General features: G+C 72.1%; 75 protein-coding genes and 1 pseudogene (2 of these 76 cut by a window edge). 35 read left to right on the plus strand and 41 right to left on the minus strand.

Features of this window, described 5'->3' with window-relative positions; translation table 11 throughout:
* On the minus strand, nt 1-595 hold the 5' portion of the coding sequence (locus tag ACIQMJ_RS19160; protein WP_499762311.1) for a hemolysin family protein. The gene continues 452 nt to the left of window position 1, outside the view; only the first 595 of its 1047 coding nucleotides appear in the window; the start codon lies at nt 593-595; its stop codon lies off the left edge, out of view.
* Nucleotides 592-1887, minus strand: coding sequence for a hemolysin family protein (locus ACIQMJ_RS19165; protein WP_499762312.1), 1296 nt, complete (start codon nt 1885-1887; stop codon nt 592-594). The genes ACIQMJ_RS19160 and ACIQMJ_RS19165 overlap by 4 nt, the downstream gene beginning before the upstream one ends.
* A 164-nt stretch (nt 1888-2051) precedes the next feature.
* Between ACIQMJ_RS19165 and ACIQMJ_RS19170 the strand changes: the two genes are divergently transcribed.
* The gene (locus tag ACIQMJ_RS19170; protein WP_499762313.1) at nt 2052-2441 is read left to right on the plus strand and encodes a MerR family transcriptional regulator; all 390 of its coding nucleotides are present in this window, start codon (nt 2052-2054) and stop codon (nt 2439-2441) included.
* A 61-nt stretch (nt 2442-2502) separates the two neighbouring features.
* On the opposite strand, the gene ACIQMJ_RS19175 is transcribed toward ACIQMJ_RS19170, so the two are convergent.
* Nucleotides 2503-3207 carry a tRNA(His) guanylyltransferase Thg1 family protein gene (locus ACIQMJ_RS19175; protein ID WP_499762314.1) on the minus strand — a complete coding sequence of 235 codons (705 nt, stop codon included), beginning with the start codon at nt 3205-3207 and terminating at the stop codon, nt 2503-2505.
* A gap of 3 nt (nt 3208-3210) precedes the next feature.
* Nucleotides 3211-3669, minus strand: coding sequence for an AAA family ATPase (locus ACIQMJ_RS19180; RefSeq protein ID WP_499762315.1), 459 nt, complete (start codon nt 3667-3669; stop codon nt 3211-3213).
* A gap of 70 nt (nt 3670-3739) precedes the next feature.
* Between ACIQMJ_RS19180 and ACIQMJ_RS19185 the strand changes: the two genes are divergently transcribed.
* Entirely contained in the window at nt 3740-4369 is a 630-nt protein-coding gene (locus ACIQMJ_RS19185; protein WP_499762468.1) for a TetR/AcrR family transcriptional regulator, read from the plus strand.
* 95 nt (nt 4370-4464) lie between these two features.
* On the plus strand, nt 4465-5091 hold the full coding sequence (locus ACIQMJ_RS19190) for an FMN-dependent NADH-azoreductase (RefSeq protein ID WP_499762316.1): 627 nt from the start codon (nt 4465-4467) through the stop codon (nt 5089-5091).
* 47 nt (nt 5092-5138) lie between these two features.
* Here ACIQMJ_RS19190 and galK read toward each other — a convergent pair whose 3' ends face one another.
* The gene (gene galK, locus ACIQMJ_RS19195; protein WP_499762317.1) at nt 5139-6308 is read right to left on the minus strand and encodes a galactokinase; all 1170 of its coding nucleotides are present in this window, start codon (nt 6306-6308) and stop codon (nt 5139-5141) included.
* 136 nt (nt 6309-6444) lie between these two features.
* Complete coding sequence (locus ACIQMJ_RS19200) at nt 6445-6954, minus strand: hypothetical protein (RefSeq protein WP_499762318.1); 510 nt, start codon at nt 6952-6954, stop codon at nt 6445-6447.
* A gap of 63 nt (nt 6955-7017) precedes the next feature.
* Here ACIQMJ_RS19200 and ACIQMJ_RS19205 point away from each other — a divergent pair, with 63 nt between their 5' ends.
* Nucleotides 7018-10158 (plus strand): AfsR/SARP family transcriptional regulator, encoded by a 3141-nt coding sequence (locus ACIQMJ_RS19205; RefSeq protein WP_499762319.1) that lies wholly within the window; start codon nt 7018-7020, stop codon nt 10156-10158.
* Nucleotides 10159-10170: 12 nt separating this feature from the next.
* Here ACIQMJ_RS19205 and ACIQMJ_RS19210 read toward each other — a convergent pair whose 3' ends face one another.
* From ACIQMJ_RS19210 to ACIQMJ_RS19225, 4 genes are all read right to left on the minus strand, one after another.
* A complete protein-coding gene (locus ACIQMJ_RS19210; RefSeq protein ID WP_499762320.1) occupies nt 10171-10995 on the minus strand; it encodes a DUF4097 family beta strand repeat-containing protein in 825 nt (274 codons plus the stop codon).
* Nucleotides 10996-11059: 64 nt separating this feature from the next.
* The gene (locus tag ACIQMJ_RS19215) at nt 11060-12301 is read right to left on the minus strand and encodes a cytochrome P450 (RefSeq protein WP_499762321.1); all 1242 of its coding nucleotides are present in this window, start codon (nt 12299-12301) and stop codon (nt 11060-11062) included.
* A gap of 92 nt (nt 12302-12393) precedes the next feature.
* Complete coding sequence (locus ACIQMJ_RS19220) at nt 12394-13635, minus strand: MFS transporter (RefSeq protein ID WP_499762322.1); 1242 nt, start codon at nt 13633-13635, stop codon at nt 12394-12396.
* Nucleotides 13636-13730: 95 nt separating this feature from the next.
* Entirely contained in the window at nt 13731-14393 is a 663-nt protein-coding gene (locus ACIQMJ_RS19225; protein ID WP_499762323.1) for a lytic polysaccharide monooxygenase auxiliary activity family 9 protein, read from the minus strand.
* Nucleotides 14394-14609: 216 nt separating this feature from the next.
* Between ACIQMJ_RS19225 and ACIQMJ_RS19230 the strand changes: the two genes are divergently transcribed.
* Nucleotides 14610-15164 (plus strand): RNA polymerase sigma factor, encoded by a 555-nt coding sequence (locus ACIQMJ_RS19230; RefSeq protein ID WP_499762469.1) that lies wholly within the window; start codon nt 14610-14612, stop codon nt 15162-15164.
* Nucleotides 15165-15215: 51 nt separating this feature from the next.
* The gene (locus ACIQMJ_RS19235) at nt 15216-15683 is read left to right on the plus strand and encodes a peroxiredoxin family protein (protein ID WP_499762324.1); all 468 of its coding nucleotides are present in this window, start codon (nt 15216-15218) and stop codon (nt 15681-15683) included.
* Between the two features lie 55 nt (nt 15684-15738).
* On the opposite strand, the gene ACIQMJ_RS19240 is transcribed toward ACIQMJ_RS19235, so the two are convergent.
* The 4 genes from ACIQMJ_RS19240 to ACIQMJ_RS19255 form a co-directional block, all read right to left on the minus strand.
* Nucleotides 15739-17268: an MFS transporter gene (locus tag ACIQMJ_RS19240; protein WP_499762325.1), complete on the minus strand. Its 1530-nt coding sequence runs from the start codon at nt 17266-17268 to the stop codon at nt 15739-15741.
* Between the two features lie 93 nt (nt 17269-17361).
* Entirely contained in the window at nt 17362-19257 is a 1896-nt protein-coding gene (locus ACIQMJ_RS19245) for an eCIS core domain-containing protein (RefSeq protein ID WP_499762326.1), read from the minus strand.
* A 118-nt stretch (nt 19258-19375) separates the two neighbouring features.
* Nucleotides 19376-19987, minus strand: a complete 612-nt coding sequence (locus ACIQMJ_RS19250) for an NAD(P)H-binding protein (RefSeq protein ID WP_499762327.1) — start codon at nt 19985-19987, stop codon at nt 19376-19378.
* A 331-nt stretch (nt 19988-20318) separates the two neighbouring features.
* Nucleotides 20319-22478 (minus strand): hypothetical protein, encoded by a 2160-nt coding sequence (locus ACIQMJ_RS19255; RefSeq protein ID WP_499762328.1) that lies wholly within the window; start codon nt 22476-22478, stop codon nt 20319-20321.
* 500 nt (nt 22479-22978) lie between these two features.
* On the opposite strand from ACIQMJ_RS19255, the gene fusA reads away from it, so the two are divergent.
* On the plus strand, nt 22979-25006 hold the full coding sequence (gene fusA, locus ACIQMJ_RS19260) for an elongation factor G (protein ID WP_499762329.1): 2028 nt from the start codon (nt 22979-22981) through the stop codon (nt 25004-25006).
* Between the two features lie 54 nt (nt 25007-25060).
* Here fusA and ACIQMJ_RS19265 read toward each other — a convergent pair whose 3' ends face one another.
* Nucleotides 25061-25933: a helix-turn-helix transcriptional regulator gene (locus ACIQMJ_RS19265; RefSeq protein WP_499762330.1), complete on the minus strand. Its 873-nt coding sequence runs from the start codon at nt 25931-25933 to the stop codon at nt 25061-25063.
* A gap of 136 nt (nt 25934-26069) precedes the next feature.
* Between ACIQMJ_RS19265 and ACIQMJ_RS19270 the strand changes: the two genes are divergently transcribed.
* Entirely contained in the window at nt 26070-26975 is a 906-nt protein-coding gene (locus ACIQMJ_RS19270) for an oxidoreductase (protein ID WP_499762331.1), read from the plus strand.
* A gap of 250 nt (nt 26976-27225) precedes the next feature.
* Entirely contained in the window at nt 27226-28842 is a 1617-nt protein-coding gene (locus ACIQMJ_RS19275; protein WP_499762332.1) for a S8 family serine peptidase, read from the plus strand.
* Nucleotides 28843-28899: 57 nt separating this feature from the next.
* Here ACIQMJ_RS19275 and ACIQMJ_RS19280 read toward each other — a convergent pair whose 3' ends face one another.
* The gene (locus tag ACIQMJ_RS19280) at nt 28900-30177 is read right to left on the minus strand and encodes a PucR family transcriptional regulator (RefSeq protein WP_499762333.1); all 1278 of its coding nucleotides are present in this window, start codon (nt 30175-30177) and stop codon (nt 28900-28902) included.
* Nucleotides 30178-30228: 51 nt separating this feature from the next.
* Here ACIQMJ_RS19280 and ACIQMJ_RS19285 point away from each other — a divergent pair, with 51 nt between their 5' ends.
* Together ACIQMJ_RS19285 and ACIQMJ_RS19290 are read left to right on the plus strand one after the other, a co-directional pair.
* A complete protein-coding gene (locus ACIQMJ_RS19285; protein WP_499762334.1) occupies nt 30229-31752 on the plus strand; it encodes a flavin-containing monooxygenase in 1524 nt (507 codons plus the stop codon).
* Entirely contained in the window at nt 31749-32600 is an 852-nt protein-coding gene (locus ACIQMJ_RS19290) for an SDR family NAD(P)-dependent oxidoreductase (protein ID WP_499762335.1), read from the plus strand. The genes ACIQMJ_RS19285 and ACIQMJ_RS19290 overlap by 4 nt, the downstream gene beginning before the upstream one ends.
* Before the next feature lie 107 nt (nt 32601-32707).
* Here the strand turns inward: ACIQMJ_RS19290 and ACIQMJ_RS19295 are convergent, their stop codons facing one another.
* Complete coding sequence (locus tag ACIQMJ_RS19295) at nt 32708-33634, minus strand: quinone oxidoreductase family protein (protein ID WP_499762336.1); 927 nt, start codon at nt 33632-33634, stop codon at nt 32708-32710.
* Between the two features lie 82 nt (nt 33635-33716).
* Between ACIQMJ_RS19295 and ACIQMJ_RS19300 the strand changes: the two genes are divergently transcribed.
* The 3 genes from ACIQMJ_RS19300 (at nt 33717) to ACIQMJ_RS19310 (ending at nt 34991) form a co-directional block, all read left to right on the plus strand.
* A complete protein-coding gene (locus ACIQMJ_RS19300; protein WP_499762337.1) occupies nt 33717-34163 on the plus strand; it encodes a MarR family winged helix-turn-helix transcriptional regulator in 447 nt (148 codons plus the stop codon).
* 80 nt (nt 34164-34243) lie between these two features.
* On the plus strand, nt 34244-34450 hold the full coding sequence (locus tag ACIQMJ_RS19305) for a hypothetical protein (protein WP_499762338.1): 207 nt from the start codon (nt 34244-34246) through the stop codon (nt 34448-34450).
* 103 nt (nt 34451-34553) lie between these two features.
* On the plus strand, nt 34554-34991 hold the full coding sequence (locus ACIQMJ_RS19310; RefSeq protein ID WP_499762339.1) for a hypothetical protein: 438 nt from the start codon (nt 34554-34556) through the stop codon (nt 34989-34991).
* Nucleotides 34992-35051: 60 nt separating this feature from the next.
* Here the strand turns inward: ACIQMJ_RS19310 and ACIQMJ_RS19315 are convergent, their stop codons facing one another.
* Both ACIQMJ_RS19315 and ACIQMJ_RS19320 read right to left on the minus strand, forming a co-directional pair.
* The gene (locus tag ACIQMJ_RS19315) at nt 35052-37463 is read right to left on the minus strand and encodes an OmpL47-type beta-barrel domain-containing protein (RefSeq protein WP_499762340.1); all 2412 of its coding nucleotides are present in this window, start codon (nt 37461-37463) and stop codon (nt 35052-35054) included.
* Between the two features lie 5 nt (nt 37464-37468).
* Complete coding sequence (locus ACIQMJ_RS19320; RefSeq protein WP_499762341.1) at nt 37469-41809, minus strand: alpha-L-arabinofuranosidase family protein; 4341 nt, start codon at nt 41807-41809, stop codon at nt 37469-37471.
* A 252-nt stretch (nt 41810-42061) separates the two neighbouring features.
* Between ACIQMJ_RS19320 and ACIQMJ_RS19325 the strand changes: the two genes are divergently transcribed.
* Together ACIQMJ_RS19325 and ACIQMJ_RS19330 are read left to right on the plus strand one after the other, a co-directional pair.
* Nucleotides 42062-42781: a hypothetical protein gene (locus ACIQMJ_RS19325; RefSeq protein ID WP_499762342.1), complete on the plus strand. Its 720-nt coding sequence runs from the start codon at nt 42062-42064 to the stop codon at nt 42779-42781.
* 347 nt (nt 42782-43128) lie between these two features.
* A complete protein-coding gene (locus tag ACIQMJ_RS19330) occupies nt 43129-43980 on the plus strand; it encodes a trypsin-like serine protease (protein WP_499762343.1) in 852 nt (283 codons plus the stop codon).
* 90 nt (nt 43981-44070) lie between these two features.
* Here ACIQMJ_RS19330 and ACIQMJ_RS19335 read toward each other — a convergent pair whose 3' ends face one another.
* Complete coding sequence (locus ACIQMJ_RS19335) at nt 44071-44679, minus strand: GIY-YIG nuclease family protein (protein WP_499762344.1); 609 nt, start codon at nt 44677-44679, stop codon at nt 44071-44073.
* Between the two features lie 166 nt (nt 44680-44845).
* Here ACIQMJ_RS19335 and ACIQMJ_RS19340 point away from each other — a divergent pair, with 166 nt between their 5' ends.
* The gene (locus ACIQMJ_RS19340) at nt 44846-47590 is read left to right on the plus strand and encodes a PKD domain-containing protein (protein ID WP_499762345.1); all 2745 of its coding nucleotides are present in this window, start codon (nt 44846-44848) and stop codon (nt 47588-47590) included.
* A 122-nt stretch (nt 47591-47712) separates the two neighbouring features.
* On the opposite strand, the gene ACIQMJ_RS19345 is transcribed toward ACIQMJ_RS19340, so the two are convergent.
* The 5 genes from ACIQMJ_RS19345 to ACIQMJ_RS19365 form a co-directional block, all read right to left on the minus strand.
* The gene (locus ACIQMJ_RS19345; RefSeq protein ID WP_499762346.1) at nt 47713-47991 is read right to left on the minus strand and encodes a hypothetical protein; all 279 of its coding nucleotides are present in this window, start codon (nt 47989-47991) and stop codon (nt 47713-47715) included.
* A gap of 37 nt (nt 47992-48028) precedes the next feature.
* Nucleotides 48029-48214, minus strand: a complete 186-nt coding sequence (locus ACIQMJ_RS19350) for a hypothetical protein (RefSeq protein ID WP_499762347.1) — start codon at nt 48212-48214, stop codon at nt 48029-48031.
* A gap of 17 nt (nt 48215-48231) precedes the next feature.
* The gene (locus tag ACIQMJ_RS19355) at nt 48232-48432 is read right to left on the minus strand and encodes a hypothetical protein (RefSeq protein WP_499762348.1); all 201 of its coding nucleotides are present in this window, start codon (nt 48430-48432) and stop codon (nt 48232-48234) included.
* 67 nt (nt 48433-48499) lie between these two features.
* Entirely contained in the window at nt 48500-49291 is a 792-nt protein-coding gene (locus ACIQMJ_RS19360) for a DNRLRE domain-containing protein (RefSeq protein ID WP_499762349.1), read from the minus strand.
* A 29-nt stretch (nt 49292-49320) separates the two neighbouring features.
* Complete coding sequence (locus ACIQMJ_RS19365; RefSeq protein WP_499762350.1) at nt 49321-49743, minus strand: DNRLRE domain-containing protein; 423 nt, start codon at nt 49741-49743, stop codon at nt 49321-49323.
* A gap of 393 nt (nt 49744-50136) precedes the next feature.
* Between ACIQMJ_RS19365 and ACIQMJ_RS19370 the strand changes: the two genes are divergently transcribed.
* The 3 genes from ACIQMJ_RS19370 to ACIQMJ_RS19380 are packed head-to-tail and all read left to right on the plus strand — an operon-like array spanning nt 50137 to nt 54651.
* Nucleotides 50137-52740 (plus strand): CHAT domain-containing protein, encoded by a 2604-nt coding sequence (locus tag ACIQMJ_RS19370; protein ID WP_499762351.1) that lies wholly within the window; start codon nt 50137-50139, stop codon nt 52738-52740.
* Entirely contained in the window at nt 52737-53075 is a 339-nt protein-coding gene (locus tag ACIQMJ_RS19375) for a CATRA system-associated protein (protein WP_499762352.1), read from the plus strand. Before ACIQMJ_RS19370 ends, ACIQMJ_RS19375 begins: the two co-directional genes overlap by 4 nt.
* Nucleotides 53053-54651, plus strand: coding sequence for a CATRA conflict system CASPASE/TPR repeat-associated protein (locus ACIQMJ_RS19380; RefSeq protein WP_499762353.1), 1599 nt, complete (start codon nt 53053-53055; stop codon nt 54649-54651). The genes ACIQMJ_RS19375 and ACIQMJ_RS19380 overlap by 23 nt, the downstream gene beginning before the upstream one ends.
* 3 nt (nt 54652-54654) lie before the next feature.
* Here ACIQMJ_RS19380 and ACIQMJ_RS19385 read toward each other — a convergent pair whose 3' ends face one another.
* Nucleotides 54655-57855: a CHAT domain-containing protein gene (locus ACIQMJ_RS19385; RefSeq protein WP_499762354.1), complete on the minus strand. Its 3201-nt coding sequence runs from the start codon at nt 57853-57855 to the stop codon at nt 54655-54657.
* 54 nt (nt 57856-57909) lie between these two features.
* On the opposite strand from ACIQMJ_RS19385, the gene ACIQMJ_RS19390 reads away from it, so the two are divergent.
* Nucleotides 57910-58470, plus strand: coding sequence for a hypothetical protein (locus ACIQMJ_RS19390; RefSeq protein WP_499762355.1), 561 nt, complete (start codon nt 57910-57912; stop codon nt 58468-58470).
* Nucleotides 58471-59371: 901 nt separating this feature from the next.
* On the opposite strand, the gene ACIQMJ_RS19395 is transcribed toward ACIQMJ_RS19390, so the two are convergent.
* From ACIQMJ_RS19395 to ACIQMJ_RS19430, 8 genes are all read right to left on the minus strand, one after another.
* Nucleotides 59372-62461 carry an NACHT domain-containing protein gene (locus ACIQMJ_RS19395; protein WP_499762356.1) on the minus strand — a complete coding sequence of 1030 codons (3090 nt, stop codon included), beginning with the start codon at nt 62459-62461 and terminating at the stop codon, nt 59372-59374.
* A 378-nt stretch (nt 62462-62839) separates the two neighbouring features.
* Nucleotides 62840-64351: a PDDEXK-like endonuclease domain-containing protein gene (locus ACIQMJ_RS19400; RefSeq protein WP_499762357.1), complete on the minus strand. Its 1512-nt coding sequence runs from the start codon at nt 64349-64351 to the stop codon at nt 62840-62842.
* Between the two features lie 11 nt (nt 64352-64362).
* Nucleotides 64363-64632: a hypothetical protein gene (locus ACIQMJ_RS19405; RefSeq protein WP_499762358.1), complete on the minus strand. Its 270-nt coding sequence runs from the start codon at nt 64630-64632 to the stop codon at nt 64363-64365.
* Nucleotides 64614-68051: an AAA domain-containing protein gene (locus ACIQMJ_RS19410; RefSeq protein WP_499762359.1), complete on the minus strand. Its 3438-nt coding sequence runs from the start codon at nt 68049-68051 to the stop codon at nt 64614-64616. The genes ACIQMJ_RS19405 and ACIQMJ_RS19410 overlap by 19 nt, the downstream gene beginning before the upstream one ends.
* Nucleotides 68052-68292: 241 nt before the next feature.
* A complete protein-coding gene (locus ACIQMJ_RS19415; protein ID WP_499762360.1) occupies nt 68293-69822 on the minus strand; it encodes a hypothetical protein in 1530 nt (509 codons plus the stop codon).
* Nucleotides 69823-70301: 479 nt separating this feature from the next.
* Nucleotides 70302-70709, minus strand: a complete 408-nt coding sequence (locus ACIQMJ_RS19420) for a hypothetical protein (RefSeq protein WP_499762361.1) — start codon at nt 70707-70709, stop codon at nt 70302-70304.
* Nucleotides 70710-70731: 22 nt separating this feature from the next.
* Nucleotides 70732-76431 (minus strand): DUF6973 domain-containing protein, encoded by a 5700-nt coding sequence (locus ACIQMJ_RS19425; RefSeq protein ID WP_499762362.1) that lies wholly within the window; start codon nt 76429-76431, stop codon nt 70732-70734.
* 31 nt (nt 76432-76462) lie between these two features.
* Nucleotides 76463-83200, minus strand: coding sequence for a LamG domain-containing protein (locus tag ACIQMJ_RS19430; protein ID WP_499762363.1), 6738 nt, complete (start codon nt 83198-83200; stop codon nt 76463-76465).
* A 722-nt stretch (nt 83201-83922) separates the two neighbouring features.
* Between ACIQMJ_RS19430 and ACIQMJ_RS19435 the strand changes: the two genes are divergently transcribed.
* Entirely contained in the window at nt 83923-84897 is a 975-nt protein-coding gene (locus tag ACIQMJ_RS19435; RefSeq protein WP_499762364.1) for a serine hydrolase domain-containing protein, read from the plus strand.
* A gap of 56 nt (nt 84898-84953) precedes the next feature.
* Here ACIQMJ_RS19435 and ACIQMJ_RS19440 read toward each other — a convergent pair.
* A pseudogene (locus ACIQMJ_RS19440) lies at nt 84954-85535 on the minus strand (dihydrofolate reductase family protein).
* A gap of 67 nt (nt 85536-85602) precedes the next feature.
* A complete protein-coding gene (locus tag ACIQMJ_RS19445) occupies nt 85603-86424 on the minus strand; it encodes a helix-turn-helix domain-containing protein (RefSeq protein ID WP_499762470.1) in 822 nt (273 codons plus the stop codon).
* A gap of 466 nt (nt 86425-86890) precedes the next feature.
* Here ACIQMJ_RS19445 and ACIQMJ_RS19450 point away from each other — a divergent pair, with 466 nt between their 5' ends.
* The 8 genes from ACIQMJ_RS19450 (at nt 86891) to ACIQMJ_RS19485 (ending at nt 103276) form a co-directional block, all read left to right on the plus strand.
* The gene (locus ACIQMJ_RS19450) at nt 86891-90415 is read left to right on the plus strand and encodes an AfsR/SARP family transcriptional regulator (RefSeq protein ID WP_499762365.1); all 3525 of its coding nucleotides are present in this window, start codon (nt 86891-86893) and stop codon (nt 90413-90415) included.
* Between the two features lie 421 nt (nt 90416-90836).
* Entirely contained in the window at nt 90837-92471 is a 1635-nt protein-coding gene (locus ACIQMJ_RS19455) for a protein kinase domain-containing protein (protein WP_499762366.1), read from the plus strand.
* Nucleotides 92464-94281, plus strand: a complete 1818-nt coding sequence (locus tag ACIQMJ_RS19460; protein ID WP_499762367.1) for an SPFH domain-containing protein — start codon at nt 92464-92466, stop codon at nt 94279-94281. The genes ACIQMJ_RS19455 and ACIQMJ_RS19460 overlap by 8 nt, the downstream gene beginning before the upstream one ends.
* Nucleotides 94265-95791, plus strand: coding sequence for an Hsp70 family protein (locus tag ACIQMJ_RS19465; protein ID WP_499762368.1), 1527 nt, complete (start codon nt 94265-94267; stop codon nt 95789-95791). The genes ACIQMJ_RS19460 and ACIQMJ_RS19465 overlap by 17 nt, the downstream gene beginning before the upstream one ends.
* A gap of 1 nt (nt 95792) precedes the next feature.
* Nucleotides 95793-98342: a hypothetical protein gene (locus ACIQMJ_RS19470; protein WP_499762369.1), complete on the plus strand. Its 2550-nt coding sequence runs from the start codon at nt 95793-95795 to the stop codon at nt 98340-98342.
* Nucleotides 98343-98359: 17 nt separating this feature from the next.
* A complete protein-coding gene (locus ACIQMJ_RS19475; protein ID WP_499762370.1) occupies nt 98360-99370 on the plus strand; it encodes a hypothetical protein in 1011 nt (336 codons plus the stop codon).
* Nucleotides 99367-100857: a TRAFAC clade GTPase domain-containing protein gene (locus ACIQMJ_RS19480; protein ID WP_499762371.1), complete on the plus strand. Its 1491-nt coding sequence runs from the start codon at nt 99367-99369 to the stop codon at nt 100855-100857. Before ACIQMJ_RS19475 ends, ACIQMJ_RS19480 begins: the two co-directional genes overlap by 4 nt.
* Nucleotides 100858-101080: 223 nt before the next feature.
* Nucleotides 101081-103276 (plus strand): ATP-binding protein, encoded by a 2196-nt coding sequence (locus tag ACIQMJ_RS19485; protein ID WP_499762372.1) that lies wholly within the window; start codon nt 101081-101083, stop codon nt 103274-103276.
* On the opposite strand, the gene ACIQMJ_RS19490 is transcribed toward ACIQMJ_RS19485, so the two are convergent.
* Nucleotides 103219-104325, minus strand: a complete 1107-nt coding sequence (locus ACIQMJ_RS19490) for a HesA/MoeB/ThiF family protein (RefSeq protein WP_499762373.1) — start codon at nt 104323-104325, stop codon at nt 103219-103221. The genes ACIQMJ_RS19485 and ACIQMJ_RS19490 overlap by 58 nt on opposite strands.
* A gap of 443 nt (nt 104326-104768) precedes the next feature.
* Here ACIQMJ_RS19490 and ACIQMJ_RS19495 point away from each other — a divergent pair, with 443 nt between their 5' ends.
* A complete protein-coding gene (locus tag ACIQMJ_RS19495) occupies nt 104769-105605 on the plus strand; it encodes an alpha/beta fold hydrolase (protein WP_499762374.1) in 837 nt (278 codons plus the stop codon).
* Nucleotides 105598-106161 carry a TetR/AcrR family transcriptional regulator gene (locus tag ACIQMJ_RS19500; protein WP_499762375.1) on the plus strand — a complete coding sequence of 188 codons (564 nt, stop codon included), beginning with the start codon at nt 105598-105600 and terminating at the stop codon, nt 106159-106161. Before ACIQMJ_RS19495 ends, ACIQMJ_RS19500 begins: the two co-directional genes overlap by 8 nt.
* A 61-nt stretch (nt 106162-106222) precedes the next feature.
* Here the strand turns inward: ACIQMJ_RS19500 and ACIQMJ_RS19505 are convergent, their stop codons facing one another.
* Nucleotides 106223-106513 (minus strand): DUF4342 domain-containing protein, encoded by a 291-nt coding sequence (locus tag ACIQMJ_RS19505; protein ID WP_499762376.1) that lies wholly within the window; start codon nt 106511-106513, stop codon nt 106223-106225.
* Nucleotides 106514-106835: 322 nt separating this feature from the next.
* On the opposite strand from ACIQMJ_RS19505, the gene ACIQMJ_RS19510 reads away from it, so the two are divergent.
* A complete protein-coding gene (locus tag ACIQMJ_RS19510) occupies nt 106836-108074 on the plus strand; it encodes a glycosyltransferase (protein WP_499762377.1) in 1239 nt (412 codons plus the stop codon).
* Nucleotides 108075-108271: 197 nt separating this feature from the next.
* On the opposite strand, the gene ACIQMJ_RS19515 is transcribed toward ACIQMJ_RS19510, so the two are convergent.
* The 3 genes from ACIQMJ_RS19515 to ACIQMJ_RS19525 all read right to left on the minus strand — a co-directional run bounded on the left by ACIQMJ_RS19515 (nt 108272) and on the right by ACIQMJ_RS19525 (nt 112673).
* A complete protein-coding gene (locus ACIQMJ_RS19515; RefSeq protein WP_499762378.1) occupies nt 108272-109279 on the minus strand; it encodes a CU044_5270 family protein in 1008 nt (335 codons plus the stop codon).
* Nucleotides 109272-109793, minus strand: a complete 522-nt coding sequence (locus ACIQMJ_RS19520; protein WP_499762379.1) for an RNA polymerase sigma factor — start codon at nt 109791-109793, stop codon at nt 109272-109274. The genes ACIQMJ_RS19515 and ACIQMJ_RS19520 overlap by 8 nt, the downstream gene beginning before the upstream one ends.
* Before the next feature lie 96 nt (nt 109794-109889).
* On the minus strand, nt 109890-112673 hold the full coding sequence (locus tag ACIQMJ_RS19525; RefSeq protein WP_499762380.1) for an AfsR/SARP family transcriptional regulator: 2784 nt from the start codon (nt 112671-112673) through the stop codon (nt 109890-109892).
* A gap of 118 nt (nt 112674-112791) precedes the next feature.
* Between ACIQMJ_RS19525 and ACIQMJ_RS19530 the strand changes: the two genes are divergently transcribed.
* Both ACIQMJ_RS19530 and ACIQMJ_RS19535 read left to right on the plus strand, forming a co-directional pair.
* Complete coding sequence (locus tag ACIQMJ_RS19530; RefSeq protein ID WP_499762381.1) at nt 112792-113286, plus strand: DUF2690 domain-containing protein; 495 nt, start codon at nt 112792-112794, stop codon at nt 113284-113286.
* A gap of 174 nt (nt 113287-113460) precedes the next feature.
* On the plus strand, nt 113461-115343 hold the start of the coding sequence (locus tag ACIQMJ_RS19535) for a golvesin C-terminal-like domain-containing protein (RefSeq protein WP_499762382.1). The gene runs 2176 nt beyond the window's last position; the window shows 1883 of its 4059 coding nt (coding positions 1-1883); its start codon is at nt 113461-113463; its stop codon lies off the right edge, out of view.

The raw sequence follows: 115343 nt of genomic DNA on the forward strand, positions 1-115343 counted from the left end.
CGGGGATCAGGCCGTGCTCGCCGGACTGCCGGACCAGCATCCGCAGGTCGTCGGGCCGGTGCGCGTGCGCCAGCTCGTCCTGCGGCTCCACCTTCACCAGGCGCAGCAACGCGTTCGTCGTGCGGTTGAGTCCACTGAGGAGCCACCGGACCGAGTGCGCGAACGCGCGGAACGGCAGCGCGAGCAGCACCGCGGAGCGCTCGGGGTGCGAGATCGCCCACGACTTCGGCGCCATCTCGCCGACCACCATGTGCAGGAACACCACCAGCACCAGGCTGAGCGTGAACGCGATCGCCGAGGACACGCCGGGCGGCAGGCCGATCGCCGACAGCAGCGGGTCGAGCAGGTCGGCCACGGCCGGCTTGGCCAGCGCGCCCAACCCGAGCGTGCACAGCGTGATGCCGAGCTGCGCGCCGGCGAGCATCAGCGACAGCTCGCGCACACCGGCGACCGCCGCGCGGGCGGCCCGGCTGGTCCCGGCGTCCTGCTCCAGGCGGTGCCGCTTGGCGGCGATGAGCGCGAACTCGGCGGCCACGAAGAACGCGTTGGCCGCCAACAGCACCAGCGACACCAGCAACGACCAGGTGGTGGTCATCGGACACCCTCCCGATCGGTCCCGGCCGCGGCGAGCACGACGGACAGCGGGACGTTGCGCGCGACCGCGGTCACCCGCACCACCGCGCCGTCCACCTCGACCTCGTCGTCCACCCGGGCCGTGCGACCCAGCCGGCTCAGCACCAGGCCCGACACGGTGTCGTAGCTGTCGTGCTCGGGCAGCTCCACGCCGGTGGCGTCGGCGATCTCGTCCACCCGCATCCGGCCGGGCACCCGCCACACGCCCTCGCCCACCGGCTCGATCGCGGCCTCGTCCAGGTCGTCCTCGTCCCGGATCTCCCCGACCAGCTCCTCGGCGAGGTCCTCCAGCGAGACGACACCGGCGAACCCGCCGAACTCGTCCACGACGCACGCGAGCTGCCTGCGCTCGGCGCGCAGCCGTTCCAGCACCGCGGGCAGCGGCAGCGTGGTGGGCACGACCAGGGCGGGCGAGGCGACCTCGGCGATGGCCGTGCCCGCGCGCCGGTCGGGCGGCACGGTCAGCACCTCGGCCAACCCGACGACGCCGCGCAGGTCGTCGAGGTCGTCGCCGAAGACGGGGAAGCGCGAGTGGCCGGTGTCCAGCAGCTCGACCACGCGGGAGACGGGCTCGTCGGCGCGCACCGAGTGGACCACCACGCGCGGCGTCATGGCCTGCTCGGCGACCAGCTCGCGGAAGCCGAGGCCGCGGTCGAGCAACCGCGACAGCTCGGCGTCGAGGTGCCCCTCGCCCCGCGCGTCGGTGATGATCTGGCGCAGGTCCTCCGGCGTGGCGCCCTGGGGCAGCTCCTCCACCGGGTCGATGCCGACCGCGCGCAGCAGGCGGTTCGCCGCCGCGTCGAACAGCCGGATCAGCGGCCCGGCGACCTTGAGGTAGGCCAGGGTGGACGCGCTCAGCGCCTTGGCCAGCGGCTCGGGCCGCGCGATGGCGAGGTTCTTCGGCAGCAGCTCACCGAGCACCATCTGCACCACCGTGGCGAACACCAGCGCGAGCACCATCGACAGCGACACCGACACCGCGGGCGACAGGCCCGTCAGGCCGAGCAGGCCGGACAGCCCCGTGCCCAGCAGCGGTTCGGCGACGTACCCGGCGAGCAACGCGGTGACCGTGATGCCGAACTGGGCACCGGAGAGCATGAACGACAGCTTCCGCGTCACGCGGTAGGCCCGCTCGGCGGCCTTGTCGCCGTCCTCGGCCATCTGCCGCAACCGGCCCCGGTCCACCGCCATGTAGGCGAACTCCTGGGCCACGAAGTACCCGGTGGCCGCGGTGAGGGCCACGATCGCGAGCAAGCCGGTGAGGATCAACACGGCACACCCGCCGCAGGGGGTTCACTGATCAGCCGGGTCCCACCCGGCCCACTACTGCAGCCTTCTACGTCCGTCTCTTCGGGCATACTTCACAGTAGCACGTGGGACTGTATGGTTTACGGTGAGTACACGGAGGTGAGGCCGGAGTGACCGCGGTCCTGCTCAAGATCGGCGAACTCGCCGCCCGAGCCCAGGTCAGCCCCCGAACGGTGGACCACTACACCAGCCTGGGCCTGCTGACCCCGGCCAAGCGCACCGCGAGCAACTACCGCCTCTACGACCCCTCCGACGTCGAGCGCATCCACCTCGTACAACGGCTGGAGGTCCAGGGAGTTCCCCTGGAGGAGATCGCCGGCGCGATGCGGGACCGGCACGTCGACCTCGGCGCGATCCTGGAGCGCATCGACGAGGACCTGCGCACCCTCCAGACCGCGGCCGAGGCCGCGTCCCCTGAGGTGCACGGCCTGCTGGCCGCGGTCGCCAGCCGCGTCCACTCGTTGATCACCGCGGCGTTGCAGATCCCGCCGCTGCCCTGACCGGCCGCCCGCGTTCAGCCCACGCCGATGAGCCCGCGCACCAGGTCGCGGTAGGCGTCCTTCATCGGCAGCTCGCGCTCGACGTGGACGTGCCGCCGGGAGGTGGTGACGTCGACCCCGCGCACGGGGTCGTGGCCGGTCCGGCTGTGGTCGGCCCACCACAGGCCGATGCCGCGCCGCTGCCAGGCGGGCAGCTCGGCGAAGGTGATGCCGTGCTGGAACAGCAGCTCGTTCTTGTCCGCCGTACTGGTGCCCTCCAGCCGGCGGTGGCCTCCTGCCGGGACGCGCCCGCCTTGCGCAGCGTCCAGTAGCACCAGCCGTTGAGCGCGCAGCGGGTCGCGTCGGCCTGCCGCCACGAGACGTAGTCGATCACGTCAGCGGTGCCCGCGCCGAGCCAGATCCGGCTGTCGAAGTGCGCGGGCGTCCCCGCGGCGTGGGTGAACGCGGCCGAGGCGATGCCCGCCGAGATCGACACGACCTTCTCCACGCCGCGGCCGAACAGGTCGTGCCGCGGGTCGAGCACGACGGAGATCTCGTCGCTCTCGGTGTAGGCGTAGCGGGCGCCGAGCTCGGTCAGCAGCGCCTGCGCGGTCTCCACCATGAGCCGGGAGAACCCCGCGTCGAACGGCTTGTCGAAGCGCTCCTCGGTGAACCGCGTGAACGCGCGCCCGTCCACCCGCACGACCGTCCACAGGCCGACCGGCGCGGTCAGCCCGTGGAACCACTCCCGGGCCCGCTGCCCGGCCTCGAACTCGGCCCACCGCATCCGTCACTCCTCCAGGGGTCGCACGTCGAATCCGCCCCGGCCGTCGAACCGCACGGTGAACAACTCGTCGAAACCGTCGGCGGGCCGCGGGCGGCGCAGGCGCTTCACGGTGTCACGCAGACCCACGTCGGGCACCCGGGTTTTGCCGTCCCGGGCGGCGTTGCGCGCCATCGACCCGGCGAGGTCCGGCGGGAACCAGTACCCGACGACCCGCGCTCCGCGCTCCCGGCCGACCGCGATCAGCGGCGCCCACTCGGCGGCCGACGGGTTGGTGTTGTCCACCGCGACGTCGTGCTCGGCGTCGAGCGCTTCGCCGACCAGCCGCAGCTGCCGGGCCTGCCGGCGGCGCGCGTTGGGGAACGCGTCCTTGCTGACGTGCTCGTGGGTCCCGGCCAGCACGGTCCGGTAGAAGGTCGTCTTCCCCGACGCCTGGAGCCCGATGAGGATCGCGACCTCCGCCACCGCGTGATCGTATTCCGCGCCCGGCCGAGGCGGGACGGTGACCGGACTACAGTCCGCCTCCATGACCGACATGCCTCCGGACGACGCGCCCCAGGACGTGGAGCTCGCCCGACTGCGCGAGCCCGCGCCGAGGGAACGGGCGGACGCGGCGCGCAACCGGGCCAGGATCCTCGACGTCGCGGCGCGGCTGTTCGCCCGGCACGGCGTCGCCACGGTGTCGATGGACCAGATCGCCGGGGAGGCCGGGGTCGGCAAGGGCACGCTGTTCCGCCGGTTCGGCGACAAGGCCGGGCTGGCGTCGGCGCTGCTGAACGCCCGCGAGGAAGATCTCCAGGGCGCGATCCTCAGCGGACCGCCGCCGCTGGGTCCGGGCGCGCCGGCGGGTGAGCGGCTGGTCGCCTTCGTCACCGCCTACGCCCGGTTCGTGGAGGACAACCTCGACCTGGTCCGACTGTCCGAGACGGCGAGCCCCGGCGCGCGCTACCGGACCGGCGCGTACCGGTTCTGGCGGCTGCACGTGCGCATCCTGCTGGCCGAGGCACGCCCGGACCTGGACGCCGACTACCTCTCGCACGCGCTGCTGGCGCCGCTGGCCGCCGACCTGCGGCACGCGACCGGCGAGGCGTTCACGGCCGAGCGCGTCGCCGCCGCCGTCGCCGACCTGGCCCGGCTGGTGCTCACCGGCCGACCGGACGCGTGACGCGCGCCTCACCCGTCAAACGGACCGCAGTCCGCTACAGTGGCCATCAACCGGACCGCAGTCCGGTTCGCTGCGTCACGACGGAGGACTGGACCATGACGACCCTGCTGCACATCTCCGCGTCACCGAGGGGCGAGACCTCGGAGTCGCTGTCGCTCGCCCGCACGTTCCTCGACACCTACCGGGCCAGCCACCCCGAGCACCGGGTCGAGACGTTCGACCTGTGGGACGGCACGCTGCCGGAGTTCGGCCCCGACGCCGCGGCGGCCAAGATGGCGGTGCTGGCGGGCCGGGAGCTCACCGACGCGCAGGCACGAGCCTGGGACGCCGCCACCGGGACGTTCGACCGCTTCGCCGCTGCGGACGCGTACCTGTTCAGCGTGCCCATGTGGAACACGGGCGTGCCGTACGTCCTCAAGCAGCTCATGGACGTGGTGAGCCAGCCCGGCCTGGTGTTCTCCTTCGACCCCGAGCGCGGGTACACGGGCCTGCTCACCGGCCGGAAGGCCGCCGTCGTCTACACCAGCGCGGTGTACGGGGAGGGCCGCGGCCCGGAGTTCGGCGCGGACTTCCAGCGCCCGTTCTTCTCCGGCTGGCTGCGGTGGATCGGGATCACCGACCTCACCGAGGTCGAGTTCCGGCCCAACCTGGCCGCCGCGGACGTCGACGAGCGGCGCAGGCTCGCGCACGAGAGCGCGGCGAAGGCTGCGGAGAGCTTCTGACCACCCCGGTCGGCGGGCGTCGGCCACGAGGGCGTCGACGCCCGCCGTCACACGTCCTGGCCGGCGCCTGCGGAGGGCACCGCCGTGAACGTCCTGGGCGTGGCCCAACCCCGCCGGGCGAACGCCGCCACCACCGCCCGCACCACCCCGTCATGCCGGTCCACCGGCACCAACGCGATCGCCGACCCGCCGAACCCGCCACCCACCATCCGCGCACCCAACGCCCCCGCCGCCTTCGCCGCGTCCACCGCGACATCCAACTCCGGCGCGGAGACCCTGTAATCGTCGCGCAACGAGGCGTGCGAGGCGTCCAGCAACGGCCCCAACTCCGCCAACCGACCCGCCCGCAACAACCCCACCGCCGACAACACCCGCTCGTTCTCGGTCACCACATGCCGCACCAACGGCCGCAGCTCCTGCGGCACCCGCCCCAGAGCACCGTCCAACCCCGCCACGTCCACGTCCCGCAACGCCGCGACCCCCAGCAGCGACGCCGCCCGCTCACACCCCGCCCGCCGCGCACCATAACCACCGTCGGTGTGCGAATGACTCGCCCGCGTGTCGACCACCAACACTTCCAACCCGTGCGCCGCGGCGTCGAACGGCACCTGCTCCGCCTCGAACGACCGCACGTCCAAGAACAACACGTGCGCCTCGGTGCAGCACAACGACGCCGTCTGGTCCAACAACCCCGTCGGCGCACCCACGAACTCGTTCTCCGCCCGCTGCACCCACCGCGCCACCACCGGCAGATCATCCACCGGCCGCTTCGCCAACCCCAGCAGCGCCAACGCCACCGCACACTCCAACGCGTGCGACGACGACAAACCCGCCCCCGCCGGCACATCACCCGCGATCACCAGGTTCGCCCCACCGGACACACCCTGCTCGCGCAACACCCACGCCACACCCGACGGGTACGCCGCCCACCCGCCCACCACGCCGGGTGCCAGATCGGCGATGGCGATCAGGTCGGCGTGCTCCTCCGTGCCGTCGTCGTGCAGGGTCGCGACGTGCAGCATCCCGTCATCGCGCGGTGACGCGGCCACCGCGGTCCGGTACGGCAACGCGAACGGCAGCACGAAACCGTCGTTGTAATCCGTGTGCTCCCCGATCAGGTTCACCCGACCAGGCGCGGACCACACACCCTCCGGCGCCGCCCCGTGCACCCGGCTGAACGCCGCGGCCGCCCGCCGCGCCGGACTCGTTTCGACCACGGCCCACTCCCCACGTCTCGGTTCCCCAACATCCAACACCGACAGTGCTGGGATGTCGACTGTTGTTTGACTTACATCCAATAGACGGGCATTCACGTTGATTTTCGATCGACGACGTTGACCGGCGCGACGTGACTCAGTCCCACCACAGCACGACCGCCAAGCCCCGTTCCGCGGCCTGGACGTAGAAGTCGCGCAGCAGGGCGTGCTGCTCGGCCATGTGCCCGGCCAGGTCGCCGACCACCTCCGCCGCCATCGCGCCCCACTCGGCCTCGACCCGGTCCCGGCCCGACGGCACGGCCGCGCGGACCACCTCGGGCGGCACGGCCCGCAACGCCGCCGCCACCTCCCCGACCCGAGGCGGCTCCAACGCCGTCACCGGGTGGTCGAAGATCGTGTCCGGGTGGTCCCGGTAGGACGGGTTCACCTCGTCGTCGCCGTCGAGAGCGAGCCGCATCGTCGCCTGCGCCCCGACCCCGGCCCGCTCCCACGCCCGCTTCAGCAGCACCGGCCACCAGTCCAGGTCCAGGTGGTCCTCGCGCGGAGCCGCCCGGAAGGAGCACAGCTCGTCCAGCGCGTCCGCCGACCGGCGGCACTCGGTCAGCCGCGGTGCGGTGATGCGGACGAGCTGCTGGGTCACGGCCATGCGGCGCAGTATGGCAACGTCGGCGGGCCGGTGCCGCCGATCACCCGTGACACAATCGGCGACGTGCAGATCGGGATGCTGGGGCCGTTCGAGGTGCGCGCGGGGGACGGCGTCCTGGCCGACGTGCCCGGCGCGCGGTTGCGCGGGTTGGTGGCCGCGCTCGCGCTCGAACCGGGCCACGTGGTCCCGAAGGCGGCGCTGGTCGACTGGATCTGGGGCGAGCACCCGCCGGCCGACGCGGCGAACGCCTTGCAGCGCTTGGTGTCCCGGCTGCGCAAGGTGCTCCCGGAGGGGACGGTCGAGGGGCACCCGCACGGCTACCGGCTGGCGGTTGCACCCGACGCCGTCGACGCCGTGCGCTTCGAGCACCTCATCACCCAGGCCCGCAACGACGACGGCCCGCGGCGGGTGCGGCTGCTGCGCGACGCCCTGGCGCTGTGGCGCGGCGCGGCCATGCAGGACGTCGGCCTGTCCGACAGCGAGGCGTTCGACGCGGCGGTCACCCGGCTGGACGCCCTGCGCCTGACCGCCGCGGAGGACCGGTTCGACGCCGAAGTCGCGCTCGGGCACGGCGCGGACGTGATCCCGGAGCTGACCGACCTGGCCGCCGCGCACCCGACCCGGGAACGGCTGGTCGCCGCGCTGATGCGCGCCCTCGTCGCGGCCGGCCGCGACACCGAGGCGCTGGTCGTCTACGAGCGCACGCGGGAAGCCCTGGCCGACGCGCTGGGCGTGGACCCCTCGCCGGAACTGTCCACAGTGCACGTCGCGCTGCTGCGGGGCGAGCTGGGCCGGCGGGAGGAGAACCGCAGGACCAACCTGCGGGCCGAGCTGACCAGCTTCGTCGGCAAGGACGCCGATGTCGCCGCGGTCCGCGAGCTCGTCGCCGACCAGCGGCTCACCACCCTGATCGGGCCGGGCGGCTCGGGCAAGACCAGGCTGGCCGCGGAGACCGCGCGCACGCTGCTCGACGACCTGCCGGACGGCGCCTGGCTGGTGGAGCTGGCCGCCGTCGACGCCGACGGCGACGTGGCGCAGGCGGCGCTGACCGCGCTCGGGCTGCGGGACGCCCTGCTCGGCGACGCGCCGAACGCGGAGCCGACGGACCGGCTGGTCGCCGCGCTCCGCGAGCGCGAGGCGTTGCTGGTGCTGGACAACTGCGAGCACCTGATCGGGTCGGCGGCGGAGTTCGCGCACCGGCTGCTCGGCGAGTGCCGCAGGCTGCGGGTGCTGGCGACCAGCCGGGAGCCGCTGGGCATCACCGGTGAGGCGCTGTGGCTGGTGGAGCCGCTGGCGCTGCCGCCGGTGGACGCGACCGCCGACGAGATCGGGTCCGCGCCCGCGGTCCGGTTGCTGCGCGACCGCGCGAGCGCGGTGCGCAAGGACCTCGTGGTCGACGCGTCCGCGCTGGCCACGATGGTGCGCGTCTGCACGGCGCTGGACGGGATGCCGCTGGCGATCGAGCTGGCCGCGGCCCGGTTGCGCACCATGACCCTGGACCAGCTCGCCCACCGGCTCGACGACCGGTTCCGCCTGCTCACCGGCGGCAGCCGCACCGCGCTGCCGCGGCACCGGACGTTGCGCGCGATGGTCGACTGGAGCTGGGAGCTGCTCACCGACGAGGAACGGGTGGTGCTGCGCAGGCTCTCGGTGTTCTCGGGCGGCGCGAGCCTGGAGGCGGCCGAGCGGGTCTGCGCGGGCGACGCCGTCCACCCGGACGACGTGCTGGAGCTGCTCACCTCGCTGGTGGAGAAGTCGTTGCTGGTCGCCGTGGGCGACGGCACGCCGCGCTACCGGATGCTGGGCACGATCAAGGAGTACGCGGCGCAGCGCCTGGCGGAGGCCGGGGAGGCGGACCTGGCCCGCACCGCGCACCTCGCCCACTTCACCGAGCTCGCCGAGGCCGCCGAACCGAACCTGCGCCGCGCCGAGCAGCTCACGTGGCTCGCCGTGCTCCACGCCGAGAACGACAACATCGTCTCGGCGACGCGGGGCGCGATCGCGGCGGGCGACGGGCGGGGCGCGACGCGGCTCGCGGCGGCGGCCGGCTGGTTCTGGTGGCTCAGCGGGCACAAGTCCGAGGGCATGGAGCTGCTCACCGCCGCCGCCGGCACGCCGGGCGAGGCGCCCGACGAGGTGCGGGCCATGGTGTACGCGCTGATGTCGACGTTCGCCAGCTCCGGTCCGGCCGACGAGCACCAGGCGGCGGAGTGGATCCACAAGGCGTACGCCTTCAGCCGCGGCGGTCGGCCGAGCAACCCGCTGCTGGCGCTGGTCGTGCCGCTCGAACGCATGTTGCAGGACCCGGACGCGCTGTTGTCCGCGTGGGAGCCGTTGCTGGACCACGACGACCCCTGGGTGCGCGCGCTGGCCCGGTTGCAGCTCGGCAAGATGCGGATCGGGCTCGGTCACGGCGGGTCGGAGGCGGACGCGCACCTGGAGACCGCGCTGGCCGAGTTCCGGGCCATCGGTGAGCGCTGGGGCGTGTCGTTCGCCCTGTCCGAGCTGGCGGACCGGATCACCGTGCGCGGCGAGTTCGCCCGCGCGTGCGAGTGCTACGACCAGGCCATCGCGGTGGTCGAGGAGGTCGGCGCGACCGAGGACGTGATCCTGATGCGGGCGCGCCAGGCCCGGCTGCACTGGCTGCTCGGCGACAAGGACGCCGGCGCCGCCGCCCTGGCCGAGGCGGAACGGCTCGCGCGACGGGTGACCTGGCCGGCCGCGCTGGCCATGCTGGTGCTGGCGAAGGCGGAGCTCGCCCGGTGGAGCGGCGACGGCGAGGAGGCCCGCGCGCAGCTCGGCCTGGCGAAAGCGGTCCTGGGCGAGGAAGCGGACCGGCCGAACATCCGGGCGGTGGAGCACGACCTGCTCGGCTACCTCGCCGACGACCCCGACGAGTCCCGCGCGCACCGGGCCGCGGCCTGCGCCGCCGCCGCCGAGGTGGGGTACGCGCCGCTGATCGCCCAGGTGCTCGTCGGGGTGGCGGACCTGGCGCTGCGCCGGGACCGGCCCGAGCAGGCCGCCCGGTTGCTGGCGGCGAGCGCCGCCGTGCGCGGGTTGCCGGACCGCTCCTACCCCGACGTGGACCGGATCGAGGGGGCCGCGCGGTCCTGCCTCGGTGACGCCCGGTTCGCCGAGGTGACCGCGGAGGGCGCGCGGGTGGACTGGTCCGAGCTGGTCGGGGCGGTTCTCGGCGAGGCGTGACCACCGCCGTCCTCAGCCCGCCGCGCGGCGCACCACGATGTCGCCGTGCCGCGTGCGGGCGTGGACCCCGATCACGTCGGGCCCGTCGGGCGAGGTGGCGCGGTCGCGCACCGGGCCCCGCTCGCTGTCCAGGTCCAGCCGCGCCGCCGCACCCTCTCCGAGGCCGACCTCGATGGTGCCCGAGCGGTTCGCCGACTCCGCCCGACCGCGCGTCAGCCGGCCGATCCGGATCGCACCGTCGCCGGTCCTGGCCGTGACGCCGCCGTCGGCGCGGTCGACGTCGAACCCGCCGCTGCCGCTGGTGAGGTCGACCGCGGCGCGGGCGTGGCCGATCCAGGTCCGCCCGCCGGAGCCGGAGAGCCGGACCGCTCCCCCGACCTCGCCGATCCGCGCCACGACCACGCTGCCGTCGATGGTGACGGGCCCGGCGACGTGGCCGACCACGAGCTCCCCCGCCGCGATGGTCGCCCGCAGCGCCTCGACCCGCCCCAGCCGGACCCGGCTCGACGCCGTGTGCAGCTCGCAGTCGCCGAGCGAACCGTCCACCTCCACTCCCGCGTGCGCCAGGTAGGCGACCAGGGCGGACCCGGCGGGCAGGTCGATCGTGACGGCGATCGATCCGGTCTTCGCGCCGGAGGCGGTCGTCTTCACCGACAGCCGATCGCCGGTGAAGTCGACCCTGGTCCCCTCGGCGACCTTGACGTGCGCCTCGCTCGTCCGGTCGACGGGTTCGACCCGCACGACGGTGTCGGTCCGGTCGCTCGCGGTGACCCGCACCCCCGCCCCGGCGACGACGATGGTGGCGGTGATGGGTGTCGGGGTGGCGAAGACGGTCATGTCGGCTCCTTCCCGCCGGGATTCAGCCCGGCGGCGGGGTCGAGGCAGGTCGACGCCCGCCGTGCTACTCCGACGTGTCCGTCCAGGTGACGGGCAGCTCGTGGACGCCGTAGATGTTCATGTCGGTCCGGAGCCTGACCTGGTCGGCCGGGACGGCGAGTGCCAGCGTCGGGAAGCGCCGCAGCAGTCCACCGAACCCCGCGCGCATCTCGATGCGGGCCAGTTGCTGGCCGAGGCACTGGTGCACGCCGTGGCCGAACGCCAGGTGGCCGCGGGCCGCGCGGTGGACGTCGAGCGCGTCGGGGTCCTCGAAGCGCCGGGGGTCCCGGTTGGCCGCGAGCAGCGAGACCACGACGGTCGACCCGGCGCGGATCGTCTCGCCGCCCAGCTCGATGTCCTCCGTGGCGTAGCGGTAGAAGATGTCGGCGACGGACAGGTAGCGCATCAGCTCCTCGACGGCGCCGGGCAGCAGCTCCGGGTCGGCCCGCAGCGCGGCCGACTGCTCCGGGTGCTCCAGGAGGGCGAACGTGCCCAACGACAGCATGTTCGCGGTCGTCTCGTGGCCCGCCAGCAGCAGCAGGAAGGCGATGCCGGTCAGCTCCTCGACGGTGAGTTCGTCGTGCCGGGCCAGGTCGGACAGCAGGTCCTCGTCGGGTTCGGCGCGCTTGCGCGTGACCAGCCCGGCCAGGTACGACATCAGGCCGCCGAACGCGGCCATCTTCTCGTCCAGCGCCACGTCCTTCTCCATGAACTTCGCGGAGTCGGCCTGGAAGCCGTCCCGGTCCTCGTAGGGCACCCCGAGCAGCTCGCAGATCACCAGCGAGGGCACCGGCAGCGCGAACGCCTTGACCAGGTCGACCGGCGGGGTCAGCCGCGCCATCTCGTCCAACTGCCGTTCGACGAGGTCGGCGATGCGCGCTTCGAGCTGCTTCATCCGCTTGACCGTGAACGCGCCGGTGAGCATCCGCCGCAGCCGGGTGTGGTCGGGCGGGTCCATGCTGATGAACAGGCCCGGCACCTGCGGTGACGGCTCGGTGGCCACGGGCATGCCGGGCACCTCGTACGGCACGTGCAGGACGCCGAGGTCCTGGCGCGAGCTGAACCGGGTGTCGGCCATGAGCCGGCGCACCTCGTCGTAGCCCGTGACGAGCCATCCCTCGTGGCCGTCGGGGAAGACCAGCGGGCTGACCGGGCGCACCTCCCGCAACCGGGTGATCCGGCTCGGCGGGTCGAAGGGGCCCGCGTCGCGGTCCATCGGGAGCCCGTGCGGGACGGCGGTCGTGCCGCTCACGGCGTTGTCGCTCATGGTGTTCCTTCCGCGGTGGGTGTCCCGGTCACGATCGCCGACCGCCCGGACACGGTCCTGACACCGCCCTGACACGACCCTGACACGGCCCGCTACTCCACAGTGGACCCCTGCCGGCGGGCGGGTTCGAGCTCGGCGGGCAGGTGCCGCACCGAGCGCACGGCGAGCGCGAGCGGCACGCTCAGCACCGCGACCAGCGCTCCCACCAGGAGCACGGCGTCCGCACCGACGCGCTCGGCCGCGGGCCCGGCCAACGCCATGCCCACGGGCGCGGCGGCCAGGCCGACCACCGCGGACAGGCCCGTGGCGCGGGCGACGAGGTCGGCGGGCACGTGCACCTGCCGCGCGGTCTCCGTGAGCACCGCGTACACGGCGGCCTGCACCCCGGCGGGAACGGCCGCGGCGGCGAGCACGGGCACCGGCGCGCCGGCGGCGAGCAGGACCAGCAGCGGCGCCAGGGCGACGGGGATCACCACCGCGACCCGCAGCGGGCGTCGCGGCTTCCAGCGCAGGGCGATCGCACTGCCCAGCAACGCGCCGACGGCGTACCCGTTGCCGATGAACGCCCACGCCAGCGGGCCGCCCAGCCGCCGGTCGGCGATGATCGGGCCGAGGACCAGGAACGGCGAGATGCACGCGCCGTTGATCACGGCGATCTGGATCGCGGTGGCCGGCAACCACGGGCGGGAGCGGAAGTCGCGCCACCCGTGCCGCAGGGCGGCGAGCGGGCCCGATCGGCGTGGCACCGCCCGGTCCGGCACCCGCATCGCCACGAGCGCCGTGGCGCTGACCGCGAACGTCACCGCGTCCACGGCGAAGGACACGCCCGCGCCGATCGTGGCCACCAGTGCCGCCGACACCACCGGGGCGACCAGCGTCACGGCGTTCTGCGCGGCGTTCACCAGGGCGTTGGCCTGACCGCGTCGGGCGGGCACCACGTCGGCCACCAGGCCGGCCGCGGCGGGGGTGAAGAACGCGGTGGCCGTGCCCGCCACCGCCTGCAACGCCGCCAGGTGCCACAGCGCGGCGGTCCCGGTGAGCAGGAGGACGGCAGTCAGCCCTTGGGAGGCGCAGCGGACGAGGTCGGCCGCGAGCATCACGGCACGGCGTGGCAGCAGGTCGCCCACCACGCCACCGACGAGCGTGAACACGACCACCGGTAACCGGCCGGCCAGCAGCACCAGCCCCACGTCGGTCGGCGACGCGCCGAGGCGCAACGCCCCGAACAGCAGCGCGACGGCGATCATGCCGTCACCGAGGTGGGAGGACGTCCGGGCGAGGAAGTACCAGCGGAACGCGGGGTCGCGCAGCAGCGGTGGCAGCAGTCGGGTCACCGCGAGGACGGTGCCGGCCACCACCGACAGGAACGGCAACGGCCGGCCCGGCGTCGGTACCGCTGACGCCGGGCCGGCCGTTGCGTGCTCCGGTTCTAGCCGAAGTTCACGTCACTGCACCACATGTACGCCTGGTCGAGGTGGGAAGCCTGCCAGATCGTGAACACGATGTGGTGACCCCGGTACGCGCCGGAGGTCTGGACGTTGAACTGGATGTCCTTCGCCGGGGCGAACCGACCGGTCTGCGTGACCAGGTCGAGGTTGCCCCAGCCCAGCCGCTGGGTCTTCGGGTCGAACCCGTTCTTGCTGACGTAGACCTTGAAGAAGTCGGCACCGTGGCTGGCCTGGTCGTACAGGTGCATCGAGAAGCTGCTGCCGACGTTGGTCGTCCGCCACTGGCCCGGGTTGTTCAGGGCGTTGTTGCGCGCGAGGTTGTTGCTGCACAGCGTTCCGTCAGGGGTCGCGCCCTGGAAGTTGCCCCCCAGGCCGTCCCGCAGCGCGCTCATCCAGTTCCACATGGTGTCGGCGTTCGCCTGGAACGCCTGGTAGCACATGGGGTCCTGCGTCTGCATCGCCGGGTTCGTGTGCTGGCTGCCCCACGACTGCCAGCACTGGTAGGCGCGGGTGGCGGGACCGACGATCGTCCCGTGCGCCGAAGCCGTCGGCGCGGAGACGAGAGTGCACGCCACCAAGCCGATGACCAGCGCGATGATGCCCCGCCGTCTGGCGACGGACCCGGAAGTACCACGGACACGCATCGATGGGCCTCCATTCTCCGGATGGGTGTGAGCGGCGGTGATCGATATGGGAGCGCTCCCAGAACGAGTGTCAGCGTATACGTCACTGAGCGAAACTTCAACGAAACTTTGTGTAGCGGTTTCGTTGGCCCGAACCGGACAAAACGATCATCGGTGGGTCCGCGCTGACCTGCGCTTACCGACGAGGTGAATCCTTTCCCGGTGTCGAGGGCTCTTATGGGGGTGAACGTGGTTGATCGTGGTTGGGCGAGCGAGCGGCTCATCGAGGCCGCGCAGGGCGGCGACCCGGAATCCCTCGCCGCGGTGGTGCACGGCGCGCACCCGCACGTGCGGCGGTTCGCCGAGACCCTGTGCGCGTCGCCGCAGGACGCCGAGGACGCGGCGCAGGAGGCGTTGATCGTCCTGTACCGCAAGATCGGCTCCCTGCGCGCCACGGCGGCGCTCGCGTCGTGGATGTTCCGGATCGTCCGGCACGAGTGCCTGCGCCGGGCCCGGCGGACGCTCGACCGGCAGGAAGAAGCGGACGTCGTCGCGGCGGCGGCGTCGGCCGAAGACGAAGTGCTCCGGCGCTTGGAGGCCGATCGCGTCGCGGCGGCGATCCGGGCGCTGCCGGACGTGCAGCGCCGCGTGCTGGTCCTGCGGGACGTGCTCGGCCGGCCGGGGCGGGCGGTCGCCGAGTCGCTCGGGTTGAGCACCCCGGCGATGAAGTCCCACCTGCACCGGGCCAGGGCCGCGCTGCGCCTGAGCCTGCGCGGCACCGACAGCGCCTGACGCCACGTCACCCACCGATGCCTCGACACCCCGGCCGAAGGGAAACCCACCGTGCTCGAAATCGGCTCGCCCGCACCGCAACTGGTCCTGGAGGACACCGACGGGCAGACCGTCCGCCTGTCCGACTACGAAGGCAGGCACGCGGTGCTGCTCTTCTTCATGCGGTCGACGTCGTGCCCGATCTGCAACCGGCACGTCCGCGACCTCGTCCACCGCGGTGACGAGCCGGCCGCCGACGACGTCCGCGTGCTGATCGCGGTCCCCGAGGACCGGCCGGAGGCGGCCCGGTGGAAGGAGAGGCACCGCATCCCGTTCCCGGTCCTCACGGGCCGTCGCGAGAGCCCGCACGAGCTGGTCGGCCTGAGCCGGAAGGTGTTCGGCGCGATGCAGCAGTCCGGCACCGTCCTCGTCGACCGCGAAGGCGTCGTCCGTCACGCCCACGGCGCCACGCTGCCCACGAACAGCTACGACAAAGCCGGAATCGCCGCCGCCATCGCTTCGCTGCGCACCACGGCCTGACCGGCGGCGGGGTCGGCGGCGCAGGAGTACTGCCGCCGACCCGGCACCGGAACGATCAGCGTTGCGCGGGCACCGGGGCCTGCTCCTCGGCGGCCTCCGGGCGGGTCCGGCGCAGCGCGATCATGCCGACCACCGCGAACACCACCACGACCGAAGCCCCGACAACCGCCACCGCGTGCAGCCCGGACGCGAACGCGTCCCGCGCGGTGGCCAGCAGCTCCTCCGCCAGCGGGGCGGGCAGGGAACCCGCCGCTCGCACCGCGCCCGCCATGCTGTCCGAGGCCAGGGCCGCCGCGTCGGCGGGCACCTGCGCGGGCACGGCGACCGCGTCGCGGTACACGGCCGTGCCGACGCTGCCGAACACCGCGATGCCCATCGCGATGCCGAACTCACCGCTGGTCTCCGACATCGCCGACGCCGCCCCGGCCTTCCGCGGCGGCACCGAGCCGACCACCATCTCCGTGCACAGCACGCCCTGCGGCCCCATGCCGAAGCTCGCGATCGCCATGCCCGCCACCACGAACGCCACCCCGCCCGCGCCGCCGGCCAGCGTGAACAGCCCGATCCCGCCCGCCGCCACGAGCATCCCGAACCCGAGCACGAACTCCGGCCGGACCCGCCGCGCCAGCCGCGGTGCGATCAGCGAGCCGACGACCACCGCGCCGGCCTGCGGCACCAGCCACAGCCCCGCCTGCGCCGCCGACAGCCCGGCGACCAGCTGCAGGTACTGGCTGACCAGCAGGAAGACCCCGCCCATGGTGAGCGCGCCGACCAGCATGATTGTCACCGCCGCGCTGAACGCCCGCACCCGGAACAGCCGCAGGTCCAGCATCGGGTCGGCCAGGCCGCGCTGCCGCCGGGCGAACACCACGCCGACCGCCACGCCCGCGACCAGCACGACCGCGTTGAGGAGCGACACGCCGTCCTTGGCGGTCTCCTTGAGGGCGTAGACGACCGGCAGGATCGCGCCCAGCGACAGCGCCACGCTCGCCGGGTCGAGCCGCCCGGCGGCGCTGTCGCGGTACTCCGGCAGCAGCTTCGGCGCGGCGACCAGCAGCAGCACCATGACCGGCACGGCCATCAGGAACACCGAGCCCCACCGGAACCGCTCCAGCAGCAGGCCACCGACCACCGGCCCGATGACCATGCCACCCATGAAGCAGCTCATCCACACCGCGATCGCGGTGCCGCGCTGCCGCGGGTCCTGGAACATGTTGCTGATCAGCGCCAACGTGGACGGCATCAGCGTCGCGCCCGCGACCCCGAGCACGGCCCGCGCGCCGATCAGCATCTCCGGGCTGGTGGACAGCGCGGCCACGACCGACGCCGCGCCGAACGCCGCGCCGCCGATCACGAGCAGCTTCCGCCTGCCGATCCGATCACCCAGCGTGCCCATCGTGACCAGGAAGCCCGCGATCATGAAGCCGTAGATGTCGATGATCCACAGCAGCTGAGTGCTGCTCGGCCGCAGGTCCGCGGCAAGGTGCGGGACCGCCAGGTGCAGCACGCTCATGTCCAGCGACAACAGCAGCGTCGGCAGCGCCAGCACCGCCAACCCCAGCCACTCGCGTCGTCCTGCCCTCATCGTCGTCTCCCCGCGTCTCGATCGTCCCCTGTCACCCTCCAGTCGAACGGCGGGGGCCCGGATCGACAGCGGGGGCCGAGAAGATTTCCCCGATCACGTCTTCGGTCGCATCGCGAGCGGCTTGCCCTCCTGGTCGCTCTCGCTCTGGGTGAGGTCCTGGTCCTTCTGGTAGGCGTTCTCGGCCCAGTTCGCGAGGTTGGTCAGGTCCTGCTTGAGCTGGCCCCAGGTCTTGCGACGGCCACCGAGCCTGCGGATCTCCATCGGCACCATGTACGACCCCTGCTCCAGGTGAGGTTCGATCGTGCTCATGCCGCCGAACACCTCCTCCTGGGTCACGTCACCCTTCTCCAGCCCCGCCCCGGCACGCTTGAACGCGGAGTTGGCGTACTGCTCGAACGACACCTCCCGGGACTTGTCGTCGATCTGACGCGTGTCCTCCTGCGGGTTGTAGCCCTCACCCTGCTCACCCGAGAAGGACTGCAACTGCATGTCGTCGAACAGCTCGGCGAAGACGTTGCCCTCCTCGTTCACGTCGAACGTGTCGATGAAGTCCTGCACAAGTTCGGGCAGGCGGACCCGGACCGTGCCGAGGTCGGAGCGGGACAGGACGACCAGCGAGTTCTTGGGCTGGCCCGACCGGTAGTCGGTCATCCCGGCCAACTGGGTGTAGACCAGTTGGCTGTACCCGTCGAGTGCCGCTTCGTCCTGCTCCTTGTTCCCGCGCTTGCGCTTGCCCGCGCCGGCCCACTCCCGGAACTTCAGCACCGCGTTGCGGCCGAACTCCTTGGCCTGGAACAGGCGGAACCTCGCCTGCTTGACCTGGTCGCTCGGCTCCTGCTCCATGCCGCTGTTGTAGGGATCGCGCTCCCGGTCGTGGGGGTCCGCAGCGCGCAGGGCGTCGAAGAACACCGGCATGCCGGTGAGGGGGACGCCCACCGAGTAGTGGACGAAGAGGCCGCCGTCCTCATCCGCCTGCCTGGTGTCGGCGTAGTCGAGCTGGTTCGCGAGCTTGGCGGTCCGCCCCTTGTCGGTCAGCGTGAGGTTGAGGGTGCCGCCCCGGAGCGTGGACCGGGGGTTGGCCACCGCTTTGGCGTAGAACTGCTGCTGGACCGTCCGCATCTCGTCGGCGATGCGGTGCAGCCGTTCGGACCCCTTCTCGTGGTCCGCCCCCACCACCGACACCGCACCGGTGACGAACTCCATGTTCGAGTACTCGGTCGTGTCCCTGAGCGCGCGCTTGTCGGTGACGACCTCGAAGGCTTGCTCCTCTCCGCCTTCGACGAGGGGCATGGTGCTGCTGCCCAGCTCGGTGTCGCCCACGTCGAACATCTGCCCGTTGCCCTTGGTCACCGGCAGGTCGATCTCCGCCTCGAACCCCAGCTTGCGCTGCACCCGGCCCGGCTCGGCCGGGCCCGGCGACGCCTCGGAGTGGGCGGGCGCGGGCGCGTTGCCCGACATCACCCGCTTCGCGACCGCCTCGGCTTCCCGCTCGTGCCGGTCGCCGGGGTCGCTGACCTTCACGCCGCCGCCCGCGTCGGTGCCCGAGACGGGCCCGCGCCGCTGCTGGACGACGTGGAAAAGCTCGTGCACCAGGGTTTCCGGGTCCAGGCCGTCCGGCCCCGAGACGATGTGGTTGCCCGAGGTGTAGGCGTGGGCCCCCAGCTCGACGGCCGAGCGCTGGGCGGTGGTGTCGGTGTGCAGGCGCACGTCGGAGAAGTCCGCGCCCAGCTTGCCCTCCATGTCCTGGCGCACCGACCGGGACAGCGGCGCGCCGGACGTGCGCAGGACGTCGTGCACGGTCGAGCGCTGGGCCGTGATCACCCGGCTCGTCCCGGCGTTGCCGATCGAGCGCTGCAACGCCATGGCCCGCTGTGGCGTCACCGGGTGGTGCGGGCACCCGGCGTCGTGCTCGTGCTCGGTGGAGCGGGCCTGGGCGCGGCCGGGCGCCACGTCCCGCGCCCGGCCGTCGTCGCGGTCATGTGCGTGCACGAACCCTCCCGGTGTCGACCTGCGCCACCATGCTGAACCGGCGGTCGGCCGGGGAGCAGGGACGGGAGGGCGAGGTCGGGGCAAGGTCTTTGCCCGAGAGGGCACGTGGTCGTCCTGCCTAGCGGAACAGCCCGGCGTGGGCGGTGGCCCACTGCTCGAACGTGCGGGCCGGTCGGCCGGTGACCTGCTCCACGGTGGGGTGCACGGTCGTCTCGTCGATGGTGCGGTCGCGGTAGAAGCCGAAGAACGCCCGGACGTACTCGGCCGGCGTGGTGGCGCTCATCCGCTCCCTGGCCTCGTCGTCCCCCAACGCGTGGAAGCGCAGGTCACGGCCCAGCACCCGGCCCAGCACGCGCACCCGGTCCCCGGGCAGGAGCGCCTCGGGCCCGCTCAGCGAGTAGGCGCGGCCCTCGTGCCCCGGCTCCAGCAGCGCCGCGACGGCCACGGCCGCGATGTCGGCCGGGTCGACGGAGGCGATGGGCACGTCGCCGAACGCGTCGCTGACCACGTCGCCCGCGCGCAGCTGGGGCAGCCACCGCAGGGCGTTCGACGCGAACGCGGCCGGCCGCAGGAACGTCCAGTCCACACCGGACTCCCGGACCGCCGCCTCCGACCCGACCATGTAGGCCGACACGGCGTTGGCGGTGTCGCTGGCCACGGCGGCCTGGCTGGACACCAGCACCACCCGTTCCACCCCGGCGGCGGTGATCCGGCGGAGCAGGCCGGGCATGTCGCGGTAGCCGCGTCTCGGTCCGCAAGTTCCGCGGCCACGTGGCGGACCTGATGGCCCGGGCCGGCGCGAGCACCCGCTTCCAGGCGGCCCTGGCCGCCAAGCAGCGCGGCTGGCTCTAGCGCGTGGTCGCGGTCCGCTTGAGCAGGGTCGTGCCGCACTCGACGACGTGACGCTGTCCGCGGACCTCCCGGTCGATCGCGCTCCGGCGGCAGGGTGGCGCGCCCACCCGACCGCGGAAGCCGCGCCCACCGGCCGAAGCCGGACCCGAAACGGCGGATGCCGCACATGCGAGGTGCATGTGCGGCATCCGCGGCGTGGATCCGAGCGGCTAGGCGCGGTTCGGGCGGCTCAAGGGCTCCGCCTTCGGGACGGCCGTCGCACGGCTCCGGGTGGAGGTCGAGGCCGTCGCGGGCGAGTCCGACCGCGAGGCCGTCGGCGTCGCGTCGTAGAACATGCCCACCACGTCCACCAGGACGTTGCTCCAGCCGCTGTTGTTGTAGACGTGGAACCCGTACTCGGGCCCGAGCATGGTCTGCACCGCGTTGGGCACGATCGCCCCGGCTGCCGGGTTGAGGTTCGACGTCCCGGGCCGGTCGACCCAGTCGAAGCCCGCGGGCCACACGGTCAGGTACGTCGGCGCGGTCGGCTCGACGGCGGTGACGTTGGTGGCCAGCGCCCACACGTCGGGACCGGTGAGCGGCTCCGGCGCGTGGAGCGTCGCCGTGGTGGCCGGGCCGAGCGCGGACGGCCAGCCCTGGCCCGTGCGGGTGTCGGCGATCCGGCCGGGCGTGACCGGCTCGAAGCGCAGCCCGCCGTCCAGCGTGCTGTCGTCGTAGAACCCGACGATGTCCACGATCACGTGGGTGTCCTGGCTGGTGTAGACGCCGATGGACGGCGAGTTCGGCGACCCGGTGCACTCGTAGCACGGCCGGCTCGGCACCACCGCGAAGTTCGTCACCGTGCTGCCGTACCCGTAGTTCAACGTGGACGTGTTCGGCAGGCCGGGGCCGTAGCCGTTCCAGGCGGTGAGGAAGCCCGGTGCGGAGGTCTCGGTGGCGGTGATGTTCACCGCGAACGCGCGGATCTTCGGGTTGACCGCGTCGCCCCAGTTCGCCGTCACGTTGACGTAGTAGTCCGCAGGCAGCTTGCCGATGCCCCACTCACGGGTGTCGGCCAGGCGCACCGGGTTGGCCAGCGCCTGGTACTGCCCGCCCAGCGAGCCGGGGCAGCACTCGCGGCCCTTGGAGTAGTAGCCGTTGATGTCGGCGATGAGGTGCACGGGCGCACCGTGGTTGTAGAGGTTGACCGCACCGTCCGCGCCGACCTTCACCGTGACCGAGTTCGCGCCGGTCCACCCCGGCGTGTAGTTCAGCGAGGAGACCGTCGGTCGCGCCACGTCGGTGGGGTACAGCGAGACGTACCCCGTGCCGCCCGCGTCGGTGACGGTCACGTTCAGCACGACGGTCGACGCCGTGGACGGCACCCCGCCCTGCCCGGAGACCTGCAACCGGACGGTCTGGCCCGATCCGACGACCGCGGCCGGCGCGCCCTGCCCGGACCGGGTGTCCAGCACGCGGTAGGGCGTCACCGGGTAGTAGGTGCCCTGGTCGGTGCGGGCGTCGAAGCCGTCCAGCGACAGCAGGCGGCGGACGTTGCCGCCGACGGAGTTCTCCACCAGGGTCAGCATCGCCGACTGCGGGCCGATCGCGGTGGCCGTCGGGGTGATCGTCACCGCGCACCGCCGGCCGTAGGACAGCGTGGCGCCCGAGCAGGTGTTGCCGGTGATCCGGAACGCGGCGGGGTTGTCGCCGCCCAGCGTCGCCGCGCCGAAGGTGGTCGGCAGGGTGCCGTTCACCTCGACCGGCAGCTCGACCGGCGCGCCCTGCTGGTCCTTGGGCTGCTGCCCGAACTTCATCCGGAAGTCCCAGCTGTCGGTGGCCCGGTAGCCGAGGCCGGACCGGAACCGGATCTCACCCCGCGCGGTCTGCCGGTCACCGTCGCAGCGCATCGAGTAGTCGGCGGCGAACGCGGTGAAGCGGCCGGCGTCGTCGTAGGCGGCCTCGTGCACGTTCAGCGTGCCCGAGGTGGCCGCCGCGCCCTCGCAGCCCTGCCCGTCGCCACCGATGTTGAACGCCGTCAGGTCGTCCAGCGGGTAGAACGAGGTTTTGGTCTGGTAGGTGCGACCGGCCTCGAACCGCGTCCCCTTCGGCGGCGTCACGTCGAGGTTGTGCCAGTGGCCCTGGGTGGACCCCTGCATCGACAGCGCGTACCCGTTGGCGGTCTGCTGGAAGACGTTGACCGTGTTGCGCGAGCCCTCGTAGGAGAAGCCGCCGTCGATGTGGCCCCAGCCCTCGAAGTGGGCCGTGAAGGCGGTGTAGGGCGCGGCGGGTGGTTCGGCGGCCGCCGAGGCGGCGGGCGCACCGGCTATCAGCGCGGTCGCGACGAGAAGTGCGGCGGCGCAGGCTCTGGCGCCACGGGAAGTACGCACGTCAATCCCCCTGTCGAACTGTCAAGCAACGGCGACAGCAGGAAACCCCCCGGTGTCCTGCGCAGGATAGGGAACGGGGCCGGCGCGAAGCAACAACATCGGCGCACTGTGGTCGCGCTCTCCCCACCGCGTCCCGCAGTCGTGGACGACCTCGCCGCGCGCGTGCCGGTTCACGCGGTGGAAAACCGGTGGCCCGGGCAGCAGTCCGCACCTAGACTCCCGCTCGACTTCACGCGTCCATCGCCGGACGCGCCCGCGACGAGGGAGGCAGGCCGTGCGCTACCGCACCGCTGTCGTCGTCCCCTCCTCGCGTTACGAGGTGATCCTGGTGTCTCCGGGAGCCCGGTGCCGGCTGCGCGCCCGGCTCCGGACGTCCTGACGAACGCCTGACCCCACCGGCTCCCGTTGCGCCGCAACGGTGACGCCCCGGTGGTGTCGTCCCGGCGGTTCGCCCGCTATCGCGCGGACCTCTTCCGGACCACCCCGAAAGGCGCTGTGCCATGCGCACCGACCCCACCCGCACCGTCCCGCTGACCGGCGTCCGCAACCTGGGCATCCTGGCCCACGTCGACGCGGGCAAGACCACCCTCACCGAACGGATCCTGTACGCCACCGGCACGACCCACAAGCGCGGCGAGGTCCACGACGGCACCACCGTCACCGACTTCGACCCGCAGGAGCGCGACCGCGGCATCACGATCTTCGCCGCCGCCGTGAGCTGCACGTGGGACGGCCACCGGATCAACCTGATCGACACACCCGGCCACGTCGACTTCGCCGACGAGGTCGAGCGCTCGCTGCGGGTGCTCGACGGCGCGGTCGCGGTGTTCGACGGGGTCGCCGGGGTCGAGCCGCAGAGCGAGTCGGTCTGGCGGCAGGCCGACCGGCACGGCGTGCCGCGGATCGCGTTCGTCAACAAGATGGACCGGGCGGGCGCGGACCTCGACGCGGCCGTGGCGTCGATCCGCGACCGGCTGCACCCGGCGCCGCTGGTGGTCCAGCTCCCGATCGGCGCGGAGGACGCGTTCACCGGCGTGGTCGACCTGCTGCACCTGCGGGCGCTGGTGTGGACCGGCGACGACGTCGAGCACCGGCCGGTGCCGGAGGAGCTGCGGGACGAGGCGGACCGGCGGCGTCGACTGCTGGAGGAAGCGGTGGCCGAGCTGCACCCGGCCGCGCTGGAGGAGTTCGTCGCCGGGTCGACGGTCTCCGCCCGGACGTTGGCGGCGGCGTTGCGCGACCTCACCCGCACCGGTGACGGCGTGGTCGTCCTGTGCGGGTCGGCCTACCGCAACCGCGGTGTCGAGCCGCTGCTGGACGCGGTCGCCGCCTACCTGCCGTCACCGCTGGACATGCCGCCGGTGCGCGGCGTGGACGGCGACGAGCGCACCGCCGACCCGGCCGGTCCGTTCGCGGCGCTGGCGTTCAAGGTGAACTCGACGAGCACGGGCCGGTTGACGTACGTGCGCGTCTACTCGGGCACCATCCACAAAGGAGGGACAGTGCTGGACACCGGCACCGGGCGGGTCGAGCGGGTCGCCCGCATCCTGCGGGTGCAGGCCGACCGGCACGAGTCGGTGGACGTCGCCGCGGCCGGGGACATCGTCGCCGTGGTCGGGCTGAAGTCGGCCCGCGCCGGGACGACGCTGTGCGCGCCCACCGCTCCCCTGGTCCTCGAACCGCCGGTGGTGGCGACCCCGGTCGTCTCCGTCGCGGTCGAGCCGCGCACGGCCGCGCAGCACGAGCGGTTGGCGCAGGCGTTGGCACAACTGGTGGAGGAGGACCCGGCGCTGGTGGTCCGGACCGACCGCGAGACCGGTCAGACCGTCCTGTCCGGGATGGGCGAGCTGCACCTGGAGGTGGCGGTGGAGAAGGCGCGGCGCGACCACCGGCTCGACATCGCGGTCGGTCGGCCGAAGGTGGCCTACCGCGAGACGGTCGTCCGAGGTGTGTCCGGCTTCGCGTACCGGCACGTCAAGCAGGACGGGGGTGCGGGCCAGTTCGCCCACGTCGTCATCGACGTGCGGCCGTCGGACGGGGACGACTTCGAGTTCCGGTCCGCGGTGACCGGCGGTCGGGTGCCGGCGGAGTACGTGCGCGCGGTGGAAGCCGGGTGCCGGGACGCGCTGGCCGACGGCCCGCTGGGCGGCCATCCGGTGATGACGGGGGTGCGGGTGACGCTCACCGACGGCTCGACGCACGTCAAGGACTCGTCGGAGCCGGCGTTCCGCACCGCGGGCCGGTTCGCGCTCCGGGAGGCCCTCCGGGCGAGCACCATGGCGCTGCTGGAACCGGTCGCCGAGGTGACCGTCACCGTCCCGGAGCACGCCGTGGGCGGCGTGCTCGGCGACCTGTCGGCGCGGCGGGGCCGGATCCTCGGCTCCACCGCCCGCGCGGGCACGACGGTGGTCACCGCGAGCGTGCCGCTGGCCGAGCTGTTCGGCTACGCGACCCGGTTGCGCAGCCGGACGCAGGGCCGGGGCACGTTCACCTCCCGGCCCACCGGCTACGCGCCGGCTCCCGCGTAGCGACGACGACGGCCCGCCCACCCCGGGCGGGCCGTCCTCACTCCACTGTGGACGTCACCGGTGCCCGGACGCCGATCGGGTCGCGTGCAGCGACGCCAGCAGCCGCAACCGGTCCGCGTCGGCGCTGCCGGGCTCGGCGGTGAAGACCAGCACGACCGGACCGGGATCACCGGGCAGCGGGTACGTGTCCCAGTCCAGCACGACGTCACCCACCTCGGGCACCCGGAACGCCTTGGTGCCGCTGACCGACCGGCGCACGTCGTGCCGCGCCCACAGCCGCCGGAACTCGGCGCTGCGGATGCTCAGCTCGCCGACGACCGCGGTGGCGCGCGGGTGGGTCGGGTCGGCGGCGACGGCCGCCCGCATCATGCCGATGTAGTCCAGGGCCTGTCGCTCCCAGTCCGGGCAGCTCCGCCCTCCGGTCAGCGCGTCGTCGAACAGCAGCAGGAGCATGTTCAGCCGCTCGCGCGGGTGGTCGCCGGGCGCGCCGAGCAGCGCCTCCGCCATCGGGTTCCAGTCGAGCAGGTCGAGGTGCCTGCCGAGCACGACCGCCGGCGTGTCCATCACCCGCAGCAGCCGTCGCGTGCGGTCCGGGACGCGTTCCGCGGGGCGGTCCGGCCGGCCGGCCGCGGGTCGGCGGGCGGCGTGGGCCAGGGCGAACAGGTGCTGCCGCTCCGCGTCGTCGAGGCCGAGCGCGCCGGCCAGCGCGTCCAGGACGTCGTCGGACGGCCGCACCTCCCGGCCCTGCTCGATCCGCTGGTAGTAGTCGGTGCTCAACCCGGCCAGCAGCGCCAGCTCCTCGCGCCGCAACCCGGCCACCTTGCGCCGCCCGCCCGGCTCCAGGCCGACGTCGTGCGGCCGCAGCCGGCCGCGCCGGGCGCGCAGGAAATCACCGAGCTCACGAGCGTGCGGATGACGACTGCCCATGCCACGAGTGTGCCGTGCCGCGGGACGCCGAAGGTAGGCACGGCAGACCTGGGCAACCGAGTCCGACCGAACTCACCGCGATCGCTCCTAGCGTCGCCGGCACAACGCCTTCGACCACTCTCCAGGGAGCGACCACATGACCGGATGGACCGCCGACCGCATCCCCGACCAGCACGGCCGGGTCGCCGTCGTGACCGGCGCGAACTCGGGCCTCGGCCTGGTCACCGCCACCGAGCTCGCCCGCCGCGGCGCCCACGTCGTGCTCGCCGTGCGCGACACCGGAGCCGGGGAACGGGCCGCCCGGCAGATGGGCGGGGACGTCGAGGTGCGCGAGCTGGACCTGGCGTCCCTCGACTCGGTGCGCGCGTTCGCCGGGGAGCTGGCCGCGGACCACCCGGTGCTCGACCTGCTGGTCAACAACGCCGGCGTGGTCCTGCTCGGACCGCGCCGCACCTCCGCCGACGGCTTCGAGCTGCACCTGGCCACCAACGCGCTGGGCCACTTCGCCCTGACCGGCCTGCTGCTGGACAACCTCGCCGCCGCGCGCGAGGCCCGCGTGGTCAGCCTCAGCTCGATCACGCACAAGACCGCGCGCCTCGACTTCGACGACCTGATGTTCGAGCACGGCTACCGGGCCGCGGCGGCCTACGGCCGGTCGAAGCTCGCCACCACGGTCTTCGGCGTCGAGCTCGACCGCCGGCTGCGCGCCGCCGGGTCACCGGTCCTCAGCGTGCTGGCCCACCCCGGCCTCACCCGCACCAACCTCACGCCGCGGGCCTGGGAGCACCGCGGCCGGCCGGGGCGGGTGATCGCGCGGCTCGGCCTGGTGGCCACCCAGCCCGTGGAACGAGGCGCGCTGCCGCAGCTGCACGCCGCCACCGAGCCCGGTGTGCGGGGCGGGCGGTTCTTCGGGCCGTCCAGCCTCTGGGAAACCCGCGGTCGCGTCGCCGAGGCCCGGCTGAGCCGGGAGGCGACCGATCCCGTCGTCGGCGCGCGGTTCTGGGCGGCGGCCGGGGAACTGACCGGCGCGCGGTACCTCTGACGACCGCACCGCAACCCGATTTCCCTTGTGGCTCCACGACGTTGGGCTGAACGGCGTATTTGATCGCCGGCGCTGGACAACGACGCCGAAGTGCGCTGAAGTGGAAGTGCTGGGGGGCACCACTGGGGGTTTGTCCACGAAGGCTTCTCCGCGCATCGCCGATGCGCGGGGACTTTCGCGCGCGTCAGCGCGAATCCTCGACCGTTCCCCGAACCCTCGCCGCTTGTCGTGCTGACGAAGGGGTAACTCCGTGCGCAAGAAACCGTTGTCATTGCTGGCCGTCGCGCTCCTGGCGAGCGCGGGGGCCTCGGCCCTGTCCGCGCCCGCCGCCACCGCGACGGCCGAACCGGGCGCCGTCATCGAGGTGAAGCTGTCCGCCGGCGCCGGTGTCGCCGCGGTGCGGCACGCGTTGTCCGACCGCGAGATCGCGAAGATCACGCCGCTGTTCACGCGCCTGGACGAGAAGCTGAGCAGACTGCGGCCGATGGGCGCCCAGTCGTCGTCGCCGGGGCTGGACCGGTGGCACCGGGTCCAGCTCGCCGCGGGCGTCGACGCGAAGGCCGCGGCGCAGGAGCTGTCCGCGTTGCCCGGCGTGGAGATCGCCTTCCCGCAGGCGGACGCCGTCGACGCGGTCACGCCGGACTTCTCCGGCCAGCAGGGCTACTCGGACCCGGCGAGCAGCAGCGGCATCGACGCCGACTACGCGCGCACCGTCCCGGGCGGCAAGGGCGGCCACGTCAAGGTCGTCGACCTGGAGCGGAACTGGAACCCGCAGCACGAGGACCTGTCCAAGATGCGGCTGCCCGGCGCGCTCATCGCCAACGGCACGCCGAACTTCACGCCCACCAGCATCGACCACGGCACCGCCGTCACCGGCGTGGTCGGCGCGGACGACAACGGGTTCGGCGTGACCGGCCTGGTCCCCGAGGCGGGGCTGCACTACACCAACGTGGTCAACTACGAGGTGGGCTACGACCTGGCCAACTCGCTGCTGATCGCGGCGGCGGGCGTGAACGCCGGTGACGTGCTCATCATCGAGCAGCAGGTCTCCCAGTGCGCCAACTACGCGCCGATGGAGGTGTGGCCCGCGGTGTACGACGCGATCGTCACCGTGGTGCAGTCCGGGCGGCACGTCGTGGAGGCCGGCGGCAACGGCAACCAGAGCCTCGACGACCCGTGCTTCGGCTCCCGGTTCCCGGACGACAAGCCGGACTCCGGCGCGATCATCGTCGGCGCCGGCTCCGCGCCGGGCTGCACCGGCACGCCCCGCACCAAGCTGAGCTTCTCCAACTACGGCAGCCGGGTGGACGTGCAGGGCTGGGGCGAGTGCGTCACCACCACCGGCTACGGCGCGCTGTACGGGACGGGCGCGAACGACAAGTACACCGCCGGTTTCAACGGCACGTCGAGCGCGTCGCCGATCGTGGCGTCCGCGCTGGCGTCGCTGCTCAGCGTGGCCGAGGCGAACGGGCAGACGCTGACCCCCGCCCAGGCGCGCGAGATCCTGATCGCCACCGGCACCCCGCAGAGCGGCGCGCTGGAGATCGGCCCGCTGCCGAACCTGCGCACGGCCATCGACAACTACCTGGCCGGCGCGGAGTTCCCGGAGCGGGTCGCCAACCCGGGGCCGCGCACGGCGGTCCGCTGGCAGGCGACGAGCCTGGCGATCCAGGCGTGGGACGGCAACGCCGAGCCGCTGACGTACTCCGCCACCGGCCTGCCGCCGGGGCTGGGCATCGCGGCGGGCACCGGCGTCATCTCGGGCACGCCGACCACCGCGGGCACCTACACCGTCACGGTGTCCGCCAGCGACGGCGCGGGCTCGCCCAGCCAGGCCACGTTCACCTGGACGGTCGCCAACGCCTGACCGGACGCCGAGGCGGCCGGGCGCGGTGACCCCACCCGCACGGCCGCCTCGGCGCCGTCACACCGCGCCGCGCCAGCGCAGCACTTCGAGGGCGGCGGCGACCCCGACGACGTTCTCGGCCAGCGGCCGGGGCAGCAGCCGGTCGGCGCGGGCCAGGCGGCGCAGGACCGTGTTGCGGTGGGTGTAGAGCCGTTCGGCGGTCCTGGTGGTGCTGCACTGCTCGCGGACGTAGGTGGCCACCACCTCGCGCGTCTCGGCGTCGGCGTGCAGCAGGTCCCCCAGCGTGTCGGCGAGGAACTCGTCGGTCTGGGTCGGGTCGGCCGTGAGCAGGGCGACGAGCTGCACGTCCTCGTAGCGCGCCACCCGCTGCGGTGACGTCAGCCGGGTCAGCATGCGCTGGGTGACGGCCGCGTCGAGGTGGCTGCGGCGGAACCCGTCGACCTCCGCGCCCGGCCGGCCCACGGCGACCCGCACGTCCTCGTGCACGGCGAGCCGGCCGACGTCGGGTGTCGTGCCGACGGGCAGCCACAGCCACAGCGCCGCCGCGCTCGCCACGATCGTCAGGCGGTGCGTCGCGCCACTGGCCCGCACCAGGGCCTCGGCGGCTTCCTCCAGCCGGTCGAACGCCGACGTGGACGTGCTCCAGACGATGGCCGCGGTGTGCGGCCCGGACAGGCGGTAGCCGAGCTGGCCCTCGGCGCGGGCCCGGCTGATGGGCGCGCCCTCCAGCAGCAACGTGACCGCCGCCCGCCGCTCGGCGTGGCCGCCGCGGGTCAGGTCCTCCCGCTCGGCCGCCATCCGGTCGCTGACCGCGGCCACCGTGTCCTCGATGAACGTGGAGATCGACACCGACGAGACGTCGAGCAGCTCGCGCAGCTCCTGCGCGTCACCGGTCAGCTCGAAGCAGATCTCCATCCACCGCCGCCACGCCACGGCCTGCCCCCGGCGGTAGGCGTCCAGACCGCCCTGGTCGAGCCCTCGGCGCACGAGGTCGCGCGCGGCTTCGAGGACTTCCGCGCCCAGGTTCGCGGGCACCCGCTCCCCCGGCCGCTGCACGTTGGCCGCAGCCCAGTGCAGCAGGTTGGCCAGGTTCGCCTGCCGGGTGCCCACCGCGAGCACGGGGTCCTCGGCGACCGGCCGCATCCGCTCGGACCCCAGCGAGGCGTGGTGCAGCTCCTCGATCCACTCCGCGCGCGGGTTGAGCGCCACCTCCGCGCCGCGGCGCAGCAGCTCCCGCACGCGCGGCGACACCTCGGGCCAGTCGGACGTCATCGCAGCATTCTGCACCAGCACGTCCTCGAACAGGTGCAGCCCGCCCTTGCCGAGGACGGTCACGACCACGGATGGTGATGGGCAGCCGCACGCGAGTCAGGACGGAGTCGCACAGTGACCCCCACGCAGGCACCGGTCGAACACCTCGACGTGCTGATCGTCGGCGCCGGGATCTCCGGCATCGGCGCCGGGCGCTACCTCGCCACCGCGCTGCCCGCGAAGAGCTTCGCGATCCTGGAGGCCCGGGGCGCCTCGGGCGGCACCTGGGACCTGTTCCGCTACCCCGGCATCCGCTCGGACTCCGACCTGTCCACCTTCGGCTACGAGTTCAAGCCGTGGCGGGACCGCGAGTCGATCGCCGACGCACCGAAGATCCTGTCCTACCTCCGGGAGACGGCCACCGAGAACGGCCTGGACGAGCGGATCCGCTACCACCACAAGGTCCTGGCCGTGTCCTGGGCCGGCGAGGACGCCCGCTGGACCGTCGACGTCGAGCGCACCGACACCGGCGAACGCCTGCGGCTGACCGCCGGCTGGGTGTTCTGCGCCGGCGGCTACTACCGCTACGACGAGGGTTTCACGCCGGCGTTCGAGGGCCGTGACCGCTTCCGCGGCCGGGTCGTGCACCCGCAGCACTGGCCCGACGACCTCGACCTGACCGGGCAGCGCGTCGTCGTCGTGGGCAGCGGCGCCACCGCCGTGACGATCGTGCCCGCCATCGCCGGCACCGCGGCGCACGTGACGATGCTGCAACGCTCGCCCACCTACATCCTGCCGGTGCCGCGCGAGGACAAGGTGGCCGCCCTGCTGCGGAAGTGGTTCGGCGACGAGCGGGGGCACGCGCTCACCCGCCGCAAGAACATCGCGCAGCAACGCGCCGTCTACCGGTTCTGCCGGAAGCACCCGAGGGCCGCGCGCAAGGTGATCCGCTGGATCAACGCCAGGCAGCTGCCGGCGGGGTTCGACGTGGACAAGCACTTCACCCCGCCCTACGACCCGTGGGACCAGCGGCTGTGCGTCGTGCCCGACGGTGACCTGTTCCGCGCCCTCCGCGCGGGCACGGCGTCCGTCGTCACCGACCGGATCACGACGTTCGACGAGACCGGCATCCGGTTGGCGTCGGGCGAGCACCTGGCGGCCGACGTGGTGATCACCGCGACCGGGCTGACCGTGCAGGCGTTCGGCGGGGTGGCGATCACCGTCGACGGCGAGCCCGTGACGCTGTCGGACACCGTGGCCTACAAGGGGATGATGCTGTCCGGCGTGCCCAACCTGGCCTACTCGATCGGCTACACGACCTCGTCCTGGACGTTGAAGGTCGGACTGCTCTGCGAGCACTTCGTGCGGCTGCTGCGGCACATGGACGAGCGCGGCCTGGACACGGCCCGGCCGGTGGTCGCCGACCCGGGCATGCCGACGCGGCCGTTCCTCGACTTCGCCGCGGGCTACATCCGGCGCGCCGTCGCCCACCTGCCCCGGCAGGGCGACCGGATGCCGTGGCTGACCTCGATGGAGTACGCCGAGGACGTCAAGCTGCTCCGGGCCGACAGCGTGGTCGACCCGGAGCTCCACCTGACCTCGTCGCACGACCGCCTCGCGGCCACCGCGTCCGCGCGAACGACAGGAGACGACCGATGAGCAGCGTCCGGGGCAAGGTCGCCGTCGTCACGGGTGCGGGGTCCGGCATCGGCCGGGCGCTGGCGCTCGAACTGGCACGGCGCGGCGCGCGGCCGGCGCTGTCGGACGTCGACGACGCCGGCCTGGCCGAGACCGCCGAGCGGGTCGAGGCGCTCGGTGTCGCCGTGCACGCCGCGCACCTCGACGTCGGCGACCGCGCGGCCGTCGAGACCTACGCGGCCACCGTCGCCGAGCACTTCGGCGTGGTGCACCAGGTCTACAACAACGCGGGCATCGCCGGGGGCGGCCGCACCGCGCTGGAGTCGGACTGGGACGTGTACGACCGCGTCCTGCGGGTCAACCTCTTCGGCGTCATCCACGGCACGAAGGCGTTCCTGCCGCACCTGATCGCGTCCGGCGACGGGCACGTGGTCAACGTCTCCAGCCTCAACGGCTACTTCGCCCAACCCACGCTGACCGCGTACTGCGCGAGCAAGTTCGGCGTGCGCGGCTTCACCGAGGCGCTGCGCACCGAGATGCTGGCCGCCGGCCACCCGGTGCGGGTCACCGCCGTCCACCCCGGCGGCGTGCGGACCAACATCGCCCGCGCGACCGAGGCCGAGGCACGGGCGCAGGGCTTGGAGCTGACGCCGCAGCAGGAGGCCCGCGTCCGCGCCTACGACGCGAAGCTGTTGCGGATGCCCGCCGACCAGGCCGCGCGCATCGTCGTGAACGGCGTCGAGGCCGGGTCGCCGCGCGTCCGCGTGGGCACCGACGCGAAGCTGGCCGACGTGGTCGCCCGGCTGTTCCCGCGCCTGTACCCGAGGCTGAGCGTCGTGCTGGAACGGCGGCTCTTCGGCCGGGCCTGACCGTCGGGCCCGCTCCGGGTCGTCGGAGCGGTGGGCCAGGGCCGCGCCGAGCAGGTGCCCGCCCACGTGATCGCCCACCACTGACCCCGCCGGGGGTCGGCGGCGCGCTACGGGACGTAGACGATCCGGTCGTCCGCCTCCTCGCCCCAGGTCTCGGCGACGAGGGCCAGGGGCACGGGCCGCACCCGCACGTCGATCGCGCCGGTGTGCACGGCGACGGCGAGGTCCGGCAGCTCGGCGACGAAGTCCCGGCCCGGGACCGAACCGATGCCGCTGCCGTGCAGTTGCAGCCGGGACGCGCGCAGCAGCGCGGAGTCCAGCGGCAGCGTCCCGCCGGCGACGGAGCCGATCTGGACCCAGTCCAGCGGGGCGCCGCGGTCGCGGCGGGCGGTGACCATCGCGGCCATCGCCCGGGCCGCCGGCTCACCCCACACGTAGTCGAGCACGACGTCGACGTCGGCGGCCCGCTGCGCCTGGTCGAACGTCACCGCCTCGTCCGCGCCCAGGTCGGTCAGCGCGGCGAGCCGACCGGCGTCGCGTCCGGCGGCGATCACGCGCGACGCGCCGAACCGCTTGGCGATCTGCACCGCCATCCGCCCGGCGGCGCCGGTGGCCCCGAGCACGAGGACGCTCCGACCCGGCCGGAACCCGATGCGGCGGCGCAGGGCGACCCAGGACGACATCGCCGGGTTCATCGCCGCGGCGATGCGCACCGGGTCCACGTCGTCCGGCAGCACCACGCTGCGGCGGGGGTCGATCACCGTCCACTCGGCGAACGTGCCCAGGTCGCCGCCCTCCAGCACCGCGTAGCGGAGGGTGCCCTGCCGGTCGCGCACGACGCCGTCCACGCCGGGGACGAGCGGGAACGTGCCGGTGGCGCTGTAGTGCGCGCCGGTGGCCCGGGCCCGGACCAGGCGGTGCAGGCCGGCCGCGAGGACCTGCACGACCATCCCGTCCCGCTCCTCGGCGACGGGGGTGGGGTGCTCGCGGTACTGCGGCGGGGTGTCGTGACCGGTGACAACGGCGGCGTACACGGCGTCTCCTCGAGTTTGGTTTGTACTACCAACTACTTCCAGGATGGTTGGTAGTACAAACCATGTCAAGTACGATCACGGCATGACCGCCGACGACGCGCTCGAGGACGCCCTCGTCCGGACGTCCTTCCGGGTGATGGCCGTGCTCACCCGCATCGGCGCGGAGCACGACCTGTCCCTGACCCAGCTGCGGCTGCTCGGCCTGCTGCGCGACCGCCGGCCGCGGATGACCGACCTGGCGGCGTTCCTGGGCCTGGACAAGTCCACGCTGTCCGGCCTCGTCGAACGGGCCGAGCGCCGGGGGCTCGTGACGCGGGGCAAGTCACCGGAGGACCGCCGCGTGGTCGACGTGTCCATCACCCCGGCCGGCAGCGACCTGGCGGACCGGCTCCAGGAAGAGGTCCGCGCCGCCCTCACGCCGTTCACGGACCGGCTGCGCGTGGACGACCGCCGCACGCTCACGCACCTGCTCGACACCCTCTCCGGCTCGGCGTCGCGGACGTCCGCCCTGCCGGACGGCCCCGTCTAGCTACCGCGGAGACCTCCCGGCCTACACGTCCGCGAGCCCGGCGATGGTCCGGTCGAGGGCCGGCCACAACTCCGCGGGACGTGGTCGTGCCGCTCCTCGCGCACCGCGCCGTGCCGCGACAGGCCGTCGACGACCGGGGTGACCCGCGAAGGCGGGAGACCGCGGCCGACGCCCACGTCCACATCCTCGGCCACCCCGCCGTCGGCGAGGTCTTCGTCATCGCCGACGACCGACACCTCACCGCCCTGCACGGACTCGGCGGGAAGCCGCCGACCGGTGCCACCTGACCTGCGTGGGCGGTTCTGCGGTGAGGAGCTGATGAGCGACTTGTTAGCAGCCCCTGCGACGGTCGGAAGCGGGACGGGAGATCCCGTGGACGAGGGGAATCACATGATCAGCATTCGACGCGTGGTCGCGGCCGTCGCACTGGCGTTGACCTTGGGGGCGGTCGTCGGGGCGCCGGCGGCGTCCGCCCAGGCCGAGGCCGCGTGGGCCGACGACTTCTTCAGCGTGTGCGTGCCCGACACCGCCGGGTGTTACGGCTACACCTACGGCACGATCGTCTGGGGCAACCGGACCACGACCATCAGCGGCACGGTGGCCAACGAGTACACGTCCGGGTACGTGACGGCCTACTTCGAGGCGTACGCCGGCGCCACCAAGATCGACAGCACCACTCGCACGGTGTCCAGCGGCACGCGCGGGTACCAGTTCGGACTCGGCGACCCGGACCGGGTGGGCGGCTTCGACCGGACCAAGATCACGGTCTGCTGGCACGGCACCGACAGCAAGGTGTGCAGCGCCCCGCAGCACTTCTACCGGGACTGACCGCACGAACGGGAAGCGGTCGCCCCGGCACCGGGCCGGGACGACCGCTTCCGCGCGCGACTAGCGCTTGTTGACCTTCAGCGCGACCGTCGTGGACGACTGGACGTGGTTGGCGTCACCGTCGTAGACCACGGTCAGCTGCCACCGACCGGCGCCGAGCGCGGCGGTGTCGATGGCGACGGTGGCACGTCCGTTCACCAGGGTCGCGCGACCCACCTCCAGGTCACCGCCGGAGATGATCCGGACGGTGCCCGTCGGGGCGAACGGCCCACCCCTCACCTCGACCCGCGCGGCCACGTCCCCGCCCAGCCTGACCGCGTCCCGGCTGAGGGTGGCGCTGGTCGTGCTCGGGTCGAGGGTCGCGCGCGGCACGGAGATCGTGTTGACCTGCTCCACGAGACCCGCGCGGTCGACGGCCCGGTACCGCACCGTCGCGGCGACGTCGCCGAACGCCAGCGGGGACGTGTAGGTCGCCCACGCCGAATCACCCACCTGGTACTCGACCCGCGCGACACCGGACGTGTCGTCCGCGGCCGCGATGGTCACCGACCGGGCCGCGGTGCTCCACGAGGCCCGGCTGACCGGGGCCTGCGTGTCCACGTTGAACTCGCGGGTCACCGGGGCGGACACGTTCCCGGTCACGTCGGTCGCCCGCGCCTGCACGGTGTGCCGGCCGTCGGTCAGCGTCACCACGTCGGTGGTCCCCCACGCCCCGTCCACCGCGATCTCGGTGGACCGGACCCCGGTCTCGTCGGTGCCCACGGCCCGCACCTCGACCGGGGACGTGAACCAGTCGCCGTTCGGCGCCGCGGGCGTCGTGCTCAACGACACCGCCGGGTCCTGGCCGTCGGTCACGATCACGGTCAGGGTCGGCCGGACCACCTGGCCCACCAGCGTGCCCTCGACCTGGAACGAACCCCAGGTCCCGTACCGCTGCGGGTCCACGTCGGCCCAGTCGACCGCGGTCGCCCGGGTCGAGCCGTCCGCGTAGGTGACGTCCACGGTGGACGGCAGCACCGGGGCCACACCCGCGCGGGTGCGCACCGACACCGACGCCACCGACTTCGCCAGCAGGTTCGGCTGCATCGCCGCGCGCAGCGCGTCCAGCTCGGCCTGGCTGATCGGGATGACCGTGCCGTGCCGCGGGCTGCGCGGCAGCGCCGCGCCCGGGACCGACGTCCAGACACCGGAGGCGATGTCGTCGGTCCGGAACGCCAGGTACCCCTGGCCGCCGTGGTAGCTCGGCTGGTCGATCAGCATGTGCCAGCGCCCGGGCACCGCGTTGTCGCGGAACACCGTCGGACCCTCGCCGCCGGTGAACGTCCCGCCCCACGGGTTGGGCTGGCCGACGCCGATGCGCTCGCGCACCAGCGACCACGGCGAGGACGTCGTGGTCGGCAGCGCCCCGGTGACCGGGGCCATCAGGTCCGCCGACTTCTCCTGCCGGACCGTCATGGACGCCTCGTCCTTGATGAACCGGTAGAAGGTGTCACCGTCGCGCACCACGGTCGCGTCGATCATGCCGAGACCGGTGCCCCGCTTGACGTCCACCCACGGCTTCGCCTCGCTGAACGTGCGGAAGTCGCGCGTGGTCGCGTACATCATCCGGTTGTAGGAGGTCCGGAAGTCGCGGGAGGTGACGTCGGTCGTCGGGTACAGGTTCGACGCCCAGTAGACGACGTAGTTGCCCGACGCCTCGTCGTAGAACGCCTCGGGCGCCCAGGTGTTGCCCGCGAAGTCGGACGACACCTTGATCATCCGCTGCTCCGACCAGTGCACCAGGTCGGTGGACTCCCACACCATCAGGTGCTTGCTGCCGGACTCCTGCGCCTCGCTGAAGTTGTTGCCGCCGAAGATCTTCAGGTCGGTCGCCAGCAGGTAGAACTTGTCGCCCTCGTGCGACCGGATGAGGAACGGGTCGCGCAGGCCCTTCTCCCCCATGGTCGAGGTGAGCACGGGACGACCGTTGTTCAGCTCGTCCCAGGACAACGGGTCGTTGCCCTTCGACGCGGCGAAGTAGATCTTCTCGCCGTCGTCGGTGCTCTCCCCGACGAAGTACGGGAAGAAGTACGCCTCGTGGGCCGCCGGGGCGGGCATCGGGAGCACGGTGACCGGGATCGTGCGGGTCGCCGTGCCGCCGCCCAGCGTGGCGGTGACGGTCAGGTCCACCGTCACCGGTTCGCCGCCCCGCGCGGGCCGGGTGACCTCACCGGTGGCGGTCACCACGCCCTCGTCGCTCGACCGCCACGCCAGCGTCGCGCCGTTGGCCGCGGTCGCGGGAAGGGTCAGGTTGCCCCGCACCCCGCCCGCGTCGGTCAGGGTGACGGCGTCCACGGCCTCCTGCGCCGTCGACCCGGTGGCCACGACGCCCGACGGCTCGGCTGCCTGGGCGGGCAGGGCGGTGAGCCCGCCCGCCAGCAGCGCGGCGCCCAGCAGCGCGAGGGTGGGCCGTTTGCGCATTGCGATCTTCACTTTGATCACCCTCTCCTCGGCTTGGTGACCCGCACGACCACGCTGGTCTGTGAAGGGCTGTGCTTGCCGTCGCCGACGTAGCGCACCACCAGGGTGTGCTCGCCGACGCTCAAGCCGCTGGTGTCGAGGGACAGCCTGGCGGTCCCGCCGGTCAGCGTCGCCGACGCCAGCGGCCCGGACGACCCCAGCAGCCGGACCTCGCCGGTCGGCGTCGTGCCGCCGGACGTGCCGACCTGCACGGTCAGCGGGACGACGGTGCCCTGATCGACCTTCGGCTTCGACGGCGTCACCGTCGTCGTGGTCGACTTCAGCTGCGCCTGCTTCGCGGGCACCACGACCGTCCCGGGCTCCTCGGTGTTGCCCAGCCGGTCGACCGCGCGGAACCGCACGGCGGTCTCGGCGTCCCCGACCACGACCGGGGCCGTGTAGGGCTGCCAGTCGGCCGTGCCCACCTGCGTCTCGATCCGGTCGACGCCGACGCCGGAGTCCGCGGCGCGGACCGCGACGGTGCGCGCGGCGCCGTCCACGGTGGCGTTGGAGACCGGCGCGGCGCTGTCGATGCCGAACGTCACCGGCCGGACCGCGCCGACGTTGCCGGCCGCGTCCACGGCGCGGACCTCCACGGTGTGCTGACCGTCGCCGCCGACCCGGACCTCCGTGCCGGCCGCCCACGCGCCGCCGTCGACGCGGAACTCGACCCGGTCGAGCTCGCGGTCGTCGGTGGCCGTCGCCGACACGGTGACCGGGTCGCCGTACCAGCCGTTGACCGTCCTGCCCCGCACCGTCACGTCGTCGACCACCGGGGCGACGCCGTCCGCGGTGTGCAGCCGCAGGAACGTGATGGAGTGCGCCGGGAAGTCGTAGCCGAAGTCGTTCGACAGCCCGCCGATCCGCCGGGTCGTCGGCACCACGTTGGTCGGGTCGGCCTTGGTGTTGGTGTCACCGGGCGCGCCGGTCATCTGGGTGACCTCGCCGTCCGGCAGCACGCCCGCGTCCGCGACCGTGACCCGCGTGCGGACCGTCTCGGCCGAGGTGTTGACCACCTTGGCCACGATGTCACCGCTGGCCTCGTCCCGCGTGACGACCTGGAACAGCTTCTCGTCCGCGCCCGACTCGTAGGTCATCTGGAGCTCGCCGTTGAGGTACAGCGAGATGGTGTTGCCCGCGACGACCACCTTCACGCGGTAGGTCGCGCCGGTGTCCACGCTGTGGCCCTCGACGGACTTGACCTCGACCGCGCTGCCGCCGGAAGCCTTCTGGAGCACCGAGCGGGTGTTGTTCCAGCCGCCGAGGTTCCACCAGTAGAAGTCGTTGGTGGCCTTGGCGCCGAACCCGATCAGGAAGCCCTCGGCCCCGGACAGCTTCTTGGCGTCCAGTTCCAGCGTGTAGTTCGTCCAGCCCTTCGCGTACGCGTCGTCGATGATGCTGCGCGCGTCCGTGGTGGTCGCCGACGACTGCACGTACTGGCCGTTGGTGACGGCCCAGCTGCCCGCGGCCGGGTTCCACTGGTCACCGTTGGCGAAGTCGTCGGAGAACAGGGTCTCGCCGTTGGCATTGGACGTCACCCGCACGTTGTCGTAGGCGGCGGCGGTGTTCCAGGTGGACAGGAAGATGCCGCCGTTGACGACCGACTGGTTGACCGAGCCGGTGAAGGTGCTCGGCACGACCTCGTCGCCGACGTTGTCGCCGAACATCTTCTGCACCTCCCAGTTGGGGGTGTTCCAGGACTCGTCGTTGTCGAACCAGATGGCGTCCGGGTTCCACTGCACGTACGACTCGTTGGACAGCAGCGGCGCGTAGGAGGCCAGCCTGACCACGTCGGCGTTGCGCTGGAGGCCCGTCATGTACGACGCCTCGACCAGGGCGTTGTAGAACGTGTTGCCGCGCGAGGCGTACTCGCCCAGGAACACCTTCGGACCGTTGCGGTCGTAGGTGTCGTAGCGGTGGTTGTTCAGCAGGAACCAGTCGGGGTCGTTGTAGTAGTGCTCGTCGACCATGTCGACGTTCTGCCGGCGGTTGAAGTCCCACAGGGTGTCGAACCGCGCGCCCGCGTCGTCCGGGCCGGAGTTGGAGATGATGGTGATGTCCGGGTACCGCGCCTCGATGGCGTCCCGGAAGGCCGGGAAGTTCGCCTCGAAGGTCGTGGTGTTCTCCTCGTTGCCCAGGCCGATCATGTCCAGCCCGAACGGCTCCGGGTGGCCGAGCGCGGCCCGCTTCGCGCCCCACTCGGTGGTGACGTCACCGTTGGCGAACTCGATGAGGTCGAGCGTGTCGTCGACCCAGCGGGCGATCATCGCCGGGTCCTTCATCTCGGGGATGGTGCTGCCGCACCCGTTCGCGCCGACCGACACCACGGGCAGCGGCTCCGCGCCGAGGTCCTCGGCGAACTTGAAGTACTCGAGGTAGCCGATGCCGTAGGACTGGTTGTAGCCCCAGAAGTTCCAGTTGGTCGGCCGCTCCTCGACCGCGCCGATGGTCTCCTTCCACTGGTAGGTGCGGCGGCGGTCGGTGTAGCCGCTCTCCTCGTAGGTGCGGAACGTGCCGACGTTGGTGACGCAGCCGCCGGGGAAGCGCAGGAACTTCGGCTTCATCGCGGCGATCTTCTCGGCCAGGTCCTTGCGCAGCACGGACTTGCCGTTGACCGGGCCGACCCAGCGGTCCTGCGGCATGACCGAGATCATGTCGAGGCCGACGGTCGAGGCCGCGCCCGCCGTGACGACCAGGCGTGCGGCGTCGGACGTGCCGGTGGCGGTCAGCGTCACCGGGTACTGCTTCCAGGTGTCCGAGCCGTCCACGGCCACGGAGCCCTCGGCGTAGGTGACCGCGCCGTCCGCGCTGAGCAGGCGGACGGCCAGGTCCTGGGCGGTCGTCGTGCGCGCCCACACCGAGGCGTCGTACTTCGCGCCCGCCTTGACCGCGAAGCCGCGGTTGTAGCCGAGGTTGCGCAGGCCGTCGCCGGGACCGTCGGCGACCAGCCGGAAGTGGTTGCGGTTCAGCGCGTTGAGCCGGGTGTCGTCGTTGACGACCAGCGCTTGCGGGGCCGCGCCGCCGCCGTTGACGACCTCCCAGCCGGTCATGCCGGTGAAGCTCGCGTTGTCCGAGGAGTTGAACTCGAACGACCGGTTGCGGACCAGCTCGGCGTAGAGGCCGCCGTCGGCCGCGTAGTTGATGTCCTCGTAGAAGATGCCGAACATCGTGTCGCTGATCTGCGCGGCGGACGCGTCGCCGTCGATGGCCAGCTCCGCCTCGGACGTGCTGACCTGCGCCAGCTTGAAGCGGACGGCGGAGGCTTTGTCTCCGAACGCGAGCGGGTTGCCGCCGCCCGCGTAGCCGGTGCCGTCGGCGTCGCGCAGGAACAGCTCGCCGCCCGCGGCGTCGGTCAGCCGCACGGGCGTGGCCGCGCCGCCGGTCTGGCCGAGCGCGAGGCGGCCGTCGGTGACGACGACCGGGCGGTCGCCCTCGGCGGTGCGCAGGTGGACCGTGCCGTCGGCCTGGGCGGCCGCGGTGAACACCAGGGTGGACAGCGGCGGCTCGGGCGAGAGGGCCAGTCCGGCCGCCGTCTCGACCAGGTGGGAGCCCGCGGTGTCCTTCATCGAGAACGTGCCGCTCGGCTGGATGTCGCGGCCCGCGGCGGCGGTGACCCGGAAGTCGTCGAACGCGGCGTCGAGCGCCGTGCCGTCGAGCGCGCCGAGGGCGTAGACGCCGACCTGCGTCGTCCGGAACGCGACGGTGACGGACGAGGCGTCCACCCACGCGCCGGCGGCGTTCTTGTACCGGGTGGTGATGGTGTCGCCGACCCGCTGCAACTGCAACGTCTCGCCGGTCGAGCCGGGCCGGTCGACGAACCGCTCGGCGCGGAACACCGCGGCGGTCTCGACGTCGTTCTCGATCGCGATCCCGGACGGTGCCAGCGTGCCGACGTAGGTCAGGCCCGAGCGGACGTAGTTGTCCATGTCCTGCCAGGCGATCAGCCCGGCGCCCTGGTAGGTCTTCGCGACCGGGGCCCGCACGGTCACCTCTGCGGTGAAGTCGCCCGCCGGGACGTCCACCACGAACACGTTCCGCGCGGTGTTCACCGCCTGGTAGGTGTCACCGGTCTGGCCGGTGACCCGCAGTGCTCCGTCGCGGAGCGACCAGGCGCCCGGGTCCTCGTTGACGACCTCCCACTCCGGCCGGAGCGCCGTCGAGGCGAAGTCGTCCGTCCACGTCTCTCCTTCGACAGCCCCCGCGCTGGGGGCGGCCACCGCGGAGAGCGTGACCCCGAGGGTGACCGGCAGAGCCGCGGCCACCAGGGCGCTGATCCACCGTCGGCCGGGTCTGCCGCCCGACCGCTGCGCTGTCGTCATGAGGGGTGCTCCACTCTGAGTTCCACCGCCGTAGGAAAAGCCAGCGTTTACCAACCGGGAGTGTGAGCGTTAACATATGGCACCGTCAAGGGATGACGGCCAACGATCAACTTATGGCCAGGCTTGGGCGCTGCCGCTAGTGAGCGTTCACATATGGTCGCTCGCCGGCACCGGCGGACCTGGGTGCGCGGTGATCGCCGGTGGCTGCGTACAGTCCGTAGCCGGATTCCGGGGTGACCATGGGGGGTCGTCGTGCGCGGTGTGGTGGCGGTGGCGTGTGCCGTCGTGCTGGTGGCGGGGTGTTCAGCGCAGGCGGAGTCGCCTCCGGCGCCCACTGAGGACCGGTCGGCGACCGCGGCGGCGGCGGTGGAGAGGCTGGCGCTGCCGGAAACCGTGACGGCGGCGGCGGGGCTGACGCCGGTGGGCGCGCCCGAGCTCGGAGTGCAACCGCTGGTCTCGTGCCCGGACCCGGCGCTGGTGCCGGAACTGGCGACGGCGACACCGGCGACGGCGACACCGGCGACGGCGGGCCGGACCCAGCGCTGGCAGTGGACCGCCCCGGACGGCACCACAGCCGACTACTCCCTCTACAGCGCGGTCTACGACGGCATCACCGCCCGTGAGGCCGTCAAGCAGGCCCGCGCGATCACCAAGTGCTACCCGCACCAGCCGGACCCGACGTGGTTGAACCGCCAGCTCTACCAGGAGCAGTCCTTCCCCTCGACCAAACCCATGGTCGACGACCGCTTCGGCTTCTGCGTGCGGCGGGGCGCGATCGACTACACCGAGACGGTCGAAGAGCACCTGGCCCCCGACGCGAAGACCGTCTGGGACTGCGCCGCGTTCCTGGCCAAGGGCTCCAAGCTGCTGCGCCTGACCAGCGTCGAACACCACCGCCGCACCGACCCGCTCGACCAGCCGGGCGTGCGCACCCTGGGTCAGAGCCTGGTCGACCTGATCGTGGCCCCCTGACCTCACCGCCCGCCACGAACGCCTCCACCCGCACCACGCCGGCCGGTCGTGATCCGGTCCGGTGGGAGTTCCGGCAAGGCGGGCAGCTCGACCGTCGTCCCACGAGATGGCGCCGGCCGGGCTCCCGGTCCGGGGGAGCTCTCCGACGGGGAATCGTCGACCGGGTGGGGCACCGGCTCACCACCATCCGCCAGGCCATCCCGGACAGCACCTCGTCGTTCGACGCGAGGACGGTCCCAGCCGTCACGCCGCTTCCCTGGCATCTGTCAACCACCACCAGTCGGTGCCATCCGCGCGTCCGAAGGAGTTGAATCCCGGAACTACGCCGCTTGGAGCAAGGAGTGCACATGCGCACAGCAACCGTGGCCGCCGCAGTCGTCGCGCTGGCCGCCGTGACCGCTTCGCCCGCTTCCGCGATCAACACCTACAACGCCGTCCCCGCCCCGGAACGCACCGAGGTCGGCGCTCTCGTCGCGACCTGGGACAACGACGACAACCCCGCCACCCCCGACCGCGTCGACTGGGTGTGCAGCGGCACGATGGTCGACGCGGACACGTTCCTCACCGCGGCCCACTGCGTCGACGGGTGGCCGGCCAACGTCAGGTTCTACGTCTCCCTGCTCCAGGACGTGCAGTCCGCGCTCGACACCGCCACGGGCACCCCGGCGCAGAAGGCGGCGGCCGTCGGCGTCCAGGGCGTGGCCCACGCCGATCCGGCCTACCCGGGCAACTCGGCCGACGCGCACGACATCGCCGTCATCGAGCTGCCCGCCAAACAGGTGGCCTCCCGCTGGCGCTTCACCCCCGCCACCCTGCCGACCGCCGGCAAGCTCGACGCGTTGGGCCCGAAGGCGCTCGACGCCACCGAGTACACCGTCGTCGGCTACGGCACCGAGGAAGCCCAGAACGGCCCCGGCGGCCAGACCCACCCCGGCGGCGGCGTGCGGATGAAGGCCCCTCTGGGCTTCAACGCGCTCAACAACACCTGGCTGCGCCTGTCGATGATCGAGTCCCAGGGCAACGGCGGCGCGTGCTACGGCGACTCCGGCGGCCCCAACTTCGCCACCGTCGACGGCCGCCGCGTCCTCGTCGCCACCACCATCACCGGCGACGCCCCGTGCTACGCCACCAACGTCGTCTACCGCCTGGACACCCCCTCCGCCCGCACGTTCCTCTCCCCCTTCGTCGCCCTCCCGTAACCCGGACGACCACGCACAGCGCTGGTCCGCAGCCGACGACCAGCGCTGTGCGAGCGGCCACGACCCCGGAGCGCCGCGAACCGCAAGCGATCAAGACGTGACGGGAAGTGCGCGCGCCCGTCGCTTGTGCTCGTCACGCAGCGCACGCAACGACAGGTAGTACGGGCTGTGGGCGTTGTCGGCGATGTTCAGCGGCAGGACCTCGCGCTTGATCAGCTCGTGCTCCAGCTTCCACGGCTCGTCATCGAGGACGAACGCCACCCGGGCGTGAGCGCCCATCCACTCGCTGAGCGCGGCCTCGCCCGCCTTGGTGAACGTCAACCGCGTCCCGCTGCCCACCCGGCGCAGCTCGATGCCCAGCTGCTCCGCCAGGTGACACCCCAGCGTCAACCGCAGCGTGGAGCCGTAGGCGTTCCCGCCGAAGTGGTAGCCGACCCGCCGGCGGAGGTGCTGCCGGCTCGGCCGCGCGCCGTTGCCCGGAGGGGCCTTCGGCGCGATCCCCACGTACAACAGCGTCCCGAACTCGCCGACCCGGCACCCCGCGGTCGGCACCCCCGGCGGCACCTCGTCGAAGTACCACGCGTAGACACCCGGCCGGGCCGGCACCACCGAGCCCTTCGACATCGCCTCCCCGCGCGCGTACACCCGCTCCGGGCTCAGCAACCCCTTCGCCGCGTCCGCGTACACAGCGTCTTCCACCACGCTCCTCACCTGAAGCCCCGCACATCACAGACGCCCAACGATGTACCACAGCGGCACCGCGATCCGGAGCAAACCGGTCGGACGCGCGACGCACCTCGGTCATACTGGGCGCCGGTCTCGTGACGAACGTGCCGAGCCGCCGTGCGTTCCCGAGGAGACCCAAGTGCGCCTGCCGACCATCGCCGCAGCAGCGGCGTTCGCGGTTCTCGCCGGAGTGGTGTCGGCACCGGCGGCGCAAGCCGCGGCCACCACGCTGCACGTGCGCGACATCGCGGCCTGCTCCGACACCGGTGACGGCAGCGTGACGACGCCGTTCTGCACCGTGCAGGCAGCCGCCGACGTGGTCGAGCCGGGGCAGGTCGTCAACATCAACTCCACGCGCGACCAGACCGTGACCATCACCCGGTCCGGGACCGCCGAAGCTCCGATCGTGTTCGAGGGCGGACCCGTGCGGCGTCCGTCGGGCAGCACCTCGCCGACGATCACCGTGCGCGGCGCCCACGACGTGACGCTGCGGGGCATGACCGTCCAAGGCGCCACCGCCACCGACGCCGTCGTCATCGACGGGTCCAGCCGGGTCACCCTCGACCGCGGCACGATCCGCCCGGACGCGTCCCCCTACAGCAACGCGAACTCGGTGCGCGTCACCGGCGGGTCCACGGACATCACGGTCAGCCGCACGACGTTCGAAACGCGCGGCCGGGCCGTGTACGCCGACGGCGGGGCCCGCGTCACGGTCACCGGGAACACGATCACCTCGCTGGGCAACTTCGGCGTGATCGGCGAGAACGTCGACGCCTTCGCCGTCACCGGCAACACCTTCCGCGACTCGTGCCTCCGCGCGGTCGTGGTCACCGGCGGGACCACCGGCTCCTCGATCCAGAACAACGTCATCACCGAGATGCTGTCCTCCTCGGTCAGCAGCTACTGCCCCAAGGGACCGGTGCACGCGCTCGAGGTCGACAGCGCGGCAGCGCCCGGTACGACGCTCGACTACAACATCATCTACATGTACGGGAACCTGTACCGGTGGGCGGGGACGGCCTACCAGACCCCCGCCACCCTCCAGGCCGCCACCGGACAGGGCGCGCACGACCTGCAAACGGACCCGAACAAGGGCACGCCTGCCGTCGACTCCGGCAACGCCGACGCGCCGGGCGTGCTCGACCTGGCCGTCAACGGCCCCCGCGTGGACAACCCGCAGGTGCCCAACACGGGGGCGGGTGCGGTCGCCTACGTCGACCGCGGCGCGCGGGAGTTGCAGGACCAGCTCAACTCCGGGTCCATTCAGGTGTCCGCGTCGCAGGCGCCGGTCGGTGGTGCGGTCAGCGTCAGCAGCTCCCTCAGCTCCGTGTGGAAATCGCCCTTCACCTGCGCGATCGACTTCGGCGACGGCACGACCACCTCGGGGTCGTGCTCGGCGTCCCACGCCTACGCCACGACCGGCGACTACACCGTCAAGGTGACGGCGACCAGCGAGTCCCGGCTGACCAGCAGCACCTCGCAGCCGCTCAAGGTCGTGCCGGCCGGCGGGACGCTGCACCCCAGCCTGACCGTGAACAACCACGGTGGCATGACGGTGACGTTCGAGACCGACTCCGGCGGCAGCCCGTGGAACATCGCCCGCAGCACCTTCGACTTCGGTGACGGCGAGACCGGGACCGTGACCGGCGGGGCGGGCTACCACCACTACAAGCGGCCCGGCACGTACCAGGTCCGGGCCACCGTCACCGACGCGGGCGGCAGCACCGCGACCGCCGTAACGAGCTACACCACGCTCAGCTCCGGCTACGTCACGCACGGGCCGACCCGCTTCCTGGACACCAGGGCGGGCATCGGCGCGCCCGGTCAGAAGGTCGCGCCGTACAGCACCGTGCGGCTCTCGATCGGCGGTCGCCACGGGGTGCCGGTCGACGTGGCGGCGGTGGCCATGAACCTCACCGTCACCAACGCGGAGGCCGACGGGTACCTCACCGCCCACCCCACCGGGCAGGCCAAGCCCAACGCGTCCGTGGTGGACTTCCGCGCCGGCGGGACCGTGCCCGGGTTGACGACCGTCGCGGTCGGCGGCGGCCACGTCGACCTCTACAACGGCAGTCCGGGCACCGTCGACCTGATCGCCGACGTCACCGGCTACTTCGCCCGGGTCACGACGGCTGAGGGCTTCACCGCCATCGACCCGAGCCGGCTGCTCGACACGCGCAACGGTCAGGGGATGGTGTCGCCCGCACCGGTCGTCGCCGGCCAGGTGTTCAGCCAGCGGGTCGGCGGCCACTACACCGGCGGCGTGCCCAGCCACGCGACCGCGGCACTGCTCACGGTGACGGTGGTCGACCCCCGCGCACCGGGTCACCTGACGCTCTACCCCTTCGGCGAGGCCACCCCGCAGACGTCGAACCTCAACTACACGGCCGGGCAGACCATCACGAACTCCGTGGTCGCACCCCTCGGTCCGGACGGGTACCTCGCCCTGTACTCGAACGCGACCACGGACGTCGTCATCGACGTCGTCGGCTACTTCGCCCCGTTCGGCAGGAGCTACCTCCTGCCCGTGGCACCGTTCCGCGCGGTCGACACCCGCACCGGCATCGGCGGTCCCGCCGGCGCGCTGCCCGGCCGGTCGAACACCCAGTACCCGCTGGACCAGGGCGCCCCGGCGCTCAGCTACACCCCTGACGCGGTGATCTTCAACGCGAAGGTCGTGAACCCCCGGCGCGACGGCTTCCTCACCGCTTCCCACCGGGACCCCGCCTACTTCGAGCCGACTTCGGCGACGCTGAACTTCACCCCCGGCGCGGTGACCAACAACCTCGCCGTCACCCAGTCCTCGAGGGCCGGGTTCTACAACGGCAGCGACGGCGAGCTGGACCTCGTGGTCGACGTGACCGGCTACTTCTACGGGTACTGACGGAAAGCCGCCCACACCGTCACCCGATCCGGAAGGACCCGACCACCCCGAGCCCGCTGAGCACGCCGACCACTGTCGCCATCGAGCACCCACCGCCGACCAGACCCAGGCCCGGCGGCGCGTCACCGCGACGGAGGTGAGGCCGACCGCTGCCCAGAGCCGAGGACGGGCATCACCCGCCGCAACCGGTCCACCCGCATCGCCACCAGCGGCAACACCGCCGCCACGACGATGATCGCCGCACCACGCGGCGACTTCGGACCGAGCACGAAGTATGCGCGGCCTGCCTCCTCCGCGGTGGCGCGTTTCAGCCGGCGCAGGTCGTCCACGTGCACGTGCAGGGTGTGGCGGCGGACCGAGGTTCCGGCCGGTCTGTTGCCGGTGAGCTCGGTCTGCGACACGACGAGGTTGCACACCACCACGCCGTCGCCGATCTCGTCACCGACCTAGCCAGATGAACGCGGACTCGTTGATGACGTAGTCCTCGCCATCCCGCCATGCCCGACCGGTGTACCCGCGCGCCTTCGCCGTCTCACGCAGCGCGACGAGCTGGTCGCGCGTCACCGTGCGCAGGTCCGGCTCGCGGGCACGCAGCAAGTCGGCGGCCCACCGGCGGATGCTCATCCCTTGATCCGTTCTCGTCACCAGGAACCCCACAGCGGGATCTCCTCGTTCCACCCGATCCTGCCCTGTCCGGCCCGGTTCAACAGCTCGTAGACCCGCTGGTTGCCCTGGATGATGGTCATCGTGCCGTCGGAGTTGCGGTTGACCTTGATCTGCTCGTCGGGGTTGCGCGAGTTCCGGGCGATGTTCAGCAGGTCGCTGTCCGACGCGTTCGGCACGTTGCTCCCCGGCCGCGGCGTGGCGTGGCGTCACCGTGCTTGAGCTGCCCGGAGTGCCGCGCCGACGTCACCACCCGGCGTGCTCCACGGTCGCCGTCGACGCGCGGTTCCACGTCGCCTGGTTCTCGGTGAAGGACCTGGTCAACGGGTGGCCGTCGAACGTCGCCCCGCTGCCGTCGCTGTAGAAGCCCCACAACGCCAGGTCCGCGTCCACGATCCGCGCACCGGCCGGGATGGCCGACAGGTCGTTCCACCTGACCACCGCACGGGTGCGGCCGTAGGTGGTGGAGCTGTTGCCCACCATCAACCACGGCTGACCGCCGATGGCGTCAAGGTTCGCGTCCGGGCGGTTGGAGGACAACGCGGTGTCGCTCGCGCCGCCGTGGAACACCTGCGTCGTCAGCCCGGCCTTGGGCAGCCTGGTCACCTGCGTCGGACCGGGGATCACCTGACCGTCACGGGTCTTCACCGCGACCATGTAGTAGTAGGCATTGCCGAACGGGTCCGCGGAATCCGCGGGCGTAGGCCGGGCCGTGGTGTCGGTGAACGAGGTCGTCGTCGGTGCGAGCGGGGCGATCAACGTCGACGCCGACGGGGTGAAGCTCTGGAACACCGTGCGGTGCAACTGGTACTCCACCACGTCGTCCGCCGGGTTGTTCGGGTCCGGGTCCGCGTACGGACTCCACGCCAGCTCCGCACCCGTCGCGTGGATCTTGGTGGGGTACTTCAAGTCCACGCTCGGGCGGCCGTAGGTCAGCACCAGCTTCGGGCTGTTCTCGATCTCACCGTTGTAGGCGTACTCCGCCGCCTGGTAGATCGCGCCACCCCGGTTCAGCGCCCCATCGGTCGACTTCACCATCAGGCGTGGTTCACCGCCGACCCCGACACTCACTGCCGGGCGATGTCGCGCACGTCCCACTCGTGCCAGACGTTCCCCACGCCCGCCTGCTTGGTCGCCGTGGTCGACCCCGCCTCGGCGAACGCGGCGTTGACCCGGTTCCACGTCGCGGTGTCCTCGGACCACCCCGTGACCCGACGCACCTCGTGCACGTTGCTGTTCGCGCCCGTCCACAGCTCCGAGTCGTAGTACAGCCGCAGCGTCGCCGACGTCAGGTTCGTCCCCGCCGGCACCACCGACGTGTCGAACTTCAGCAGCGACCGCGCCTTGCCCCAGGAGTCCGTGCCAACGGAGAGCTGGTAGCTCGTCCCGTCGTTGCGGTCCGGCGTGTCAGACCAGATCTGCACGTCCTGGCCGGTCGTCGGCGTCGGCTGCAACTTCGAGAACCCGCGGACCTCATGCCGTGGTGGCACGACCCCACGCGGGAGCGGTGCGCGGTCAAGCGGTCTTGGACGCCTTTCCTCAGCAGCGTCGCCCCAGCACGGGAGTCCGTCGGACGCGGCGACGGTCGAGCAAGTGCGCGGACTCCGCACTTCTGCGTACACCGATGCCGCGCACCGAACCAGGATCACGTGACGCTTCAGCGACTGGTCCTGCTCCAGGCCGGTACTCACCAGCTTGGAGGATCTGATGACCACACGACCTGGCGTGAGCCGTCCGACAGGTGAACGCACGCGAGGACGATCGCGGCACCGGCTACCGCGCTCGCCGTGGTGGCGGACGTCAATGCTGACCGCGACCCGAGATAAACCCGGGCAGGCGGCGGCCCCAGCGGGTTCGCGCGGGCGAACCGGGCACCGACGCCCATGACCGACTTCGACGACTTGATGGCTCGGGCGAGCGGTGCGGTCGACCGACACGACCTGGCGGAGGCCGAGCGCATGCTCGACGTCCTCCTCGCGGCCCAGGCCCCGGACGCCGCTCGGCGCGCCCGCGTCCTGATCGAGTGGGCTTGGGTGCGCGGTGCCCGCGGCGCCCACGATGACGCCGAGCGGGGGTACGCGGAGGCCGTCGCGCTCGCCGAACGAGAGAGCCTGGCCTCGTTGGAGTGCGAGGCGCTGCGTGAACTGGCGATCGTTGCCCGGTACCGGGCCGACTTCCCCCGCGCGGATGCCCTTGCGGAGCGCGCGGCGCGCAAGGCGTCCTCGATCGGCAACGCCTTGGAAGAAGGACAGGCGCTGTTCGTCCGCGCCACGATCGCCCATCACCAGGACCGTTTCGCCCACGCACGCGACATGTTGCACGCGGCTCGTCGGGCGGCGGCAGCCCATCACGCGGCGGGCGGTGCGCCTGAGCAGGTCGAGCTGCTGCTCGCCAACGTCTACCGGGAGGAGGCCGTGTCGGCGCGCATCGCCCGCGATTACGACACCGCCCGGGCCCTGCTGACGGAGGCCCGCGACCGGTACGCGGCCCTGGGCAGGCGCGTGGGCGTGGCGAACACCCTGCGCGAGATGGGCGCCGTGCTGGAGCAGGTCGGTGATGAGGAGGGTGCCCGCGAGCGCTACAGCGAAGCCTTCACCGCCTACCTGCGAGCGGGTCGGCGGCTGGGTGCGGCCGCCGCCGCCCGGCGGCTCGGCTACCGGGACGTCGTCGCGGGCACCCGGGACCCGGCGCTGCTCGACCGCGCGGCGAAACGCCTGGAGCAGGCCCGTCGACTGGGTGCCGGCGAACCGACCAGCCATGCGACGGCCACCCGCCTGCTCGCCCAGGTGGCCAGACTGCGTGGACGGTTCGAGGACGCCGAGGCGATGCTGGACGAGGTCCACGATGCGCTCGTGGCAGGCGGCGAGCCGGACGGACCACATCGCGCACTGTCTGCCGTGGCCTTGGAGCGGGGGTTCCTCGCCCGCGCCCGCGAGCTGCCCGACGAGGCACTGGCGCACTTCACCGAGGCGCTCGACCTGCTCGACCACGACGCCGACCGCGGTGCGGCGAGCATCGCCCACCACCAAGTAGCGCTCCAGCTCGCGGCGGCAGGCCGGTTCACCGACGCCCTCCCGCACGCTGTCGCCGGTTTCCAGCTCGACGAGGACGACGGCAGGCAGCTCGCCGACCCGACCCACCGCCGCTCGTTCTACATCGACAACAACGCCACCTACGCGCTGGCCATGCGGTGCGCTGTCGGCACAGGTGACGGCCGCACCGCGCTCGCGGTCGCGACGGCCGCGCGCGCGGAGGCGCTGAGCGCGTTCGTACGCGCCGGGGCTCGGTTCAGCCCGGACTTGCACGACCTGGTCACCCGCATCACGCTGACCACCGCCGAGGGCGACCCGGATGGAGCTCTGGCCGCGCTCTACCGGGAACTGGAGCACGCCACCTCGACCCAGATGCGCCGCGCCCTCGGCGGCGCCACGCCCGACGAGGGTGAGATCCTCGCGAGCCTGCCGGAGGGCGGTCATGCCCTGCTCGTGGACGTCTTCGAGGACGACGTCACCGTCTGCACCCGCGTGTGGCTCAAAGCGGGCAGGGAACCGGTGGTCGACGTGGTGCGATTGCCCGACTCGGTGCACGAGCTGATCGACCGGTACGCGCGGGCGGTGGACGACGCGGGGTGGGGACACCAGCTCGACGCTCTCGCTGAGCTGGGCACCACGGTCGTGCCACAGGCGCTCGCCTCGGAACTCCTCTCCGCACCGTCACCGCCGCCGCTGATCTTGTCCACGGGCAGTCTGCTCGGCCCCGTGCCGGTGGCCGCGGCACGGTTGGGCAACCGCGTGCTGGCCGAGTTGGTCCACCTGACGCTCGTGCCATCGTTCCCGCTGTGGGTGTCGTTGCGCTCCCGCCCACACCGCACGGGTGATGGTGTCCTCGCTTTCATCGACCCGCGACTGCCCGGGTCCGCCCGTGAGCGCCGTGCGCTGACCGACGCCCTGTCGCCGGTGTGGCTCACGACGGCCGCGGAGCTGCGGGACGCGCTGACCACCGCCGACAGGTTCTCCGCCGTCGTGATCGGCGCCCACGGGTCTCCACCCGTCCTCGACCCCGATGCCTACATCGACGGCCCGGCCCGCGCCGGATTGGCCCAGGCGCTGTCCTTGACCGCCACCGACCAGCTCACCGCTGCCGAACTGCTCACGGCGTCCCTGCCCGACGGCTTCATCACGGCGTCCTGCTGGTCCGGCCGCGTGGTGCCGCTGGCGGCGGCCGAGCCGTTCGGGCTGCCGACGGCCGCGCTGCTGGCCGGCGCGCGGTGGGTGCTGGCGGGCACCGCCGACGTGGGCGGCATCACCGGAGCACGGGTGATGGGCGCGTTCTACCGACATCTGCGCGATTCGCCACCCGCGGAGGCGCTGCACCGCGCGCAGGTGGAGTACTTGGCGCGCAGACCCGACGCACCGCCGTCGGCGTGGGCGAGCCTGTGCGTCATCGGTGATGGCTTCACCCCGGCGAACACGAGGGACGCAGGATGAGGAGGAACGAGAGGGTGCTGGACGGGGACATCGTCAAGGACGTGCGGGTGGTCCTGGACGACCTGGTGCAGTGGGAGATGACGGAAGGGCGTTGGCGAGACGTCGCGAACTTGGTCGGAGCCCTGGCTGCGGCAGTGCGCACGGGCGAGGCTGACGTGATCCGCGACGCGACCGACGCCGTGGAATTCGCCGCGCCGGTGCGAGTCACCAGGGTCGGTCAGGAGCCGGTCGTGCCGCCGCCGCCGTTCGTGCTGGAACGCCGCACCGAGACGCTGGACAGCCTGCGGGACGCGGAGGGTTCGGAGGAGGACGATGACCGGTCCGACGCCGACTGAGCAGGAGCTCATCGTCCACGCCTTCGCCCCGCTGGGAGGGCGGCGGGCCGGTCGCGCGTTCGAGCAGGTGCGGTCGATCTGGCAGCGGTGCCGCGACCTGCTCGGGGTCACCCACGACATCGCCGGCACCGCACTGCCCACCGAACCGCCCACCGCGGTCGGTCCCGGGCTCGATGAGCCCTTGGCCGCGGCGCAGAACGAGGCCGTCGACATCCAACTCCTGCTACGTCGCCACCAGGACGTGCTCAACCTCTCGCTCGTCTTCGCCGCTCCGGTGGACGCCGGCGCGGCGTCGTTCGTGCCGCCGGGCTGGATCGAGTTCGACCGGTGGTGGTCGGAGGTCGCGGGCGAGAACACCGGCGCGCTGCTCGGAATCGCCCGTGTCCATCAGGCGAAGCCGTCCAGCGGGTGGTCGAGGGAGCGCCTGCCGGCTCGGCTGCACGGTCGGATCAGGTGGGATTCCCCGCAGCCGCTGGATGACGACATCCTGCTGTGGGAACCCTCCCCGTCCTCCGGGCCGGACCGGGACCTCGTGGTCACGGCGCCTGTCGGGCAGGACGACCGGCTCAGCGCGTGGACGTGGAGCCGGGGTGACGTCGCCCTGCCGCCGTTGGCCCGCTACCTGGCCAACGCCGCCAAGCTGCGCCACCACATCCGCGTGTGGCAGCGTGACCAGTTCTGGCTCGACCAGCTGCGCGCCCAGGTCGACACCAGGGTGGACGAGCTGCGGACCGATCTGACGCGCACCGATGTCGTCGGTGAACTGCGCGGTGACGAGATCGGGCTCGCTGTCGGCGCGGACCGGGTGGAGCGGATGCGCGAGTCGGTGTCCGCCGTGCGCCACAACATGTCGCTGCTGGTGCCCCGCTTGTTCGATGCGGATCTCGCGCTGGTCGACTGGTTCCACGCGCAGTTGGGTGACACGCTGGCCCTGCTCGACCGCAGCCGCGGCTTGGCCCGCGAGATCCGGGAGATCGCGCCCGAGCCTGCGCCGGTCCGGAGCGCCCCCAAAGCCGCGGGCAAGCGGTTCCGGCTGGGTTTCATGCTCGACGTCGTCGACTACGGCAGCCGATCCACCCCGGCCGAGGAGCAGGTCCAAGAACGCCTGGCGGCTCTGGTGAAACGCGCGGTCGCCGACCTCGGCCTGGACTTCGCCGACGCCGATCACCAAGGCGCGGGTGACGGCCTGCTGGTGTTCCTGCCCGACCACGTCGACGTTCAGCACGCTCTGCCACTGCTGCTAAGCGGTATGGCGCGGCGGGTCGCGGACGACAACGCCGTCTACCGGGACCGCATCCGGCTGCGCATGGCCGCCGATGTCGGCCCGGTCGGGCTCGCTGCCCTCGGCTTCGGCGGCAAGGTGACCCTCACCATCGGGAGGCTCCTCGACAGCCCACCCCTGCGGGCGGCGGTGACCGAGCGCCCGGGGGCGGACTTGGTCGTGATGCTGTCGGACCGCCTCCACGACTACGTCGTGGGCGAAGGCGCCCCGGGGCTCGCCCCGGACGAGTTCGACCCCGCGGAGATCGTGGTCAAGAAGTTCACCGGGCGCGGTTGGCTGTGGAAGGGCCGGTAGCCGTCACGCCCCCACGTGGACGTGGGAAGCCCAGACGGTGGGCCTGAGGCGGTACCGGTCCCGCATCCGCACGGTCACCTCGTGCAACGACGACGCGGTGTGCGCGACGTCGTGGTCGCGCGAGGCGAGGGTCGTGTAGACGTCCTCGGCGACGGTGGCCGCCATCCGGTCGTTGATCGGCCACAACGTGCCGATGACGTGGGGGTAACCGGCGAGGAGGAACGCCGAGGCGATGTGCACGGCCTCGTCGGCGAGTTCCGGCGACGTCACCGCGGTGTCGCACGCGGACAGGAACGCGAGCTCCGGTGCTTCGAGATCGAGGCGCGAGATCTCCAGCACCCGGAGCGGGTTCTCGTGGTGGTCGTGCACGAGCAGGTGGCTCCCGGACGGGTCGGTCGGGTCGCTCGTGGCGTGGCAGGCGAAGTGCACCCGCGGGCTGACGGGCAGCCGCGACAAGACCGAGGCCCGCGTCGCCTGCGTGCCGACGAGCGTCCGCACCGACGGCAGGATGCGGCTGATCGCCTCCACCTCCCTGCCCGCGTACTGGAGCCGCGGTTCACCGGGGGTGTCCGGCATCGCCACCGCCAGGGTGTCCGGCACGCTGGTCGCTCGTCGTCGGCTACGGGCATGCGCGAGCGCGCGGATCGTGGGCGCGTACGACGAGACGACCAAGTCCAGGACCGAGCGCCGCTCGGAGGGATCACGGTGCCGACCGGCGGCGTGCAGGGGGAGCAACCCCAACAGCCCACAAGGCATCCACCACACACGAGGAGCGGTTCCCGGAGCGGGCTGGAGCACGTCGAGCACCGGACCGGTGACCGAGTCCCAGAGCCAGGTGAGCACGTCGTGCAACGCGCTTTCCGTGTCGCGCACGGGAGCCGGGCCGCCCTGGCGCCCGAGAGCCGCCTGGAACGCGACGAACCTGTCGTGCACCGATCGCGGTGTCAGGTTCGGCAGCGGCTGCACACGGATGCCTCCGGGAAAGATGATCAGCGCGTCGCCGCGGTACCTGCTGACGGTGAGGACCACGATCGGACCGTCTTGCGCCACCCGGCGCAGGTCTTCGAACCTCGGTGCCAGCAGGAAGGTTTCCAGGCCCGGGACGGCGCGGATGCGCTCGACCAGTGCGTCGAACTCGGCCGCTAGTTCGCGACGGCGGTCCGGGTCCTCGTCCGGCGACGTCTCCCGGTCGGTGTCCAGCAGCGCGCACAGGTCCGCGAACCGCTCCGCGAACCGCGGCGCGAGCTCACGCAGCCGAGCCGATTCGGAGCGCGGTTCCAGCGCCCGCGCCAGCAGCACGCCCCGACCCGTCTCCAACAGTTCGACCGCACGCTCCGGCCTGCCCGCTTCCAACGCGCAGGAGGCCGCTTCCGAGGTGAGTCGCGAGAACTCAGCCAGCCAGTGGTTGCCGTCCGTGCGGACCAGCCCTCGCGCCGCCAGCCTCGGCAGCAGTTCCACGGCACGGCTGAAACCGCGGAGGGCATCGTCCACCCGGCCCGACTTCCAGGCCAGCACTCCCCAGCTCCACGCGGCACGCACGCGCAGCACCGTCCTCGCGTCCTCCCGGTTCGCGACGGACTCCAGCAACCGGACGGCCTCGTCCTCCAAGTGCGCGCCGAAGATCGGGGCCGCCGACTCCAACGCGCCCGCCAGCGCGTGCTCGCACACCGCCCGGTCACTGTTGTCGACCGGGGTCTCGAGAACCGCCCGTCGTGCGAAGGCGACGGCCTCCTCGATCGAGTCGACCGCGCCGGTCCTGACGTGGTGCATGCGCAGCACGTTGACCACCGTGACCAGCAGTTGCCCACGCCTGCGACCGGCGACCTCCGAACGAGCCACGGCACGTGCGAGGGTCAGCGCCTCGTCGAAGGCGTCCGAATCGTCCGCGTCTTCGGCCTTGGCTCGCAACGCGGACAGCAGGTTCACCGCGTGGTAGGCCCGGTCGGGTTGGTCGGCCGGGGTGTTCGCGACGGCGGTCCGCCCCCACCGGATCGCCTCGTCCAGTGCCGCGACGTCACCGGTGCGGTCGTAGTTGCTGATCAGGCACGCGGAGAGGGCCGCCTGGTATTGCGCGTTCTCCGAGCTGTCGTCCGGCATCGCGGCCAACGCCGCCCGCACCGAGGCGATGGCTTCCTGCAACGCGGTCAGGTCACCGTTGCGGTTGAACTGCGCGGCGAGCAGGGTCGCCAGGTTGTAGCGACTGCTGACCTGCGACGCCGTCCCGGCCGGGAGGTGCTCCACCGCGCGTCGGGTGACGGTGATGGCCTCGTTGAGCGTCTCCTGCCGACCCCCGTGGTCGAAGCGTGCCGCCAACGCGGACCCGAGGTTGGTCAGCGCCTTGGCCAGGTCCGAGTCGGTCGCGACCTCGACCGCGGCACGGGCCGACTCGATGGCCTCGTCCAGGACGGCGGCGTCACCGCCGAGGTCGAACAGCCGTCGGAGCACGACGCTGTGGCCGAGCAGCGGTGCGACCCGCCGGTGCCTGCCGACGTCGATCCGCAGAACCGTGCGGTGCCTCGCCGCGGCCTCTTCCAGGGCCGCTGGGTCACCGGTGCGTTCATGCGCCATCCGCAGGCTCTCCGCGAGGTTGTACTCGTGCATCGCGCGTTCGGCGTCCGGTAGCGGACCGGCCAACTCCCCGCGGCAGACGATGATCGCCTCCTCCAACGCCGCGAGGTCATTGGTGCGCTCGAACAGCACTCGAAGCGCACCGACCAGGGTCGACACGCGCATCGGCCGCGATGGTGAGTCCGGCGCGGTAGCGGCGACCCCGTTCCGGAAGAGCGCTACCAGAACGCGCGCACCGGGGACGTCCGCCCCGAACCCGAGCACCGGTCCCGTCAGGTAGGCCAACAGGTCCCACACGCTCACGTCGCGCGCCGACACGCCGTCGAAGAGCGGCAGCGGGGCCCCCGCCACGATCCGGGGCAGCGGCTCGGGCAGCGCCACGCCACCCTCGTGGGCGATTCGCAGCAGAGCGACAGCCGTGTGCACCTCCGGACGTGCCCGTTCGTCGGCGAACGCGCTTCCGCGGCGCCAGTGCAGCAGGCCGATCAGGAAGCAGGTCTCGGCCACGTCCTCGGTCGACGTCGTGAGCGTCGCCAACTCCTCGGCGTCGACGAGCAGGGCGTTGTCCAGGACGGCGTAGGGGTTACCACCATTCGCGAGCTTGGCTCGAATACGGGAGATCAACAACTCACGCATGTAATCCTGGTTCCCTGCCGTTCGGAACTCGGACGACAACGGCATACTGGTGCCATGCCCGACATCGTCACTGAACTGCCGCGTATCGTCGTACGCGCGGCCAAAGCGGAACTCCACACTACCGGAGCAGTTCCACGACCCCAAGTCCACTTGCTCTCGAACGATCCCGACCAGCCGTATTCCGGCTACCTGATATGCCGGAGGTTCTACCGGGGCGCCGACGCCGTCGCGGCAATTGCGGAACTGGGCGCGCTACCGTCGGCCATGCGGTCGAGCCGGCTGGTCGTGCTCTGGGAGCACTTGGACCTCTCGACTGCCCTCGAACTGGGTGGCGAGCCGTTCCCGATGGCGTTGACCCTGGTGGAGGCCACTCTGGACGACCACGTCCTGCACTGGATCCCCTTCGACCCGGTGCCGACCGGTCAAGTGGTGGACGGTGTGCCGACCCTGCGCCTGGAGTGGGGTGAACCGGGACGCTACGAAAACGTGCCGCTTCCCGCACCGATCACCGGACTGCTGCGCCGTTGGCGCGAATTGCGGGGCGACGCCCGGTCGACAGCCCGCGACCTCGAAGAACGTGGCTACATGTTCAACAGTGCCCGACGGGCGGGATAGAACCCGAGGATCAATCATTTCCGCACGCGTTGCCCTCGTTCTTCGTCGACCTGCGGCCAGGACGCCCCGAAGCCCGCCTCGGAAGCGCCGCGAACAGCGTGCCTGCCATCCACGAACGTGAAATTCCAGAACGCATGTCGGGCGTCGGCGACGGCCCCACGCGACTCGCACAAGGCGGACATGCCGATGGATCGCGGGCGTGGGTGGCGGACCGGTAGTCCGCGGACCGAATGCGGTGCTCGGCGCAAACCCTCCGAGAAGGAGCTTTACTTCTGGTGGGCGAACACCGGGACGACCGCCATCGGCATCGACGTCTGAGCCCTGTGGTGGGAGTGGACGCCGGGCCCCTCATCGGGTCGGTCCGCAACCAGTTCGGCGTGCCCGCGCTGTGTGGTCCCGTCCGTCACCAAGAACGGCGTCGCTGCTTTGGATGTGGCGGGCATCAGCAGACACGGCAGCAACACCGCCGCCACCATCGACGACCAGTGGCACCTCGGCAGTGGGCCCGACTCGTGCCGTCGAAGGGCGACAACACCCTCAGCCTCGGACCCGCCGGCACCGGACCACCAGCATGTACCCGACCCTCTCCGGGTGAGCCGGCCCCGTGGGTGACGACGTCGGTGGCCTCCACTCTCGGCCACGACGGCTCGAACGGCCTCTGGTACCGCAACTGCCAGGTCATGATCGGCAAACACCTCGCGCCTCTCGTCGTGTCGGACATCGGCGGAGGCAAGGGCGTCGGCGACATCGGAACGGCGGCACCGCCTACGGGAAAGCGAGCACCCACCTCCGCGACGCTTCCTCTGCCTTCAACGCGACAAGCAACAACCGGTCAGCACCAGGCGCGGCGGCAAGAAGCACGTCGCCTCCTGCCACCGCACCGGGTGATCATCACCGGGTGTCAGCCACGCTCGGCCACGAGTCGCCAGAAGGCGGCGACCGACTCGTCATCGGTGTTCCGGTCGAGCAGCCTGCCGACCGATTGGATGCGCACGTGCAGCACCGGAGGGCCGGCCGCGGAGACCTGCACGAGTGACGCCGCCTCGGAGTCACGCAGCGTCCGGATGAACTCCACCCACAGCCGAACACCGCGATCGAACTGCCAGCGGGTGTTCACCTCCGCCGGCTCGAGGTTGCGCTTTGACACATAGATGGACTCGGTGCGGTTGGCGATGTTCTGGAGGAAGAACGTCGCCGCGTCCTCCAGCTCATTCCGGTCGTCGTCCTCCACAGGCGGAACTGGAGCGCCCATGTCGTGCAGTCCGCGTTGGATCTCCAGCGGCCTCTCCCGGAGCGAGTCCTGCTGGACCAGCAACCGCACTGACGTGTCGTCGAAGGTTTTGATGCCGCTCAGGCTCCGACCGCTTTTCTTCACCCACAGCGCGTCGACCACGCACCCGGTGAACCCCACGTTCCAGTTGCCCGTGGGTGGGAAGGTGAGCGAGTCGAAGCTGCAACTCCGGAAATCCAACTTCCCGACGCGTACGCCGGTCAAGTCCAGTGATTCGAACGCGGCGTCGGTGACCTCCTCGACGTCGACCTCACGGGTTCGACGGATGAGCGACTCCCAGATAGAGCCCACGTTGGCGCGGAACGGCTTCTGCCGTTCGACCGGCAGGTCGTCGACGCGATGGAGGCTCCCGGTCAGCAGCAGGTGCGTGCGCTCCGGCACGAGGCGGACGAGTCTGGATACCGTGGCGACGCGCCACTGCGTACGACCGAGCATGTCGACCACGCGTTCGTACTGGTCCTGCTTGAGCTCGCGCACGATGGCGTTGGCCAAGAAGATGTCGTAGAACAACTCGTGCTGGAACGTGAACCGGCGATCGGCCGTGGACGCCCCGGACACCGCCAGTCCGCAAAGGACCGACAGCCGGTTGGCGAGGCCACGCCGACTCGTCAGAGCGTCGTCACCGAGGACGAGTTGGACGGCGAGGGTCAACTCGTCGAGGTCCACCTCCCGGGCGCTCTGCTCGGCCATCAGCTGTGCCAGTGTCTCGAACGTCGCCTGCAGCTCGTTCGGCTCCATGAGGGGACGTCCCTGATCGCCCGGCATGATGAGCTTCGTCGCCTCGCGCTTGAGGTACTGCTCCAGGATGACGTCGGGCAGTGACACGGTGGCGACGTTCGTCATGGCCACCGCCTCCACGTACACCCTGGCGAAGAACGGCAGGCCGAGCAGCTCGCGGTCGTCCAGCCCCAATCGGTCCCGTCCCGCCGGGTCGACGCCGTGGTGCCGCAGGAACTTCTCCACCTGGCTGTCGGTCCAGCGCTGGACCGACGCCACGCGGTGGTCGATGGCCAGGTTGCGGTTCTGCTTGTTGTTGGCGATGCTCGAGCGGTACTGGTTGAGGTAGTAGGACGAGCGCGCCGATACGACGAGGACGCCGCGACCACTCATCGCCTCGATCCACTCCCTCAGCGAGCCGAGCGCGTTGTCGTAGCCGACGCCGCCCAGCAGCTCGTCGAAGCCGTCTACCAGCAGCGCCATGAGGCCGTTCCGGCACAGCGCCCGGATGTTCTCGACGTTGAGGTTCCGGGTCGCCGCCGCCTCGGCATTGATGACGGTCTGCAGGCTGTTCGACGCCTGCCCGGTCGAGCGGACGTAGAAGAACAGCGGCAGTCGCTCGTGCGGAGGCGTGTCGTCGCTCTCGGCTTCGACCTCGCGGGCGCGGCTCAGCGCCGCCGCGACGAGAGTGCGTGTTTTGCCGATCCCGGCCTCACCCGCGATGAAGTAGAGCCTCGTTGTGGATCCCCGCGCGGCTAATCGCTCGTCGATCTGCCGACGCAGGTCACCGAACGAGATCGTGCTCTGCCCGGCCGAGATGCCATCGGGGTACGGCTCCTGCAAGCCGGCCAGCCGGACCATCGGTTCGATCAGCATCGAGGAGTCCTTGGTCCAGCCGAGCGTCGTCCGTTCTCCGGCGATGAGTTGCTCCTCGAGCAGCTCGAGGTTCTGGCGGACGCTCTTGGCGACCACGGCCCAGTTCGAGAGCTGGCGGAGGAACCCGGGGTAGGACACCCACCGCTCGGACTCCGGGGACCACCACTGCCGCTGTTCTCCCTCGCCGAGCCGGAAGCGGTCGTACCGGAACTCCGACCCGGTGCTCAACGCCCGCACCCACATCATGCTGATCTCACCGTCCAGCTCGTCGTGGTGAGGCTGGTGGTCGCGGTCGCGGAACCCGTCGAGGTCGGCGCGCAACTCGTTGACGAAGTCGGGGAAGGTCCGATCCTCGGAGGCCGGCACCATCGCGGCGCTCAGCGCCACCACCAGCCGCTCACCGTAGCCTTCGACGCGAACGTCCCGCTGGCTTGCGCGGATGTAGGTCGGCGTCAAACGGCTGAAGGTGGAGAACACGCACCAGCTCCCGGTTTCGTCCGAGCAGACGAACGGCCAGAGCGAGAGCCGCTTGGCCGACCACCGGAGTTCGACCTGGTCGAGGCCACTGCCGTCGGACACCGTCGACACGGAAGCGCCGTCCAGGAACCCCCTGATCAGATCGGACACCACCTCGGTGGTGGCACCCACGCGCTGGGCGAGGTCATCTCCGTGATGCCCGGCTGGAACAGGACCGCCGTGGAACACGTGGTTGCGCAACTTCACCAACGTGCCGAAGTCCGGGTCCCGACCGTCCCGCGCCTGGACCGCCGCGAGGACGGAGTCGACCAGCTGCGCGGTCGCGTCACCGTCGGACTGGGTGGAGCTGCGCAGCAGGGAGGAGGCGCGTTTCAAGAAGCTCAGGAACGCGCCGAAGCCGGGCGACCGGCTCAACCGGACCTGGTCGGGGTCCATCTCCCGCAGCGCCGCAGCCGCACACATGGTGACGAATCGGAGTTGGAAATCAGTGGTGGCCAGGTGGACGTGCACGGTCGCACCGCCCAGGTCACGAGGGCGGTATCCGGATTCGAGCTCCTCGTACCGGTCGACCGCGGATTCCACAATAACCTCCAAGGTGGTGTGACCGACGCGCTGAAGCGCCAGCTTCATCGCTGGAGGCTCACCAGGCGTTACGCCCCGCAGGGCACGCATTACCGAGCGATGCATCATTCCGCAGAATTGCGTCAAATCCTGGGGTAATTACCAGCCCGATGGCCCAGCTCAGCGACCGCCGGATCGAGGTTCTCGCCGTCACGCGAACCCGATCCTCCCTCATGCCTCCGATCCGCCGGGGAGCCTGACTTGGCTTGGAGAGGCGCCGGCCGGGCCCAAGTCCTGACAGCCCGGGCCCGTCCAACCGCTCCCGGTCAGGATCGATGCGTTGCGGACCAAGCGCTTGACCAGGCACCTGCGTTCACTACAAGAACCGCAACCCGTCGCAGTCCGACCGCTTGATCCACCAGAGCGCGATTCGCCCTCATAACGGAATCACGATCGGATGGCCTGGACGGCGGCGAAACGGTTCTTGACGTTGTCGGTGAGCCGCTTCAGACCCAGCAACTCCAGCACGGCGCGCTGCAACGCCTCTTCTTCCCCGCTGCCGTCCCGCTCGGCAACGTGGTCGAGCAGAGCTGCCAACTCACGCGGTGGCACCTCCTCGAAAGACCTCGGCCCCAGGTGGCGCATCCGCACCTCTGGCTGATCGGACACCCGGTACGTGCGTGGCTTGACACCGCTCTCGCCGAGCGGGTTGTCCTCGATGAGCCGCCCTTCGCGCACCGCTTGGGCAATGGCCTTGTTCAACTCGCCCGCGACCAGTTTGGTGACCCTGATGGAGCCCGAAGTCCGAACGTAAGCGGTGTGCAATCGGTTGCCCAACACAGGACCTTCGGCTTCAACGAGGCGCACCAGGCCGTCGATCATGTCCCGTCGTGACGCCTCGGCTACCTGGATCACGGACCCCGCGAACGTCTCGTACGCAGCCAGCACTGAGCGAGCTGCCGACGGCGCCTGTTCCGCGATGACAACGGGTGGCAACGCGCCCTCATGGCCCACGGCCACCGGTACGGGAAGCTCCGGGGCGTCTGCGGCCATCACGAGGTCGGACACCACCAGGGACTCGTCCGCCCCAGGGTCGCACCCGACCTCCGGAAGCACCGGCTCAGGGACGACCGAGTCGGGCACCACGAGTTCAGGCATCGTCGTCGAAGGCGGACGCTCTCCAGCCGCTACCTGTGACCGCGACACCGCGACCGACGGATCACCACCGTCCGAGACCCAGCCCGAAGGATGGATGTCGAGCTCCTGCAACGCCTCCCACAGCCGGGCCATGACCGCCGGCCGGTCCGCGTAGAACTCCGACTCGCGGAGGCGGAAGAACCTCCAGCCGCACCGCTCCAGGTCGCGCTGCCGGGCCATGTCGCGCTCGTACGCGTCCGGCCCGTGCCACGCGTCACCGTCGCACTCGACCGCCAGTCGGGCCTTGGCACCCACGACCACCAGGTCGATCCGGTAGCCCTCGGCCGGGAACTGCGGGACGACGCTGTAGCCCCGGTCGACGAGCCGGTTGAACACCCGCTGCTCGAACAGCGAGTCGAACGGCTCCACCTTGCGGTCCTCGGACACGGCCGTGTGCCTGGCGTCTTCCACGCCGTCCACCCGTCCGGACAACGCATAGCAGTAGTCCAGCAACTGGAACCGCATGTCCTCGGGGTTGCCGAGGTCGGACAAGCGCAGGGAGTGGAACACCCACATCTGGTCCTTGGCACGGGACGCGGCGACGTTGAAGCGCTGGACGTACAAGTCCTGGGTCAGCGCCCCGATCCGCTTGCCGGGCTCCGCCGCCTTGACCATGGACAGGAACATGACGTCGCGCTCGGATCCCTGGAAGTCCGCCGAATCGCCGCAGCGCAGGTCGCGGGCCTTCCACTCCTCCGGTGGGATGCGTTCGAGCAGGCGCTTCTCGATCCTCTTCGCCTGCGCGCGGCCGAGGAGCGACACGACGCCGAACGTCAGGCCGTCGTACCGCGGGTCGGCGGCGCACTTCTCGATCTGGTCGACGATGCGTCCGCCTCGACCGGGTTGACCTTGTCGGTCACACCGCGCTCGTAACCGTTGTCGAGGAACACGGGCTTGATCGGTTCCAGGCGGTCCGCGCCGTACTGGCGCACCGGCACCAGCCGGACGCCGTCGGGCTCGTAGGCGATCCGGTTCGAGAAGCCGATGATCTCCGGCACGCATCGCCGGTGCTCGACGAGCGTGGTCATGCCCTCGAAGCGCATCTTCGCCTCGTCGAACAGGCTGCGCTTGGGATCCTGCCACGACGCGCGGTACGGGTCGTCCCACAGGTACTGCTCGGCGAGGTCGCGCAATTGCTGCTGGTCGGTGCCCACGGCCGTGGGCGAGACCTGCTTGTCGTCGCCGATGACCACGATCTTGGGCGCGAGGTACTGGAGGAACGTCGCCTCAAGTCCCGCCTGGGACGCTCGTCGACGATCACGACGTCGAACATGTCCGGCTGGACGCGGAACTGCTCGGCGATGCGGTAGACGGGCATGATCCAGACCGGCACCGCCGGGCGGCAGCGGTCCATGGCGGCCTTGATGTCGGCCCGGCGCTGGTTGGCGTAGACACCGGTGCCCTTGCCGAGCAGCTTGACCAGCTGGGCGTACTGGAGCAGGTCGGCCCGTGCCTTACCGGACAACCGCTCCGGCGAGACCGCGTGGCCCCAAGCGCGTTCGGCTGCCAGCCTCTCGACCCGACCGCGCACCTGTTCCTCGACGTGCAGCACCTCGAGCTGGAGGGCGTTGACGTCCTCGCCCCTGCGGCCGACCACCCATGTCCGCACCGCGGCCCACGCCCACGCGGCGTCCCAGTCGGCCAGCCTGTCCACCCAAGCAGGATCCGACGGGTCCGCCGACACAGCCTCGTGCACCTGCGGCAGCAGGCGGGCCAACGCCGCCGCGATCTCGTCCCGACGACGTGCCACTCCGGCGACCCCGGTCAGCCGCGCCAACCTGTGGTGCGCCACCGCGTACGACTCGTGGTCGCGTTCTTCGGCGGCCTGCGCCAGGTGCTTCACGCAGGGCGCGGCGTCCGCCCTTCGAGCCACGTCGGCGATGGTCCGCACCACCTCCAGCAGCGGCACGGTGGCCGCGGTGCGCGCGTCGGACGCGGCGGCCGCGTCGACGAGCCGGGCGTAGGTCTGGACAGCGTCGAGGTCCGTCCAGTTCGGACGCGGAAGGCCGAGTCCCGCCAGGTCGCGCTCCTCGCTTTCCAGGGCTTCGCCCAACGCCAGCACGCGGCGCAGCTGCTCCAGTTCGGTCACGTGCCACTGGAGTCGTTCGCTCAGCGTGTCCTCGGCGGGGATGTGCACCGAGTCGGGCCACGCCCGGTCCAGCGCGTCCAGCGACCTGGTGGCATCGGCCCACATCAGGAACAAGTCGAGCTGTTCGGCGCTCGTGGGCGGGACGCCGTTGACCCGGACCGCCTGGAACAGGGGCTGGCCCTGCTTGACGGCCTTCGGGGCGAACGCACCGGTCTTGGGTGAGCCGTCCGGGTTGGTCTTGAGCTTGCCGCCCTCGCCGACGTGTGCGCGCAGCGCGCCGGCCAGGGCGACGAGCGCGCCCATGTCGGTGGAGGCGACCTGCACCTCGGTCAACGGGCCGAGGCGGTCGACGAGGGGGCTGACGCGCCCGATGAGCTGCGCGACCTGGTTCCCGCGCGACCGCCAGTGGTTCGCCCGGGTGGAGAGGACGTCGGACAGCGCGTCGTTCATCCACTGCTCGCGTCGGCGCGACAGGTCTCCGGCCTCCCGCGCGAACCCGTTGAGCCGCTGTCGCAGCACCGTCCGAGTGGACTGGTCCAGGCGGCGGACGGCGTCGAAGGCGGTGTGCTGCGTGAGGCTGCCGTGGCCCTCCTCCGCCGCGATGGCCTGCCGCTCGGCGGTGACGAGCGTGAAGAACGGCTCGGGGGTGGGTACGTCGGCGAGGGGCACCAGTTTCAGCCGCGACTCGGGCTCGTCGGCGTTCACCGCGTCGTCCACGAGGATCCGGTGCCACTCGACGATGTCCCTCGCCGGGATCGGCGACGGGGCGACACCGCTCACGGTGGCCAGGTCTGCCACCCATCCGAACCGCTCCCGCTCCGCTTCCACGCGTCGTGCCAGGGCGGCGAGTGTGCCCCGGTAGTCACCGATCTCGTGCTCGGCCACCTCTTCGCCTCGCGCATCGAGCAGGCGCCGGTACAGCCCGGCCCGGCGCAGGCGGAGTCCCTCGATCGCGGTGACGTGATCCTCGACGGCCCGGCGTGCGGCTTCGGCGTCGTACTCGCCGGCGACGTGGCTGATCCGCTCCACGGCGACCTTGAGGTCGGTCAGGTCCGAGCGCGACGAGCCGACGACCGAGACGGCCAGCGGTGCGATGGCCTCGGGCAGCTTTGCCCGCACTTCCTTCAGAGCGCGGTCGGTGTGCGCCGTGACGAGCACGCGCTTGCCCTGCGCGAGGAGGTGTGACAGCAGAGCGGCGACGGTGTGGGTCTTGCCCGTTCCGGGCGGGCCCTGGACGAGGGTCTGGGCCTTCGCGTCGACCTGGGTGAGGACGCGCAACTGCCGGTCGTTGACCGGCAGCGGCAGGAAGAGGTCCGTGTCGATTTCGACCAGGGCACCGGCCTCGGGCGAGCGTTCCGCGGCCGGACGGTGATCCGGGTCGACGAGCGGGAGCAGCCCGTCCGGGACGACGCCGGATTCGCCGAGCTGCGCGGCGACCGAGTCGAGGATGTCGACGATCCCCTGCCGCGAGCGCCTGCGCAGGACAACGGCTGGGGCGAACGCCGCCACCGCGTGCGGGCCGACCTTCTGCGCGTCGTCCTCGTCAAGGTAGGCGGCGTCACCGTCGAGGGCGTGCGCCAGGCGACGCAGCACACCGCCCACCACCTCGCGGTGCAGGACGGCGGCGGCGACCTCGCGTGCCTCGTTCCTGATCTGGACGACGTGCTGCGGGTTGGCGACGCGGCCGGGGTCGAGCATGTCCAACTCGACGTTCAGCCCGTCGGCTACCTCGGTCTGCTGGAGCGTCAGCTGCCCGGTGGCGTCGTCGAAGTGGATGACGGCGGGCACGGTCACGAGGTGCCGCCGCACCACGTGGTGGCCGGGCGGCGACCACGACAGGCAGCCGACACCGACGACGAGTTCGAGTTCTTCAGCGTGTCCGGCCGCGGTGACGTAGGCGGAGAACAGGTCGTTGTAGACGTTCCGCGCCGGTCGATCACCCCGCTCGCGTTCGGCCCACTCCGACCAACGCGCTTCCCACGCGACGTGGGCGTCACGGGTCTCGGGGACGTCATCGAGCGCGGTGCGCTGCTCGCCCTCGCCGATCGACTCGCGCAAGCGGGGTGGTGTGGCCGGGTCGTCCCACTCCCCGTCCAGCCAGGGCCGCAGCTCCGCCTCCGGCTCAGGCGGCTGCTGGTGCGCGATTCGCTGGACCGTGAGCAGGGAGGCACCGGGTTGCGGCGAGTCCTCCCGGTGTGCGGACCGGATGGCGGGGTGGTTCGGCAACTGCCCGAACCACAGCACCGAGTCGTAGCTGTCGGTGGTGCGGGGCGAGTTGGACTTGAGCTGCTGACTCCGGGCGAGGAACTCGAAAAGCCGTACCGCTCGATCAACCGCCGCACCCCGCGGATTCGGAGCAGCGTCGTCGTTCACCACAGCCGTCCCCCCTTCATCACCGCCGAACAGACCATCGTGGTCATCGTCCAGAGGGCGCAGGGCGATACAGCCGATACCACACCGTTACCGCGCAGTCCGCATTTTTGCGGACCGCGCTGCATCGAATCGAATTCACCGACGTTACGGGAACAATTGTCATGAAAAAGCCGTAGAAACCGGCATCCACCTGCCAGTGAGCCGCCGGGCCTGGTGCCAGGTCCGGCGGCGTGGCGGCGGATCAGTTGTTGCGTTCCACGTACATGCAGTACAGGTCGAACCCGCCGGGGCGGGCGTCGAACTGCTTGGTCAGGTCTCCGCTGCCCTGGAAGTCGGCGAGCAGGTGGTGGGTGCCCTCGCCCAGGCCGACGGCGAACAAGGGCCGGCCGACCGGCGAGTTGCACGCGTCCCCGCCCGTGCCGAGGGCGTGGTACTCCGGACAGCTCGTGCACGGCGGCAGGGTGAACTCGTGCGCGGTGGAGCCGGCCAATTTGATGGTGATCTCGCGGTTGACCGTGTTGAAGAAGGTGATCGTGATCGGGCCGCCCGCGCCGAGCGGTGCGGGCACCGGCACCCGTGCGCCGGTGCCGATGGCCACCTGGGCGGCGATCTGGGCCGACTTGGCCTGCGGCAGGTCGCCGTGCTCCGGGAAGGTCCTGATGAACCGGTCCAGCGTGGTGATCGCGACCGTTGCCTCGCCGTCGCGGAGGTCGCTCAGGCCGCAGTCGAGCATGGCGCGCGGGTACTGGGTCTTCGCCTCGCCCGCCACCTTCGCGGCGGCCTTGTTGGTCAGCTCCGCGAAGAAGGCGAGGACGTCCACCGCCTCGCACGGCTTACCGGCCGCGACCGGCGCGGTGGCCGCCGCGAACAGCGCGTCGAACGCCGCGGGCACTTCCCCGGCGGCCGGCGTGTCACCGAACTCGTCGGCGATCGCTTCGAGCGCGGTGGCCCCCGCGGCGGCGCTGACGGGCGGTTCGGAGGTGACCTTCTTCGCCAGGCGCAGGTAGGCGTCGGCGACCTCCGGGGCGAACGACTCGTCCTCGGCGAGCAGGTCGCGGTAGACCTTGATCGAGTCAGCCAGCCGGCCCTCGTCGCGCAGGCCGCGGGCCCACGTCGTGTAGGTCTTGACGAGCTCGTCGCGGACGAACGGGCGCAGCGGGCTGTCCGGGTGGTCACGGCGGAACTGGCCGTAGCGCTGAACGGCGGTGGCTTCGTCCTCGGAGTCGGCCGCGCGGGTGAAGTCGGCGCACTCGGTCAGCCCACGGTTCGCCGCGGCGACGTCCGAGCTCAGCGTCAGCTCGTAGGGCCCGGTCACCGCCTTGAACTCGCCGGTCGCCGCCGTGCAGTCACCGCGGCCCTGAGCGGCGAGGCCGTCGTCGTAGGCGGCGCGGCCCAGCACGCCGTACCCGACGTACGCGCCCACCACCGCGACCACCGCGATCGCCCCGATGACCGCGGGCCGGCGGTTCGCGACCGGCGGGTGCTTCACCGCGATGCGCCACGCGTCCAAGACGAGGGTTACGAGCCAGACTGCCGCCAGGATCCCCCACAACCACGGGTTGGCCGCCGCGTTCGTGGCGAACGCGATGACGACGAGCACGACGGTGAGAACGGCCGCCGTCCACGCCTGCCGACGCCGGCGCAGGTAGAAGTAGCCTGCGCCGGACCCGGTCAGGTTCAGCAGCACGGCGGCTGCGGTGGACCTCGGCGCGGGCGGCGTCGGGGGGATGCGCAGGATCGGGTCGGTCGGCGTCGGGTCGACCCACGCCACGTGCTCCTCCGGACCGGCCGGCCGGGCCCACGGATTCGCCGCCAGGGCGGGGTGACCTGCCGGGAGTTCGGAGGAATACGCGACGGCAGGCATTTCCACGGCCGGTGATGCAGCGACCGGCGGTTCAGGCTCGATGGCCTGCGCCGCGCCCGGTTCCGCCGCTGCGGGTTCCGCCGACGGTGCGGCGGCCTCAGCGGTCTCGGCGGTCGGTGGCACCTGCTCCACCGGCTCCACGACCGCGGCCTCGGGCGGCGCCGGTTCGGCGGCAGGCGGTGATACCGGCGGATCAGCCGCCGGTGGCTGTGCGTTCGATCTGTCTTCGCTCATCCCAATCCCCCACAACGGTCTCCCCGACCTGATCAATAGGGGACCACACCGCAGTCACCGCATGCATGGCTTATCGGTAACAACATGGTCGTGGACGCAAGGAGAAGGGGCCCACCGGATTTCCGATGAGCCCCCTCCGCGTGGTTCCTCCGTCAGCGGTCGAAGGGCTTGTACGCGTCGTCGTGCAGCCAGCACGCGTACTTCGACGACACGTGCGCCGAGGTCGTGTAGGAGCCCGAGCAGAACCCGCCCCACTCCATCATCTCGTAGCGCACGACCTCACCTTCCAAGCGGTACACGAACACACCGCCCCCGGTGGCCCACAGCGGTGCGACGTCCTCGCCCACGATCTCGTCCACCTCGTCCGAGGACATGTCCGACATGTGGAACACCAGCAGTTCGTCCCACTCCCAGTCGGTGAACTCGGTGAAGAGCCGCTCTTCGTCGTGCCCCTCGACGTACGCCTTCACGTCATCCGACAACGCGCGGTTGAACTCGGGGTCCGGCGCGCACGCGACACAGGCGAAGAGCGCAACGAGGAGCAGCCACGTCACGCGCACGCGCCACCCACCTCCGCGCCGATCACCGGTCCATGCACCTGCCCTGATAGTAGACGCAGGGCAGAGACCCGGGCTGCACCCCGACGATGTCCAACCGCGGTTCGCTCGCCGGGTCGTACGAGTACCCGCGCGGCACCTGGTCGCTCGGCACGAGGCTGTAGTCGGGCGCGATCACCAGGGCGTGCCCCTGGTCGACGAACGACTCGACCATGTCGGGCAGCAGGTCCATCCGCTGACCGGCGCCGTGGACGATGAACAGCCGGCCGAACTGGTTGTTGTAGAGGTCCATCGCCTCCTGCTTGGCGGTGTTGTCCGGTCGCTGCTCGTGGGCCGTGGCGAAGTTGTTGGCGAACGTGACGCCGAACTCGTTGGCCATCAACGCGTTCCAGTAGATGTGCCGGAAGGCGTCCTGACGACCACCGGCCATCGAGTCGGTGGGGTAGCGCGCCTTGGCCTCACCCTCCGCCTCGCTCTGGATGTCCGCCATCTTCGCCAGGATGCCCCACACGCCGTCCCGCTCTTCATCGCTGCACCGCATCGCCGTGTCCGGCTCCACGGACCCGCAGGTGTGGTCCAGCAGCACGTCCCACTCCGCGTAGACCAGCGCCGGGCCCTTGCCGAAGATCTTGGTGTCGGCGTAGCCGCGCGGGTCGACCTGGACCTGGTACTTCGTCAGCACCTGGTTGAGCGGGGGCACCGTGGCCTGCCCGCCGCGGTACGACCCGGCCGGCACGTCGGAGCCCAGCGGGTAGTTGTCGTGCTTGTTGTGGCAGTTCGCCACGCACTTGCCGTCCTTGTTGTTCTTCGGCCCGTTCGGGTTGTGGCCGCCGTCGCCCGGGCACGAGTTGTAGTCGCAGTAGGCCAGGCCGGACGGGTCGGAGAACGTGATCGGCGAGTTGTTGCCGTAGGCGTAGGCGTTCCACTGCTGCGGGTCGCCGCCGTCCATCACCGGGTCGACCGAGGCGAACCGGCCCAGGTCGGCGTCGTACTGGCGGGCGCCGACGTGGACCAAGCCGGTCGACGGGTCCTCCGTGCCGCCCACGAAGCCGCGGTCGCCGGGGATCGCGCTCGCGCCGCCGCGCCAGCCGCCGAACGGCAGTTGTCGGCCGCGCGACACGGTCATCGTCAACCGGTCCACCGAGATCTGCGGCGTGCCCTGGTGGTCGGACGCCAGCCAGGTCAGCTTCGAGCGCCCCTCCCGCATGGCGATGGTCTTGCCGCCGTGCTGGTAGTAGCGGGTCACCACGGGCTTGGTGGCGCCCTTGGCCAGCTTCAGCTCCTGGTTGCCGAGGTACAGCGTCGTGGCGTCCGGGTCCCGGCGGATCAGGCGGGAGCCGCCTGCCGCGTAGAGGAACTCGGAGGTCTTCGCGCCCTCGACCACCTTCGCCAGCCGGCCCTCCGCGTCCCAGTCGAGGATCTGCCCCGGGCGGTTGGTGGTGCTGCCGATGGCGTTGTAGGCGTACTCGTCCACCCGGTCCACGCCCGGCCCGGTCGTGGTGACCGACGAGACCGCGTGCGCGCGCGGCGACCCGGCGGCCGGGTGGGCGTAGGTCCGCGTGGTGTCCCCGGAGCCCGAGTGCTGGACCTCCTTCAGCCGGTTGCCCGCCGGGTCGTACTCGTAGGAGTGCCAGTACGGCGCGGGACCGCTCAGCGACCCGGTCGACGGGTCGGCGGAGCACTGCCCGGACGGCGTCCACGCCTCGGTCACCCGGCGCAGGTGGTCGTGGCGGAAGCACTGGCGGTCCACCGGCTGGTCCAGCGCCTGGTCGGTGACCGACTTGATGGTGCCCGCGGGGTCGTACCCGAGGTTGACGTCGGCCTGCATCGGCTTCGCCACTTCGGCGTCGACGATGTAGCGGTTCATCCGGCGGGTGTGGTCCTCGTAGTAGTACGACAGCCACATCTGCTTGCCCGCACCGCCGATGCTCATCCGGTACAGCTCGCCGTAGCGGGTGTACTTGGTGTCGGTCACCAGGGTGTCGGTGCCCAGACCGCTGAGGCCACCGGTGGTCTTGACCGGCCGGCCGAGGTCGTCGTACTCGTGCAGCACCGTCTCCGAGGGCAGGTCGGCCACGGCAGCGTACGCCTCGCCGGCGGGTGAGCCGTCCGGCTTGTAGGCGTACTCCATGCGGTAGGTGCCCTTGAGCGGACCTTCCACGTCCGGGATGACCACCTCGGCCCGGATCGGCTGGTACAGCGTCGTGTACGCCTGGATCGACGTGGTGTACGCCTTGCCCGTGGTCGAGTAGCGGGTGGCCGAGTGCATCTGGCCCACGCCGTAGAGCGCGGTGTCGTACTTGAACTCCTGGAGCAGTGTCGCGCCGGAGTGGACGGTCTTCTTCCGCCCCAGGACGTCGTAGCCGTACTTCAAGGTGGTGCTGCGAGCGTCGGTGACCGTCTCCAACCGGCCCAGCAGGTCGTAGGTCATGGTGGACGTGCCCTTGTCGACATCCTCGGCCCGCACCTGCCGCCCCTGGAGGTCGTAGGACCAGCGCCAGGTGTTGCCCGCCGCGTCGGTGGCCGACGCGACCGCTCCGGCCCGCGTGTAGGTGTACCTGGTGGTGTCGTGCTCGCCCTCCGCCGTGCTGCCCTTGTACTGCCACAGCTCGGTGGTGTGACCGCGCGCGTCGGTGATCGTGGTGGTCGGTGTGCCGCCCGGCGGGGGCACGACGTCGACGCGGTCGCCGCCGTAGGCCGTCGTGCTCCGCCACTTCTCCTGGCCGCCGCCCTGGAAGATCGTCGCGACCTGCCGGCCGGCGCCGTCGTACCGCACCCGGGTCAGGCCGGGTACGACGGTCTCGGAGAAGACGAGCAACTGCTGGTCGACGGGCTGCTGGTTGAAGAACGGCTGCGTGGTGCGGGCCACCCGGCCCTGCGAGTCGTACGCGGTGTCCACGACGAGCCGGCCGCCGTCGGTCGGCGTCTGGGCCTGGCGGACCCGGTAGTGGCCGTCGTAGACGGTGGCGGCCGTGATGTAGGTGCCGCGCGGACCGACCGTCGTGCTGGTGACCGAGCTGAGGGCGTCGCGCCGGACCGAGTACGCGATGGTGGTGCTCGGCTGGTCTGGGAAGTCCTCGCGCGGCCGGTTCGGCTTCCACACCCGCACCGTGCGCCCCAGCGGGTCGAACGCCGCCTCGGTGGTGTTCTCGTTGGCGTCCACGGACTTCGTGATCACGCCCCACGCCGGTTCCACGGTGCTGGTCACCGAGTGCCCGAGGGCGTTGGTGATCACCTTGCCCGTCATCAGGCCGCCGGTGGCCGGCGAGTAGGACGTGGTCGTCTTGTTGCCGGCGGCGTCCTCGACCGTCAAGGGACGGCCGTAGACGTCGTAGGTCATGACCGACTTGGTGGCGAACACCGGCCCCGACTCGGGGCGCTGGTCGAGCACCTCGACCCTCGTGGGGTTGCCGCCCGCGTCGTAGGTGGTCTTCGCCCCGGTGATCGCGTCCTCGGGGAACTTCGGAGTCGCCGTGCAGGCCACCCCCACGGTCTCCGACTGCGTGGGCAGCGACCACATCCAGCGGTTCGCGTCCTGCGCGTACGACGTCCGGTTGCACTGGTCGTCGGTCGTCACGTCGACGTCGCCGAGGTCGTTGAGCTCGATCACCTGACCGTGGTCGTCGTACTCCGTCTCGGTCCTGGTCTTGCGCCAGCCACCGGCCCGCAACGCGGTGTACCCGGTCGAGGAGCCGGTGCCGACGAAGTACGCCCGGTAGACGCCGCGGGTCGCGGTCGGGCCGACCCACGCGGGGGTGGAGATCTTCTTCGAGAGGACCTCCTCGGAGGTCCCGTCGTGGGTCTGCGACTCGAACAGGACGCCGTTGAGCCAGTCGGAGTCCTCGCGGGCGCCGCCCTCGGAGTCGGTGACCGTCACCGCGCGCGTCCCGCCGGGCAGGTGGTCGCCGTGCATACCGCGGTAGAAGCGGTCCTCGGTCATCGTGACCGGGCCGTCCGCGCCGGTGCCGACCCGGACGCGGACCCGTCCGTAGCCGCGCCACTCGTTCCAGGTCTTCTTGTCGTCCTTGGTGAACTCCGAGCGGTCGTACCGCCACCCGGCGCCGTCGAGGTACTCGTAGCGGACCACCTGCTCCGGGCTGGACGCCAACCGGTCGGAGGTGGTCACCGACTCCACGACGTACTTGTGGAAGTGGTCGGTGCGCTCGGCGTAGTCCTCCTTGGTCCACGTCACCGGGTAGCAGCGCAACCCGTTGGACTCCGGGTTGGCCGGCATCGCCCGGCCCGGCACGCAGTCCGGCGACGCGTAGCGGATCGTGGTGACCCCGCCCGCCTCGGAGACCACACCGGTGACGCGGTACCGGTTGAGGGGGCCGATGCCGGTGGGCGTGTCCACGCGGTTGGGCATCGCGGTGCCCTCGAACGTCACCGCCGGCAGCGACACCTCGCCGCCGACCAGGCCGGTGTGCGTGATCCCCTTGAGCCAGAGCGCGGCCCGGTACACGTCGTCGGCCTTGGCGTGCTCGTGCTCGAGGGTCCAGCGGTCGACGTCGCTCCAGCTCGTGCCGCGCCGGATCTTCGTGGTGATCGTGGACAGGCGCTTGGTCGACCAGAACGTCGGCGAGTGGCGGTCCGCGCAGGTCGCCGTGTCGCAGCGCTCGTCGAGGGGCACGTCCGGCCAGTTCTCCTTTCGGTCGAACGTGCACGTCGAGTCGCGCACGCAGCGGTCGGCGAGACCGAACTCGACCCGGCTGGTGGCCGGGGCGTCCACGTCGTCGCGCAGGCCGTACTCGACGCTCTTGAGCGTGCCCGCGCGCACGTAGGAGACGGCCGCGTCCTTCAGGTTGCGGCCGTAGCTGTTCGTCTCCTTCTCGTACGTGTAGAGGATGACGTTGCCACGCGGGTCGACCACCTTGTCGAGGTTCCACCGCCACGCCTGCGCGCACCACGACGCGTCGAACGAGCCGGTGTGGCACGGTTCGTCGGCGTCGTCGCCGAACACCGGCACGGTCCACGCGGAGTTCGCCGCCGGACGGGACCCGAAGAAGTACTGGGTGCCGTCCACCGTGGTGATCTTCCACGACTCGCCGTCGTCGTCGCCGTTGCCGGCGGTGGTCACCCGCTCGACGCGGGACCGGTTGTCGGCCTTGAGCCGCCACACGCCGTTGGCGTCGTCCCGGATCATCATGCCGCCACCGCCCGCGAACGACGCGGTGGCGTTGTCGCTGCGCCAGCAGAGGTCACCGGTCTTCGGCGGGGTCGTCCCACCCGTGGTGTCGTCGGCGCACCCGCCGTAGGCGCGCTCGATGAAGCCCGCCGACAGGTCCCAGCCGTCACCGATCCACGACGGCTGGTTGTTCGTCGCGCTGGTGAGGCCGTCCACCGCGGACGACCGGTAGGACAGGGCCAGCGACGGGGTGAACCCGCCCGGTGCGGGCGGCACCCGCACCGGGTAGGACCAGGTGAAGTCGCCGCTCTGCCCCGACACCGCCCAGGACGACGACGCCGACAGCGGGGTGGCGGTGAACGAGCCGCCACCCTCCTGCGAGCCGCCCGAGGCGGGTTGGTCGTTGCGCAGCGCGCGGGTGGTCGCCTCGTCGCCCGCACGGGGCGACATGGTGCCGTTGCTGACCGGCACCGAGGCGACGTCCGACGCGTCCACCGACGGTCCGGCCACCGCGACCGCGGGCGTGGCGACCGCGGTGACCGCGGTCAGGACGAGCACCGCGGTCAGGCCCCGGGACAGGGCATGTCTCGCTTTTCGCATGGTTTCTCCAGTGGCGGAGCGCACGGGCCGGTCAGGCCGTGGGGAAGGACGGCGTGGTGGCGGGCGCGGTGACGAGCAGGTAGCCCAGCCGCTGCTGGTACTCGTGGCCGGTGCAGTTGGTCGTGGAGTCGTACCGGTTGGTGGTGCCGACCTGCACGCACCGGCTCAGCTCCCGGAACTCCGCCCCGGCGGGCGGCGAGGTCCAGATCCGGCCGACGTCAGCGACCTTCGTGGCGCCCTCGCAGGCCGCGTCCAGCGAGCTGAACACATCCGCTCCGCTCCGGCAGACGTACAACGGCGCCGTGCCGGTCTCGGTGGAGGTGGTGACCCACCCGAGGACGCCTTCCAAGCGGTAGCCCGGCTGCACGCCTTGCGCGGTGCTCCAGTGGTCCCACGGCGACTGGACCGCGATGTAGCGGGCCAGCGGCGCGTACCCGAGCGTGTAGCCGAGCAGTTGCTGCTGGGTCCGGCCCTCGCAGCCGGCCGACGTGGAGTCGAAGCGGTCGGCGTTGACGACGCACCGGTACAGCGGGATGACCGGCACGTTCGTCGGCTGCGCGGTGTAGACCGCACCGATCTCGCCGATCTTCGTGCCGCCCTCGCAGTCGGCCTGCGCGGAGGTGAACATGTCGCTGCCCGACTGGCACGAGTAGAGGGTCCGGGTGTTGGCGTGGTCCGCGGGCACCGGGGCGCCGAACGTGCCCTCGAAGCGGAACCCGGGTAGCGGGGCCACGTCGGTGTGCCCGGTGTAGTGCTCCCCCTTCTCGCTGACGTACCGGCCGAGCTGGCCGCCGGGCGGTGCGGGACGCGTGGCGCGGAGCAGGATCCGGTCCGGTGCCACCATGCCCTGCTCGGCCCGCACCTCGTCGATCAGACCGCCGAACTGCTCGGTCGCCCCGGTGCCGGACTTGGCGCGGCCGATCGCGAGCGGGCCTTCGGCGACCCACAGCCGGTTCTCCACCTCGCCGGTGAGCTGCCCGCCGACGTAGAGCCGCATCCGGCCGGCGACGTGGTCGTACACGCCCGCCAGGTGCGTCCAGCGCCCGACCTCGGCCGGTTCCGCGGACAGCGCCCTGATCAGCGGCGCGCTGGTCGCGTCCTGGGCGGGTGCGCTGAACGCCCACCGGCCCGACTCCGGCCGGTACTGCAGGAGGAAGCCGCTGACCTGCGTGCCGTCCTGGCTCACGACGGTGTACGCGCGGTCACCGCGGTCCAACCGCGCCCACGCGCTGATGGTGAAGCTGTCACGCGTGTTGACGCCGTAGGCCAGCGCGGTCGCGGACGACGCGCCGTCGAGCTTCACCGCCGTGCCGGCGATACCGCCCGCCGGGTAGGAGGGCTGCCCGGAGAACGTCAGCGTGTTCTTGCGCCAGCTCGTGTCGTTGCCGTTGCCCTCGTTGAACTGCCACAGGCCGAAGTCGTTGGTGGCCATGTCGTCGTGGACCTCGGCGATCTCACCGTGGCTGAGCGCCCGGCCGAAGACCCGCACCTCGTCGACGACCCGCGGGAAGAAGTGCCCGTTGACGCCGTTCCACTTGTCGCGGCCCACGGTGAACGGACCGGTGCCGTTCCAGGCGACGACGCCGACCTGGACCGCGGACAGCAGCCCGTTGACGTAGAGCCGCAACTGCTTCGCGTCGGCGTCGTACACCGCCGCGACGTGCGTCCACCTGCCCACGACGGCGTCCTCAGCGGACAGCAGCACCACCGTGGACGGGTTGTCCTGGTCGGCCGTGGGCATGACGACCGCCCACTTGCCGGCCGCGTTGTACTGCAGGAGGAACGAGCTGACCCGGTTGCCGTCCTGCCCGGCGATGGTGAAGTTCGCGCCGGTCTTGTTCAGGTAGGCCCACGTCGAGACCGAGAAGCTGCGGCTGGTGTCGACCACCGGCCCGCCGGTCTGCCCGAACCCGGAGGTGCCGTCGAGCTGCACGCCGCGGCCGGAGCGACCGCCGATCCACGACACGGGACCGGTGAACGTGAGCACGTTGCCGCTTCCGCTCGAATCGGCGCCGGTGCTGCCGGCGCTCTCGTCGAGCTTCCAGTGCGCGAGGTCCGCCGCGGGCAGCTCGGCCGGCGGCTGGTCCTCTTCCGGGTAGGACTCGTACAGCGCGGACACCGCGTCGTCGTCCAACGAGCCCGTGTTCAGGCGCACGTCGTCCACCGAGCCCGGCCACAGCTCGGCCGGGCCGCCGGCGAGCCGGCCGCGACCGATCTGCACACCACCCGTCGCCCGCCACGACGACTCCACGGTGCCCTCGCCGACCCGGTTGCTGTTGACGTACAGCAGGATCCGCTTGGCCGACTTGTTGTAGACGCCGACCAGGTGCACCCACGAACCGAAGTCGGCCGACTCCGCCGACACCGCGGCGGCGGTGATCACCGTCGTGTCCGTGTCGGCTTCCGGCATTTCGAACAACCAGTTGCCGTAGGGGTGCTCGCGGTCCTTCACGAACCCGAGCCGGAACTTGCTGTTGCGGTCACCGTCCTGGCTCACCGCGACCCGCTTGCACTTGGTGGTGGTGCAGTTGTTGTTGGGCAGGTGGACCCAGGCGGACACGGTGAAGTCCTCGTCCGTGCGCGGCACCGCCGTGGTGGACACCGCGTCGTCCACGCCGTCGAGGCCGATGGCGTTGCCCAGTCGGCCCGGCGCGAACGCCGCGCCGCCGACCAGGGTCCCGGTGCCCGAGCCGACCGAGTCACCGGCCGTCGCACCGACACCCTCGTCGAACTGCCACTTGTGCACCAGGCTCAGGTCCCGCCCCGCCTTGTCGCGGATCTCGGTCGCGAACAGGACCCGGCCGTGCACCTCGACGTCGTCCAGCGCGCCCGGGAAGAAGTCGACCGCCGAGCCCGACCACAGCGCGCGGCCGAGGTGGAACCGACCGGTCGAGTGGTCCCAGGCGTTGGCGTGCGCGGCCGTGGCGACCAGGTCACCGTTGACGTACAGGGACATCTGGTCGCTGTCGGCGTCGTAGGTGCCGACCAGGTGCGTCCAGACGCCCTGCTGCACGACGGAGCCGACCGCCCGGTCGTGCGTCGGGCCACCACCGTTCTCGTCGCGGGCGAACATGGCCAGCGCCCAGTGGCCGTCCTGCGTCGCTTGGAGCTGGAACGCGCTGGTGGTCCGGCCGTCCTGGGACGCCAGGGCGGCGTAGGCGCCGACCTTGTCCAGCCGCGCCCACGCGCTGACCGAGAAGCTGCGCGAGGTGTCGACCGCGTGCTCGGTGTTCATCGAGGTGCCCCGCAGGCGCACGGCGAGGTCCTTCGGGTCGGACGTGGCGCTCTGCCCGGTCACCCAGTCCACGGGTGCGTCCGGGGTCAGGGACTTGCCGCGGCCCGAGGTGTCCCCGCCGTCGCCGTCCAGCTTCCACTGCCGCAGCGGCGTCGAGTCCAGCGTGGCGATCGGCTCGATCTCGGCGGCGGCCAGCGCACGGCTGTGCACGCGCACTTCGTCCAGCTCACCGCGCAGCGGGTCCGCCGGTGCGCCGGCCCGCAGGCCCCGCCCCATCGCGAACGGTCCGGTCGCGTCCCACAGCGGCGCGGTCGCGGCCGCGCTGACGCCGGCCTCCCGCCCGTTGACGTACAGCGCGACCTTCTTGGTGGCGGAGTCGAACACACCGGTCAGGTGCGTCGGCGTGCCCGCGACGGCCGACCCGGCGACGCTCTGCGCGAGCGCGTTCCACGAGGTGCTGCCGGCCTGGGTGATGCCGAACTCCCAGCGACCGCTGTCGTGGCGCAGCACGAACCCGCTGCCGTCCGCGCCGTCCTGGGACAGCACGGTCATCGTCCCGGTGACGTCGGCGAGCACGACCGAGGCGGACACCGTGAAGCTCTTGTCGGTGCGCACCACCGGGCCGTCGGTGGCGACCTCACCGGTGCCGGCGAACCGGACGGCCCGGTTGAGCACGGTGTCGCCGTCCACGCGCTGGGCGAAGAACTCCGCGCCGCCGGACAGCAGCGCGGACACGCCGCCGGCGACCGAGTTCAGCGCGGTGGTCGAGCCCGGGACACCCTCGAAGCGCCAGTGCGCCACGTGGACGCCGTCACGCCGAATGTCACCGCGGACCTCGTCCTGGGTCAGCGCGCGGTCGTGGACCCGCACCTCGTCCAGGGCACCGTTCCACGCACCGCTGGGCACGCCCGCCCGGACGGCCTGGCCGATGCGGAGCGGGCCGGTGGCGTTCCAATTCACCGACCGGGGTGTGGTGCCCGCGAGCTCACCGTTGACGTAGAGCCGGAGCTGCTTGGCCTCCGCGTCGTGCACACCGACCAGGTGGGTCCACGCGTCCGGCGCCGGTTCCTCGGTCGAGCGCACGAAGGAGTACCCGCTGGGCGACGAGCTGTCGTTGTGCGGCATCACGAACACCCAGCGCTTGGAGCTGCCCTCGTACTGGAGGCAGAAGCCGCAGATGTTCGCCCCGTCCTGGCTCACCGCGGTGTGCCAGGTGTCGCCGACCTGGTCCATCCGGACCCACGCCGACACCGAGAAGCTCTGGTCGGTGCGCACCGCGTTGGGCGCCTCGGCGTACCCGGCGCCGTCCAGCGCGAGGGCCGAACCGACCGCGCCGGCCACGAAGGACACCGAGCCGTGCGCGGTGGCGTGGCGGTCACCCAGGTGGGCGGTGTCCCTGGTGTTGCCCTCCATCTGCCACTGGGCCAGCGCGCCGTTCCCGGGCCGCACGTAGAAGTGGTAGACCCGCTTCGGACCGGGGTTGCCCGCGCGGTCCAGGCTGCGCACGAACAGGTCACGCGGCCCGTCACCGGGCGGGGTCAGCGGGAGGGATGCGACACCACCGAGCTTGTCGGCGTCCACCCGCTTCGAGGTGCCGTCGGTCCAGGCGCCGTCGGTCCACCCGTACTCGAAGGCGTTGACGTCCGCGTCCTTGGCGGTGAACCGGAACACGCCGGGCACGCTGGCGCCGCCGTGCCAGCGGTTGTCCTCCGGGTAGACCGCGCTGACGACCTCGGGCTGGTTCTTCGGGGCGACCCGGTCGACCGTGAACTCCTCCGGGAACCCCGCGTAGGGGGAGTTCGCGACGCCGTCCTTGGCCCGCACGTACCAGTTGATCTTCCGGTTGTGGAAGCCGGTCAGGTCGACCGTGGTGCTGACCGGCGAGTCCGACGACACCCACCCGCCGGTTCGGACCTGCTTGTTGTAGGTGCCGTCCTCGGCGATGTCGTAGACGTCCCACTCGGCGTGCACCTGGTCGCCGTCCGGGTCGGACACCCGGGCCTTGAGCGTGATGGTGGAGTCGCCCACGTAGGGCATGCCACCGCACCACCGGCACGCCACCGGGTCCGGCACGGTGTGCGGCTCGGTCGGCTGGTTCGGCGTGCCGTTGTACTCGACGACCAGGGTGGTGTCGTTCGGGTTGAACTTGCGCCAGTAGTCGTCGTTGCCCTCGTCGTCCGCGCGGATGAAGTAGGTCGAGGACCCACCGGCGTTGATGCCGCCGAGCGCGCCGAAGGACAGCCCCTTCTGGCCCGTGCAGTTCCCGTTGACGGTCGAGACGGCGGCGCGGCCGGTCTCACCGCCGTCGGTCGGCTGGTTGTTCCAGTTGGTGTCGGGGCCGATGCCCCAGTTCGCCTTGTGCAGGCGGTGGGTGTGCGACCAGTTGCACGCCGGGCCGTGCACGACGGCGGTGTCCAAACGCGCGCCGGACACGGCCTTGCCGGCGAGGAAACCGGTGTCGAACATGAAGTACGAGCGGGTCAGCAGGTACGGCGACTCGTAGGCGACGCCGGACCGGGCGGTCGGGTCGACCTGCACCCACCACTTGTCCTCGGCCTGCGAGTTCGCGCCGTTCCAGTGGGTCCCGTTGCCCATCGCGGCGGTGCCGTTGTAGTAGACCGTGGTCCAGCCGGACTTGTGCACGGTGCGCGGGCCGGGGTCGATGTAGACCGGGTAGACCGTCGACGGGTCGGTCAGCAACCGCTGGTCCGGCACGATGGTCAGCGAGTCCGCGGTGACCTCGACGCCCACCGGGGCAAGATCGGTGCGCGGCGCCTCGCCGGCCTGCCGCTTGGAGTCCCACATGGTCGACGGCGGCACGGTGAACACCTCGGCACCGGCGGCGTCGCGCATGTCCAGCCCGCCCTTGTCGTCGGCGGTGACCGCGAGCCCGGTGGTCTTCATGCCGAGCCGCACGCGCTGGAGCGCGGGGTTCTTCGCGGCCTCGGCGTTCTTGACGACGATGTGCTGGTCGTAGCCGTCGTCCACGGCGGTCATCACGAGGTCGACACCGGGCAGGACGTCGACGTAGGTCGCGTTGCGGCCGTCGACGCGCGGCTCCGGCAACGCGCCCGGCCACGACAGCGCGAATCCCGTGCCGGCCCGGGCCAGTTCGACCAACGGCGCGTCGGCCCCACCGCGGGAGAACGCGAGCCCGACGTCGGCCGCCCCGGGCGTGACGCCGCGGTCGGTGACGTGCAACGACGTGTCGACCGGCACCCACTCGTCACCCCGCCGCACCCGCTGCGGCGTCAGCGAGAGGCGCGCGCGGAGCCGGCCGTCGGGCAGCGCGAACACGGAGCGGGTGGCCGTGCGCATGCCGACCGCCTCGACCTCGGTGCCCTGGGCCCGAGCGGCGACGAGCGCCGCCCCGGTGTCAGGCGCTTCGGTGATCGGTTGGGCGACGGTCTCCTCGGGCCCGCCGGTGGCGACCGTGACGACAACCGCCGCGACCGCCGACACGGCCAACAGTGACGCGAGGAATCTGGACGTGCGCAGGCGTGACCGCCCGGCCGCCAAGCGGCTGGTGGACAAGATGAGAGGCCCCCCGGTGCATGCGCATGCCCCCCGACGGCATGACACCTGACATTGTCAGTGTGCCACTGTGCGGCATCACCCCCACTTCACATAGGGGTAGATCAAGTGACGTAGACCACAGCCCCGTCCGGGCACCGCGCGGTCGCCCCGCCCGGAGGGGCGACCTCGCGCGAGTTCCGATCTTGCTCGCGCTCAACCCGTGCCGCGGGAATGCCTGCACGACAACGGTTCCAGCGCCATCCGCGCCAGCCATGGAACGGGCTGGAGATCAGGCGGCCGTCCTCACCGGACGCGATCCGGGGCCACGTGCACAGGTGCCGGAGACGGACTCCGCTCCACATAGGTCTCACGCGTTTTCGTGCCGCTGGTCGCGATGGGGGCGAACACGTCGAGGAACGCCCCGGCCCGACTACCCGGCGTCGCCGGACTCGGCGGTTCGACGTGCGGCGGTGTTGCTCAGCGTCACGAGGGTTCGCCGGTGCCGCGCGCGGAGTGACTTCGGGATGGTGTCCCGCCGGCGGGACCGCCACGTTCGTCGATCTCGCTCCCGCGCGCGGCACCCTCGCGTCGTTCGGCCCGCGGTTGATGGCCGCAGGAGGCCACGGGGCCGGTTCATGCGAAAGTCGCACCACAGGTAGCCGAAGGTGCCATGTCGATCGCCTGCGCGCCGGCTACGGTTTGCCTGTCGCCGTGTCGAAGAGTTCCGAAGGGTGTGGGTCTTGTCGGGTGCAACGCTCGCGGAGGAGTTGGTCGCACGCCTGGGGCCTCGGCACCCGGTGGCCGCGGTCGCCACGGTGTCGCCGGCCGGGACCTCGGTGGCGAGCGTGGGCGCGTCCGCCGACGCCGACTTCGAGATCGGCTCGATCTCCAAAGGGGTCACCGGCCTGCTCTACGCCGACGCGCGGGAACGTGGCGAGATCGGGCCGTCCACCACGCTGGGCGACCTGCTGCCGCTGGACGGTGCCCCGGTGGCGGGCGTGACGCTGTCCTCCATCACCACACACCGCTCGGGCCTGCCGAGCCTGCCCGCCGCGGCTTCCGCGCTGCGCAAGTCGTTGGCACTCTGGCTGCACGGCGCGAACCCGTACGGCGAAACGCTCGACCAGCTGCTCACCCAGGCCCGCGGCGTGCGCCCCGGTCCACCCCGACCCCGCTACTCCAACCTGGGCTTCCAGCTCTTGGGGCACGCCTTGGCGAACGCCGCCGGCACGACGTTCCAGGACCTGCTCCGGGACCGGGTCGCCGCTCCGCTCGGCCTGGACGTGTTCTACGCGCCCGCCACCCCGGCCGACCTGCGACCGGCCGCACTCACCGGCACCACCCGGTGGGGCCGCGAGCGCCACCCGTGGACGGGGGAAGCGGTGGGACCGGCGGGAGGCATTCGCGCGCGCATCGGCGACATGGCCCGCCTCGCCGCCGCGCTCGTCGACGGCTCCGCGCCCGGCACCTCCGCCCTGGACCCCGTGGAGAACTTCACCGGCCGGGTGGTGCGCATCGGTGCGGCGTGGATCACGCTGGAGCGCAACGGCCGCGCCATCACGTGGCACAACGGCGGCACCGGCGGCTTCCGCAGCTGGATCGGTCTGGACCGCGCGGCCGGTACCGCGGTGGTCCTCCTCTCCGCGACCGCGATCCCGGTGGATCGGCACGGTTTCGCCCTGCTCGACAAGCTGACCGAAGAGCAGGGCCCCTGATCATCCGAACTGTCCACGGTGGACGCAGTAATGAACGGATACCACCGGAGGCTCGCTCAACGGCTCACGCGATAGCGCACGTGCAGCACCCGGTTGCCCTGAATCACCACATCAGGGTCCTCCAGCAGGTGCTGCGCGCGGACCGACCCGAAGTAGCGCTTGCCCGACCCGAGCACCACGGGCACGACGTCCATGCGCACCTCGTCGACCAGACCCGCGGCGAGCACCTGGCCACCGACGTCGCCGGCGGCGACTTCGACCAGGCGGTCACCCGCGAGCTCCTGCGCCTTGGCGACGGCCGCCTCGACGCCGTCGACGAAGTGGAACGGCGCCTCGGCGTCCCACCCCTCGGGCCGCGGCCGGTGCGTCACGACGACCACGTGCTCGACCCCGCCCGGCGGCTTCCCGTCCCAGCCGCCCGTCAAGTCGAAGACGTGGCGGCCGACGATCGTCACCCCGCTCCGGTCCCAGTAAGCCCGCGTGTAGTCGTAGGACGTCTACGACACCTTCAACGCGCCGCTCTCGTCCAACGGCACGTCACCGCTGGACAACCAGTCGAACAGCGGTCCGGGCCGGTCGTCCTCGTCCGCGATGAAGCCGTCCACCGACACCGAGCTGTACATGACCACCTTGCCCACGGGGCTCTCCTCTGCTTCGGGGTGCCCGCAAAGTAGCGGGTCGGGAGGCGGTCGCTCTTGTAAGAAATCAATCGGCCGGCAGCGGCCAGCCCTCCAGCACGTTGCCGGGGTGCTCGCGCAGGAACCGCCGCCGGACCTCGACGTACCGGGTCGGCGTGAGCCCGGTGAACGCCCGGAACTCGTGGCCGAAGTGGGCCTGGTCGAAGTAGCCCGCGCGACCGGCGAGGTCGGCCCAGTCGACCGGTCCGGCGGGGTCGATGGCGAACACGGTGGCGGTGAAGCGGTAGTGGCGGGCCAGCCGCTTCGGCGTGACACCGATGAGCTCCTTGAACCGCTGCGCCAGATGAGTGCTGCTGACACCGGCCGCCACGCTCAGGTCGCCGATCGCCACCGCTCCGGTGTTCGCCGCGATGACGCCGGCCGTGTGGCGGACCAGCCCCAGGCCGGCGGTCTCGCACAGCCGCCGCACCAGCTCCTCCTCGAGCAACGTCAACATCTCATCCGGCCCGCACGCCGCAGCCAGCCGGTCCCGCAGCCCGGCGGTGGCCGGCCGACCCCAGACCTGCTCCACCGTCACCGGCCGGTCGCACAGCTCAGCGGCCGGCATCGGCAGGAACGGCGCCAACCCCCACGGCTTGAAGTGCACGCCGACCGACCGGGTCGCGCGCGGGTAGCCGACGTCCAACGCCCCGGTGGGCATGGTGACCACGCAGCCGTCGGCGTACTCGGCGGTCTCGACCTCGGTGCCGCTGCGGATGCGGAACGGCTCCCCGAGGTTGACGATGAGCAACGCCGCCGGCATCGGCGGCAGCGTCAGCCGGGCGTACGGCGGCGCGCCCTCCAGGTAGTAGAGGTCGTCGATCAGCCCGTCGAGCGGCGGACGCGGCACCCTGGACACGTACTCCACACCCACAGCATCGCCGATACCCCGCCTGCACCGCCCGCCGGGATGGTCCGGGACTCCTACGCAGCACGGGGACGACAGAGGTGAAGATTCGTCAGGTCGACGTGCGCAACCGAATGGGCGCGCCTGCGGCGCGGGCGATTCCCGGGTGGACAGTTGTTCGTGGACCTGAGCGGTTCGAACGCGGGCACATCCGCACCGCGGCTTCCCCCTCGGCCGGTTGGCCGCTGCGTCCGGGAACAGGATTCAGCGCGCTGGACGAAATCGGGACAAAGGCACAGCCAAACGGGTGGCCGCCCGCACGTTTGCGGATTCCGCCCACCGACCGCCTGCCACACTCCAGACGGGTCGAGCCTTCCGGGAGGCGCGGGTGGAGATCCGGCTGTTGGACGGTGTCGGGATTCACGGTGACCAGGGCGAGCACAAGCTGAAAACGAGAACGCAGGAATGCATGCTCGCCGTGTTGGCCCTGTCCCCGCGCAAACCCGTCAGCGTCGGGGTGCTGACCGACTGCCTGTGGTCGCCCGACAACCCGGAACGCAAACAGGCCAGGAAACCCGCGTCGACCATTCGGACGTATGCCAAGCACATACGCGGCGCCCTCACCCGCGCGGGCGGTGACGGCGCCTGGCTGGACGGCCAGTCACGTCCCGGGTTCTACGTGCTCGCGATCGACCCGGTGCTGGTGGACTACCACCGGTTCCTGAGCCTGGCCGACGCCGCCCGACAGGCCCGTGACCCGGACCGGTTCGACGAGGCGTTCGCCCTGTGGCGGGGTGCTCCGCTGGCCGGTCTCGGCAGCGACTGGGCCGACCGCCGCCGCGAGGACATGGCCGCCCAATACCGGACGCTCAAGGAGCACCACCTGCGAGCCCTGCTGGACCGCGGTCACGCCGACAGGGTGCTGCAGGAGCTGCACGTCCTCGTCGAGCACCACCCGACCGACGAGTTCCTGCTCCTCGGCGTCGACGCCCTCTCCGCACTCGGACGCCACGTCGCCGTCCCAGCCTGGATCGACCGCATGACCACCCTGATGCGTCAGGTCTACGGCGCCGAACCCTCCGCGGGCGCAGTTGCCCACGCCCGTCAGACGACCGCCCGGCCCTCACCCTCCGCGCCCACCGGGCCGTGGGCGTCCGACGCGGCTCAGGGCCACACCGCCACCCCCTTGCCGGCAGGCCCGGCCGCGGTGTCGGTGGAGAACGCCGTGCGGGAGCACCGGCAGGTGACGGACCGGGTGTTGGGCGAGGGGTTCACCGGGCGGGCGTGGGTGCTGGCGGAGATCGACGAACGGCTGGCCGGGATGTCCGGCGGCTACGTCTGGGTCTCGGGGGACGCCGGGGTGGGGAAGACGGCGTTGGCGGCGTTCCTGGTGGCGGAACGGGGGTGGGTGGGGCACTTCGCCGGGGTGAGCCGGGGCACGACGGTCCGGGTCGGGTTGCAGAACCTGGTCGGCCAGCTGGTGCGGCGCTGGGCGCTGGCGGACATCGCGCCGGGCGCGATGGTGCCGGAGTGGGCGTTCACCCCGGAAGGGTTCGACGTGGTGCTCCACGCGGCGGCCAAGCGGGCCCGGGAGGCGGGGAGCCCCTTGGTGCTGGTCGTCGACGGGGCGGACGAGGCGGAGGTCGACGGGCAGCCGTGGGGCCTGCCGTTCGTGCTGCCGGACGGGGTGTTCGTGGTGGGCACCTACCGGACCGGCCACCCGCCGCCGCGCGCGGGCGGCGACCACGCCGTGGTGCGGCTGGCGGCGGACGATCCGCGCAACCGCCTCGATGTCGAGGCGCACCTGCGTGCGGCGCTGCCGCCGGAGCTCGCCCGCGAGGACGTCATCGCCGCGCTGTCGGACCGGTGCCAGGGCGTCTGGGTGTACCTGCGCTACGCCGTCGAGGAGCTGCGGAACGGGGTCCGCGACGTGCGGGACCTCGCCACCCTGCCCTCGGGCCTGTCCCGCTACTACACCGACACCGTGGACCGCTGGAGCCGGACGCCGGACTGGGACGCCGGGCTGCTGCGGCTCTTGGGCGTGGTCGCCGTCATCGGGGAGCCGCTCGACGCCGCCGACCTCGCGTCGGCGGCCGACGCCGACGAGACCGCGGTCCGGCGCTGGTGCCACAGCACCCTCCGGCCGTTCCTCGCGGTGGAGCGCGCGGGGCCGACGGCCCGGAGGTTCGCCGTCCACCACACCAGCCTGCGGGAGTTCCTGAACGGCCGCCCCCTGGACGACCTCGGGTCCGAGGAGGACTGGCACTGGAGCGAGACCCTCGGCGCCGCGGCGGCGACCGCGCGCCACCGGATCATCGACCTCCACCTCGCCGGGTTCGGCGGACTCGACGCCGGGTTGCCGCGACTGGCCGCCGACCCCGACCTGCTGACCGGGTACGCCGTGCGACACCTGGCGGGGCACCTGCTCGACGCCGGGCGGATCGAGGACCTCCGCCGGCTCCTCACCACCGAGGGCCGGACGGGCAACCTGTGGTTCGCCGCCCACGAGCACGCCGACGCCGTCGACGACTACCTCGCCGACATCGCCACCCTGTGGGCGCACCTCGCACGCCGGACCGACGAGGCGCTGACCGCGGGCAGGCCCGCGCCGACGCTGGTGGACGAGGCGCGGTGCGCGCTCGCGGCCTCCTCGATCACCAGCCTCACCGCGAACATCCCGGCCGACCTGGTGGTCGCCTTGGTGAAGGCCGGGATGTGGACGCCGTCACGGGCGGTCGCCCACGCCCGCAGGCTGCACGCCCCACCCGCCAGGGCGCTGCTGCTCGCCGCCCTGGTCCCCCTCCTGCCGGACCACCTCCGCCCCCCGGCGGTCGCGTGGGCGCTGGCCGCGGCCCGTGATCCCGTCACCCACATCACCGGTGACGTGCTGACCCGGCTCGCGCCGCACCTGGCGGACGTGGCCGACGCGGTGTCGATCGCGTCCCGGGTGCGGCACGGCGGGTGGCGTGCCGCCGCGCAGGCGGCACTCGCGCGACGCCTCGACGGGCAGGCCAGGCGGAACCTGCTCCGGGACGCGCTGGACTCGGCGATGTCCGTCGCCGGTGAGCACGATCGCGCGGAGGCCGTCCGGCGGATCCTGCCGGAACTGCCCGATGACCTGGTCGACGACGCGGTGTCCGCCGCGGCCGGGACCGCCCCTCCGCGCGAAGCACCGCGGCCGCGGATCGGCGCGCTGCTGGAGCGCGCCACCGCGGACGGCAGCGAGCTCGCGCGCGTCGACGAGCTCGTCGCCCTCGTCCCGACGAGTTCCGAGGACGAGCTCGCCGAGGTCCTCGCCGCCGCGGCCGGGATCTCCGACCTCGACGCCCGCGCCGTCCTGCTGACGGCGGTCGCGGCCCGGCTGCCCGTCGGCGAACGACCGCCGGTGCTCGCCGCCGCGCTGACCGCGGCCCGCACCATCACCGCCGCCCCCACCGACCCCGACGACGCCTTCACCGCGGCCGATCACCGGACCCGCGCCGGGGTGCTGGCCGGGTACGCGTTGCCCGACGAGCGCACCACCGCCGTGGGCCACGGCCCTCCCCCGCCCCTCGCCCGCACGCTGCCCGAGATCCTGGCGATGGACGACCCGTTCCGCAGGGCTCGCGCGCTGGCCACGGCCGCACCCGGCTTGGCAGCCGCCGAGGTCGACGTGGCGCTCTCCGCCGCCGAACTCCTCCCCGAGGAGGCCCGGACGCGGGCGCTCACCGGCCTGGTGCCCGTCCTCGGCTCCGCCGCCCACCTCGCGCGGGCCGCGGCGGCGGCACCGAGCCGGGACCGCGGACTGCTGGTCGCGGTGGTGACCCGCGCCGCGGCGGTCCTGCCGGGCCCGGACCTGGTCGTCCTGCTTCGCCGCACGATGCGGTCGGTAAGCCGGACGACGTGTCTCGCGCTCCTGGACCGGGCCGCACCGAAGCTGGCGGAGCTCGCCGGTCCCGGGTTCCACGACCGCCTCGCCGCGGCGGTCGACGACGCGCGGCGCTGGTGGCCGTGAGAGGGGGAGAACTCCCGACTCGTCGGGAGGGCACGCGGGCGGCACCGGCGGATGGTGCCGAGCAATCCTCAGGAATACCTCGTGGATGTCGTCGCGGATCCTCATCCGACCCGTGGCCGGCGAAATCAGTACCGAAGACACCGGGGTGCCCCGCGTTATTCCAAGATCACTTTTTCGAGAACCTGGACCCGCAATTTTACGGCAAGGCAGCCAGTTCCCGGTCAGGACACCGGACTGGACACCCGATCTTGAAATTTCGGACGCCGGGGAACGCAACGAAGCGACTGCCATAGGGCAAAAGCGTGATAGCCGGACAATTTTGTTGTAAGCCGGGCTAGAATCGTCTTTGCGACGCACGGCGGGCAAGCGTGGTCCGCGCGTGGCACGCGTCGGGGGACGTTCGTGTGCCGGAAGGTGACGAATGGTCATTGGGCAGGTTGACGTATTGAGACCCGGTGATCCGAGACGCCTGGGGCCCTACCGGGTGCTGGGCAGGCTGGGATCAGGCGGGATGGGCACGGTGTACCTGGCGGAATCGTCCGGGGAAGAGGTCGCCGTGAAGGTGATCCACTCGTCGCACGCGGCGGATCCCGTGTACCGCAGGCGGTTCACCCAGGAGATCGCGGCGGCGCTGGCGGTGCGCTCGGAGTACACCGCCACGGTGGTCGACTCGCAGGTGGTGGGCGACCCGCTCTACGTGGCCACGGAGGTGGTCCGGGGGCAGGCGCTGGACCGGATGGCGGCGCCCGGCAGGGGGCTGCCATCCGAACGCGTCGTCTCGCTCGCCCGCGACACCGCGCGGGCGCTGCGCGACATCCACCGGGAAGGTCTGGTCCACCGGGACCTCAAGCCCTCGAACGTGATGGTCGGCCCGGACCGCGCTGTGCTGATCGACTTCGGCATCGCGACCACCGTCGCCGACATCGGTCGCCTGACGAGCACCGGGAAGGTGATGGGAACCCTGCCCTACCAGGCCCCGGAACTGGTCCGGGGAGGCAGCGCCGCATCGGTGAAGTCCGACATGTTCGCGTGGGGATGCGTGGTCTTCTACGCCGCGACCGGGCGCGGGCCGTTCGGTGACGGCGCGGCGGGCGAGGTGATCCCGGCCATCCTCGGCGCGGATCCGGACCTGCGCGAGGTGCCGGGCGAGGTGCGCGAGATGGTGGGACTGGCGCTGTCGAAGCGGGCACGGGACCGGCCGGACGCCGACGAGGTGGCCGCCGAACTGGAATCGGGGTCCGCGTCCGTCGTGGTCTGCGGCACACCCCGCAACGGTTACGCGGTCCGGCTCCGGAAGCTGTTGATGGACAACGGCTTCACCGCGCGGATATCCACCATTCCGGACACCCTCAACGGCGCGGGCGTGCTGCTGGTCCTGGACACCGACCGGCCCCTCCCGGAGACCGTCGACATGCGACTCGCTGCGGAATGGCTCAACATCCCGGTCCGGCGGATCGTCCTGACCGGTCCGCGGCAGCCGGACGACTTCCTCGACGCGCGTGCGAGCGCACTGCCCGGTCCCGCCCATCTCGCGCAGCTGCGGGCCCTGGTGCGCACAGAGCCGCGGACGCACGACGCCACCAGCCCGGTGGACCGCACGGCCGCGCTCATCGCGACCGTGCGCACCGCGCTGCGGGCCGGGGACCTCGTCACGGCCGACCGGCTGACCACCGACATGCTGCTGGCGGCAGCCGGGCGGTCGGACGAGGGCTGGATGACCCGGTCCCACGTCAGTCACGTCGGTACCGCGTTCCTGCGCGAGTTCGCCCGGGTGTGGCAGGAGGAAACCGGGGGCAGGCACGGTTTCCACGCGCAGCGAGCGCTGCTGCCGGAGAACTCGCGGAACCGGATGTTCACCCTGGCCCGTGCCTTCGGGTGGAGCCGCGACGGCTTCATCTCCGACGACTACGAGACGTGGGTGGCCGACCGCGCGGACGTCCCGGGGTTCTTCCCGACGCTGCGCTCGCCCAAGCGGTCATACGGCTGGTACGACAACTGGAGCATGACGGTCACCGCGGTGCACGACCGGATCATCGAGGAGCGGCGCAGTGGATGACGTCATCGGGTTCGTGGTGTCGGGACTAATCGTGCTGGCCGGGCTGGGCTTCCTCGTGCTGGTCGTGCAGCAGGTCAAGCGGTCGATCGTGAACGTTCCGCTGGGGCAGTTCGCCGTGGTGACCAGGAGGTACAGCTCGTTCCGGCACGCCGATTCGCTCGCCAGGGCGGTGGACCGGCAGACCAGGCTGCTGCGCGGCGGTCGCATCTACTTCCGCCCGCGCTGGCTGTTCCAGGTGGACGTCCAGGACATGATCAGCATTCCGAATGACTCGATCGGGATCGTGCACGCCAAGATGGGCGGTTCCCTCGATCACGGACAGCCCATCGCACGGCACGTGCCGTGCGACGACTTCCAGGACTTCAAGACCTTCCTCGACAAGGACGGGCAGCAGGGACCGCAGATCGAGGTCCTGCACAGCGGCGGCCAGTACGCCATCCACCCCACCGTCTTCGAGGTGAAGATCGTCAAACGCACCTACGTCCCGTTGCGGACCATCGGCGTGGTGGTGGCCAAGGTGGGCGAGATCATGCCGTACGGCCACACCCTCGCCCGGCACGTCGAGTGCAACTACTTCCAGGACGGGGTGAAGTTCCTCGACGACGGCGGGCAGCAGGGACCGCAGCAGGCGCTGCTCCCCGGTGGGGGCTACTACGCCATCAACACCGACATGTTCAACGTCCTCACCGAGAACCACCTGGACCTCGAGACGGTCCCGCTGTCGCACCACTACCTGGAGCCGGAGGACCTGCGGCTGGTGTCGGTGGAGAGCGAGGAGACCGGTGTCGTCATCGTCACCGAAGGGAAACACCCGGTCAACGCCGCCGAGCCCGCCCCGAAGATCGAGGGCCACGAGAGCTTCCAGTTCCCCTGGATCTTCCTGGCCAACGGCGGGCAGTTCGGTCCGCAGTCGGAGGTGCTCCCGGGCGGCTCCACCTACGCGATCAACCCGTTCTTCGCCCGCGTGGTGCGGATCCCCTCGCGCGAGCTGATCCTCTCCTGGGGGCGCAAGGACGTCAGCGCCGACCGCTACGACTCCGAGCTGGACCTGATCGAGGTGACCTTGGACGGGTTCCACGTGTCGGTCGAGCTGACCCAGACCTTCGCCATCCCGCCGGAGACCGCGCCACACCTGGTCAAGCGGTTCGGCGAGGACGACGAGGAGCACGGCACCGCGGGCGTGCGCAAGTCGGCCGCGGTGCAGCGGCTGGTCACCCGCCTGCTCGGCGTGGTCGTCAAGGGCTACTTCAACGAGGTGTCCAACAGCCACCTCATCGAGGAGTTCATCAGCGACCAGAACCAGGTCCGCGCCGAGCTGAAGACCCTGGTCGAGCAGGCGCTGCGGGAGCAGAACGTCTCCCCCCGGCTGACCACCATCGGCGCGATCAAGTTCCAGTCCGACGAGATGAACGAGGAGTTCCGGCACTTCGCGAAGCTGCGGCAGCAGAGCAGGCAGCTCGGCCAGCAGCTGATCAACGCGGCGGTGGAGACGGACCTGAAGCGGGAGAGCATCAAGCAGGAGAAGCTGAAGCGGTCGGCGGAGCTCGAGGAGGACGTCCGCATCCTGGGCCGTGACCAGGTCGCGGCGGAGCGGATGGCCAGGATCGACGCGAGCCGCCAAGTCCCCCAGGTCCTCGTCTCGTCGAACGACCCCGGCGTCCTCGACCTCCCCAGGCGGGTCCGCGGCGTCTCGCGGCGCGACGGGCAGCTTCCCGTGTGGGTGCTGGACACGGAGGACGTGCGGCCACAACCGGCGCAGCTCACCGAGGTCTACGACCTGAACGAGGAGGAGCATGACGAACGGCGCTGATCGCCCTCGTCTGGGCATCGACCTCGGCACGACCGCCACGTGCGTCTGCGTGGTGGACGGCAGCGGGGAGGTCAGGGTGCTGGCCAACCGGGAGGGCGGCGCGACCACCCCCTCGGCGGTGTACCTCGGTGCGGACGGCACGGCGGCGGTGGGTGACCTCGCGCTCGACCAGCGCGCGCACGAGCCGGGGCGGGTGATCACCGAGATCAAGCGGGAGATCGGCGGTGACTGCACCGTCGCGGTCCCCGGCGGGCACCTGCGGCCCGAGCAGATCTCGGCCCTCATCCTGCGGCAGGTCGTCGAGGACGCGCTCGAGGCGCTCGGCACGGCGGTGCCCGCCGACGGTCCGCTCGCCGGCGCCGTCGTCACGGTTCCCGCCTACTTCGGGACCGCGGAGCGGGCGCGCACCCGCGAGGCGGCCCGCATCGCCGGGCTGGACGTGCTCGACCTGGTCAACGAGCCGACCGCGGCGGCGCTGGCCAGCGGCCTGCGCGGGACGCCCGGCGGTCGGGCGGTCCTCGTCTACGACCTCGGCGGCGGCACCTTCGACGTCACCGTCGTGCTCATGTTCCCCGACGAGGTCCGCGTCGTGGCGACCGGCGGGGACGCCCGCCTCGGTGGCGCCGACTGGGACCGGGTGCTCGTCGACCTCGTCCTCGACCAGCTGGGCGACGTCTCCGACGAGGAGGACCCCCGGACGTCCCCGCGGCTGATGGCCGGTCTGCTCGGACGGGCGCAGGCGGTGAAGGTCGCGCTGTCGACCTCCACCGAGCAGATGCTGACCCTGCGGACCGCGGGAGGCCGTGTGCACCGCATGGTCATCTCCCGCACCGACTACGAGAACGCCACGTCCGACCTGCTCGACCGCACCATCGACTTCACCGCCGACCTCATCGAGCAGGCCCGCGCCGCCGGGGTGTCGACGATCGACGACGTCCTCCTGGTCGGCGGGATGTCGCGGACGCCCGCCGTGGCCAGGAGGCTCGACGAGGCGTTCCCGCACCTGCCCGCGCCCCGGCTCGCGGCCGACGCGGAGCTGGTCGTCGCCAAGGGCGCCGCCCGGGTCGCCGCCGGCGAGTCCCGCAAGGTCGTGGACGTGACGTCCAAGGGTTACGGCGTGCTGATCACGCGCGACGCCGGTCGTCCCTCGCTCGGCAGCGCGGTGCACTGGATCATCGTCCCGAACACCCCGCTGCCCACCAGCGGGCGGCACACCTTGTGCACCGTGGGCGACCGGCAGACCACGATGCGGATCGCGGTGTACGAGTCCATGACGGACGTGCTGTCCGACGACGAGGCCGACCACCTCCGGCTCGACGAGCGCATCATGGAAGGGCTGCCGCGGGACGGCAGGCGCGGCGACCCGGTCGAGCTCGACTTCTCCCTGGGCGCCGACGGGGTGCTGCGGATCGACGCCCACGCGGCCAACGGCGCGCGGCTGGAGATCGAGACCCAGGTCCGCGGCCGCGACACCGACACCGTCGCGCCCCTGCCCGGCCTGCGGCGGTGACATGGGCGAGACGGACCTCCCCGGACTCCGCGAGGCCGACATCCGCGCCTACCTCGACGACGTCATCACGCCGGTCGAGACGGAGTGGTCGCCCCACCGGAACCTGTTCCGGGTGTACCGGCTGCCCGTCGACTGCACCGCCGACGAGGTCGACTCGGCGCTGACCGCCATCCCCGCGCTGTGGGGCGTGCCCGAGCTGCGTGAGCACACCCGCGCCGTGGAGCGGCTGCGGCGCGGGCACCCGACCGCCGCGCGGGTGCTGGGAGATCCCCGCGAGCGCTCGGTGCACCGGGCCGCCGTGGCGGCGGAACGCACCGCCCTCGCCAAGGTGGTCGACCAGTTCCTGAGGTCCGCGCCGGGCATGCCCGGCGCCGCCGTCGCGGCCCTCGTCCGGCAGTCCGCGGGCCGCTGGAGCCGCCCGGACGTCCTGGCCGCGCTCGAACAGCACCGGGCGGTCGAGCGCGAGCCCGCGAGTCTCGACATCACGCCGGACACGTCCCGGTCGCGCCGGATCGCCGCCGCGCTGGCCGACCTCGGGATCCCCAGCCTGTGGGAGTACCTGGGCAGGAACCTGTCGTCCGCCGGCCCGGACGTCCACGTGGACGCACTCCGGCGCAGGCGCGCACACCTGCGGACCCGACGAGGAGCGGGCGTCGAGGCGGAGCTGACCGTGCTCAAGATCGTCGAGCAAGCGCTGGACGAGCCCGAGGGACTGGGCCCGCTGCTGCGCCACGAGTTCCTCACCGAGCTGTCGGTGGCCGTGCTGCTGGGCTACCAGGAGGTCAGCTTCCTCGCGGCAGCCGACCCGCGGCGGAGCGTCGCCGGCGGTCTCCCCCGCGACCCCGACACGCTCGCCTACGCCGTCTGGTGCCGACGCACGCACCGATCCGACTGGGAGTCCGACTACCGGCAGGCCGTCGCCGACGGCAGGCTACACGCCGCGCTCGCGGTGCTGACGAGCAGGCGGCTGACCGGCGACTGGGAACGCGTGCGGGACGCGCTGGCCGCGACCGCGGACCGGTTGGCCGCCGAGCTCGCCGCTGCCCGCGAACTGGAGGACACCGCACCGGAGGACGCGGCTGCCCGCTACCTGGCGGTGGAACGGGAGCTGACGGACCCCGCGATCAGGTCGGGCCTGCGCCGCTGCCCGGCGAAGGCGCCCGCCGAGGTGTCCGCGCGGGCGCACCACGACGCCGTCGTCATCACGTGGCAGGAGTCGACGTCGACCGCGGGTCGCCTGACCTACCGGGTCAGCCGGGGCGGGACGGTGATCGCCCACGACACCGACGCCCTGGTGCTGTCGGACGTGCCGCCGTACGGCGTGCCGACGTCCTACGCGGTGCAGACCCTGCGGAACGGCGTCCCCGGCGGGATGGCGCACAGCACGGAGGTCGTGCTGGCGCCCGAGGTGCTGGACCTGGCGGTCGAGTCGACGATGCTGTCGGTGCACGGCCGCTGGCGGTTGCCTCCCGGAGCGGTCGGGGCGTCGGTGACCAGGACCGCGCCGTCGGGCGACACCGCGGAGATCACCGCGGTCGACGGGACCGGGTTCGACGACACCGCGGTGGTGCCCGGTGTGGAGTACCGCTACCTGGTGCGCGCCCGCTACCCGGGCCGGGCCGGCAAGCCCGAGGACAGCCCGGGCTTGACGGTCCTCGGCGAGTGCCCGGGGAGCCCGCGCCAGGTCGAGGACCTGCGGGCCGTCCTCTCGGGCGACACCGTCGAGTTGACCTGGAGCAGGCAGAGCGGCGCTCCGCTGGTGGTCCGCGTCCCACCCGACGGGGTCGCGCCCGCGCCGCAGGTCCTCCGCGCCGCCGACGCCGCAATCGCGGGCCGGGTGGTCGCTGTCGGCGACACGGGCCGGGCGTCGGTCCCGCTGGCGGACCTGGCGGGGCAGCGGGTGCTCGTGCCGGTCACGGTGTCCGGCCCGCTCGCGGCCATCGGCCCGGCGACGCGGGTGACTCCCGCGTTGGAGCCGGTCGCCGGCCTGCGGGCCAGGCGGTTCGGCCCGCAGGTGGTGCTGACGTGGCAGTGGCCGGTATGGGCCACCGACGTGCGGGTGGTCTGGCGGGTGGACGGGCCGCCCACCGGGCCGCTCGACCCGCAGGCCACCGCGTTCGAGATCGGCAGGGCCGCGTACGCGGGCCGCGGCGCGCGGATCACCGCGACCCTGCCCGGCGAGCACTGGTTCGGCGTGTCGGTCGTGGACTCCGGCCGGTTCGGGCCGATGGTCACGGTGTGCTCGACCCGGCTGCGCGAGGTGCGCTACAGCGTCCGGCGCGGGGCTTGGTGGCGCCGGGGCGAACTGCTGGTCACCGTGCACGGTCCGGAGCCCGTCCCCGACATCACGGTCGTCGCCAAGTCCGGGTCGCGCCCGCTGGCGCCCGAGGACGGCGTCGAGGTCCTGCGGCTGCCCGCCCACGGCCCGGCCGAGCCCGTGCGGCTCCGGGTGCCGCGCCACCTGCGGCGGCCGGTGTTCCTGCGCGCGTTCTCCCTGGACGAGACCGTCGCGCTCGCCCACCCCGCCCCGCACCTCCTGGTCGTGCCCTGACCCGAGAGGAGACCGCTGTGCGTGCTGCGACCTGGAACGTCCCGACCCGGCGCGTCCCGGCCTGCCCCTACTGCCACACCCGGACGCCGGGCAAGGCGTACCTGAGGCAGTGCGCCTCGCGCTGCGGCGAGGCCGCGACCGACTTCCCCGTCTCCGCCGCGCGCAAAGGCAAGTGCCCGCACGGGCGTGCCCCGATGGCCCGCCGGATCTGCCCGGCGTGCGGGCAGGCCGTGCCGCGCGAGTACGTCGAGGGCCGTCCGAAGGTGGTCGCCGTGGTCGGGGCGCCGGGGTCCGGCAAGAGCACCTGGTTGGCGTCGGTCATCCGGCGTGTCGCGAAAGGACACCTGGACGACCGCTTCCCCGGCATGTCCCTCGACGTGCTCGGTGAGAAGAGCAGGCTGCGGCACGCGCAAGACCGGGTGCTGGTCGCCGAAACCGTCCTGCACCGCACCACCGACCCCGAGCCGCTGCTGGTCAGCCTGCGCGTCCGGCCGCGGGGGCGGCCCGTGGTGATCGCGTTCTACGACGACGCCGACGGGACCCCGGAGAGCCTGGCGCACGCCGACGGTCTCGTCCTGGCCGTCGAACCCGGGGCCGCGCCCGGCGACGCGGGGATCACCCGCCTCGCCGAAGGCGTGCGCGCGGCGCGCGGCCTGCGCCCCGACAACCTGATCAGCGTTCCCCTGGCGGTGGTGCTGACCAAATTGGACACTGTGTGGGACGTGGTCGACCCCTGGTCGCCGCTGCTGCGACCCGCGCCACGGGCCGGCGGCTACGCGGCGTCCGACGGTGTGGACGTCCACCACGAGACCACCGCCTGGCTCGACCGCTGGGACAAGGCGGACCTCCTCCGCGGTGTCGACACCGCCTTCCGCCGCCACCGCTGCTTCGCCGCGACAGCGCTCGGCGACCGAGCGGACGGCAGGCGGGACCCGGTGCCCTACCGGGTGGAGGATCCGCTGCTGTGGCTGCTCGCGGAGTTCGGCGCGCTGCCGGTCGTCCGGGGCTGGAAGAGGACGCTGCCGTGATCGCCCAGCTGTTCCTCTACCTGGTGCTGGGCGCGGTCGTGCTGGTGGTCACCGGGCCGGTCCTCGCCGCCGCGGTCGCGCTCGGCCTGACGTTGGCGGTGGTCGCCGTCGTCCGGGAAGCGCTCGACTGCCTCGCCGTTCGGGCGAGCACCGAGCACCTGGCGCTGGACGCGTTGCCCGATCCCGCCGACCGGCGGTACCTGTCCGGCCCGGCCCTGCGCGACCACCGGCGCCTCGGCGCCGCCTGCTTCGTGGCGCTGCACCAGCGCATGTCGACCCAGCTCGACGAGAGCTTCGCGGGCAACGGGCTGCGCCGGGTGCGCCCCATCCGCGAGTCCCAGGTCATCACGCGCTCGCCCGCGGTGCCGTTCCTCGCGGTCGCCGCGCGCACTGGGCTCGCCATCGGCTACACCACCGCGCTCGTGCTGCTGACCACCACCTGGTTGGTGCAGCTGGTGTTCCTGATGGCTGCGGTGGCGGGTTTCCGACTCCTCGCCGGCGCGTTGTGGGTCTTCGAAGTGCTTTCCCTGACGTTGAGGGGAATCACGACGGAGTGCCCGCGCTGCCACGCCCGGCTCGCCCGCCCGGTGTTCGTCTGCCCCTGCGGTCGCGAGCACCACGCGCTCATCCCGGGCCCGCAGGGCGTGTTCCTCCGCACCTGCCGCTGCGGCCGGAACCTGCCCACACTCCTGCTCACCGGCAAACGCGGTCTCTCCCCGCGCTGCGGCGGCTGCGACGCCTCCCTGCCCTCCGCGACCCAGACGATGCCCACGCGCCACGTCCCGGTGGTCGGCGGCACCGGCGCCGGCAAGTCGGTGTTCCTGCACACCGCGGTCGCCCGCATGAGGTCGGGGCACGACGCCGTCCCCGCGGACCCGTTCACCGACAGCAGGCTGGCCGAAACCGGCGCCCTCCTCGCCGACGGCGTGTTCCCGCCGCGCACGCCGGTGAGCCAGCCGGTCTCGCACACCCTGCAAGTGCGCAACCGGCTCCTGCACCTGTACGACGCGGCAGGCGAGATCGTGCAGGAGGCCGACCGCATCGCCGACTCCGCGTTCCTCGCCCTCAGCGACGGCGTGGTCCTCGTCGTCGACCCGCTCGCCCTCCCCGCCGTCCGCGCCCGCGCCGACCCCGACGTCCTCGCCGCCTCCCGCTCGTCCGGCACCGACCCCAAGACCGTCCTCGACCTGCTCACGGAGACCCTCACCGAGCACCACACCACCACACCGCGCCGCATCGCCGTCGTCGTGACCAAGGGCGACACCCTTCCCGGGTCCATCCACCCCTACGCCACCCATCCCCCGGACCGCCCCGATGCGGTCCGCACGTGGCTCATCGCCCACGGCCACGCCGACCTCGTCCACTCCGCGGAACACCACTTCCCCCAGGTCCACTACTTCGTGGTCACCTACCTCACCACCTCCCCCGACCTCCACGACGACCCGGCCGCTCCCATCCACTGGCTGCTGACAGGAACCACCCCATGACCTCGTCGACCGGACGCGGCCGCCTCGCGGCCCGCGTCCTCCTGCTTGTGTCCGCCGTTGTCGCGATCGGCTTGTTGGCCCTTGCCGGCACGGCCTTCTTCTGACACGTGACCGCCGTCCGAACACCGCCAGGCTCGCCCCACAAGGGCGAGCTCTAACTGTCTGGGTGATGTACCGGTTTAGCGGGCGCCGCTTCACGGAAGTGCGGCCATACTCAGAACCCATGGCCGATGGTGATGTCAGCAATGACATAGGCGGCACGGTCCAGGGTGTGGTGGTGCAGGCGGGCCGGATCGATCAGGTGCTGCTGTCCGCTCCGGAAGCCGTGGTGGTGCCGCGACAACTGCCGGCCGCAGTCCCCGATTTCTGCGGGCGTGGCGCCCAGGTCACCGCTCTCGACGCTCTGCTGGCGGAATCTGAGCGGGATGCCGGTGGCGGGGCGATGGTCGTGGCGTTGGACGGATCGGCGGGAGCGGGGAAGTCGACGTTGGCGGTGTGGTGGGCGCACCGCGTCCAGGACCGCTTCCCGGGTGGCACGTTGTTCGTGAACCTGCGCGGATACGGTCCGAGCAGTCCGCTGCCCCCGCGAGTCGTGCTGACGGACTTCCTCACCGCGCTCGGTGTCGCGGAGCGGCGGATTCCCGAAGGCGTGGAGGCGCAGGGCGCGTTGTTCCGGTCGTTGGTGACGGCCCGACGGGCGCTGGTGGTGTTGGACAACGCCGGGTCCGCCGAGCAGGTGCGCCCGCTGTTGCCCGGTGCGGCGGGGTCGCTGGCGTTGGTGACCAGTCGGGGCGCGCTGTCGGAGTTGCTGGTGTCGGAGGCGGTCCGGCGCGTCGCGGTGGACGTGTTCGACGCGGTGGACGCCGTGCGCCTGGTGAAGGGGGTCGTGGGTGATGTCCGGACCGCCGCGGAGCCCGACGCGGTGGAAGAACTCGTGGACGTGTGCGCGCGGTTGCCGTTGGCGGTGCGGGTGGCGGCGACGCGGGTGGCGTCGCGTCCGTTCCTGTCGGTGGCCGACGTGGTGGAGGAGATCCGGGAGGAACAGCGGGGCCTGATCGGGATGGACGGGCCGTGGCGCGGGTTGGGCGGGGTGCGGGCGGTGTTCGACTGGTCCTACGCCCGGCTCGACCCGGTGCACGCGCGGGTGTTCAGGTTGCTGGGGTTGCACCCGGTGCCGGAGTTCGGAGCGGCTGCCGTCGCCGCCCTGGCCGCGCTCGACACGCGTTCCACGACGCACGTCCTGGAGGAGTTGGCGGAGCAGCACCTGGTCGAACCGGTGGCCCGTCGGCGGTATCGGATGCACGACCTGTTGCACGACTACGCCGCGTACCGCGCCGACCTGGACGAGACACCGCCGGCGCTGGAGGAGGCGGAGGCACGCCTGCTGGGTTGGTACGCCGCGGTGGCGGACTCCGCGGATCGTCTCGTGTACCCGGTGTCGGCCCGAATACCCGTGGACCTTCCCGTCGTGCAGGCGCCGGTGCGCGACCGGGAGGAGGCGTTGGGGTGGTTGCGCTCGGAACGGGCGGTGTTGTCCGCGGTGCAGCGCATTGCTCTGGACCGCGGCGTGTACGCGGTGGCGATCGCGTTGGCGTTGTCATCGCGTCACCTGGGGTTGGGGCCGCGGTCCTGGTGGCCGGAGGAGTTGGAGGCGAAGTCGCGCGGGATCGAGGCGGCTCGGGTGTCGGGGGTCCGGGAGGCCGAGGCGTTCCTCAGGGTCCTGCGTGGGCACAGCCACCGGAGTGCGGGTGACCAGGCGGCGGCGGAGGCCGACTTCCAGGGCGTGGCGGAGTCGGCGGCGCGGTCCGGCGATCAGGTGCTGCGACGGCGGGCGTTGGCGGGCCTGGCGAGCCTGCGCGAGGCACAGGAGCGTTACGACGAAGCGGCGGAGTACCACCTGGCGGTGTGGGAGGCGACCAGGCAGGAGGGCGACTCCGGGGCCGAAGCCATCACATTGGGCAACCTGTGCCTGGTGAACGCGAAGCGGGGGCGGTTCGACGAGGCGTTGGACTACGCGCAACGGGCGTGGGAGTTGCGCAGCCGCACCGGCAACCCGTTGATCACCGCCTACGCCGAGGACGACTTGGCGCTCGCGCGGCAGGGGTTGGGCGAGCACGACACCGCCATCGGGTTGTGGGAGAAGGTCGTGGACGTCTACGCGCGGCACAGCGGCGCGGAATCGCACCTGGCCGCGGCGCTGGAGGCGATGGCCGTCTCGCTGGTCGCCACCGGCCGGGACGACCGGGCCGCGCACGACCTGCGGCGGGCCGCCGCGATCCTGGCGGACCTGGACGACCCGCGCGCCGATCAGGTCCGGCGACGTGCCGAGGACCTAACCCCGGCACGCGCCGACGAGCCCGGTCAGTCGGCGGACCGCCCGCAGGCGGGGCAGTCCGGTTCCGGTTCCGACGATTCGTAGAACGTGCTGTGCTGCAGCGTGATGAGGTTGTACCCGACCTGGCGGTTGGCCGGCAGCCGGGGGATCCCGGTGATCAGGCTCATCACCGCGTGCCCGGCCAGGTGTCCCGCGATCCCGGCTGACACGGCGTTGACGGCGTGGGTGCCGGTCGTCCCGCCCGGGTCCGGCCACGGGGTCGACGGCGGTGCTGCGAGTTGTTCCCGTGCGGCGGCGGTGCGCGCGCAGTCGTAGCAGGGTCCGTTGCCGGGCACGAACAACCCGACGCCCGCCCGTGGACCGTGGTAGCCGCCGTGGACCCACGCGGTGCCGGTGTCGAGGCATGCCCGGTTGGTCCACGACCGGATCTCGTGCGGGGTGTCGGCGGCCATCAGCAGCACGTCGCAGCCCGCCGCCAACCGCCGCAGCACCCTCACGCCGTCGACGGTGGTCCGCTCGCCGGTGACCTCGACCTCGCTGTTGTGCCGGCGCAACAGCTCAACCGCGACGTCGACCTTGGGGCGGCCGAGGTCGTGCTCGGTGTAGAGGACCTGCCGGTTGAGGTTGGACAGCTCCACCAGGTCCGGTTCGACCAGGTGCAACCGCCCCACCCCCGACTGGACCAGCGCGAGGGCCGCGGTGCTGCCGACCCCACCGACACCGACGACCGTGACCCGTGCCTGCCGCAGCGCCAGCTGCGCGTGCCAACCGGTGGTGCGCGGGGCGGTGTCCATCCACCGCCACAACGCCCGACCACGCGCGAACCGCTCCCGCTGTGCTTCGGAGAGCGCCTCCGGTGTGGGTTCGTCGGCGTCCTCCAGGTAGCCCGCGGCGGCCAACGCGTCGATCGCGGTGCGGACCGTGTCGGGCGGCTCGTCGGGGTGGCGGTGGACCAGGTCGGCGACCACCTGGTCCACCGCGCGCGTCCCGTCGAGGAGTGTGAGCAGCGTCCACACCGTGCCGTCCGGGTCCGGGATCGTCGCGGCGATTCCCGGCAGGGAGCCACCGATCTGCACCAGGTCGTCGCCGTGGCGGACGGGCAGGTGCTCGTACTTGATACGTGGGCGGTGCATCACACTTCTCCTTTCCACATCGTATTACGACTCGCACGTCGTCTTCGGGTCGCACGGGATGCGGTCGACCGTGACCGCGGTGAACGTGATGATCATGTCCTCACCCCCTTCCCTGCCGGTCGAGGCGGAACAGGGCGGGGAAGGGCAAGCACGGACGCGGCAGCTGCACCTCGTCCTGCGGTGGGACGTGGGACCTGAACGGGTTCATCCCTGGTCCTCCTCTCCTGTAGCGGCCGGCGGATGACCGGCCGGGAACAGGATGCGGTGCACCCCGGGACAGAACCGGGGACAGCGGGGAGGACAAGCCCGGGACAACGACTCGCCCGAACGGGTGATGTCGTGTCCGCCCCCGGATCAGCGCCGCCGCGGTCACCCGTCGGTTGACAACCACAGCTAATGGCATTAGCTTTTGGGCTACACACATTAGCCCGGAGGCGATGGACATGACGGAGTTCCTGGAGCACGACGGCGGCAGGCTCGCCTACGACGTGATCGGCGAAGGGCCGCTGATCGTGCTGGCCCACGGCATGGGCGACAACCGCGCCGCCTACCGCGAGGTGGCCGTCCGGCTGGCCGGCGCCGGGTACCGCGTCGCCAGCGTGGACCAGCGCGGCCACGGCGAGTCCAGCGCCGGTTGGACCTCCTACACCCGCACCGACTCGGCGGCCGACCTGCTCGCGGTGGTCCGACACCTGGGCGGCCCTGCCGTGCTCGTGGGCCACTCGTTCACCGGCGGCTCCGTCACCATCGCGGCCGCCCGGGAGCCCGAGTCGGTCAGCGCCATCGTGCAGATCAGCCCGTTCACCCGCGCGCAGAAGGTCGACTTCGGCGGCCTGCTCTCCAACCCCCGCTACCGCAAGGGCATGGCGCTGCTCATGGGCGCGGGGGTGTTCCGCAGCGTCGGGCTGTGGAAGCGCTACCTCGACCACGCCTACCCCGGCGCCAAGCCGGCGGGCTTCGCCGAGCACGTCGCCGCGCTCGACGCGGACCTGCGCAGGCCCGGGCGGATGGCGGCGGTGGGCCGCATGGGCATGTCCGCGCCCACCGACGCGGGCGCCCGGCTCGGCGACATCCGGTGCCCCGCGCTGGTCGTCGAGGGCGCGCTGGACCCCGACTGGACCGATGCCCGCGCCGAGGGCGAGGCCATCGTGGCGGCCATGCCGCCGGGGCTGGGTCGGGTCGAGGTGGTCGAAGGGGCCGGCCACTACCCGCACGTGCAGTTCCCGGCCGAGGTGGCCGCGGCGGTGCTGACCTTCCTCGCGGCGGGCACCCGTGGCTAGGGCGGCGCTGTCCGCGGACGCGGTGGTCGACATCGCGCTGCGCCTGGTCGACGAAGAGGGTTCCGCCGCGCTGACCTTGACGGCGGTGGCCTCCCGCGCGGGCGTGGCCACACCGTCGCTCTACAAGCACGTGCGCAACCTGGCCGAGCTGCGCGCGCTCATGTCGGTGCGGATCATGGACGAGCTGGCCGAGCGGATCGGCAAGGCGGTGCTCGGCCGATCCGCAGACGAGGCGATCCGCGCGCTCATGACCACTTGGCGCGGGTACGTCAGGGAGCACCCGCACCGCTACTCCGCGCTCGTCCAGGCACCCGAGCCGATCGTGGCAGAGGCCGGCGGGAGGCTGGTCGACATCATGCTGGCCGCCCTGCGCGCCTACGGCATGCAAGACGCCGAAGCCATCCACGCGACCCGCTGCCTGCGCGCGGCCATGCACGGCTTCGCTGTGCTGGAAGCGGAGAACGCGTTCCAACGACCCGAAAAACTGGACGAGACCTACGACCTGCTGATCCACATGGTGGTCACCGGCCTGCGAACCCCCCTCCCCCGCACGTGAACCTCACGGCCCGGCAGTCGAACCGGATCCGTGTCCGTCCGAGTCGACCGGCGGCTACCGGCTACACCTGCTCGGTGTCGACCCGCGTCACGGGGTGGCTGCCGGGCTGACGACGGTTCTCGAGCTTGATCTCGCACTTGCCCGCCAGCGCCACACCGGCACCGATCGCCGTGACCACCGGAGCGGCCACCGCCGCGACCAGCCCGAGCGCCACCGGAACCTCCAGCACCACGTCGTCCTTGCTGTCACGCACGACCACACGACGGTTGATGCCCTCGCTGACCAGTCCGCGAACGGTGTGGACCACGGCGTCGACAGCGGCACGGGTGGACTCAGGCTTGAACTCGCTCATGGCTCTCCTCGACAGCGGACGATCGTTGATGCCTCCAGCGTGCCTTCAGCCGTGCACCGTGCCATCAGGGTTCTCCCTGAACCTGCCTGATTCACCCCCTGATCCCGCTCACCACCACCTGTCCCTCTCGAAAGTCGTCATGGCGATCCTCACCGCCCCGGTTGTGGCCACCAGGGTCTGTGGCCGTGGCGGAGCTGCCGGCGCCGGGGCGGGTGACGCCGGTCGATGCACAGTGGGACGTCTGCTCGTGTGGGAACCTCGCGGGCTGGTCGACCCCCGGCGCTACCTTTGCGGTCTTGTCGTGGAGTGGAAGGGGGCGCGGATGCGGGTGTCTGTGCTGACCGCCGGTTCCAGAGGGGACGTCGAGCCGTTCCTTGCCCTGGGTAGGCGGTTGCGCGCGGTTGGGCACGGGGTGCGGTTGGTGACGCACCGCGAGTTCGAGCTTGTCGTGCGTGCCGCCGGGCTCGACTTCGCCGAGCTGCCCGGCGACCCCAAGGCCACGCTGGCCGGACCCGAGGGGCAGGCGCTGCTGGCCGCGCGGAACCCGGTCGCGCTGGTCCGGCGGCTGCGCGAGGTGGTCGGCCCGGAGCTGCGTAGGTCGCTGACGGCGGCGGTCGAGGCGTGTCGGGACGCCGACGTCGTCGTCTACTCCACGCTGGTGGCGTTCGGGCCGACCGTGGCCGAGTACCTGGACGTGCCCGTCGTGGCCGCCCACCTGTCCCCGAACACGCCGACCAGGGCGTTCCCGATGACGGCCCTGCCCAAGCCGGTGCCCGCCGTCCTCAACCACGCCACCTGGCGGTTCTCCGAAGCTCTGCTGTGGCGCGCTTTCCGCCCCCTGCTGAACGACCAGCGCGCCGGCCTCGGCCTCCCGCCGCTGCCTCGCCGCACCCCGCCGCCGCACCGCCGAGCGCCCCGCCTGTACGGCTTCAGCCCCGCCGTGGTCCCACCGCCGCGGGACTGGACGCCGACCGACCACGTCACCGGTTACTGGTTCACCGATACCGACACCGCTCTGCCGCCCGCCCTGACCGACTTCCTCGACGCCGGCGAACCCCCGGTGTACCTGGGCTTCGGCAGCATGCCCGACCGAGACCCGTCCGCCGCTACCGACTTGCTGCTCACCGCCGCCCGCCGGGTCGGCAGACGAGCCGTGCTGCTGTCGGGCTGGAGCGGTTTGCACCAAGCCGACACGAGCGACGACGTGCTGGTCGTCGACGACGTCCCGCACCGCGCGCTGTTCCCGCGCTGCGCGGCGGCCGTCCACCACGGCGGCGCGGGCACCACGGCCGCGGCGGTGCTGGCCGGCATCCCGTCGGTGGTCGTGCCGTTCTTCGCCGACCAGTTCTTCTGGGGCCGCCGCGTCACCGAGCTGGGGGTCGGCGCCGCCACCCCGGCCCGGGACCGCGTGACGGCCGACGTCCTCGCCGACGCCTTGCGCGCCGCCCTGTCCCGCGCCCGACCGGCTCGTGCCCTGGGCGACCGCGTGGCGGCCGAGGACGGCACGGGCGCGGCGGTCACCGTGCTGGAGCACCTGGTTGCACCGGCACCGTCAAGGTGATCCCGTCCGGGGACCGATCCCTGCCGCGACGGCGGGCGGGGCGCGCGTGACGCGGTCCAACCAGACCGGCGCAGGCACAACCTCAGCGCGCACGCCGAGACCCACAGCGAGTGTTACCGAGGGGGTGCGGCCACCGGCCGCACCTCCTCGGCGTCCCACCGGATCGCGGACGGTCCGGCCTTCAGGCGGTCCGGACTTCAGGGGCGGACGCCGATCCCGTCGACCACGGCCGTCGTCACCGAAGCGGACTCCACGACCGTCCCGGCCGGCAGGGACCCGTCCGACTCGGTCAGCACGCGGCGGTCGCCGATGAACTCGCCGGTGGCCGGGTCGACGATGACCTCCTGGCGGTCGTCGCCGTCGGTCACGGCCAGCGCGACGCCCCGCCTGCCGTCGAGGTTGGCCGACTGGTCGACCACCTCCAGACCGGGCAGCAGCGCCAGCGCCCGGAACAGCGCGGCCCGCAGCTCGGCGGGCACCTTGCCGCTGCGCAGCAGGTCGGAGGCGAGGACCAGTGCCTCCTGGTGGTCGCTGGACCCGCGCCCCCGACCGTCCGCGAGCAGGCGCTCCAGCAGCGCCTCCGGCGCGCGGGGCAGGCCGGCCATGAACCGGGCGTTGGGCTGCTGCCACGCCCCCGGGTCCTCCTGGCACTGCCGGTCACACCGGCCGCGGACCTCGTCCTGCGACGCGGGCCGCAGGTCCACCCCGGCGTTCCGGGCCTGCTCCTCGGTGCCGACAAGCCAGTCCCGCCGACCGGTGTCCCGGGGACGGACGAGGTACTCCTCGCCCTCGACCGCGGGCAGCCACACCTCCAGGACCTCCTCGCCCAGCCACCGGAAGTCCTGCCCGCCCTGCTGGGCCTGCACCGCGGACCGGCCGCGGCTGATCGCGTACCGGTACTGGCCGGGGCCCAGCACCGGGTCCGTCGTCGTGATCGCGTCCGCCGCCCTGGTCAACGCCTGAGCCGCCTCGGCCGTCGCGGGCGTCGGGCCACCCAGCGCCACCTGCGCCAGCACCCCGCCCGCGGCCAGCGCGGCGACACCCGCGGCGACACCCCACCAGCGCCGCGCCGGCCTGCCCGCCGGCCGTCCGGCCGCGGCGAGCGCCAGCACCTTCTCCCGGTTGGCGGCGAAGCTCTCGTCGGTCATCGGAGCCGTGTCGCCGCGCACGTCCCGCACGACGTGGTCCATCTCGTCCTCACGCATCGCGCGCCTCCTCGGTCCGCAGCTTCGTCCTGGCCCTGTGCAGGCGCGTCCGCACCGTCTGCTCCTTGATCCCGAGCACCTCCGCGATCTCCACCGCGGTCAGCCCGCCCCACGCCACGAGCAGCAGCACGTCGCGCTCCTCGGCGCGCAGCCCCGCGATGGCCTCGGCCATCCGCCGGGCGCGCACGTCCGCGTCCACGCTCTCCGCGACCCGGTGGTCGACTGCGTCCTGAGTGGACCGGCGGCCACCGTCCCGCGCCCAGGCCCGCAGCCGGGTCTCCTCGGAGCGGTGGTGCCGCCGCAGCAGGTTGGTGGCTATCCCGTACAGCCACGCCTTGGGCCCGGCGCGGGTCGGGTCGAACCCCGCCCGCTGCTCCCAGGCGACCAGGAACACGTCGGCCACGAGGTCGTCGGCCACCGCCGTCCCGGCCCGCCGGGCCAGGTAGTGGTGCAGCGGGCGGGCGTGGGCGTCGTACCAGGCGGCCAGCACTTCCGGTCCGTCCAGCCGCTCCACCGGGGGACTCCTCCTGCGCGTCACTGGGACGCTGTCGGTTCGCACGGAACTGATTGCCGCTCGCCGCCGCGAGCGTTCCCGCGGATCCTCCTGGGATCACCCGATCCGCAGGTCCGCGCGGGAACCCAGGGCGTCGAGCTGCTCCTGCACCCGCTGCGCGTCGGTGTCGCGTCCCTGCTGCCGGTACAGCTCGAGCGCCTCGTACCACGCGGCACGCGCCTGGTCGGTCCGGCCGAGGGCGACGTGCGGGTGGCCGACGTGGTCGAGGGTGTCGGCGGCCGAGGCCGTGTTGCCCGTGGCGTTGCGCAGGGCCAGTGCCCGCCGGTAGTGGTCGACGGCCCGCCGGTGGTCGCCGGTGTGGTGGTCGATGTAGCCCAGGCTGTCCAGCACGTCCGCCTCGCCGTTGGGGCTGTCGTGGTCCCGGTACAGGGCCAGGGCGGCCTGGCAGCGGGCGCGGGCGGTGTCGTAGTCGCCCAGGCGGGCGGCGCACCAGCCCACCAGGTTGAGCGCCAGGGCTTCCCACACCGGTTGGTCGAAGGTGCGGTAGAGCACCAGCGCCCGTTCGGCGTGCGTCAGGGCCTGCCGCTCGTCACCGCGCTGGATGAAGGCCCAGGTGAGTTCGTGGTGGGTGTGGCCCTGCTGCTCGGGGTCGCCGTGCCGCTCGGCCAGGCTGAGGGCGTGGCGCAGGTGTTCGGTGGCTTCCTCGTGCCGTCCGAGCCGGGTGTGGGCACGGCCGACGCGCCGGTGCGCGACCATGCGGGTGGTGGGGTCGGCCAGGTGGTCGGCCGCCCGGAGCGCGGCCCGCCAGACGGTCAGCTGGTCGTGGGCGCGTCCGCGCCGCTGGTGGTAGTTGGTCAGGGTCCAGGCCAGCCGCCACACGGTGTCGTACCGGTGGGCGGCGGCAGCGGCCTGTTGGGAGGCCAGCAGGTTCGCGTGTTCGGCGTCCAGCCACGCGACGGCGGCCCCCTCGTCGGCCAGCGGGTGCGGCCGGACGCCCGGCGCCGGCGGGTCCAGGTCGAGCGGCTGGAAGTGGGGCGCCTGGAGGCGTTCGGCGGCGTGGGCGGTGTGCAGGTAGAAGTCCAGCACCCGGGTCAGCGCCTCGTCGGCCCGACCTTCGACGGTCGTGGCGGCGTAGGCGCGGATGAGGTCGTGCATGCGCCACCGGTCCGCGGTGTCCTGGGTGATCAGGGAGGCGCGTTCCAGTTCCCGCAGCACCGCACGGGGCCTGCCGGTCAGGCTCACGGCGGCGGGCAGGCTGATGTCCGGGCCGGGCGCGATGCCGAGCAACCCGAACACGGTGGCCTGCTCGGGGCTGAGCGCGCGGTACGACCACGACAGGACCGCGGGCAGGCTCGCGGCGGGGTCGACGTCGTCCAGCGCGTCGAGGCCGAGGTCGCGCAGCTCCGCGACGAGGGCGGCCAGGGGGAGCCGCGGTCGGGTGGCGGCATGGCCCGCGACGATGCTCAACGCCAGCGGGAAGCCGCCGCAGGACCTGATCAGCCCTTCCACGGCCGCGGGCTCCGCGGTGACGCGGTCGTGGCCGAGCCGGTCGGCGAGCAGGGCGTGGGCTTCGACATCGGTCAGCACGTCGAGCTGCACGTGGTGGGCGCCGTGCGTGGTGATCAGGCCGGGCAGCTGCGTGCGGCTGGTCACCACCACCGTGCACTCACCGCCCGGCAGCAGCGGGGTGACCTGCGCGGTGTCGGCGGCGTTGTCCAGCACCAGGAGCATCCGCTTGTCGGCGACCAGGCTGCGGAACAGAGCGGCTTGGGCGTGGGGTGCGACGGGGACGCGGGCGGGCTCCACGCCCAGGGCGTCGAGGAACCCCCGGATCGCCACCTCGGGCGCCATCGGCGCCGAGTCCGGGCTGAAGCCGCGCAGGTCGACGAACAGCTGCCCGTCGGGGAACCGCTCGGCGTGCCGGTGGGCCCAGTGCAGGGCCAGCCAGGTCTTGCCGATGCCGCCCGGCCCGGCGATGGCCGTGATCGCCACGGTGCCCGCCGTGTCCGCGGTGGCGGGGTGCCGCCGACCGTCCGGTTGCCCCGCGACGGCCGCTCCGCCGACCGCCGCGTCGAGGCGGTCCAGTCCGTCCCGTCGGCCGATGAAGGACGCGGGCGAGGCGGGTAGCTGGCGCGGTGTCACCGCCGGCCCACCGGTCCGCGCGGTGAGCGCCGGGTCGGCGGCCAGGACCTGCCGGTGCAGGTCTTGGAGGGCGGCGCCGGGATCCGCGCCGAGTTCGGCGACCAGGCGGTCGCGGACCTGCCGGTAGTGCGCGAGCGCGTCGGCGGTGCGGCCGGCGCGGTGCAGCGCCAGCATGTACTGGCCGGCCACCCGTTCGTCCAGCGGCCACTCGTCGGCGCGGGTCGCCAGGAGCGACACCAGTCCTTCGCCGTGGCCGAGCCTCAACCGGACGTCGACCAGGTCGCGCTCGGCGTCGAGGCGCTCCTGGTCGAGCCGACCGCGCTCGGCCGCCGCCCAGTCGCCGCGCAGTCCGGTCAACGCCTCGCCGCGCCACAGCGCCAGCGCCTCCCCCAGCAGCCCCGCGGCCGCGGCGTCGTCACCGGCGCGGGCCCGTTCCCGCAGCGCGCGGAACCGGTGGAGGTCGACCGACGACGGGTCCACCTCCAGCACGTAGCCGCCCGGCCGTCGGTGCACCGCGACGAGCACCCGCCGCAGCCGGGACAGGTAGCTCAGCAGCGTGGCCCGCGCGCGCGACGGCGGCGACTCGCCCCAGACCCGTTCGATCAGCCGGTCGACCGACACGACCCGGCCGACGTCCACCGCCAGCGCCGCCAGCACGCACCGCTGCCGGTCCGGCCCCACGTCGAGCGCGTGGCCGTCCACCGAGACGGCCACCTCCCCCAGCAAACCGATATCCACATTCCCTCCCCAGGGCATCGTGAATACCACTCCGACCTGCGGATTTCGGGAAGACGCAGCCCTTTCACACGTTCGGCGGCACACAGTCCCGGTCATCGAAACAACTCTGGAGGACTTCATGCAACGCAGGCTCTTCACCACCGCCGGGGTGGCGATCGCCGCGCTGGCCGCCGTGGTCGGGGCGAGCGCGCCCGTCTCCGCCCAAACGTCCGGAGCACCATCCCGTTCCGCTTCCCCGACCTGCTACGGGGAGACCTGCGAGGGACAGGACCCGATCTCCGCGAACTGCACGAGCGGGTCGGTCTCGCTGGCCAACATCGTCTTGCTCGGGGCGGGGGCCAGGGAGTTCCTCGTCGACCTCCGCTACTCGGCGTCGTGCGGGACGACCTGGACCAGGGTGACCGACATCAACCAGCCGGATTGCTACTACTCCCTGACCGCCTGGCACGAGGGCGTCAACAACAGCACCGGTGCCAGGACGCGCACCGCGTCCGTGAGCAGCGGGGACGCGTGTTCCGCGTCCACCGCGACGATGAGCAAGGCGGGCAAGTCGACCCGGGCGTGCGGGCACAGCAGTTGGGAAGGACTGGATCACTGCACCGCGTGGAAGTAGCGCGTCCTTGGTCCCCGGCGAGTGATCGCCACGTCGCTCTTCCTCCGGCGCTCGACCCGAGCGCCGGAGTTCCCGCGTCCGTGCACCTCGTTGCCCGAGGAGTTGGCTGTGCGAAGACCACTCATCCTGATGTTGTGCCTTCTCTGTTCGTTCTGGCTGATACCGGGTGGCGCGATGGCCGCCCCGCCCGAGGAGGATCTTCCGGCCCCGGCCCCGAAATCCGCGTCACCGGGCAGCGTCCAGTCCGCGGAACGCGCCGCGGTGCTGGGTGGAGGCTGGGACCGGTCCACCGACCGGGCGGTGACCACGACGGGTGACGGCACCGGTTTCCACGTGCTGGTGGCCGAGGCCCGTGACGGGTACCGGTGGCGGACGGCGGCGTCGTTGTCGGAGCCCGGGTTCGACACCGACGCGTGGATCGGCAACGCCTGTGTGACGGCGTCGGGTGACCGCGCGGTCGTGGCCTACGCGCCGCGGACCTTCACCAACGAGGCGGTCCTGAACGACCGCGGCGCGTTCACCGCGATCGTCGACCTGACCGGCGGCCCGGTGCGCAAGCTGCCTGTGCAGACCAGTCTCGCCTACTTCAACCCGGGCTGTGGCCCCACGGAGACCGCGGTGCTCACCCAGGGCGGCGGCGAGGACCTCACCGCGACGCGGCTCCTGCGACTCGACACCGTCACCGGTGAGCTGGCCGAGCCGATCGAGGTGCCCGGCCAGCTGACCTCGGCGGTGCCGACCGCGGAGGGCGTCGTGGCCGCCGATTCCGGTGCGGTGGTGCGCGTGCGCCCCGACGGCACGCGGACGGTGCTGGCGCCGGCGAACGGCGTGCCGTACCGGCTGGCCGCGGACGCCGACGGCGGGGTCGTCTACGCGCAGGTGGAGGGCGAGTCCGCGGCGAGCGTGCGCCGAGTGGACCCGAAGGCGGGCAACAAGGTCACCGAGCTGGCCGCCGGTGGTCGCACGGACGTGAGCGTGCGCTCGGGCCGCGGCGGCCGGGTCTTCGTGACGGGCGCCGGAACGGCCGGCACGGCGACTCCGTCGGTTTCGCTCGTCACCGTGCCCGACGACGTGAAGATGTCGCTGTCCGGCGAACTCGCGGTCACCTCCGTGGTCCGGACCCGGAACCCGGACCCCCGGGCGGCGCCCGCCGACCCCACCGCGCCGCAGCCGGTTGACATCACGGCCACCTCGCTGGCCACGAACAAGACCTTCACCCTGTCGGCGGCCCCTGCGACCGGTGCCGGGAACGGCTCCGCGGCGAGCCCGGCGCTGGGGCAGACCTCGGCCACCGCCGGCAGTCCGAACGACCCGGCCGACGGTGACCAGCGCTACTGCTCAGTGGCCCGCAACGACCCGCGCAACCAGGCGATGCAGCCGAAGCCGCGTCAGGTCGAGTGGGCCGTCGACCAGGCCGTGCGCGGAGTGCTCACCGTCCAGCGGGAGAACAACTGGAAGAACCTCGGCATGCCCGCGTACACGCCCCAGGGCCTGTTCCCGCCGACGGCGCTGGACGGTGGCGGACACGTGCCCGCGCAGGTGCTGCTCGGCATCGCCACGCAGGAGTCGAACACCTGGCAGGCGGCCAAGTTCGCGGTGCCGGGGGTGACGGCGAACCCGTTGATCGGCAACTACTTCGGCATCGACTACTACAACGACGACGAGGGCGACGACTGGACCATCCGGTGGGACAAGGCCGACTGCGGATACGGCGTCATGCAGATCACCGACGGGATGCGCCTGGCAGGCAGGGAACGACCCGGTGAGACCGCGATGCCGTACGACAAGCAACGGGCCATCGCGCTCGACTTCGCCGCCAACATCGCCCGTGGCCTGCGCATGTTGCAGGACAAGTGGAACGAGACCCGCCGCGCCGGGCTGACGATCAACAACGGCGGCGCCGACCGGCTGGAGAACTGGTTCTTCGCGGTGTGGGCGTACAACTCCGGCTTCCACCAGAATCCCGGCACCGGGCAGCCGTGGGGAGTCGGCTGGCTCAACAACCCGGTGAACCCGCGTTACCCGGCCGACCGGGCCCCGTTCATGGAGACCTCGTA

Origin of the sequence: Actinosynnema sp. NPDC091369 (genome assembly GCF_044757065.1) — a bacterium.
Lineage (GTDB): Bacteria > Actinomycetota > Actinomycetes > Mycobacteriales > Pseudonocardiaceae > Actinosynnema.

What these genes read in the sequence shown, in the direction of transcription:
- ACIQMJ_RS19320 (WP_499762341.1), bottom strand. Translation starts at nt 41,809, where the DNA reads ATGACGACAGCGCAGCGGTCGGGCGGCAGACCCGGCCGACGGTGGATC.
- ACIQMJ_RS19390 (WP_499762355.1), top strand. Translation starts at nt 57,910, where the DNA reads ATGCCCGACATCGTCACTGAACTGCCGCGTATCGTCGTACGCGCGGCC.
- ACIQMJ_RS19455 (WP_499762366.1), top strand. Translation starts at nt 90,837, where the DNA reads ATGGTCATTGGGCAGGTTGACGTATTGAGACCCGGTGATCCGAGACGC.
- ACIQMJ_RS19465 (WP_499762368.1), top strand. Translation starts at nt 94,265, where the DNA reads ATGACGAACGGCGCTGATCGCCCTCGTCTGGGCATCGACCTCGGCACG.
- ACIQMJ_RS19485 (WP_499762372.1), top strand. Translation starts at nt 101,081, where the DNA reads ATGGCCGATGGTGATGTCAGCAATGACATAGGCGGCACGGTCCAGGGT.
- ACIQMJ_RS19515 (WP_499762378.1), bottom strand. Translation starts at nt 109,279, where the DNA reads ATGCGTGAGGACGAGATGGACCACGTCGTGCGGGACGTGCGCGGCGAC.
- ACIQMJ_RS19200 (WP_499762318.1), bottom strand. Translation starts at nt 6,954, where the DNA reads ATGGCCGTGACCCAGCAGCTCGTCCGCATCACCGCACCGCGGCTGACC.
- ACIQMJ_RS19330 (WP_499762343.1), top strand. Translation starts at nt 43,129, where the DNA reads ATGCGCACAGCAACCGTGGCCGCCGCAGTCGTCGCGCTGGCCGCCGTG.
- ACIQMJ_RS19425 (WP_499762362.1), bottom strand. Translation starts at nt 76,431, where the DNA reads ATGCGAAAAGCGAGACATGCCCTGTCCCGGGGCCTGACCGCGGTGCTC.
- ACIQMJ_RS19230 (WP_499762469.1), top strand. Translation starts at nt 14,610, where the DNA reads ATGGGGGTGAACGTGGTTGATCGTGGTTGGGCGAGCGAGCGGCTCATC.
- ACIQMJ_RS19490 (WP_499762373.1), bottom strand. Translation starts at nt 104,325, where the DNA reads ATGCACCGCCCACGTATCAAGTACGAGCACCTGCCCGTCCGCCACGGC.
- ACIQMJ_RS19385 (WP_499762354.1), bottom strand. Translation starts at nt 57,855, where the DNA reads ATGCGTGAGTTGTTGATCTCCCGTATTCGAGCCAAGCTCGCGAATGGT.
- ACIQMJ_RS19300 (WP_499762337.1), top strand. Translation starts at nt 33,717, where the DNA reads ATGACCGCCGACGACGCGCTCGAGGACGCCCTCGTCCGGACGTCCTTC.
- ACIQMJ_RS19310 (WP_499762339.1), top strand. Translation starts at nt 34,554, where the DNA reads ATGATCAGCATTCGACGCGTGGTCGCGGCCGTCGCACTGGCGTTGACC.
- ACIQMJ_RS19350 (WP_499762347.1), bottom strand. Translation starts at nt 48,214, where the DNA reads ATGAGCATCCGCCGGTGGGCCGCCGACTTGCTGCGTGCCCGCGAGCCG.
- ACIQMJ_RS19270 (WP_499762331.1), top strand. Translation starts at nt 26,070, where the DNA reads ATGACCGGATGGACCGCCGACCGCATCCCCGACCAGCACGGCCGGGTC.
- ACIQMJ_RS19190 (WP_499762316.1), top strand. Translation starts at nt 4,465, where the DNA reads ATGACGACCCTGCTGCACATCTCCGCGTCACCGAGGGGCGAGACCTCG.
- ACIQMJ_RS19495 (WP_499762374.1), top strand. Translation starts at nt 104,769, where the DNA reads ATGACGGAGTTCCTGGAGCACGACGGCGGCAGGCTCGCCTACGACGTG.
- ACIQMJ_RS19395 (WP_499762356.1), bottom strand. Translation starts at nt 62,461, where the DNA reads ATGAAGCTGGCGCTTCAGCGCGTCGGTCACACCACCTTGGAGGTTATT.
- ACIQMJ_RS19185 (WP_499762468.1), top strand. Translation starts at nt 3,740, where the DNA reads ATGCCTCCGGACGACGCGCCCCAGGACGTGGAGCTCGCCCGACTGCGC.
- ACIQMJ_RS19370 (WP_499762351.1), top strand. Translation starts at nt 50,137, where the DNA reads ATGACCGACTTCGACGACTTGATGGCTCGGGCGAGCGGTGCGGTCGAC.
- ACIQMJ_RS19265 (WP_499762330.1), bottom strand. Translation starts at nt 25,933, where the DNA reads ATGGGCAGTCGTCATCCGCACGCTCGTGAGCTCGGTGATTTCCTGCGC.
- ACIQMJ_RS19510 (WP_499762377.1), top strand. Translation starts at nt 106,836, where the DNA reads ATGCGGGTGTCTGTGCTGACCGCCGGTTCCAGAGGGGACGTCGAGCCG.
- ACIQMJ_RS19360 (WP_499762349.1), bottom strand. Translation starts at nt 49,291, where the DNA reads ATGGTGAAGTCGACCGATGGGGCGCTGAACCGGGGTGGCGCGATCTAC.
- ACIQMJ_RS19450 (WP_499762365.1), top strand. Translation starts at nt 86,891, where the DNA reads ATGCTCGCCGTGTTGGCCCTGTCCCCGCGCAAACCCGTCAGCGTCGGG.
- ACIQMJ_RS19530 (WP_499762381.1), top strand. Translation starts at nt 112,792, where the DNA reads ATGCAACGCAGGCTCTTCACCACCGCCGGGGTGGCGATCGCCGCGCTG.
- ACIQMJ_RS19240 (WP_499762325.1), bottom strand. Translation starts at nt 17,268, where the DNA reads ATGAGGGCAGGACGACGCGAGTGGCTGGGGTTGGCGGTGCTGGCGCTG.
- ACIQMJ_RS19290 (WP_499762335.1), top strand. Translation starts at nt 31,749, where the DNA reads ATGAGCAGCGTCCGGGGCAAGGTCGCCGTCGTCACGGGTGCGGGGTCC.
- ACIQMJ_RS19250 (WP_499762327.1), bottom strand. Translation starts at nt 19,987, where the DNA reads ATGCCCGGCCTGCTCCGCCGGATCACCGCCGCCGGGGTGGAACGGGTG.
- ACIQMJ_RS19215 (WP_499762321.1), bottom strand. Translation starts at nt 12,301, where the DNA reads ATGAGCGACAACGCCGTGAGCGGCACGACCGCCGTCCCGCACGGGCTC.
- ACIQMJ_RS19175 (WP_499762314.1), bottom strand. Translation starts at nt 3,207, where the DNA reads ATGCGGTGGGCCGAGTTCGAGGCCGGGCAGCGGGCCCGGGAGTGGTTC.
- ACIQMJ_RS19405 (WP_499762358.1), bottom strand. Translation starts at nt 64,632, where the DNA reads ATGCGCTTCGAGGGCATGACCACGCTCGTCGAGCACCGGCGATGCGTG.
- ACIQMJ_RS19210 (WP_499762320.1), bottom strand. Translation starts at nt 10,995, where the DNA reads ATGACCGTCTTCGCCACCCCGACACCCATCACCGCCACCATCGTCGTC.
- ACIQMJ_RS19505 (WP_499762376.1), bottom strand. Translation starts at nt 106,513, where the DNA reads ATGAGCGAGTTCAAGCCTGAGTCCACCCGTGCCGCTGTCGACGCCGTG.
- fusA (WP_499762329.1), top strand. Translation starts at nt 22,979, where the DNA reads ATGCGCACCGACCCCACCCGCACCGTCCCGCTGACCGGCGTCCGCAAC.
- ACIQMJ_RS19225 (WP_499762323.1), bottom strand. Translation starts at nt 14,393, where the DNA reads ATGCGTGTCCGTGGTACTTCCGGGTCCGTCGCCAGACGGCGGGGCATC.
- ACIQMJ_RS19375 (WP_499762352.1), top strand. Translation starts at nt 52,737, where the DNA reads ATGAGGAGGAACGAGAGGGTGCTGGACGGGGACATCGTCAAGGACGTG.
- ACIQMJ_RS19470 (WP_499762369.1), top strand. Translation starts at nt 95,793, where the DNA reads ATGGGCGAGACGGACCTCCCCGGACTCCGCGAGGCCGACATCCGCGCC.
- ACIQMJ_RS19380 (WP_499762353.1), top strand. Translation starts at nt 53,053, where the DNA reads ATGACCGGTCCGACGCCGACTGAGCAGGAGCTCATCGTCCACGCCTTC.